Here is a 115,343-nt window from a genome sequence, read left to right as displayed (position 1 = left end):
GACCACTTTGTAGATCAGCGGAATGCCTTTTTCGGCAAGCGCGCGTTGCAGTTCGTTCAGATGGGATTTGAGGTAAGCCGCCTGCCGCGGGGCCATATCGTGCTGCCGCCACTGCTCGGGCGTAGCCATAAACAGAGCCAATACGTTAGCGTCTTTGGCGCGACAGGCCGCCGCGAGTGCGATGTTGTCATGTACGCGCAAATCCGCGCGAAACCAAACCAGATGGGTGGGCATAAAACTCCAGGCGAATATCCATTATGTCCATAAGGGCATGCCGTAAAAGGAAAAAGCATGCATTGAACTACTTTGCCATGAAGTGTAGACGGGATGAAATAAAAAAGGCCGCCCGAGGCGGCCTTAACGCTACTTGTCCTGCGCTATCGTCGTTAAAGCGACAAACACATTCGGTTCATCGCTCTTTACAACGAGTACGCTGGCGACAATGAACGCGATGCAAAAATAGCGTTTCATTATGCGGTCCCTGCAGCTAACCGCTCCACCGTTCACCACCGGTGATAAGTCGGTGGACACAAGCTCTGTGTGGAGCCTGACTTACGGTTGTTGTAACACCTCTCCCGGGACCGGTGCCCATTTGCGAGATGGCGGAAAGGGACGCAACATGGTAAACATCATGTGAGCAAAACGTAACCCATTAAACCTGATATTAAGAATATATTTAGGATTGAAGCAGTTGCTTATTCTACCAGCAGACGTATGCTTGTAAGCCTCTGTGTGAGAGCTTGAAAAACCACCCAACGGACCGCGAATCCCGAGGGACAAAAAAACCGCCATATTGCTATTGGCGGTTTTTTTATAGCTACGCGTCAGCGTCGTTTCAGTAGAAATCGCAGGTCGCTTTCTCGGCCTGATCCATCCACACCGGCTTTTCGCTGGTTTTCGCCCAGACGCGGTGCAGATAACTGTAAAAACGCGCACGATCTTTCCAGAACAGCATCACCGGCAGGGCCAGCACGCCAGCCACTACGGCGAAAGTGCGACGCATGAACACGATATGAGCCGGATACTCTTTATAAAGATCCATATTTTTCTCCCCTGTAGTTGGCCGGAAACCTTCTCCGGAAAATGTGAAATCTGTGACCTGGCTAAAATAATATCGCTTTGCGTGTAATTTTACTACTCATCCGACCACTTATTTTTATCCATTTAGTGAATATTTACACTTCCGCCGTAATTAAGTTACAAAAAAGTTAACAGTTTACTTATCAATAGTTAATTTGTGGCCTTTGGCATTTTTATACTTTTTTTACATCCGCCCTCCGCATTTTTGCGAAATCTTTGCGCCGTAAATCCTACCGTTAGCACAACAACAAAAGTCACCCGGAGGTGGATTGTGAGTGCAGGTCTTATTGCCGGCATCGTGCTGGTGTTCCTGTTATTGGGTTATCTGGTCTATGCCCTGATTAACGCGGAGGCATTCTGATGACTGCTCAGGCGTTTTTGCTTATTGCCAGTTTCTTAGTGGTATTGTTCGTTCTGGCAAGGCCGCTGGGAACGGGACTGGCACAGCTTATCAACAACGTCCCCCTGCCCGGCACGGGAAGCGTTGAGAAAGGGATCTGGCGCGTACTGGGAATCGACGATCGGGAGATGAGCTGGCGTGAATATCTGATCGCCATTCTGCTGCTGAATATTGTCGGGCTGATTGCACTTTTTGCCATGCTGATGCTTCAGGGCATCCTGCCGCTGAATCCGCAACAGTTGCCGGGCCTGTCCTGGCACCTGGCGCTGAATACGGCAGTCAGTTTCGTTACCAACACCAACTGGCAGTCCTATGCCGGTGAAACCACGCTCAGCTATTTCAGCCAGATGGCTGGGTTAACCGTGCAGAACTTCCTCTCTGCCGCCAGCGGTATCGCGGTAATTTTCGCGCTGACGCGTGCGTTTGCACGTCAAAAAATCAGTACTCTGGGTAACGCCTGGGTGGATTTAACGCGCATTACGCTGTGGATCCTGCTGCCGATTGCACTGCTTATCGCGCTGTTCTTTATTCAGCAGGGCAGCCTGCAAAACCTGCTGCCTTACACGCCTTATACCTCGCTTGAAGGCGCAAAACAGCTCCTGCCGATGGGGCCAGTGGCGTCACAGGAAGCCATCAAGATGCTCGGGACGAACGGGGGCGGCTTCTTCAACGCCAACTCGTCGCATCCGTTTGAAAACCCTACCGCCCTGACCAATTTTGTGCAGATGCTGGCGATCTTCCTGATCCCCGCTGCGCTCTGCTTTGCCTTTGGTGACGTGGTCAACGATCGCCGTCAGGGCCGCACCCTGCTCTGGACCATGTCGCTGATCTTCGTGGTCTGTGTCGCGCTGGTGATGTGGGCGGAATGGAACGGTAACAGCCATTTCATGCAGCTTGGGGCGAATAGCAATATCAATATGGAAGGGAAAGAGAGCCGCTTCGGCATTCTCGCCAGCAGCCTGTATGCGGTGGTCACCACGGCGGCCTCGTGCGGGGCGGTGAACGCTATGCACGACTCTTTCACCGCGCTTGGCGGCATGATCCCGATGTGGCTGATGCAGATTGGCGAGGTGGTGTTTGGCGGCGTGGGTTCAGGTCTTTACGGCATGCTGCTGTTCGTACTGCTGGCGGTATTTATTGCCGGTCTGATGATTGGCCGCACCCCGGAATACCTCGGTAAAAAAATCGACGTTCGCGAGATGAAGTTAACCGCGCTGGCGATTCTGGTCACCCCGGCGCTTGTGCTGCTCGGCACCGCGCTGGCGCTGATGACCGAGGCCGGACGCAGCGGCATTTTTAACCCCGGCATTCACGGCTTTAGTGAAGTGCTTTATGCGGTCTCCTCTGCCGCCAACAACAACGGCAGCGCCTTTGCGGGCTTAAGCGCCAACTCACCGTTCTGGAACTGCCTGCTGGCGTTCTGCATGTTCGTGGGTCGCTTCGGGGTCATTGTGCCGGTCATGGCGATTGCCGGATCGCTGGTGAATAAGAAAATTCAACCGACCACCACCGGGACATTACCGACCCACGGCGCGCTGTTTATCGGCCTGCTGACGGGCACCGTGTTGCTGGTCGGCGCCCTGACCTTTATCCCCGCCCTCGCGTTAGGCCCGGTCGCGGAAACTCTCTCTTTAGGCTGATTTTGCGGAGTATTTGTCATGAGTCGTAAACAACTGGCCCTGCTCGAACCGACGTTAGTTCGTCAGGCGCTTATGGATGCGGTCAAAAAGCTGAGCCCGCGCGTGCAGTGGCACAACCCGGTGATGTTTATTGTCTGGGCGGGAAGCGTCCTGACCACCGCCCTGGCGATTGCCATGGGGACGGGCCACATGCCGGGAAACGCGATGTTTACCGGCGCCATCAGCCTGTGGCTGTGGTTTACCGTGCTGTTCGCCAACTTTGCGGAAGCGCTGGCGGAAGGTCGGAGTAAAGCGCAGGCCAACAGTCTGAAAGGGGTGAAAAAAACGGCGTTTGCGCGCAAGTTGCGTGAGCCGAAATACGGCGCGCAGATGGACCACGTTCCGGCGGATGAACTGCGCAAAGGCGATGTGGTGCTGGTGGAAGCAGGAGACATCATCCCCTGCGACGGTGAAGTCATTGAGGGTGGCGCATCGGTAGACGAAAGCGCCATTACCGGAGAGTCCGCGCCGGTGATCCGTGAATCCGGCGGCGATTTTGCCTCCGTGACGGGCGGGACGCGCATTCTTTCCGACTGGCTGGTGATCCAGTGCAGCGTCAACCCGGGCGAAACTTTCCTCGACAGGATGATCGCCATGGTGGAAGGCGCCCAGCGCCGTAAAACACCTAACGAAATCGCCCTGACCATCCTGCTGGTGGCCCTGACAATCGTCTTCCTGCTGGCAACCGCGACGCTGTGGCCGTTCTCCGCTTACGGCGGCACCGCGGTCACCATCACGGTGCTGGTGGCGCTGCTGGTCTGCCTGATCCCCACCACCATCGGCGGCCTGCTGTCGGCCATCGGCGTGGCCGGCATGAGCCGCATGCTCGGTGCAAACGTCATCGCCACCAGCGGGCGTGCGGTTGAAGCAGCCGGTGACGTGGATGTCTTGCTGCTGGATAAAACCGGGACCATTACCCTCGGTAACCGCCAGGCGTCCGAGTTCTTACCCGCTCCGGGCGTGGATGAAAAAACGCTGGCGGACGCCGCGCAGCTCTCCTCGCTTGCCGATGAAACCCCTGAAGGTCGCAGTATCGTGATCCTCGCCAAGCAGCGTTTTAACCTTCGCCAGCGCGACGTTCAGAGCCTGCATGCCACCTTCGTGCCCTTCACGGCGCAAACCCGCATGAGCGGTATTAACATTCAGGACCGGATGATCCGTAAAGGCTCCGTTGACGCCATTCGTCGCCACATTGAGGCAAACAATGGCCACTTCCCGCCAGAAGTGGACAGCCTGGTCGAAAGCGTGGCCCGTCAGGGGGCCACGCCGCTGGTGGTGGCAGAAGGCTCGAACGTGCTGGGGGTGATTGCCCTGAAGGATATCGTCAAAGGCGGCATCAAGGAGCGCTTTGCCCAGCTGCGTAAAATGGGCATCAAAACGGTGATGATCACCGGGGATAACCGTCTTACCGCCGCGGCGATTGCCGCCGAAGCGGGCGTGGATGATTTCCTTTCCGAAGCCACGCCGGAAGCGAAGCTCGCGCTGATCCGTCAGTATCAGGCGGAAGGCCGTCTGGTCGCCATGACCGGTGACGGTACCAACGACGCCCCTGCCCTGGCGCAGGCCGACGTGGCGGTGGCGATGAACTCTGGTACCCAGGCGGCAAAAGAGGCGGGGAATATGGTCGACCTCGACTCAAACCCGACCAAGCTGATTGAGGTGGTGCACATTGGCAAGCAGATGCTGATGACGCGCGGTTCGCTGACCACGTTCAGTATCGCTAACGATGTGGCAAAGTACTTCGCCATCATTCCGGCCGCGTTTGCCGCGACCTATCCGCAATTAAACGCGCTGAACGTGATGCACCTGCACTCCCCGGCATCGGCCATTCTGAGCGCCGTGATCTTTAACGCCCTGATTATTGTCTTCCTGATCCCGCTGGCGCTGAAGGGCGTGAGCTATAAGCCACTTACGGCGGCCGCCATGCTGCGCCGCAACCTGTGGATTTACGGCCTGGGCGGGCTGGTGGTGCCTTTCATCGGTATCAAGGCTATCGACCTGCTGTTGACCCTGTTCGGGCTGGTTTAAAAGGTGAATCAAATGACAATGTTACGCCCCGCTATACTTCTGTTTATTCTGCTGTCTCTCATTACCGGCGGGCTGTACCCGCTGGTAACTACCGCGCTGGGCCAGTGGTGGTTTAAGGATCAGGCCAACGGCTCGCTGATTATGCAAAACGGTGAAAATCGCGGTTCGCTCCTGATTGGTCAGAACTTTACGGATGCTCGTTACTTCCAGGGTCGCCCTTCCGCCACTGCCGAAAGCCCGTATAATCCGATGGCATCCGGCGGCAGTAACCTGGCGGGCAGCAACCCTGAGCTGGATAAAGCCGTTGCTGAGCGCGTGGCAGCCCTGCGCGCTGCCAATCCTCAGGCCAGCCGTGAGGTGCCCGTCGAGCTGGTAACCGCCTCGGCCAGCGGGCTGGACTACAGCCTGACACCGGCAGCAGTGGCCTGGCAAATCCCGCGCGTCGCCGCCGCCCGTCAGTTGACCATCGAACAGGTGAGCAAGCTGGTTGCTGAGCACACGCAAAAGCCGCTGGTCAGCTTCATCGGCATGCCCGTGGTGAATATTGTTGAGCTGAATCTGGCGCTGGACGCGCTAAGGAAAAACTAAATGACCGACGAGCCCATGCGCCCGGATCCGGACAGGCTGCTTGAACAGACGGCTGAAGCCCATCGCGGCAAACTGAAAATTTTCTTTGGCGCCTGCGCGGGCGTCGGGAAAACCTTCGCCATGCTGACGGAAGCCCAGCGGCTTCGGGCGCAGGGGCTCGATATTCTGATCGGCGTGGTTGAAACCCACGGACGTAAAGAGACGGCGTCGCTGCTGAAGGGGCTGGCTACCCAGCCGCCCCGCCGCATCAGCCATCGTGGTCGGTTAGTCACTGAGTTTGATATTGATGCCGCCCTCGCCCGCCGTCCCGCCCTTATCCTGATGGACGAACTGGCGCACAGCAATGCGCCAGGCTCACGCCATCCAAAACGCTGGCAGGATGTTGAAGAGCTACTTGAAGCCGGCATCGATGTTTTCACGACGGTTAACGTTCAGCATCTGGAAAGCCTGAACGACGTGGTCAGCGGCGTGACCGGCATTCAGGTGCGAGAGACGGTGCCGGATCCCTTCTTTGATTCCGCGGACGAGGTGGTGCTGGTCGACCTGCCCCCCGATGATTTACGCCAGCGCCTGCATGAAGGCAAAGTCTACATCGCCGGCCAGGCCGAGCGCGCCATCGAACATTTTTTCCGAAAAGGTAACCTGATTGCCCTGCGCGAGCTGGCTCTGCGTCGTACTGCCGATCGCGTCGACGATCAGATGCGCGCCTGGCGCGACCTGCAGGGCCAGGAGCGCGTCTGGCATACGCGGGATGCCATCCTGCTGTGCGTGGGGCACGGCAGCGGCAATGAAAAGCTGGTCCGCACCGCTGCGCGCCTGGCGGCCAAATTTGGCAGCGTCTGGCATGCGGTGTATGTCGAAACGCCGCAGTTGCACGCTCTGCCCGAAAACCAGCGCCGCGCGATCCTGAGTTCGCTGCGCCTGGCGCAGGAGCTGGGCGCTGAAACCGCAACGCTCTCCGATCCACAGGAAGATAAAGCCATACTGCGCTACGCGCGGGAGCATAACCTGGGGAAAATTGTCATTGGCCGCCGCCAGCATCGCCGCTGGTTTAGCCGCGAATCCTTTGCCGACAAGCTGGCCCGCCGCGCGCCGGATCTGGACCTGGTGATCGTGGCGCTGGATGACAAGCCCACGCCGTTACCCAGCCGCGCCCCGGACAGCCGTGCCTTCAGCGATAAATGGCGTATTCAGCTTCGCGGCTGTTTTGTCGCCGTTGTGCTCTGCGCCCTGATCACTATTATTGCCAGCAAATGGCTGATTGCCTTCGACGCGGCCAACCTGGTGATGATCTACCTGCTTGGCGTAGTGGTGGTGGCGCTCTTTTACGGACGCTGGCCGTCGGTACTGGCGACGGTGATCAACGTCATCAGCTTCGATCTATTCTTTATTGATCCTCGCGGGACGCTCGCGGTTTCAGACGTGCAATACATCCTCACCTTCGGCGTGATGCTCACCGTCGGGCTGGTGATCGGGAACCTGACGGCCGGCGTGCGCTACCAGGCGCGTATCGCCCGCTATCGCGAACAGCGCACGCGCCATCTGTATGAGATGTCTAAATCGCTGGCGGTGGGCCGTACGCCGCTGGATATTGTGCAGACCAGCGAGCAGTTTATTCGCTCGACGTTTCATGCCAGCAACCTGATTTTACTCCCTGACGAACACGGTAAGCTGCGCCCGCTGACGTCGGCCTCGGGCATGACGCCCTGGGATGAAGCCATCGCGCGCTGGAGCTTTGATAAAGGGCTACCCGCGGGCGCAGGGACTGACACCCTGCCCGGCGTACCCTATCAAATTCTGCCGCTGCGCAGTGCCGATAAAAATCAGGGGCTGGTGATTGTTGAGCCCTCCAACCTGCGCCAGCTGATGATCCCCGAACAGCAGCGACTGCTGGAGACCTTTACCCTGCTGGTTGCCAGCGCGCTGGAACGGCTGGCGCTCACCGCCAGCGAAGAACAGGCCCGGCTGGCGAGCGAGCGGGAAAGCATTCGTAACTCGCTGCTGGCGGCGCTGTCTCACGACCTGCGTACGCCACTTACCGTCCTGTTTGGCCAGTCAGAAATTCTGACGCTGGACCTGGCAGCGGAAGGCTCTAAGCACGCCCTTCAGGCCAGCGAAATCCGCCAGCATGTGCTGAATACCACGCGCCTGGTGAATAACTTGCTCGATATGGCGCGTATCCAGTCAGGCGGTTTTAACCTCAAAAAAGAGTGGCTCACGCTCGAAGAAGTGGTGGGCAGCGCGCTGAAAATGCTCGAACCTGGCTTAGGCGGGCGACATATTGCGCTGAACATGCCCGAGCCACTGACGTTAATTCACGTTGATGGCCCGCTCTTTGAGCGGGTGCTGATCAACCTGCTGGAAAATGCCGGCAAATATGCGGGCGCCAGCGCCCGGATTGGCGTGGATGCGACGGTGGACGATGGCACGCTTCATCTTGACGTCTGGGATACCGGACCGGGCATTCCTGCCGGGCAGGAGATGGCTATTTTTGAAAAATTCGCGCGCGGCAATAAGGAGTCGGCCATTCCGGGCGTGGGGCTGGGGCTGGCGATTTGCCAGGCAATTATTGACGTCCATGGCGGGACCATCTCCGCGGAGAATCGTCCGGAAGGCGGCGCGCGTTTTTGTGTTACACTTCCTCTGGAAACCCCGCCAGAACTAAATGAATTACCAGAGGATTTGTGATCAACGTTCTGATTGTTGAAGATGAGATCGCCATTAGCCGTTTTCTGCGCGCTGCGCTGGAAGGTGACGGTCTGCGCGTTCATGATGCGGGTACGCTTCAGCGGGGTTTAATTGAAGCCGCCACCCGCAAGCCGGACCTGGTGATCCTCGATCTTGGCCTGCCGGACGGTGACGGCATTGATTTTATCCGGGAAGTGCGTCAGTGGAGCCAGATGCCGATCCTCGTGCTCTCGGCCCGTACTGAAGAGACGGATAAAATCGCGGCGCTGGATGCCGGGGCGGACGATTATCTGATTAAACCTTTTGGTATCGGCGAGCTACAGGCTCGCCTGCGCGTGGCGCTGCGCCGCCACAGCGCAACCACGCCTGCTGACCCAACCTACACGTTTGGGGATATCCGGGTTGACCTGGCCGCGCGACGCATTGTGCGCGGCGATGAGGAAATTCACCTCACGCCAATAGAATTTCGCCTGCTCGCCGTACTGCTCAACAACCACGGCAAGGTACTCACCCAACGCCAGCTGTTAAGTCAGGTATGGGGACCCAATGCTGTGGAACATAGTCATTATTTACGCATATATATGGGACATCTTCGTCAGAAACTCGAAGTCGACCCCGCTCGCCCTCGCCATCTATTAACTGAAACCGGCATCGGTTATCGGTTTATGCTTTGAATAACTATTCACTTTATTTTTAAATAAAAACGAAATCCCTCAGAAAATATTTCACAAATAACCCATGCGTTATTTTTTCGGGTTATTTTCGCTCATTTAAAACATTAACAGAACAACCCGTTAACGCATCATCAACAAATCAGAATTTTGATCTGCGATATTCATTTGAAACGAATATTTATTTCTGATTTGATCGGTTAACGGTGATCTAACTCACGGTTAATCGTCTTTTCCTGGATAAAATGACCATGCTTTCAATTACTGAAAGGAAAATGAAACATGGAAAACAACAATCGCTTAATGCCCCATATAAGGCGGACAACACATATCATGATGTTTGCCCACCGAAACTGCTTTGACTTTCATCTCTTTAATGCCCGGTAGTCCTTCGACTTCTGGCGCACTCGCTTACAGGCCATCCTTAAACATCTTATTTTACAGGCTATTGCCTGTGATCTCGTGCGCTCATTCATCCTGATTCAGACTCATCCGCACCGGGCGGACTGAATTTCAATCATCAAAAAAGCAATTCACTGATTTTAATCAGCGGCCACCCTTTGCTTTTTTTTCCGGAAAATTATCGATTTCTTTCTTGCAAGAAATCGAGGGACGCTTATTACCTAAAATAAAGAGAGAAAGATGAAAAGTTTAAAAATCGCAGCCAGCCGTGCATGTCCGGATTGCTTTACTACCCAGCGTGAACTGGTGGATGTCCGCGCCTCTGATTATATTGATGTTGCCGCCATTGTTCTGACGGTTACGGATATTGCCAGCGGTATTCTGGACGAAATAGAAGCCACCGGTTTTGGCATTCCCGTATTTGTCGCAACACACAAAGAAGAGTTCATCCCGGCAGACTATTTATCGCGCATTCATGGCGTATTTGAGTTCTCAGACACCAGCAACGACTTTTATGGACGCCAGCTGGAAGCGGCCGCCCAGAAGTATGAAACCCAGCTGCGCCCGCCGTTTTTCCGCGCCCTTGTCGACTATGTAAAACAGGGCAACAGCGCGTTTGACTGCCCGGGGCATCAGGGTGGCCAGTTCTTTCGCCGCCATCCTGCCGGCAATCAGTTTGTCGATTTCTTTGGTGAGACGCTTTTCCGCGCCGATCTGTGCAACGCCGACGTGGCGATGGGCGATCTGCTGATCCACGAAGGCGCGCCGTGCATCGCCCAGCAGCATGCGGCAAAAGTCTTTAATGCCGATAAGACCTACTTCGTGCTGAACGGTACCTCGTCATCCAACAAAGTGGTGCTTAACGCTCTGCTCACCCCGGGCGACCTGGTGCTGTTCGACCGTAATAACCACAAATCTAACCATCACGGTGCCCTCCTCCAGGCTGGCGCAACGCCGGTCTATCTGGAAACGGCGCGCAACCCGTACGGCTTCATTGGCGGCATTGACGCCCACTGCTTCGAAGAAAGCTATCTGCGCGAGTTGGTAGCAGAGGTGGCGCCGGGCCGCGCGCGCGACGAACGTCCGTTCCGTCTGGCGGTTATCCAGCTGGGTACCTACGACGGCACCATCTATAACGCCCGTCAGGTGGTGGATAAGATTGGGCACCTGTGTGATTACATCCTGTTTGACTCGGCCTGGGTGGGTTACGAGCAGTTTATTCCGATGATGGCCGACTGCTCGCCGCTGCTGCTGGAGCTGAACGAAAACGATCCGGGGATCCTTGTCACCCAGTCCGTGCATAAACAACAGGCTGGCTTCTCGCAGACCTCGCAAATCCATAAGAAAGACAGCCATATCAAAGGTCAACAGCGCTATGTCCCACATAAGCGGCTGAATAATGCCTTCATGATGCACGCCTCCACCAGCCCGTTCTATCCGCTGTTCGCTGCGCTGGACATCAACGCCCGCATGCATGAAGGCCAGAGCGGCCGCAACATGTGGATGGACTGCGTGGTTAACGGTATCGAAGCGCGCAAGCTGATCCTGGAGAACTGCCGGTATCTGCGCCCGTTCGTGCCGGAGACGGTGGATGGCCGTCCGTGGGAAGGCTGGGACACGGCGGAGATTGCAACCGATCTACGCTTCTTCCATTTCGTGCCGGGTGAAAACTGGCACGCTTTTGAAGGCTACGCTGAGCACCAGTATTTTATCGACCCGTGCAAGCTCCTGCTGACCACGCCGGGCATTAACGCCCGCACCGGGGAGTATGACGACTTCGGCGTGCCCGCCACTATCCTTGCCAACTTCCTTCGCGAAAACGGCATCGTGCCGGAAAAATGCGATCTCAACTCGATCCTGTTCCTGCTCACGCCGGCGGAAGATATGGGCAAGCTGCAGCAGCTTGTGGCACAGCTGGTGCGCTTCGAAAAACTGCTCGAGAGCGATGTTCCGCTGAAAGAGGTCTTACCTTCTCTCTACAAACAACATCCGGAACGTTACGCGGATTACACCCTGCGCCAGATCTGCCAGGAAATGCATGACCTGTACGCCCGCCACAACGTGAAGCAGCTGCAAAAAGAGATGTTCCGCAAGTCCCACTTCCCACGCGTGATGATGAACCCGCAGGACGCGAACTACGCCTACCTGCGCGGCGAGGTCGAGCTGGTCTCCCTGCGCGACGCGGAAGGCCGCATCGCCGCTGAAGGTGCGCTTCCTTACCCACCGGGGGTGCTGTGCGTGGTTCCAGGGGAAGTCTGGGGCGGTTCCGTGCTGCGCTACTTTGCCGCACTGGAAGAAGGCATCAACCTGCTGCCGGGCTTCGCGCCGGAGTTGCAGGGCGTGTATGTCGAGGAGTGTGACGGTCGCAAACAGGTTCGCTGCTACGTCATCAAACAATCCGCCGCTCAGCCCGCGCTGCTGAAAGGAGAGAAATTATGAGTAAGTCCAATAAGATGGGCGTGGTGCAGCTGACTATCCTTACCATGGTCAACATGATGGGTTCCGGGATTATTATGCTGCCCACCAAGCTCGCCGAAGTGGGGACGATTTCGATTATCTCCTGGCTTGTTACCGCCGTAGGATCGATGGCGCTGGCGTGGGCGTTCGCCAAGTGTGGGATGTTCAGCCGCAAGTCAGGTGGCATGGGCGGCTATGCTGAGTACGCCTTTGGTAAGTCCGGCAACTTTATGGCGAACTACACCTACGGCGTATCGCTGCTGATCGCCAACGTGGCGATTGCCATTTCCGCCGTCGGCTACGGCACGGAGCTGTTTGGCGTGACGCTCAGCCCGGTACAAATTGGGCTGGCGACCATCGGGGTTCTGTGGATCTGCACCGTGGCCAACTTTGGTGGCGCGCGCATTACCGGTCAGCTCTCCAGCATCACCGTCTGGGGCGTGATTATCCCGGTTGTCGGCCTGTGCATCATCGGCTGGTTCTGGTTCAGCCCAACGCTCTACGCCAACTCCTGGAATCCGCACCACGTGCCGTTCTTTACGGCTGTGGGCTCGTCTATCGCCATGACGCTCTGGGCCTTCCTGGGTCTGGAATCCGCCTGCGCGAACGCGGAAGTGGTAGAGAACCCGGAGAAGAACGTGCCGATTGCGGTCCTCGGCGGAACGCTGGGCGCGGCGGTGATCTATATCGTCTCGACTAACGTCATTGCCGGGATTGTGCCAAACATGGATCTGGCTAACTCTACGGCGCCGTTCGGGCTGGCCTTTGCCCAGATGTTCACCCCGGAAGTCGGGAAAGTGATCATGGGTCTGATGGTGATGTCCTGCTGCGGCTCGCTGCTCGGCTGGCAGTTCACCATCGCACAGGTGTTTAAATCCTCGGCTGATGAAGGTTACTTCCCAAAAATCTTCTCCCGCGTGACCAAAGCGGATGCGCCGGTGCAGGGGATGCTGGCGATTGTCATCTTCCAGAGTGGATTGTCGCTGATGACCATTAGCCCGTCGCTTAACAGCCAGTTCAACGTGCTGGTCAACCTGGCGGTAGTGACAAACATCATTCCGTATATTCTGTCGATGGCGGCGCTGGCGATCATTCAGAAGGTGGCGAAAGTTGATCCACGCAAAGCGCGTGCGGCGAATATTGTGGCGCTGATTGGGGCAATCTACAGCTTCTATGCGCTCTACTCATCCGGCCAGGAAGCGATGCTGTATGGCGCGATGGTGACCTTTATGGGCTGGACGCTATATGGTCTGGTGTCACCGCGGTTTGAATTGAAGAACAAACATAGCTAAAAAAAGCCCGGTGGCGCTAACGCTTACCGGGCCTTTTTCTCCCTCTCCCTGTGGGAGAGGGCCGGGGTGAGCAGCTGTGTTTAAAGTCAACGGCTGACGGCTAAGCTGCCACCCATTTTTTATTGTCCCGCACCATTGCATTCAGGATTGTCACCAGCTTCCTGACGCAGGCCGTCATTGCCACTTTAAACGCTTTTCCCTTTCCTCTCAGTCTCTCAAAAAACGCCTGTATGGTCGGGTTATAACGCACCGCTGACATCGCAGCCATATACAACGCTGCCCGCACTGCACTCCGTCCTCCCCAGATACAGCGTTTTCCTTTCATTTTTCCGCTGTCATGCGCATACGGACACACCCCGACCAGGGCACTGATTTTACGTCTGCTAAGCTGCCCCAGCTCAGGCAGCATCGACAGCAGAACCGCCAGTGTTGTCCGCCCGATACCTTTCACTTCCTCCAGAAGCTTTACCTTCTCCTGCCATAGCGGCATCACTTTTATCTGCCGGTCTATGTCGTCATCCGTGTCCTTTATCTCCGCGTTCAGCCAGTCGATATGCCGTTTGATACCCGTCCGGATGAGTTCGTCGGTGCAGGAGCCGTAGCGGTTCTGCTCCATGGTTCTGTTGTCCACCAGCTGACGACGACGGGATACCATCATGGCCAGACGCTGCGTCTGCTCGTCTGGTGCGGGGCGTACATCCGGCGTCATCCTGCGACCAAACTCGCAGATAATACGGGCATCATTCGGGTCGGTCTTGAAGAGTGTTCCCAGCGCCCGGGCGAAATGTCTGACCTGAGCGGGGTTCACCACGGCGACGGGAAGGCCGGCAAGCTCAAGCGTGGCAGCCAGAAGGTTATGGTAACGGCCGGTGGCCTCCATCACGATGCGAACAACGGTGCGGGATGCGAGTGCATCGAGGAGTTGCTGGTGCCCGTGTGGGGTGTTCTCCAGATGGAGAAACAGTCCGTCAGGACTGATGAAGACGTCAAAAGTGTCTTTGGCAATATCGATGCCGACGGTGGTATGTTCAGTCATGTTCATGTCTCCCGGCCTTGTAATATACGGGCTGGCACAGGCCGCCCGGGCAGCTGTTCGGGTTAACAGGAAAACTGATGCCACGCCATGAGCTCACCCGCGGGCTTGAAAACCCAGAGGGCTAACGGGCTGTGGCATCAGGTGAAACTCAGTGACAGTTTACCCGTCTGTAGACGGGTAACTGAAGTGACTTTAAACATACAAGGGCATCAGCCCGCACCAGAACACTACTTACGCGTTTTTCAGCACTTCGCTGACAATCTCTACCGCCTCTTTCTCAATCTGCTGGCGGTGCTCAGCGCCGAGGAAGCTTTCGCAATAGATTTTGTACGCATCTTCCGTACCGGACGGACGCGCGGCGAACCAGCCGTTTTCGGTCATCACTTTCAGTCCACCGATAGACGCACCGTTACCCGGTGCCGCCGTCAGACGCGCGGTGATCGGATCGCCTGCCAGGGTGCTTGCGCTGACCATCTCTGGGGAGAGTTTGGACAATGCAGCTTTCTGCGCAGAGGTCGCGCCAGCCTGGATACGGTTATAGCTTGGCGCACCAAAGCGTGCCGCCAGCTCGTTGTAGTGTTCCTGCGGGTTTTTACCGGTAACCGCGGTGATTTCCGCAGCCAGCAGGCACATGATGATGCCGTCTTTATCGGTTGACCACGGGGTGCCGTCGAAGCGCAGGAAGGACGCGCCCGCGCTCTCTTCGCCGCCGAAGCCAAAGCTGCCGTCGTGCAGACCGTCAACGAACCACTTGAAGCCCACCGGCACTTCCACCAGCTTGCGGCCCAGCGCGTCCACCACGCGGTCGATCATCGCAGAAGAGACCAGCGTTTTACCGACAGCCACCTCTTTGCCCCACTGCGGGCGGTGCTGGAACAAGTAGTTGATCGCAACAGCCAGGTAGTGGTTCGGGTTCATCAGCCCGGCAGGGGTGACGATGCCGTGACGGTCATAATCCGGGTCGTTAGCAAAGGCCAGATCGAACTTCTCGCGCAGTGCCAGCAGGCCCGCCATCGCGCACTCGGAGGAGCAGTCCATACGGATCGCGCCGTCTTTGTCCAGGTGCATGAAGCGGAAGGTCTGATCGACGTGATCGTTCACGATGGTCAGATCCAGCTTGTAGTGCTCGGCGATGCGCTTCCAGTACTCAATACCGGAGCCGCCCAGCGGATCCACGCCCAGCTTCAGGCCGGCTTTCTGAATCGCCGCCATATCGACGATATCCGCCAGCCCTTCCACGAACGGCTGAACCAGATCCTGCTCTTTCACGTGGCCGGAGGCCATCGCTTCATCAAGAGAAATACGTTTAACGCCTTTCAGGCCGTCGGCCAGCAGCGCGTTTGCACGATCTTCCACCACTTTGGTGACGTTGGTGTCAGCCGGGCCGCCGTTAGGTGGGTTGTATTTGATACCACCGTCTTCCGGCGGGTTGTGGGATGGCGTGATAACGATCCCGTCTGCCAGTGCGCCACCTTTTTTGTTGTGCACAAGGATTGCGTTTGATACCGCCGGCGTTGGGGTGAAGCCGTTGTTCTCCTGCACAATCACGTCAACGCCGTTTGCCGCCAGCACTTCCAGCACGGAAATGAACGCCGGTTCAGACAGCGCATGGGTATCTTTTCCCACGTAGCACGGACCGGTAACGCCGTTTTTGGCGCGCTCTTCCGCAATGGCCTGAGCAATGGCCAGAATATGCGGTTCGTTAAAGCTGTGGCGCGCCGCGCTGCCGCGGTGACCAGATGTACCAAACTTCACTGCGTGTTCTGCGTTGCCCACGACCGGTTTCAGCACGTAATACTGCGCGGTCAGCTGAGCGACGTTAATCAAATCGCTTTGTTGTGCAGGTTGGCCTGCACGGCTGTGATTTGCCATTACCGGGTCCTTATGATGCAAGGGTTAAATTGTACCGCAAACCTTTTCAATCAATTCCGCCGGGAACTGCATGGACTGCATGATGTGTTCAATCATGCTGCACTTGCGGCCCGTATTGGTATTGGTGATCACCCAGTACGGGGTGCCAGGGACATGTTTAGGTTTGGTTTGATTGCCATTTTGCAGCAGCGTCTGCTCGTCGCCCGCGAAATAGACGCGGGTACGGCCGTGCAGCGACTCGGTCGCTTCAGCAAACGCTTTGTTATCCAGGGCGTAAAGTGTAGACAGCACCAGCATAAAACGGTTGACCGCCTTTTTCTGCTCCGCATATTCGTCGGAGAGCAGCAGCTCACGCATCGCGCGCACTTTATCTTTTACCGGCGTCACGGCAGGTTTTGCCTGTGCAGCAACGCTCGGCTGAGACACGACATCTTTGGTAACTGGGGTGGCAGGCTGTGAAGCGGCGGAAATTTTAAGCATGCGCCGTAAAATGTCGGACGCGCTCTCCCCGATATGCCGCGTCTGGCTGGCAATATACTGATAGAGTTCGTCATCAACTTCGATTGTTTTCATCTTAATCCAGTGCGATATCTTATCTGAATACAAGTCATTGGGATTATAAGGTCAAATCCCAACAGCGGATAGCGTCAAACCAGGTTGGCGGCAAAAGTCAGATTAAACTGGAACCTTGCAGCCGGGCGGCAGAATGGTCAACATGATACCCTAACCTGACATACGTAAAAAAAGAACTTTGCCATGAAATTGAATACCCGAGCGCAAACTGCACAATCGCCGAACAATAATTCCCCCATCGTGCTGGTTCATGGACTTTTTGGCAGCCTGGATAACCTGGGCGTGCTGGCCCGCGATTTGGTCACCGATCACGATATTCTACAGGTTGATATGCGCAATCACGGGCTTTCCGGCCGCTCAGACGAAATGACCTATGCGGCAATGGCGCAGGATCTGCTGGATACGCTTGATGCGCACAATCTGCAGAAGGTGACCTTCATCGGGCATTCAATGGGCGGTAAAGCGGTTATGGCGCTCACCGCGCTGGCGCCAGAACGCATTTCCGGGCTTGTGGTCATTGATGTTGCCCCTGTGGACTACGACGTTCGACGTCATGATGAGATTTTCGCAGCAATTAATGCTGTAACGGCAGCTGGCGTTTCCACACGTCAGCAGGCGGCAACGGTTATGCGTGAACATCTTGATGAAGAAGGCGTGGTGCAGTTCCTTTTGAAGTCATTTGTTGACGGGCAATGGCGTTTTAACGTGCCGGTGCTGTGGGACCAGTACAACAACATCGTGGGCTGGGAAACCGTCCCCACCTGGCCGCACCCTGCTCTCTTTATTCGCGGCGGCCACTCTCCTTATATTACCGACGCTTACCGCGACACGCTGCTGGCACAGTTCCCGCAGGCGCGCGCCCACGTGATTGCCGGGGCCGGGCACTGGGTTCACGCCGAAAAACCTGACGCTGTACTGCGCGCTATCCGCCGCTATCTCGCTGATACTGCAAATTGATTAAAAAGAGAGCGACTGGAAGATGACAGGCTTCCAGTCGTTGGCGTGCCGTTTTTGGTGATGTATGATGGCGCGCTTATCGCCCGGGCTTTAGCAGGGCGGCGTGTTTCCCCCGAAGTCTCAGAATCATGGCCAAAGAACAAACGGACCGTACGACACTAGATCTGTTCGCGAATGAGCGTCGACCGGGACGACCGAAAACGAATCCGCTTTCGCGCGATGAACAGCTGCGTATCAATAAACGCAATCAGCTTAAACGCGATAAAAATCGTGGGCTTAAGCGTGTCGAACTGAAGCTCAACGCTGACGCTGTCGATGCGCTTAACGAGCTGGCCGAGGCGCGTAATATCAGCCGCAGCGAGCTTATTGAAGAGATGCTCATCGCTCAGCTTGAGACGCTTCGCAGCCAGGCATAAGTCTGAAAAACCCCTTTATCGCCCTTTTCATGTAGCACAGAGTGCAGTCCTGCGCGATAGCGGTTTCCGCAGGGTTGCCAGTTCTGCTATTATTGCCCTTATCCGTGGCCGAATTGCGCCACCATACCATTAAGTTTCAAGAGGTTATTTTACTCATGGCAATCATCGGCATTTTCTTCGGCAGTGATACCGGCAATACCGAAAATATCGCAAAAAACATTCAGAAACAGCTCGGTAAAGACGTTGCTGATGTGCATGACATCGCCAAGAGCAGCAAAGAAGATCTCGAGGGCTATGACATTCTGCTGCTGGGTATTCCAACCTGGTACTACGGTGAAGCCCAGTGCGACTGGGACGATTTCTTCCCGACGCTGGAAGAGGTGGACTTCAACGGGAAGCTGGTCGCACTGTTTGGCTGTGGCGATCAGGAAGACTATGCCGAGTACTTCTGTGACGCGCTGGGGACGATTCGCGACATCATTGAGCCGAATGGCGCGGTTATTGTTGGTCACTGGCCGACTGCCGGTTACCACTTCGAAGCCTCTAAAGGCCTGGCCGATGACGATCATTTTGTGGGTCTGGCCATTGACGAAGACCGTCAGCCTGAGCTTACGGCAGAGCGTGTAGAGAAGTGGGTTAAGCAGATCCGTGAAGAACTCCACCTGGACGATATTCTCAACGCCTGATTTTTTCTACGGCGCAACGCAGGTTGCGCCCGTTTTCCAGGTAAAACCGATTAAATTAATTGCTACAAACTTTTAACTTTTTCGCCCAGACCTGTACAATGTCTCCCTGGCAAAATGTGGTTTCCATTGAGCAAGTTTGTTGGTGATACCACGTTTTTATAAGCATACTTTGCCTGAGACTTGCAGTTTTCATTTAGGCATGGCAGTTCTATAATGAGACGCATTAACCCAGGTGCATTTTCTGTCACTTCCTTCAGAAGTGAATCGTTTAGCAACAGGACAGATTCCGCATGACTGACAACAATACCGCATTAAAGAAGGCTGGCCTGAAAGTAACGCTTCCTCGATTAAAAATCCTCGAAGTGCTTCAGGGTCCAGACAATCACCATGTCAGTGCGGAAGACCTTTATAAACGTCTTATCGACATGGGTGAAGAGATTGGGCTGGCCACCGTTTATCGCGTGCTGAACCAGTTTGATGACGCGGGCATTGTTACCCGTCATAATTTCGAAGGCGGTAAATCTGTATTCGAACTGACCCAGCAGCATCACCACGATCACCTGATCTGCCTCGATTGCGGCAAGGTCATTGAATTTAGCGATGATTCCATCGAAGCGCGTCAGCGTGAAATCGCAGCTCGTCACGGCATTCGCCTGACCAACCACAGCCTGTACCTTTACGGTCACTGCGCTGAAGGGGATTGCCGCGAGAATGAACACGCTCACGACACAAAATAAGTTAGCGTTCATACTCTGAGCCAGCCGCAAGGTTGGCTTTTTTTTGCGTCAAAAAAGCCCGGTAAGCAAAGTGCCACCGGGCGTAAAGCAACTTATTTATTGTTATTGCGTATCTCGTTCCAGATCTTATCGCAACGCTTCGCCACTTCCTGATCGTTACCGGTTTTACGCGCCTGAATACAGGCCTGATAATCCATCACCCGAACGTTCTCCTGCGTCGCGAACTGCTCATGCGCTTTCTCTTTCTTCAACACATTCAGCACGCTCTGACAGGCTTCGATTTTCTCCGGCGAGGCTTCCGCAGTATTAATACAGGCGCTATACGCCTCCTTCAGACGGGAATCCTCTTTCGGCGCCTGAGTCTGAACGCACGCCACCAGCCCTGATGCCAGCAACGCGACGATTACGATTTTTTTCATCATGTGAAGTCTCCAGACCGGCGGGATTCAGCCCGCCGGTGTGCTCATCAGAAGATGGTGAATGGGGCGATAACCATGAATTTGACGTCACGTTCATCCTGGAAGATGTTGCCGTAACCGCCCGCATAGCTTGGAATATCGGAGTGGTTGTCATACTGGGTGAAGTGCAGCTTGAACATCGTGCCTTTCGCGCGGCCATCCTGCAGGGTATAGATAGCATCCAGGCTGTAGGAGGACTCTTTCAGGCGATAGTTTGGATCGTAGTAGGCATCCGGCGTCGCCATGTCTGCTGGTTTTGCGTCCCAGGCGTATGCGTAAGAAGCCCCCACCGCCCAGCCAGGCAGGTTCCAGTTTTTCAGGTCATACATGGCGCCGAAGAAGACCGCTTTCTCGCCGTCGGCGTTGAAGTCGGAGCGGTTATCCCACCAGATATCCAGACGACCGTTGGATGATGCATAGGTCGGGGTCATACGCTGCAGGAAGTAGCCCTGCTGCCCTTCCGCCTTCACCCATGTCCCTTCCAGACGCAAATCAACCTGACCGACTTTGTAGCCGAAGGTCAGCGCCTGAAGCCACGCGGTGCCGTTATAAATGTCATTTACGCTGCCATCGCTGACCTTATCGCGCGTACCGTAGAACTGGTAGCTGGTGCTCAGCGGGCTACCGGCGATATCAAATTTGTAGCTGGCTTTAGCAAAATACTGATCGATATAGCCTTCCGCCTGACCAAATGCGGCTTCCAGAACCAGATCGTTTTTAAAGTCGTACTTCGCGCCCAGCGAGTGGAGGTAATCGACTTTGGTTTTCTTATCGTTCTGGTAGAACTTATCCATTTCGATGTGCCACGGTGCTTTGTACTCGTTGGTCCACATATAGGAGAAGCTCAACGCACCTGCGTCACCGTAGTCAAAGTTAGCCCCGGCTTCTGCACCCTGATAGGTACCAGGCATAAAGCTCCAGTGCGGCGCTAACAGCGTCTGGCCGGTTGGCTGAATATACCCCCCGCGCGCCCAGACCGGGCCGTATTTAAATTTCGCTGCAGCCTTATAAAGGCTGATACCGCTTTTATCTCCGGACCAGTCTTCGTCATAGGCTTTATTGCTGGAGGAGAAGGCAATTTCGTTCGGGTGGCCGCTGTCGCCGTTTTCCGCCATTTCGATTGCGGTAAATGCGGCAATATCCAGACCGAACATATCAGCGGCATAGCCTGACTGGAAGTCCAGGTTGGCGTTCCAGGTGGAGTGAGAGAGGTTGGTTTTGTATTTATCTTCTGTGACATCTTTACGGTCACGTTCACGCTGCCAGTAATAAATACCGCCAGTGAGGGTAGAATCTTCGATGAAACCTGCTGCTTTCGCCTCTGGTGTCACCACCAGGCCCGACATTGCTGTCACACCGGCAATAGCCAGCGCCAGCGCACTACGTTTGCCACTGAACGTACGCATAGATTATTCCTCTTTGACGAATTAAAACGCCTTAAACGGCGAAAATATAAAAGACCAAATGGTCAGGGGTAGTTATAAATACCCTCGAATTAACTACCGTCTTTAGGTTATTTTTCGCGACGCGAATTATCAATGCTTTTCAGTGGGCAAAAGTCAGGATTATGACGAAGTGCACATAATTGGTAGTGCTTTGTAACATTTAGCCGGATGCGAGGTGTGGCGGGGCTAAAGCAGGTAATTTCAACGTATTAGATCGTAAAAAAACACGTATTTGTCTTTATTCACTTTTTTATCAGAAAGACAAACTTTTTTTAGAAAAATAAGTAGCACCACGTTGACCAAAAATTTTAGTTGGCCTAATTACGGGTCTACTTTAACGATATGATCATTAAATAAAAAAACGCCGCTATAAGCGGCGTTTGTTTCTCATTGACCAGTGCAGCGTTATTATTCGCCGATCTTCGTCCAGGTATCACGCAAACCTACGGTACGGTTAAATACCGGCTTTTCTGCCGTGCTGTAACGGCTGTCCAGGCAGAAGTAACCTTCACGTTCAAACTGGAATGCTTTGCCCGCTTCAGCCGCTTTCAGCGACGGCTCCGCGTAACCCTGTTTGATCACCAAAGATTCCGGGTTGATAGTCGCCAGGAAGTCTTCAGCTGCACCCGGGTTAGGCACGCTAAACAGACGATCGTACAGACGAATTTCTACCGGCAGCGCGTGGGAAGCGCTCACCCAGTGAATCACGCCTTTCACCTTGCGGCCATCTGCCGGATCTTTGCTCAGCGTCTCTGCATCGTACGAACAGAAGATGGTGGTGATGTTGCCTTCTGCATCTTTCTCTACGCGCTCGGCTTTGATGACGTAGGCATTACGCAGACGCACTTCTTTACCCAGCACCAGACGTTTGTACTGCTTATTGGCTTCTTCACGGAAGTCAGCACGATCGATCCAGATTTCACCGCTGAACGGCACGTCGCGGCTTCCCATTTCCGGTTTGTTCGGATGGTTAGGCATGGAGACCAGCTCGCTTCCACCCTGCGGGTAGTTTTCGATAACCAGCTTCACCGGATCGATAACGGCCATCGCGCGCGGGGCGTTTTCGTTGAGATCTTCACGAATGCAGGATTCCAGAGACGCCATTTCGATGGTGTTGTCCTGCTTGGTCACGCCAATACGTTTGCAGAACTCACGAATAGAGGCGGCAGTGTAACCACGACGGCGCAGACCAGAGATGGTTGGCATACGCGGATCGTCCCAACCCTCAACGTGCTTGTCTGTTACCAGCAGGTTCAGCTTACGCTTGGACATCACGGTGTATTCCAGATTCAGACGAGAGAACTCGTACTGACGCGGATGCACAGGAATGGTGATGTTATCCAGCACCCAGTCGTACAGACGACGGTTGTCCTGGAACTCCAGCGTACACAGGGAGTGCGTAATGCCTTCCAGCGCATCGCTAATGCAGTGGGTGAAGTCGTACATCGGGTAGATGCACCACTTGTTGCCGGTCTGGTGGTGTTCCGCAAATTTAATGCGGTACAGCACCGGGTCGCGCATCACGATGAACGGAGACGCCATGTCGATTTTGGCGCGCAGGCACGCTTTGCCTTCTTCGAAACCACCGGCACGCATTTTTTCAAACAGCGCCAGGTTCTCTTCCACGCTGCGATCGCGGAACGGGCTGTTTTTACCTGGCGCAGTCAGCGTACCGCGATACTCGCGGATTTCGTCAGCAGACAGTTCGTCGACGTATGCCAGACCTTTATTGATCAGCTCCACCGCGTAGGCATACAGCTGATCAAAATAGTCAGAGGAGTAGCAGATATCGCCAGACCAGTTGAAACCCAGCCATTGCACGTCGTTTTTAATGGACTCAACGTATTCGATGTCTTCTTTTACTGGGTTGGTGTCATCGAAACGCAGGTTGCACTGCCCCTGGTAATCTTGCGCAATGCCAAAGTTCAGGCAGATCGATTTCGCGTGACCAATGTGCAGGTAGCCGTTCGGCTCCGGCGGAAAACGCGTATGTACCGTGGTGTGCTTACCACTGGCCAGATCTTCATCGATGATCTGACGAATAAAGTTACTCGGGCGGGCTTCTGCCTCACTCATCGTGGATTCCTCAAAGCGTAAACAACGTATAACGGCGTATGATCTTATAAGCCGGACGTAGTGACAACCCTTAGTTACGGAAAATACGTATCAGATGAAAATAATGGGGGCATTTGCTGCAAAAAAAAGCGGCGGAGGATATCCCCCGCCGCTTAAGGCATGACTCTACTCAGGAGCGATTACTTGCCTTTAATCTCATACAGCGGTGTTTGGCCTGCAACAACCTGACCTTTCGCCTGAATGACCAGGCCGCTGAAGTCATCAATGTTGCTGCAAACGACCGGGCTAATCATGGAGCGCGCGTTGGCGTTCAGGAAGTCCAGATCCATTTCCAGAATCGGCTGACCCGCCACCACTTCAGCGCCCTCTTCTACCAGGCGAGTAAAGCCCTGACCGTTCAGCGCAACGGTATCGATACCCATATGGACAACGATCTCCGCGCCTTTTTCGGTTTCGAGGCAGAACGCGTGGTTGGTGTTGAAGATTTTCACGATGGTACCGGCCGCCGGAGACACAACGGTTTTGTCCGTTGGTTTCACCGCCACGCCGTCACCAACCGCTTTGCTGGCGAACGCTTCGTCAGGCACCTGCTCAAGCGCAACCACGTCACCGGTGACCGGGGACACCAGCGCAGCGATAGTCACCGCATTTGGCACGGCCTGCGGTTTTGCAACCGGCGCTTCAGCTACTGGAGCGCTATCCGTTGAGGCGGCAGCAACCGGCCCACGGGCAACCACTTTTTTCATTTCATCGCCGATAGATTCAGCTTTCGCACCCACGATAACCTGGATGGTTTGCTTATTCAGTTTCACCACACCAGACGCGCCCAGGCGTTTACACATCGCATCGCTCACGCGCGCGGAATCACCCACGGTCAGACGCAGACGAGTAATACAGGCGTCAATCGCTTTCAGGTTGTCGGTACCGCCGACTGCGGCAATGTAGCTGGTCGCCAGCTGGGTTAAACCTTCTTCGGTATTGCTGTTTGCTTCACTGGTAACAACATCTTCTTTCGTATCTTCGCGGCCCGGCGTTTTCAGGTTAAACATACGAATCACCGCGCTGAACAGAACGAAGTAGATAACGAAGAAGATCAGGCCCATCACCACCAGCATCCAGACGTTGCTGCTTGCCGCCGGCAGGTTGTACATCAACACGTAGTCAATGGCGCCTGCGGAGAAGGAGAAGCCCGCATGGATACCCAGAAGGGTGGCAACGAACAGGCTGATACCGGTCAGGATTGCGTGCATGAGGTACAGCAGCGGAGCCAGGAACATGAACAGGAATTCCAGTGGCTCGGTAACACCGGTCAGGAAAGCGGTAATCGCAACAGACAGCAGCATGCCGCCAACCATCGGACGACGCGCTTTTGGCGCGGCCAGGTACATAGCAAGCGCAGCACCAGGCAGACCAAACATCATAATTGGGAAGAAACCGGACATAAACATGCCCGCGGTGCCGTCACCCGCGTAGAAGCGGTTGATGTCGCCGTGGAAAACTGTGCCCGCCGCATTGGTAAACTCACCAATCTGGAACCATGCGATGGTATTCAGCACCTGATGCAGGCCTGTAGGGATCAGCAGACGGTTAATGAAACCGAAGATACCTGCGCCCATCGCACCCGCAGAAACGATCCACTCGCCGCCCGCATGAATGGCATGCTGCACCGGCGGCCAAACGTAGCCAAAAATCGCTGCCAGAACCAGACAGAAGAAGCCCGTCGCGATCGGAACGAAACGTTTTCCACCGAAGAAACTCAGGAAATCAGGAAGCTTAATATTTGCCCAGCGGTTATACACGGCGCCGCCAACCAGACCGGTAATGATACCCGCCAGCACGCCCATATTGATTTCAGGGTTAATGGTTACCATCGCTTTCGTCAGGATGAAATAACCGACTGCGCCTGCCAGAGCCGCAGCCCCTGCACTGTCTTTTGACCAACTGGACGCGACGCCGATGGCGAATATCAGCGCCAGGTTATCAAAAATAGCGCCGCCTGCCTGAGCAATGAACGGCACATTAAGAAGATCGGGTTGCCCGAATCGCAACAGTAATGCTGCAACCGGTAGCACGGCGATAGGGAGCTGCAAAGCCCTACCGAGGCGCTGGAAAAAACCTAAAATATTCATCCTATTCCCCCTACGAGGCCCGTTATCGGGCTCGTGCAGTAACTATGTTTTTATTGTGTCGACAACGATTAATACAGTTGATGATTCACTGGCATTGTGAGTGTGTGAAAAATTAATTCGTATCGCAAATTAAACACCCATTTTTTGTGATTTTTGTCACCAAATATCGTAATCCCTCCTCCCTTTCACTGGCTAACAGCCAAAACTTATTTTATCATTCAAAAAATCAAGACGGATTGATCCGGCCTGAAAGGTTCCAGGTTACGCTTAAGCATCAGGTTCCGATTACCATCCGCCCACTCTTCTACTTTAACTCTTGAGGTGAACAATGAGACTGATTCCCCTGGCAACTGCTGAACAAGTCGGTAAATGGGCCGCTCGCCATATCGTTAACCGTATTAATGCCTTCAAGCCTACTGCCGATCGTCCGTTCGTTCTTGGCCTTCCAACCGGTGGTACTCCACTGACCGCGTACAAAGCGCTGGTTGAAATGCACAAAGCGGGCCAGGTTAGCTTTAAACATGTTGTGACCTTCAACATGGACGAATATGTTGGCCTGCCAAAAGAACATCCTGAAAGCTACCATAGCTTCATGCACCGCAATTTCTTTGATCACGTTGATATCCCAGCTGAAAATATTAACCTGCTGAATGGAAATGCGCCTGATATTGACGCAGAATGCCGTCAGTACGAAGAAAAAATCCGTTCTTACGGTAAAATCCACCTGTTTATGGGTGGCGTGGGCAACGATGGGCATATCGCGTTCAACGAACCAGCCTCTTCTCTGGCTTCCCGTACCCGCATTAAAACGCTGACCCATGACACCCGCGTGGCAAACTCCCGCTTCTTTGACGGTGACGTGAACCAGGTTCCAAAATACGCCCTGACCGTTGGCGTAGGCACCCTGCTGGATGCTGAAGAGGTGATGATTCTGGTGCTGGGCGGCGTGAAAGCGCAGGCGCTCCAGGCTGCCGTTGAAGGCAACGTTAACCACATGTGGACCATCAGCTGCCTACAGCTGCATCCTAAATCAGTCATCGTCTGCGACGAACCGTCAACGATGGAGCTGAAAGTGAAAACGCTGAAATACTTCAACGAGTTAGAAGCAGAGAACATCAAAGGTCTGTAATTGAATAACCGCCTCTTCCACAAGAGGCGGCCGCTTTTTTTAACCGGGGGTCGTTATGTACGCTTTAACCCACGGTCGGATTTATACCGGCCATGAAATTCTGGATGACCATGCGATTGTTATCGCCAATGGCCTGATTGAACGTGTTTGTCCGCTGGCAGAGCTGCCGCCGGAGATTGAACAGCGCTCACTCAATGGAGCAGTAATCTCCCCCGGTTTCATCGACGTACAGCTGAACGGCTGCGGCGGCGTGCAATTCAACGACACCGCCGAGGCGGTGACGGTTGAAACGCTGGAAATCATGCAGAAAGCTAACGAGAAATCAGGCTGCACCAGCTATCTGCCGACGCTCATCACCAGCAGTGATGACCTGATGAAACAGGGTATCCGCGTGATGCGCGAATACCTGGCGAAACATCCGAATCAGGCGCTGGGTCTGCACCTGGAAGGACCATGGCTGAATATAGTGAAGAAAGGCACGCATAATCCGGATTACGTGCGCAAGCCTGATGCTGAACTGGTCGACTACATGTGTGCCAACGCTGATGTAATCGCTAAAGTGACGCTGGCGCCTGAAATGACCGGCACTGAGGTCATCAGCAAACTGGCTGCCGCCGGGATTGTGGTTTCCGCAGGCCACTCAAACGCCACGCTGAAAGAAGCCAAAGCGGGCTTCCGTGCGGGTATTACCTTTGCCACGCACCTTTACAACGCCATGCCGTATATTACCGGCCGTGAACCGGGTCTGGTCGGAGCGATTCTCGACGAACCGGACGTCTACTGCGGCATTATCGCTGATGGTATGCACGTTGATTACACCAACATTCGCAATGCCAAGCGGCTGAAAGGTGACAAGCTCTGCCTGGTCACCGATGCCACTGCGCCAGCAGGTGCAAATATTGAGCAGTTCATTTTTGCCGGTAAAACAATATACTACCGCAACGGACTGTGTGTGGATGAAAACGGTACGCTGAGTGGCTCCTCTTTGACCATGATTGAAGGGGTGCGTAATCTGGTTGAGCATTGCGGGATTGCGCTTGATGAAGTCCTGCGTATGGCCACTCTTTATCCGGCTCGCGCCATCGGCGTGGATAAACAGCTTGGCGGAATTGCACCAGGTATGGTTGCAAACCTGACGGCATTCACACACGATTATAAAATTATTAAGACCATCGTTAATGGTAACGAGGTCGTCACTGAGTAAGTAAAAGTATGACACCAGGCGGACAAGCTCAAATCGGTAATGTCGATCTCGTTAAACAACTTAACAGTGCGGCGGTTTATCGCCTGATTGACCAACATGGTCCAATCTCGCGGATTCAGATAGCCGAACAAAGCCAGCTTGCTCCCGCCAGCGTGACAAAAATCACCCGCCAGCTCATTGAGCGCGGTTTGATCAAAGAAGTCGATCAGCAGGCCTCCACCGGGGGCCGCCGCGCCATCTCCATTATTACCGAAACCCGCAACTTTCAGGCCATTGGCGTCCGGCTTGGTCGTCATGACACCACGCTCACGCTCTACGATCTGAGCAGCAAAGCCATTGCCGAAGAGCACTACCCGCTGCCCGAACGCACCCAGGAGACGCTGGAACACGCGCTGCTGAATACCATCGCGCACTTTATTGAAAGCTGTCAGCGCAAGATCCGCGAACTCATCGCCATCTCCGTCATTTTGCCGGGCCTCGTCGACCCGGAAAGCGGTGTGATCCGTTACATGCCGCATATTCAGGTTGAGAACTGGGCGCTGGTCGACGCGCTGGAGAAACGCTTTAAGGTGACCTGCTTTGTCGGCCACGATATTCGATCTTTAGCGCTGGCTGAGCACTACTTTGGTGCGAGTCAGGACTGCGAAGACTCTATTCTGGTGCGCGTACACCGCGGTACGGGCGCTGGCATTATCTCCAATGGCCGTATATTTATTGGTCGCAATGGTAACGTTGGCGAGATCGGCCACATTCAGGTTGAGCCGCTCGGCGAACGCTGCCACTGCGGCAACTTCGGCTGCCTTGAAACCATCGCCGCCAACACGGCCATCGAGCAGCGCGTTCGCCACCTGCTTGAGCAGGGTTATCAAAGCCGCGTCTCACTGGACGATTGCAAGATAGGCACCATCTGCAAAGCCGCCAATAAAGGCGACGCCCTGGCCTGTGAGGTGATCGAGCAGGTAGGTCGCCATCTGGGGAAAACCATCGCTATCGCCATTAACCTGTTTAACCCACAAAAAGTGGTGATCGCCGGAGAGATTGTTGAAGCGGAAAAGGTGCTGCTGCCCGCCATCGAAGGCTGTATTAACACCCAGGCGCTGAAAGCATTCCGCCAGAATCTTCCGGTGGTTCGTTCGAAGCTTGACCATCGCTCGGCGATTGGCGCATTTGCGCTGGTCAAGCGCGCCATGCTCAACGGGATCCTGCTCCAGCATTTGCTGGAATCCTGATCGGACCTTATAGTAACGCCTTCTTTTTTTGATGTCGGAATGTCCATGACCATTAAGAATGTAATTTGTGATATCGACGGCGTGCTGATGCACGACAACGTTGCCGTGCCGGGTGCTGCGGAGTTTCTGCACCGCATCATCGACAAAGGAATGCCACTGGTTCTGCTCACGAACTACCCTTCCCAAACCGGTCAGGATCTGGCGAACCGTTTTGCCACCGCAGGCGTCGACGTGCCGGACAGCGTGTTTTATACCTCGGCAATGGCCACGGCGGATTTTCTGAAGCGTCAGGAAGGGAAAAAAGCTTACGTAGTGGGTGAAGGCGCGCTGATCCACGAACTGTATAAAGCAGGCTTTACCATTACCGATGTGAACCCGGACTTTGTGATTGTCGGCGAAACACGCTCCTTTAACTGGGAGATGATGCATAAAGCTGCCTACTTTGTCGCCAGCGGCGCGCGCTTTATCGCCACCAACCCGGACACGCACGGGCGTGGTTTTTATCCTGCCTGCGGCGCGCTGTGTGCCGGTATCGAAAAAATCTCCGGTCGTCAGCCGTTTGTGGTCGGAAAACCGAGCCCGTGGATCATTCGTGCCGCGCTGAACAAAATGCAGGCCCACTCTGAAGAAACGGTCATCGTCGGCGACAACCTGCGCACCGATATCCTGGCCGGTTTCCAGGCGGGTCTGGAAACTATCTTAGTGCTTTCCGGCGTCTCGCAGATTGATGACATTGACTCAATGCCGTTCAGGCCAAGCTGGATTTACCCCTCCGTCGACGAAATCGACATTATCTGATACTGAACCACGCCTCAGGGCGTGGTTTTTCATTTTCAGCCCATACAAACAAAACCCCATCTAACAAAAAGCATGTTTTATTGCATAATCATCAATAAAAGGATGAGTGACGTACTCTTTTTTCACTATTCCACAATCACTATTGCACTATTTCCGTTTTAACCCGTAAAACCCTTGCGCCCCTCCCCCCTTTGCGGCATTTTCATAAGCAAGCAACATCACAATGCAACAGGGTTAACGGAGAAAGTTATGTGTTCAATTTTTGGCGTACTGGATATTAAAACTGACGCGGGCGAACTGCGTAAAAAGGCACTCGAACTGTCCCGCCTGATGCGCCATCGCGGACCGGACTGGTCAGGCGTATACGCCAGCGATAAAGCGATTCTGGCTCACGAACGTCTGTCTATTGTTGACGTCAACGCCGGTGCACAGCCGCTGTATAACGAGAAAAAAACGCACGCGCTGGCTGTCAACGGTGAAATCTATAACCATCAGGCGCTGCGCGCCGAGTACGGCGACCGCTACGCGTTCCAGACAGGGTCTGACTGTGAAGTGATCCTGGCGCTGTATCAGGAGAAAGGTCCCGAGTTTCTCGACGATCTGCAGGGCATGTTTGCCTTCGCCCTGTACGACAGCGAAAAAGACGCCTGGCTGATTGGCCGCGACCACATCGGTATTATCCCGCTGTACATGGGCCACGATGAACACGGCAACTTCTATGTCGCGTCCGAAATGAAAGCCCTGGTTCCGGTTTGCCGCACTATTAAAGAGTTCCCGGCTGGCAGCTATCTTTGGAGTAAAGACGGTGAAATCCGTCCGTACTATCAGCGCGACTGGTTCGATTATGACGCGGTTAAAGACAACGTGACGGATAAAGCCGAGCTGCGTCAGGCGCTGGAAGATTCCGTGAAAAGCCACCTGATGTCAGACGTGCCTTACGGCGTACTGCTTTCCGGCGGTCTGGACTCCTCCGTGATCTCCGCGATTACCAAGAAATTCGCTGCTCGTCGCGTGGAAGATCAGGAGCGCTCCGAAGCCTGGTGGCCGCAGTTGCACTCCTTCGCCGTGGGTCTGGAAGGGGCACCTGACCTGAAAGCCGCGCAGGAAGTGGCAAACCATCTCGGCACCGTGCACCATGAAATTCACTTCACCGTGCAGGAAGGTCTGGATGCAATCCGCGATGTGATCTATCACATTGAGACCTATGACGTGACCACCATTCGCGCCTCCACGCCGATGTACCTGATGTCGCGTAAGATCAAAGCGATGGGCATCAAGATGGTGCTCTCCGGTGAAGGTTCTGATGAAGTGTTTGGCGGCTATCTGTACTTCCACAAAGCGCCAAACGCCAAAGAGCTGCATGAAGAGACCGTGCGTAAGCTGCAGGCGCTGCACATGTTCGACTGTGCGCGAGCCAACAAAGCGATGTCGGCCTGGGGTGTGGAAGCGCGCGTGCCGTTCCTGGATAAAAAATTCCTCGACGTGGCGATGCGCATCAACCCAGAGGACAAGATGTGCGGCAACGGCAAGATGGAAAAACATATTCTGCGTGAATGCTTTGAATCCTACCTGCCGGCGAGCGTGGCCTGGCGTCAGAAAGAGCAGTTCTCTGATGGCGTTGGCTACAGCTGGATCGACACCCTGAAAGAGGTGGCGGCGAAACAGGTTTCTGACCAACAGCTGGAAACCGCAAGCTTCCGCTTCCCGTACAACACGCCGGGCTCGAAAGAGGCGTACCTGTACCGTGAGATCTTTGAAGAGCTGTTCCCGGTTCCGAGCGCTGCCGAATGTGTTCCTGGCGGTCCGTCCGTGGCCTGTTCATCCGCAAAAGCCATTGAATGGGATGAATCTTTCAAGGCGATGAACGATCCATCAGGACGCGCGGTTGGCGTTCACCAGTCCGCCTATAAATAATCACAACGATTTCAAACAGGCCCTCAGGGGCCTGTTTTTTTTGCCTCACATTTCACCACCGAAAACCGATTAATAACCAATAATTGCCGAATATTCGGCCACGCTGTTCGCAACCTAACCAAACAGTCACATTCCGGCTATTTTCGTTGAAAAAGGTGTTGACGCTGCAAGGGTCTATACGCATAATGCGCCCCGCAACGCCGATAAGGTAACGCGAAAAAAAGATGGCTACGTAGCTCAGTTGGTTAGAGCACATCACTCATAATGATGGGGTCACAGGTTCGAATCCCGTCGTAGCCACCATCTTTTTGCGGGAGTGGCGAAATTGGTAGACGCACCAGATTTAGGTTCTGGCGCCGCAAGGTGTGCGAGTTCAAGTCTCGCCTCCCGCACCATTCCCGGGTAAGCGTTGCACGGATGGGGTATCGCCAAGCGGTAAGGCACCGGTTTTTGATACCGGCATTCCCTGGTTCGAATCCAGGTACCCCAGCCATATTTCTTCGATTTTGCGGTTCTCCGCGGTATTGGGGTATCGCCAAGCGGTAAGGCACCGGTTTTTGATACCGGCATTCCCTGGTTCGAATCCAGGTACCCCAGCCATCGAAGACTGCAGTACTGGCTACGTAGCTCAGTTGGTTAGAGCACATCACTCATAATGATGGGGTCACAGGTTCGAATCCCGTCGTAGCCACCAAATTAAGATTATCGATTTGTTTCGGTAATAAAAAATTGTTGGGGTATCGCCAAGCGGTAAGGCACCGGATTCTGATTCCGGCATTCCGAGGTTCGAATCCTCGTACCCCAGCCAATTTAAAAAGTCGTTAAGCCGTATGTTTAACGCAATTGGGGTGTCGCCAAGCGGTAAGGCTCTGGTTTCTGATACCAGCATTCCGGGGTTCGAATCCCTGCACCCCAGCCACTTAAAACAAATAAGCCCGCTCTGCGGGCTTTTTTGTTTTTGTTGCTCAGAATTGTGCGGCCTGATGCCCTTGTATGTTTAAAGTCACTTCAGTTACCCGTCTACAGACGGGTAAACTGTCACTGAGTTTCACCTGATGCCACAGCCCGTTAGCCCTCTGGGTTTTCAAGCCCGCGGGTGAGCTCATGGCGTGGCATCAGTTTTCCTGTTAACCCGAACAGCTGCCCGGGCGGCCTGTGCCAGCCCGTATATTACAAGGCCGGGAGACATGAACATGACTGAACATACCACCGTCGGCATCGATATTGCCAAAGACACTTTTGACGTCTTCATCAGTCCTGACGGACTGTTTCTCCATCTGGAGAACACCCCACACGGGCACCAGCAACTCCTCGATGCACTCGCATCCCGCACCGTTGTTCGCATCGTGATGGAGGCCACCGGCCGTTACCATAACCTTCTGGCTGCCACGCTTGAGCTTGCCGGCCTTCCCGTCGCCGTGGTGAACCCCGCTCAGGTCAGACATTTCGCCCGGGCGCTGGGAACACTCTTCAAGACCGACCCGAATGATGCCCGTATTATCTGCGAGTTTGGTCGCAGGATGACGCCGGATGTACGCCCCGCACCAGACGAGCAGACGCAGCGTCTGGCCATGATGGTATCCCGTCGTCGTCAGCTGGTGGACAACAGAACCATGGAGCAGAACCGCTACGGCTCCTGCACCGACGAACTCATCCGGACGGGTATCAAACGGCATATCGACTGGCTGAACGCGGAGATAAAGGACACGGATGACGACATAGACCGGCAGATAAAAGTGATGCCGCTATGGCAGGAGAAGGTAAAGCTTCTGGAGGAAGTGAAAGGTATCGGGCGGACAACACTGGCGGTTCTGCTGTCGATGCTGCCTGAGCTGGGGCAGCTTAGCAGACGTAAAATCAGTGCCCTGGTCGGGGTGTGTCCGTATGCGCATGACAGCGGAAAAATGAAAGGAAAACGCTGTATCTGGGGAGGACGGAGTGCAGTGCGGGCAGCGTTGTATATGGCTGCGATGTCAGCGGTGCGTTATAACCCGACCATACAGGCGTTTTTTGAGAGACTGAGAGGAAAGGGAAAAGCGTTTAAAGTGGCAATGACGGCCTGCGTCAGGAAGCTGGTGACAATCCTGAATGCAATGGTGCGGGACAATAAAAAATGGGTGGCAGCTTAGCCGTCAGCCGTTGACTTTAAACACAGCTGCTCACCCCTGGCCCTCTCCCACTGGGAGAGGGAATAATGATTAGAGTCCTAAGGCGTATTTCAGCGCCTGACGCTTCAGACCACCGGCACGCTCTGCTGCCATCAATCCGATGTTACGCAGAATGCGCACCGGAGCTACGTCATTGCTGAACCCGGCATAGAACAGATCCATCCCCGACTGCATGATGAAGTTATCCGCCATACGGCGCGTCTGGTAGCGCTTGAGTACCTGATGGCTGGCCCATGCCTCCGCATGACCGCGCGCATTGCTTAAAACATCCAGCAAGGCGTCGACGTCACGGTATCCAAGGTTGACTCCCTGCCCCGCCAGCGGGTGAATGGTGTGTGCCGCATCGCCCACCAGCGCCAGCCCTTCACGGGCATACTGTAACGCGTGGCGCCGCGTGAGCGGAAATGCCCCTGCGGCGACCGGCGTCACGTTGCCCAAACGGCTCGGGAAGTGAAGCAAGATCTCGCGCTGCAGCTGCTCCATCGACAGCCCCTGCAGCTGGCGAATGCGCGCCGGCTTGTCGTACCAGACCAGCGACGCCCAGTTATCATACAGCGGTAAAAACGCGTGCGGACCGTTCGGAGTAAAGTGCTGCCAGGTGCTTTCACCCGGCGCATTCTCGCACTGAACGGTAATCAGCATACAGGACTGCTGGTACTGCCAGGCATGAACGCCGATGCCCGCCATCTCCCTGACCTGCGAGTTAGCGCCATCGGCCCCGACGACCAGCTTCACTGCCAGCTCATCGCCGCTGTCGAGGATCAGTAGATAGCCACTCTCGTGAGGATGCAGTGCCTTAAGTGACGCAGGCATACGCAGCGTCACCTTCGGATGTGCCTCCAGCGCCTGCCAGAGCGCCAGCTGGAGCACGTTGTTTTCCACCATATAGCCCAGGCGCGGCAACTTCAGCTCAGCGGCGTCAAACGACACGTGAGCATTTTCCCACTCCCAGGTTTCAAGGCGGCTGTAAGGATGCGCACGCATCGCCAGCACCGCCTCCCAGACGCCCAGGCCGCGCAGCAGATCGACGGACGCCGCGCTGATGGCGGAAATGCGCACGTCCGGTTTGCTGGCGGGATCGAATGCCGGCGGTGCCGACTGCTCAATTACCGTTACCTCAAATCCCTGCTGCGCCAGCCCCAGCGCCAGCGCGCCGCCGACCATACCGCCGCCGACAACGGCAACTTCGGTGTGTTGGAGTGTCATGGTCATTTTTCCTTCTTGGAGAATCCCTTAAGTTTACCGGATTTTTGCGGTCATGAGACACATAACCGTCACACTGGTCACAACCCCACCAAAGCATTACAATACGCGGCTTGCAATCCTGAGCTGAGCAAGTCGATGACTAAAAAACTCCATATAAAAACCTGGGGCTGTCAGATGAACGAATACGATTCATCCAAGATGGCCGATCTGCTGGATACCACCCACGGATACCAGCTGACTGAAAATGCGAAAGAAGCCGATGTGCTGCTGCTGAACACCTGTTCAATTCGTGAAAAAGCACAGGAAAAAGTCTTTCATGTGTTAGGCCGCTGGAAGCTTCTGAAACGGAAAAATCCGGACCTGATCATCGGCGTGGGTGGCTGCGTCGCGTCGCAGGAAGGTAAGCTGATCCGCCAGAGAGCCCCGTATGTGGATATCGTCTTTGGCCCTCAGACCCTGCACCGCCTGCCTGAGATGATCAATCAGGTTCGCGGTAACCGCAGCCCGGTTGTTGACGTCAGCTTCCCGGAGATCGAAAAATTCGACCGCCTGCCAGAGCCGCGCGCCGATGGCCCGACCGCTTTTGTCTCCATCATGGAAGGCTGCAACAAGTACTGTACCTACTGCGTGGTGCCTTACACCCGTGGTGAAGAGGTCAGCCGCCCGGCAGATGACATTCTGTTTGAAATCGCGCAGCTTGCCGCGCAGGGCGTCCGTGAAGTGAACCTGCTGGGCCAGAACGTTAACGCCTGGCGTGGGGAAAACTACGACGGCACCACTGGCAGCTTTGCCGAACTGCTGCGCCTGGTGGCCGCGATTGACGGTATCGACCGAATCCGCTTTACCACCAGCCATCCGATGGAGTTTACCGACGACATCATTGACGTGTATCGCGATACGCCTGAGCTGGTGAGCTTCCTGCACCTGCCGATTCAGTGCGGCTCTGACCGCGTTCTGAACCTGATGGGCCGCCCGCATACGGTGCTGGAGTACAAATCCACCATCCGCAAGCTGCGTGAAGCGCGTCCGGATATCCAGATCAGCTCCGACTTCATCGTTGGCTTCCCTGGTGAAACCGCTGATGACTTCGAGCGCACCATGAAGCTCATTGGTGAAGTGAACTTTGACGTCAGCTACAGCTTCATCTTCTCAGCGCGTCCTGGAACACCCGCGGCCGACATGGTTGACGATGTGCCGGAAGAAGAGAAAAAGCAGCGTCTGTATATTCTGCAGGAGCGCATCAATCAGCAGGCCAACGCCTGGAGCCGCCGTATGCTCGGCACCGTCCAGCGCATTCTGGTGGAAGGCACCTCCCGCAAGAGCATTATGGAGCTGTCCGGTCGTACCGAAAACAACCGCGTGGTGAACTTTGAAGGCACCCCGGATATGATCGGTAAATTCGTGGACGTCGAGATTGTCGAGGTGCTGACCAACTCGCTGCGCGCGAAGGTGGTACGCACCGAGGACGAAATGGGCCTGCGTATCGCAGAGTCACCGGAATCCGTGATCTCGCGTACCCGCAAAGAAAACGATTCTGGCGTTGGGATTTACCAGCCTTAATCCTTCAGGCCTGCCGCTTTGGCAGGCCTTGTATTTCCTCTCATCGCCCCCAATATCTTCCGCAACGCTTGCGCCTTTATTCTGTGGCGTGAATAATTTCGGTAATGACCGTTTTATTGCGCCGTGTGGCAGCGGGTCAGTTAACCAATCAAAGAGGAACAGTTTGAACATAGATACGCGTGAAATTAGCCTTGAGCCCGCAGACAACGCTCGCCTGCTGAGCCTGTGCGGGCCGTTTGATGACAACATCAAACAACTGGAACGACGTCTGGGTATCGAAATCAATCGTCGCGATAACCATTTCAAACTCACCGGACGCCCTATCTGCGTCAACGCGGCTGCGGATATTCTGCGCAGCCTGTATGTCGATACCGCCCCAATGCGCGGCGAGATTCAGGACATCGAACCGGAACAAATTCACCTCGCCATTAAAGAGGCGCGAGTGCTTGAGCAAAGCGCGGAAAGCGTGCCGGACTACGGCAAGGCGATCAACATTAAGACCAAGCGTGGCGTCATCAAGCCGCGCACGCCAAACCAGGCGCAGTACATCGCCAATATCCTCGACCACGACATTACCTTCGGCGTAGGTCCGGCGGGTACGGGTAAAACCTATCTGGCGGTTGCCGCGGCGGTCGATGCGCTGGAACGTCAGGAAATTCGCCGCATTCTGCTGACCCGCCCTGCCGTCGAAGCGGGTGAAAAACTGGGCTTCCTGCCTGGCGATCTGAGCCAGAAGGTCGACCCGTACCTGCGCCCGCTGTACGACGCGCTGTTCGAAATGCTCGGCTTTGAGAAGGTTGAGAAGCTGATTGAGCGTAACGTTATCGAAGTGGCTCCGCTCGCCTACATGCGCGGTCGTACGCTGAACGATGCGTTCATCATTCTCGATGAGAGCCAGAACACCACCATCGAACAGATGAAGATGTTCCTGACGCGTATTGGTTTTAACTCGAAAGCGGTCATTACCGGTGACGTCACCCAGATCGACCTGCCTCGCAGCACCAAGTCCGGCCTGCGCCACGCCATTGAGGTGCTGTCAGAGGTAGACGAAATCAGCTTTAACTTCTTCCACAGTGAAGACGTGGTACGCCACCCGGTGGTCGCGCGCATCGTTAACGCCTATGAAGCCTGGGAAGAGGCAGATCAAAAACGCAGGGCCGAACAGGCCGCGGAACGTAAGCGCGAAGCGCAGGAGCAAGAACAGAAATGAGTCAGGTGATCCTCGATTTACAGCTGGCCTGTGAAGACAATTCCGGCATGCCAGAAGAGGCACAGTTTCAGAAATGGCTGGATGCCGTTATTCCTCAGTTTCAGGAAGAATCAGAAGTCACGATTCGCCTGGTGGATGAAGCGGAAAGCCACGAGCTTAACCTGACCTATCGCGGGAAAGATAAGCCGACCAACGTGCTCTCTTTCCCGTTCGAAGCGCCGCCGGGCATCGAGATGCCACTGCTTGGTGATTTGATCATCTGCCGTCAGGTAGTGGAACAGGAAGCCAAAGAGCAGCAGAAACCGCTGGAAGCCCACTGGGCGCATATGGTGGTACACGGCAGCCTGCACCTGTTGGGCTACGATCATATTGAAGATGACGAAGCGGAAGAGATGGAGTCCCTTGAGACAGAGATAATGCTTGCTCTGGGCTATGAGGATCCGTACATTGCCGAGAAAGAATAGTCAGTTACTGACTACCATGCCACCGCGCAGGGACATAGCGCGGTGGTTAACGTTGAACTAATAAGAGAACCCTTAACAAACGCCATGAGCGACGACAATTCACACAGTAGCGACACGACAACCAGTAAAAAGGGATTTTTCTCCCTCATTCTGAACCAGCTTTTCCACGGCGAGCCGAAAAACCGTGATGAACTGCTGGAGCTGATTCGTGATTCCGGGCAGAACGACCTTATCGACGAAGATACGCGCGAAATGCTCGAAGGGGTTATGGACATCGCTGACCAGCGCGTCCGCGACATCATGATCCCCCGCTCGCAGATGATCACCCTGAAACGTAACCAGACCCTGGACGAGTGCCTCGATGTGATCATCGAATCCGCCCACTCGCGTTTCCCGGTCATCAGCGAAGATAAAGATCACATCGAAGGGATTTTGATGGCGAAAGATCTGCTGCCGTTTATGCGCAGCGATGCCGAAGCCTTCAGCATGGAAAAAGTGTTACGCCAGGCCGTGGTTGTGCCGGAAAGTAAACGTGTGGATCGGATGCTGAAAGAGTTTCGCTCTCAGCGTTACCACATGGCGATTGTTATTGATGAATTCGGCGGCGTCTCAGGTCTTGTCACGATCGAGGATATTCTTGAGCTGATCGTGGGTGAAATCGAAGACGAGTACGACGAAGAAGAGGATATCGACTTCCGTCAGCTCAGCCGCCACACCTGGACCGTGCGCGCGCTGGCCTCGATTGAAGACTTTAACGACGCCTTCGGTACCCACTTCAGCGATGAAGAGGTCGATACCATTGGTGGACTGGTGATGCAGGCCTTTGGCCATCTTCCGGCGCGCGGTGAGACCGTTGACATCGACGGTTACCAGTTCAAAGTAGCAATGGCCGACAGCCGACGTATTATACAGGTTCACGTCAGAACGCCGGACGATTCACCGGTGCCAAAACTGGAAGATTAATGTAAATGGCATTTGCCCCATTGCTTGAACGCCAGCGCGTCCGTTTGCTGCTGGCGCTGTTGCTCGGAGCCAGCGGTACGCTGGCTTTTTCTCCTTACGATATCTGGCCCGCGGCCATTCTCTCCCTGATGGGGCTTCAGGGCCTGACCCTGAACCGTCGTCCGGTACAGGCCGCCGCCATTGGCTACTTCTGGGGGCTGGGGCTGTTTGGTTCCGGCATTAACTGGGTCTACGTCAGTATCGCCCAATTTGGCGGGATGCCGGGCCCGGTTAACGTCTTCCTGGTCGTACTGCTCGCTGCTTATCTCTCACTGTACACCGGTCTGTTCGCCGGTATCCTTTCTCGCCTGTGGCCTAAAACCACCTGGCTGCGCGTCGCCATTGCCGCGCCGGTGGTCTGGCAGATTACCGAGTTCCTGCGTGGCTGGGTGCTGACCGGTTTCCCGTGGCTACAGTTCGGCTACAGCCAAATTGACGGCCCGCTGAAAGGTCTCGCGCCGGTAATGGGCGTTGAAGCCATTAACTTCCTGCTGATGGTGGTGAGCGGCCTGCTGGTCCTGGCGCTGGTCCAGCGCTGCTGGAAACCGCTGGCTGTGGCGCTGGTGCTGTTCGCCCTGCCCTTCCCGCTGCGCTATATCCAGTGGTTCACGCCTGAGCCTGAGCGCACCATGCAGGTTTCCATGGTGCAGGGGAATATCCCGCAGTCCATGAAGTGGGACGAAAAAGAGCTGCTGAACACGCTGAAGATCTACGCCAACGCCACCGAAGAGGTGATGGGTAAATCGCAGCTGATTATCTGGCCAGAGTCTGCCATTCCCGATCTGGAAATCAACCAGCAGCCATTCCTGAACATGATGAACGACCTGCTGGTAGCGCGCGGCAGCACGCTGATTACCGGCATTGTCGATGCGCGGCTGAATCAGCAGAACCGCTACGACACCTACAACACTATCATTACGCTTGGGAAAGATAGCGAGTACAGCTACCACTCTACTGACCGGTACAACAAGAACCACCTGGTGCCGTTTGGTGAATTTGTCCCGCTGGAGTCGATTTTGCGCCCGCTGGCACCGTTCTTTGACCTGCCGATGTCCTCCTTCAGCCGCGGCCCGTACGTTCAGCCCCAGCTGCATGCGCACGGTCTGGCTCTTACGGCGGCCATCTGCTACGAAATCATCCTCGGCGAGCAGGTGCGGGATAACTTCCGTCCGGATACCGACTATCTGCTGACCATCTCCAACGATGCCTGGTTTGGTAAATCTATCGGCCCGTGGCAGCACTTCCAGATGGCGCGCATGCGTTCCCTGGAGCTGGCGCGTCCGCTGCTGCGCAGCACCAACAACGGCATCACAGCCGTGATTGGTCCGCAGGGTGAAATCCAGGCCATGATCCCGCAGTTTACCCGTGAGGTGCTGACCACTAACGTCACACCAACCACGGGACTTACGCCGTACGCCCGCACCGGCAACTGGCCGCTGTGGATTTTGACCGCGCTGTTCGGCTTTGGCGCCGTGCTGATGAGCCTGCGTCAGCGTCGTCGCTAGTCTTACCTTCTGTTGCCGGGTGGCGCTGACGCTTACCCGGCCTACATTTTTACTCCCGTAGGTCGGGTAAGGCGTAGCCGTCACCCGACAACTCCCTTCCGACGCCAAATCTGGCACGCCTATTGCTTTATTTATTCACGCAAACGCAGTTTGGCTTAACGTGTAACCTTGTCGCACCAGCGTAGATCATCGGTAGCACCGAAACGGTGCAACGGGAGATTATTGCCTCTGAATCGTGCGGCGCGCTTCGCAAAAATAAACAATAACGCAGCAAAATCTTTACATTAAGCCAGACTAAATGTTAACAAGCTTGCATAACACTGCACTCGCATCGCGCGAGATATAACAACATCACAATGGGTATCAATGCGTCACTGGCGCTGATAAGAAAGGAGTTGGGTATGCAATTACGTAAACTGGCCACAGCAATGCTGGTTATGGGAATGTCCGCAGGCGTGGTTCACGCTGAAGACGCTCCGGCAGCAGGCAGCACTCTCGACAAGATTGCCAAAAACGGCGTCATCGTGGTCGGCCACCGTGAATCTTCCGTCCCGTTCTCTTACTACGACAACACGCAAAAAGTCGTGGGCTATTCACAGGATTACTCCAACGCCATCGTTGAAGCTGTGAAGAAAAAGCTGAACAAACCTGACCTGCAGGTGAAGCTGATCCCAATCACTTCACAGAACCGTATTCCACTGCTGCAAAACGGCACCTTTGACTTCGAGTGTGGCTCTACCACCAACAACCTCGAACGCCAGAAGCAGGCGGCCTTCTCTGACACCATCTTTGTCGTGGGTACCCGTCTGCTGACCAAAAAAGGCGGAGCGATCAAAGATTTTGCTGACCTGAAAGGCAAAGCGGTCGTTGTGACCTCCGGTACCACTTCTGAAGTCCTGCTGCACAAGCTGAACGACGAGAAGAAAATGGACATGCGCATCATCAGCGCGAAAGACCATGGCGACTCTTTCCGTACCCTGGAAAGCGGCCGTGCCGTCGCGTTTATGATGGATGACGCCCTGCTGGCGGGCGAACGTGCGAAGGCGAAGAAACCAGACAACTGGGATATCGTCGGTACTGCGCAGTCCAAAGAAGCCTACGGCTGTATGCTGCGTAAAGACGATCCGCAGTTCAAAAAGCTGATCGATGACACCATCGCTCAGGTTCAGACCTCCGGCGAAGCGGAAAAATGGTTCGACAAGTGGTTCAAGAACCCAATTCCACCAAAAAACCTGAACATGAATTTTGAACTGTCTGACGACATGAAAGCGCTGTTCAAATCTCCAAATGACAAGGCTCTTAACTAATTAGAACAACAGGGGCGGGATCTCCTGCCCTCTCGATTGTCGGGAAGCATGGACAGACTATACGTTGAGTGGTCGTTCCCCACTCAGCGCGAAAAATGAGCTTCTCACCAATCTTCGAGGGTAGCGCTGCTACCCTCTTTTTTCTGGAGTTTATTATGTCAATAGACTGGAACTGGGGCATATTCCTGCAACAAGCCCCGTTCGGCAACACCACCTATCTTGGCTGGCTGTGGAGCGGCTTTCAGGTTACCGTGGCATTATCGATAACGGCGTGGATCATCGCGTTTCTTGTCGGTTCGCTGTTCGGTATTCTGCGCACCGTCCCTAACCGTTTCCTTTCAACCATTGGCACACTGTATGTGGAACTGTTCCGTAACGTTCCGCTCATCGTGCAGTTCTTTACCTGGTATCTGGTCATCCCGGAACTGCTGCCGGAAAATATTGGCATGTGGTTCAAGTCGGAGCTGGATCCGAATGTGCAGTTCTTTGTCTCCTCCATGATGTGTCTGGGGCTGTTTACCGCTGCGCGCGTTTGCGAGCAGGTGCGTGCCGCCATTCAGTCATTGCCGCGCGGACAAAAAAATGCGGGCCTGGCCATGGGCCTGACCCTGCCACAAACCTACCGCTATGTGCTGCTGCCTAACGCCTACCGCGTTATCGTTCCACCGATGACCTCTGAGATGATGAACCTGGTGAAAAACTCGGCCATCGCCTCAACCATCGGCCTGGTGGATATGGCTGCACAGGCGGGCAAGCTGCTGGATTACTCCGCTCACGCGTGGGAATCCTTCACCGCGATCACGCTCGCCTATGTTCTGATTAACGCTTTCATCATGCTGGTGATGAACCTGGTTGAACGCAAAGTACGCCTGCCGGGCAATCTGGGGGGCAAATAATGTACGAATTTGACTGGAGTTCTATTGTTCCATCCATGCCCTACCTGCTCGATGGTCTGGTAATTACCTTAAAGATCACCGCGATCGCCATCATCGTGGGTATCGTCTGGGGCACCCTGCTGGCCGTCATGCGACTGTCGAGCTTTAAGCCGCTCGCCTGGTTTGCGACCGCCTACGTTAACGTGTTCCGCTCTATTCCGCTGGTGATGGTGCTGCTGTGGTTTTATCTGATCGTCCCCGGCTTCTTACAGAACGTGCTGGGGCTGTCGCCGAAAACTGATATCCGCCTGATCTCCGCTATGGTGGCGTTCTCAATGTTTGAGGCCGCTTATTATTCAGAGATTATCCGAGCGGGTATCCAGAGTATCTCCCGCGGGCAGTCCAGCGCCGCGCTGGCGCTGGGAATGACGCACTGGCAGTCCATGCAGCTCATCATTCTGCCGCAGGCATTTCGTGCCATGGTTCCGCTCCTGCTGACCCAGGGTATCGTGCTTTTCCAGGATACCTCTCTGGTTTATGTTCTGAGCCTGGCGGACTTCTTCCGTACCGCGTCGACCATCGGTGAACGTGATGGTACGCAGGTCGAGATGGTGCTCTTCGCGGGTGCGGTCTATTTTGTGATTAGTTTAAGCGCGTCGCTGTTGGTCAGCTGGCTGAAGAAAAGGACGGTATAATGATTTCCCTGAAAAATGTTTCTAAATGGTATGGGCACTTTCAGGTGCTGACCGACTGCTCCACCGAAGTCAAAAAAGGCGACGTGGTGGTGGTGTGCGGGCCGTCCGGTTCCGGTAAGTCCACGCTGATCAAAACGGTTAATGGTCTGGAGCCTGTGCAGCAGGGCGAAATTGTTGTGAACGGCACCAAAGTGAACGATAAGAAAACCAACCTCGCCCAGCTTCGCTCTCACGTTGGCATGGTGTTCCAGCATTTTGAGCTGTTTCCCCACCTCTCCATTATTGAGAACCTGACGCTGGCGCAGGTAAAAGTGCTTAAGCGTGATAAAAAAGCGTCGCGCGAGAAAGGGCTGAAGCTCCTGGAGCGCGTGGGGCTTTCTGCGCATGCCGATAAGTTCCCGGCACAGCTTTCCGGCGGCCAGCAGCAGCGTGTGGCGATCGCGCGCGCGCTGTGTATGGATCCGGTGGCCATGCTGTTCGATGAGCCCACGTCGGCGCTCGATCCTGAAATGATCAACGAAGTGCTGGACGTGATGGTCGAGCTTGCGCACGAAGGGATGACCATGATGGTGGTGACGCACGAAATGGGCTTCGCCCGTAAAGTGGCCAACCGCGTGATCTTTATGGACGAAGGGAAAATTGTCGAAGACTCACCGAAAGAAGAGTTCTTCGCCAACCCGAAATCCGAACGCGCCAAAGATTTCCTCGCGAAAATCCTGCACTAATCTTCCCGGTGCGCAATCTGCGGATTGCGCACTGCTTCACGCTTTCACTCAGTTCCTCTCGTCGGCGTCACATTGCAGCGTTAACCTTGTCACAAAATAACGCTACGTATGGAGAACGCTATGGCACAGCCAATTATTCTCGATTGCGATCCGGGTCATGATGACGCGATCGCGCTCGTTCTTGCACTTGCCTCCCCTGAACTCGATGTAAAAGCGGTCACCTCGTCCGCTGGAAACCAAACGCCTGATAAAACCCTGCGCAACGTGCTGCGCATGCTGACGCTGCTCAAACGCACCGATATTCCTGTCGCCGGCGGGGCCGTGAAGCCGCTGATGCGCGAGCTGATTATTGCCGACAACGTTCATGGGGAAAGCGGCCTGGACGGTCCGGCACTGCCGGAGCCGGGCTTTGCGCCGCAAAACTGCACCGCCGTGGAGCTGATGGCGAAGGTGCTGCGTGAAAGCGCGGAGCCCGTGACGCTGGTAGCCACCGGACCGCAAACCAACGTTGCGCTGCTGCTAAACAGCCACCCGGAACTGCACGGTAAAATCGCCCGTATTGTGATTATGGGCGGCGCGATGGGGCTGGGGAACTGGACGCCGGCTGCGGAGTTCAACATCTTTGTCGACCCGGAAGCTGCTGAGATTGTCTTCCAGTCCGGCCTACCGATTGTGATGGCTGGGCTGGACGTTACCCACCGCGCGCAGATTATGGCGGACGATATTGAGCGTTTCCGCTCCGTGGGTAATACGGTCGCGACAACCGTGGCCGAACTGCTCGACTTCTTTATGGAGTATCACAAAGCCGAAAAGTGGGGTTTCCACGGCGCGCCGCTGCACGACCCGTGTACCATTGCCTGGCTACTGAAGCCTGAGATGTTTACCACTGTGCACAGATGGGTTGGCGTCGAGACGCAGGGGAAATACACCCAGGGGATGACGGTGGTGGATTACTATTCGCTGACGGGGAATAAACCGAATACAACACTGATGGTGGATATCGACCGGGGGGCGTTTGTGGATTTGCTGGCGGAGAGACTGGCTTACTATAGTGCGGCCTGATGCCCTCACCCCAACCCTCTCCCACGGGGAGAGGGAGCAAACACTAAAAACGGCAACAGGTTGCCGTTTTGCTTTTACCTTTTGCGGCCTGATGCCCTCACCCTGGCCCTCTCCCACCGGGAGAGGGAACAAACCTGCGCTTTTATCTAAGGCTCAAACGGCCGACGCTGGAACTGATCGTGCCCGCACTTCGGACACAGCGGCAACACATCCGGCGTATACACCGCAATATGGTGATGGCACTTCTCACACACCAGATTCCCCAGCCCCACGACTTCACCGCTCTGGTACACGCCGTGATGGTTTAAATCCTGGAATACTTCGCGCCACTCCAGTTGGGTTTTATCGGTAATATCCGCCAGCTCCTGCCACAGGCTCTCTTTGATCACCCGCATAAAGACGCTGTCCGTGACCTCTTCCTGGCTCTCTTCGTAGCTACGCGCAAACTCCTCAAGATCGCGGCGCACGGCCCGCGTCACCTCTTCCACTTCAGTTCGCGTTAACTCACCCGTTTGCGTCACCCGGGCACGCGCCTGTTCGACCAGCGCGTCAATATCGCGCTCACCGTTACGCAGCCGTTCCGTCAGTGTCGCCACCAGTTCGCGGTAAAATTGAGCAACCTTGTTCATCATTTTGCCTCCCGGGTAAGTAACTATTTCTAATAATAGACCTTATTTCACCGCCGCTTTGTCAGGTGAAGCACAGACCCGGTAAATTCCTGCAAAGTGCAATTGCGCGAAAGGCTGTTTTGACGCGGGCGTTTGGGCTATGCTATGCGGATCTGAATTACCACATCCATTGGCTACATTTTTGTAGCTGTATTGAACACAGGACCACTGGCTGCCATGCAAGAGCAATACCGCCCGGAAGAGATAGAATCAAAAGTCCAGCAACACTGGGACGAGAAGCGCACCTTTGAAGTAACCGAAGACGAGAGCAAAGAGAAGTATTACTGCCTGTCGATGCTTCCCTATCCTTCTGGTCGACTACACATGGGCCACGTGCGTAACTACACCATCGGTGATGTGATCGCCCGTTACCAGCGCATGCTGGGAAAAAACGTTCTGCAGCCAATCGGCTGGGATGCGTTCGGCCTGCCTGCAGAAGGCGCAGCGGTTAAAAACAATACCGCTCCGGCACCATGGACGTATGACAACATCGCGTACATGAAAAACCAGCTCAAAATGCTGGGCTTCGGTTATGACTGGAGCCGCGAGCTGGCGACTTGTACCCCGGAATACTACCGCTGGGAGCAGAAGTTCTTCACCGAGCTGTACAAAAAAGGCCTGGTATACAAGAAAACGTCTGCCGTTAACTGGTGCCCGAATGACCAAACCGTTCTGGCGAACGAGCAGGTTATCGACGGCTGCTGCTGGCGCTGCGACACCAAAGTTGAGCGTAAAGAGATCCCGCAGTGGTTTATCAAAATCACCGCTTACGCTGATGAACTGCTGAACGATCTGGATACGCTGGACCACTGGCCTGACACCGTTAAGACCATGCAGCGCAACTGGATCGGCCGTTCTGAAGGCGTGGAAATTACCTTCAACGTTGAGAACTACGATCAGACCCTGACCGTCTACACCACCCGTCCGGACACCTTCATGGGCGCGACCTACCTGGCCGTGGCCGCAGGTCACCCGCTGGCGCAGAAAGCGGCAGAGAACAACCCGGAACTGGCTACCTTCATCGACGAGTGCCGCAACACGAAAGTGGCCGAAGCCGACATGGCGACGATGGAGAAAAAAGGCGTTGCGACGGGCTTCTATGCTAAGCACCCGCTTACTGGCGAAGCGATCCCGGTCTGGGCGGCAAACTTCGTGCTGATGGAGTACGGTACCGGTGCGGTAATGGCCGTTCCGGGTCACGATCAGCGCGACTACGAATTTGCCACCAAATACAACCTGCCGATTAAAGCCGTTATTCTGGCTGCCGATGGTTCTGAACCCGACCTGACCGAGCAAGCGCTGACCGAAAAAGGCACCCTGTTCAACTCCGGCGAATTCAGCGGTCTGAGCTTCGAAGAGGGCTTCAACGCCATCGCCGACAAGCTGGCCTCACTGGGCGTGGGCGAGCGTAAAGTGAACTTCCGTCTGCGCGACTGGGGCGTGTCCCGTCAGCGCTACTGGGGTGCGCCGATTCCGATGGTGACCCTGGAAGACGGCACCGTGATGCCAACGCCGGAAGATCAGCTGCCGGTGATCCTGCCGGAAGACGTGGTTATGGACGGCATCACCAGCCCGATCAAAGCCGATCCTGAGTGGGCAAAAACCACCGTCAACGGCCAGCCTGCGCTGCGTGAAACCGACACCTTTGACACCTTTATGGAGTCGTCATGGTACTACGCGCGCTATACCTGCCCGCAGTACAAAGAAGGTATGCTGGATTCTGACGCCGCCAACTACTGGCTGCCGGTAGACATCTACATTGGCGGCATCGAACACGCCATCATGCACCTGCTCTATTTCCGCTTCTTCCATAAGCTGATGCGCGATGCGGGCATGGTGAACTCTGACGAGCCCGCTAAACAGCTGCTGTGTCAGGGCATGGTGCTGGCAGACGCCTTCTACTACGTTGGCGCGAACGGCGAGCGCAACTGGGTTTCTCCGGTTGATGCAATCGTTGAACGCGACGAGAAGGGCCGTATCGTTAAGGCGACAGACGCTGAAGGCCATGAACTGGTTTATACCGGCATGAGCAAGATGTCCAAGTCTAAGAACAACGGTATCGACCCGCAGGTGATGGTTGAGCGTTACGGCGCGGATACCGTGCGTCTGTTCATGATGTTTGCCTCTCCGGCTGATATGACGCTGGAGTGGCAGGAATCCGGCGTGGAAGGCGCGAACCGCTTCCTGAAACGCGTCTGGAAACTGGTGTACGAACACACCGCACAGGGTGATGCCCCGGCACTGAACGCCGCTGCGCTGAGCGAAGATCAGCAGGCGCTGCGTCGTGATGTTCATAAAACGATCGCGAAAGTGACCGATGATATCGGTCGTCGTCAGACCTTCAATACCGCAATTGCGGCTATTATGGAACTGATGAACAAACTTGCTAAAGCCCCGCAGGACGGCGAGCAGGATCGTGCCATCATGCGTGAAGCGCTGCTGGCCGTCGTTCGCATGCTGAACCCGTTCACGCCGCACGTCAGCTTCACCCTGTGGCAGGAGCTGAAAGGTGAAGGCGATATCGACAACGCGCCGTGGCCGGTGGCTGACGAGGCAGCGATGGTGGAAAACACCACGCTGGTGGTGGTCCAGGTCAACGGCAAAGTCCGTGGTAAAATTACCGTGGCGGTTGATGCAACTGAAGATCAGGTTCGCGAGCGCGCGGGCCAGGAACCTCTGGTTGCGAAATATCTTGAGGGCGTTACCTTACGTAAAGCGATCTACGTACCGGGTAAACTGCTCAATCTGGTCGTTGGCTAAGCGCGGGAGGAAACGTGCGACAACTGGCAACAATACTCTTATCTCTGGCGGTGCTTGTCACCGCTGGCTGTGGCTGGCACCTGCGCAACACCACGGCGGTGCCACCTGAAATGAAAACGATGATTTTCGACTCATCAGATCCGAATGGCCCGCTCAGCCGGGCTATCCGTAATCAGCTGCGCCTGAATGACGTTGAGCTTATCGAGAAAGGTACGCTTCGTCAGGATGTACCGTCCCTGCGTGTTGTCGGAGGGGGACTGTCTAAAGACACCGCCTCTATTTTCCAGGATGGTCGTACCGCTGAGTATCAGATGGTGTTGACGGTCAACGCGGCTGTACTGATCCCTGGTAAAGACATTTATCCGATCAGCACGAAAGTATATCGTTCGTTCTTTGATAACCCGCAAACCGCGCTGGCGAAAGATGCCGAAGAGCAGATTATCATCAACGAAATGTACGACAAGGCGGCGGAACAGCTGATCCGCAAACTGCCAGGTATTGCAGCGTCTAACCGGGAAGGCTCTGACATTATTGAAAAACCGGATGCCAGCACGCCTCCTGTTTCTACCTCTCTGGGTAAATGATGATCAGGCTGTATCCTGAACAACTCCGCGCGCAGCTCAATGAAGGGCTGCGCGCGGCGTATCTGCTGCTCGGAAACGATCCGTTACTACTTCAGGAAAGCCTGGATGCCGTGCGGCATGCGGCCGCGGCTCAGGGCTTTGATGAACACCATACCGTTCAGGTGGATAACACCACCGACTGGAACGCCCTCTTCTCACTCTGTCAGGCGATGAGCCTTTTTGCATCGCGCCAGACAATCCAGATCCTGCTGCCGGAGAACGGCCCTAACGCGGCCATCAATGAGCAACTCGCCACCCTGGTGAGCCTGTTACACAGCGATCTGCTGTTAATTGTGCGCGGCAGCAAGCTTACCAAAGCGCAGGAAAATGCGCCGTGGTTCACCCAGCTCGCGACCCACGCGGTGCTGGTCACCTGCCAGACGCCTGAGCAGGCGCACCTGCCTAAATGGGTGGCGGCGAGAGCAAAGCAGAACAACCTTCAGCTGGACGATGCTGCCAATCAATTGCTCTGCTACTGCTATGAAGGCAACCTGCTGGCTCTGGCACAGGCGCTGGACAGGCTTTCCCTGCTCTGGCCGGACGGCAAGCTGACCTTACCGCGCGTTGAGCAGGCCGTGAACGACGCGGCGCACTTTACGCCGTTCCACTGGGTGGATGCGCTGCTCTCGGCGAAAAGCAAACGCGCCCTGCATATTCTTCAGCAGCTACGCCTGGAGGGCAGTGAACCCGTCATTCTGCTGCGCACGCTGCAGCGCGAACTGTTGCTGCTGATAACGTTCAAGCGCCAGTCGGCCCATACGCCGTTGCGCTCCCTGTTTGATAAACACCGGGTGTGGCAAAACCGGCGGGCAATGACCACCGAGGCCATCAACCGGCTGAGCCATGAACAGCTGCGCCAGGCTGTGCAGCTTCTGATGCGCGCCGAGCTCACCCTAAAACAAGATTACGGCCAGTCGGTGTGGGCGGAGCTGGAAAGCCTTTCCCTGCTGCTCTGCCACAAGGCGCTGGCTGACGTATTTATTGATGGATAGTATGCACTCTTTACAGGCCCTGTATGGCGGCACCTTTGACCCGGTACACTACGGGCATCTGAAGCCGGTAGAAATTCTGGCGAATCTGATCGGCCTGCAGCGCGTTACCATCATGCCCAATAATGTCCCGCCGCACCGCCCCCAGCCTGAAGCAACCAGCGAGCAGCGAAAAGAGATGCTCGCTCTGGCTATCGCGGATAAGCCGCTCTTCAGGCTGGACGAACGTGAATTGCGTCGTGACACCCCCTCGTGGACGTCGCAAACGCTGCAGGAGTGGCGGGCTGAGCAAGGGCCGAACCAGCCGCTCGCCTTTATTATCGGTCAGGACTCCCTGCTCAACTTTCCCACGTGGCACAAGTATGAAACCATTCTGGAGAACAGCCACCTGCTCGTCTGCCGCCGTCCGGGCTACCCGCTGACCATGCGAGAAGCGCAATATCAGCAGTGGCTTGAACACCATCTCACCGATAACGTTGAAGATCTTCACAACCAGCCCGCCGGGAAGATTTATCTGGCGGAGACGCCGTGGTTTGACATCTCAGCCACCCTTATTCGCGAACGTTTACAGCAGGGTTTAGCCTGTGATGATCTGCTGCCAGCCCCGGTGCTGGCGTATATTCATACGCACGGGTTGTATCAGAAAACCGCAGATAAATAGCCGGAAGGCATAAAAAGCAGCATATTGATTATCCTGCCTTGACAGGTTAAGCCATACTGTTATCCTCCGCTGCCAGACTTTCCCGCCGAACGTTGCTTTACAGAAATTGTTTTACAAAAATGGCGATGCAATCTCAGGCGGAGGGTGGGATGATACCCGCCTTCAAAAACCCGGACGGCGACATTTGTCCCGACAGGGGCGTCAGTTCAGGTATACTGTCTGGCCACGAATTCATAGTTTTACAATCTCATTCACCCAGGGGGAAAACTTGCAGGGTAAAGCACTCCAGGATTTTGTTATCGACAAAATTGATGACCTGAAAGGTCAGGACATCATCGCTATCGACGTTAAGGGTAAATCCAGTATTACCGACTGCATGATTATCTGCACCGGGACCTCTACGCGTCATGTTGTTTCGATTGCCGACCATGTGGTTCAGGAATCGCGTGCAGCAGGACTGTTACCGCTTGGCGTTGAAGGTGAAGCAACCGCTGACTGGGTGGTTGTTGACCTCGGCGATGTAATTGTCCACGTCATGCAGGAAGAGAGCCGTCGCCTGTATGAGCTGGAAAAACTCTGGGGTTAATGCGTGAAGTTGCAGCTGGTCGCCGTCGGCACCAAAATGCCGGACTGGGTACAAACCGGTTTTACTGAATATCTGCGTCGTTTTCCAAAAGACATGCCGTTCGAAGTGGTGGAGATCCCCGCCGGGAAGCGCGGCAAGAACGCGGATATCAAACGTATTCTCGACAAAGAGGGTGAACTGATGCTGGCTGCCGCAGGAAAGAACCGCATCGTCACTCTCGATATTCCAGGTAAACCCTGGGATACGCCGCAGCTGGCGCATGAACTGGAGCGCTGGAAGCAGGATGGCCGCGACGTCAGTCTGTTGATTGGCGGGCCTGAAGGGTTATCCCCCGCCTGCAAAGCGGCAGCAGAACAAAGTTGGTCTCTCTCTGCGCTGACGCTGCCCCACCCGCTCGTTCGGGTCCTGGTGGCGGAAAGCTTGTATCGCGCGTGGAGCATTACTACCAACCACCCCTATCACCGCGAGTAATGACTGACCAGGGTAGATTAAGCAGCGGATGAAACTACAGAATTCTTTTCGCGACTATACGGCTGAGTCCGCGCTGTTTGTGCGCCGGGCGCTGGTCGCCTTTTTGGGGATTTTGCTGCTTACCGGCGTGCTGATCGCTAACCTTTATAATCTGCAAATTGTCCGCTTTACCGATTACCAGACGCGTTCAAACGAAAACCGCATTAAGCTGGTGCCTATCGCGCCCAGCCGCGGCATTATCTACGACCGTAACGGCACCCCGCTGGCGTTAAACCGCACCATCTATCAAGTCGAGATGATGCCGGAGAAGGTTGATAACGTGCAGAATACGCTGGAGGCGCTAAGAAGCGTTGTCGATCTTAACGATGATGATATCGCGGCCTTCAAAAAGGAGCGCGCCCGCTCGCACCGTTTCACCTCCATTCCGGTGAAAACCAATCTGACGGAAGTCCAGGTCGCCCGTTTTGCGGTGAACCAGTACCGCTTCCCCGGAGTGGAAGTGAAGGGTTACAAGCGTCGCTACTATCCTTACGGCTCCGCGCTGACGCATGTGATTGGCTACGTTTCCAAGATTAACGATAAAGACGTCGAGCGCCTTGATAAAGACGGCAAGCTGGCGAACTACGCCGCGACGCACGATATCGGCAAGTTGGGAATTGAACGCTACTACGAAGATGTCCTGCACGGGCAGACCGGCTATGAAGAAGTTGAGGTTAACAACCGTGGCCGCGTCATCCGCCAGCTTAAAGAAGTACCGCCTCAGGCGGGGCACGACGTCTATCTGACGCTCGATCTCAAACTGCAGCAGTATATTGAAACCCTGCTGGCAGGCAGCCGTGCGGCCGTGGTGGTCACAGACCCGCGCACCGGCGGCATTCTGGCCATGGTTTCTATGCCAAGCTATGACCCGAACCTCTTTGTTGACGGCATATCCAGTAAAGACTACTCCGGCCTGCTGAATGACCCTAACACCCCGCTGGTGAACCGCGCTACGCAAGGCGTTTACCCGCCGGCATCAACGGTTAAACCTTACGTGGCAGTCTCAGCGCTGAGTGCGGGCGTCATCAACCGCAATACCAGCCTGTTTGACCCGGGCTGGTGGCAGCTCCCCGGCTCTGAAAAACGCTATCGCGACTGGAAAAAATGGGGTCACGGCCATCTGAACGTCACTAAATCGCTGGAAGAATCTGCGGATACTTTCTTCTATCAGGTGGCGTATGACATGGGCATTGACCGCCTGTCTGAGTGGATGAGCAAATTCGGCTACGGACACTACACCGGTGTGGATCTGGCAGAGGAACGGTCCGGCAACATGCCCACCCGCGAGTGGAAGCTGAAGCGCTTTAAGAAGCCGTGGTATCAGGGTGATACCATACCGGTGGGTATCGGCCAGGGCTACTGGACGGCTACCCCGCTTCAGATGAACAAAGCGATGATGATCCTCATCAACGACGGCGTGGTTAAGGTCCCGCACCTGCTGCAAAGTACCGTTGAAGACGGCAAAAAAGTGCCGTGGGTGCAGCCCCATGAAGCGCCGGTGGGTGACATCCATTCCGGCTTCTGGGAAATAGCGAAAGACGGTATGTACGGTGTGGCAAACCGTCCAAACGGAACCGCGCACAAGTATTTCGCGGGTACGCCATATAAAGTAGCCGCGAAATCCGGTACGGCACAGGTCTTTGGCCTGAAAGCCAATGAAACCTATAACGCACACCGCATTGCCGAACGTCTGCGTGACCATAAGCTGATGACGGCGTTTGCCCCTTATGATAACCCGCAGGTAGCGGTGGCGATGATTCTGGAGAACGGCGGCGCTGGCCCGGCGGTAGGGACCATCATGCGCCAGATCCTGGACCACATTATGCTGGGTGATAACAACACCGAACTGCCGGCTGAAAACCCGGCCGCCGCTGCGGCGGAGGACCAATAATCATGACGGATAATCCAAATAAAAAATCGCTGTGGGATAAAATTCACATCGACCCAGCCATGCTGCTGATCCTGCTGGCCCTGCTGGTTTACAGCGCCCTGGTTATCTGGAGCGCCAGCGGCCAGGACATCGGCATGATGGAACGCAAGATCGGCCAGATCGCGATGGGTCTGGTCATCATGGTGGTGATGGCGCAGATCCCGCCGCGCGTCTATGAAGGCTGGGCGCCCTATCTCTACATCTTCTGTATTATTTTGCTGGTGGCGGTAGATGCGTTCGGTGCCATCTCAAAAGGGGCACAGCGCTGGCTGGATCTGGGCATTGTCCGTTTCCAGCCCTCGGAGATTGCCAAAATCGCAGTCCCGCTGATGGTAGCGCGCTTTATCAACCGTGACGTCTGTCCGCCGTCGCTGAAAAATACCGCTATCGCCCTGGTGCTGATATTCCTGCCGACGCTGCTGGTTGCGGCGCAGCCTGACCTCGGTACCTCAATCCTTATCGCCCTCTCCGGCCTGTTTGTCCTGTTCCTGTCGGGCTTAAGCTGGCGCCTGATTGGTATCGCGGTGGTGCTGGTGGCCGCGTTTATCCCTATCCTGTGGTTCTTCCTGATGCATGACTACCAGCGCCAGCGCGTCATGATGCTTCTCGATCCGGAAACCGATCCGCTCGGTGCGGGCTATCATATTATTCAGTCCAAGATTGCGATTGGCTCCGGCGGCCTGCGCGGTAAAGGCTGGCTGCACGGTACCCAGTCGCAGCTGGAGTTTTTACCGGAACGCCACACCGACTTTATCTTTGCGGTACTGGCTGAAGAGCTAGGACTGGTTGGCATCCTGATCCTGCTGGCGCTTTACGTGCTGCTCATCATGCGAGGATTGTGGATTGCGGCACGCGCGCAAACCACCTTTGGCCGCGTCATGGCAGGTGGATTGATGCTGATTTTATTCGTTTATGTCTTCGTAAATATTGGTATGGTGAGTGGTATTCTGCCGGTGGTAGGCGTACCGCTGCCGCTGGTGAGTTACGGAGGCTCGGCACTGATCGTGTTGATGGCCGGGTTTGGTATCGTGATGTCGATCCACACCCACAGAAAAATGTTGTCAAAAAGCGTATAAAAATAAGGGGATCGGAATGCGTAAGCAGTGGCTGGGGATCTGCATTGCGGCAAGTTTACTTGCGGCATGCACAAGTGATGATGGTCAGCAACAGGCAACCGTCGCGCCGCCGCAGCCTGCGGTGTGTAATGGCCCAATCGTTGAAATCAGCGGTGCCGATCCCGTTTATGAACCGCTGAATGCCAGCGCGAATCAGGATTACGAGCGCGACGGCAAAAGCTACAAAATCGTGCAGGATCCGTCCCGCTTTAGCCAGGCTGGCTTTGCCGCCATTTATGATGCTGAGCCGGGCAGTAACCTGACGGCATCGGGTGAAACATTTGATCCAATGCAGCTGACTGCGGCGCACCCGACGCTACCGATCCCAAGCTACGCCCGTATCACCAACCTGGCGAACGGCCGAATGATCGTCGTGCGTATTAACGACCGCGGCCCGTACGGTAACGACCGGGTAATTTCCCTGTCGCGCGCGTCAGCCGATCGCCTGAACACCTCGAACAACACCAAAGTTCGCATTGACCCGATTATCGTGGCGCAGGATGGTTCGCTCTCCGGGCCGGGAACCGCGTGTACCACGGTGGCGAAACAGACCTATGCCCTCCCCGACCGCCCAAATCTGGACGGCGGCATGGGAAGCGTCTCCTCGCCAGCAGAGCCTTCTCAGCCGGCGGGAGAAATACGCCCGATCAGCAATGACACCCTGCAAAGCGATGATTCCACTGGCGCACCGGTAAAAAGCAGCGGCTTCCTTGGCGCACCAACGAACCTGGCCTCGGGCGTGCTGGAGGGCAGTGAGCCGACTCCCGCGCCGGTTGCCGCCCCCGTCGTGCAGCAGCCAGCCCCCGTAACGGCTCCGGTCACGACCCAGAGCGCAGCCGTTGCCGCTCCCGCAGCAGCCAGCGGCGGCTTTGTCGTTCAGGTGGGGGCTGTGAGCGATCGGGCCCGTGCCCAGCAGTATCAGCAGCGTCTCAGCCAGCAGTTTGGCGTACCAGGACGCGTTGAGCAAAACGGCGCGGTCTGGCGTATTCAGATGGGGCCGTTCTCCAGCAAGTCGCAGGCGGCGTCCCTGCAGCAGCGTTTGCAGAGTGAGGCACAGCTGCAGTCCTTTATCGCTGTTACGAAGTAATTAATCGGCGGTATCCGAAATGTCAGTTTGTGTAAAACACATTCACAAACTCATGCTTAAAGTCGGATGCCTGCCTGAATAGCATTTGCTATAGTAAGGCACTTTTTTTAATTCCATCACGGATGTCGTAGTTCTGACCATGAAGACCACTTTTTCTGCTCGTTTTGTGCAGCGCATGGCGCTGACCACGGCCCTTTGCGCGGCTGCACTCTCTGCAGCTCATGCTGATGACCTGAATATCAAGACCATGATCCCTGGCGTTCCGCAAATCGATGCGGAATCCTACATCCTGATCGATTACAACTCTGGCAAAGTGCTGGCAGAACAGAATGCTGATGCCCGCCGTGACCCGGCCAGCCTGACCAAAATGATGACCAGCTATGTTATCGGCCAGGCAATGAAAGCCGGTAAGTTCAAAGAGACGGATCTGGTCACCATCGGTAACGATGCGTGGGCTACCGGGAACCCGGTTTTCAAAGGTTCCTCGCTGATGTTCCTGAAACCAGGAATGCAGGTTCCGGTTTCTCAGTTAATTCGTGGTATTAACCTGCAGTCCGGCAACGATGCCTGCGTGGCTATGGCCGATTTCGCCGCCGGTAGCCAGGATGCTTTCGTCGGTCTGATGAACAGCTACGTTACCGCGCTGGGCCTGAAGAACAGCCATTTCCAGACCGTACACGGTCTCGATGCAGACGGTCAGTACAGCTCCGCGCGTGATATGGCGCTGATTGGTCAGGCGCTGATCCGTGATGTGCCGAACGAGTACTCTATTTACAAAGAGAAAGAGTTCACCTTCAACGGTATTCGTCAAACCAACCGTAACGGCCTGCTGTGGGATAACAGCCTGAACGTTGACGGCATCAAAACCGGCCACACCGACAAAGCCGGCTACAACCTGGTGGCTTCTGCCACTGAAGGCCAGATGCGTCTGATCTCAGCCGTGATGGGGGGTCGCACCTTCAAAGGTCGCGAAACCGAAAGCAAGAAGCTGCTGACCTGGGGCTTCCGCTTCTTCGAAACCGTGAACCCACTGAAGGCCGGCAAAGAGTTTGCTTCTGAACCCGTCTGGTTCGGCGATAACGACCGTGCTTCCCTGGGCGTGGATAAAGACCTGTATCTGACCATTCCACGCGGTCGTATGAAGGATCTGAAAGCAAGCTATGTGCTCAACACCACCGAACTGCATGCCCCGCTGCAGAAAAACCAGGTGGTGGGTACCATCAATTTCCAGCTGGACGGTAAAACAATCGACCAGCGCCCACTCGTGGTATTGGAAGAAATTCCTGAAGGCAATTTCTTCGGCAAAATCATTGATTACATTAAATTGATGTTCCATCACTGGTTTGGCTAAAAATCGAACACTTGAAAGTGTGATTTTGATCCCCATATACTAAGTATCCTGATAACTCCCACCTGACGTGGGAGTTATTCTTTTTGACGTTACGCCGGAGCTGACATGAAAACCAAACTTAACGAACTGCTTGAATTCCCTACCCCATTTACCTACAAAGTAATGGGTCTGGCGAAACCTGAGCTGGTTGATCAGGTGGTTGAAGTGGTACAGCGCCATGCGCCGGGTGACTACTCTCCGTCAGTAAAACCAAGCAGCAAGGGCAACTACCACTCGGTTTCTATTACCATCACTGCTACACATATCGAGCAGGTTGAGACGCTGTACGAAGAGCTCGGCAATATCGAAATTGTTCGTATGGTGCTGTAGTCCCTTTGCGGTTACCCGGTTTACCGGGTAACCCCTCTTCCCCGCTGTGATATACTCCCCCTCATCTTTTGTTCCTCGTCTTCGGAGACGTGTTTTGTATCAGGATAAAATTCTGGTCCGTCATCTCGGGCTGCAACCTTATGAGCCTGTCTCCCAGGCTATGCACGAGTTCACCGATTCACGCGATGACGCTACCCTTGATGAGATTTGGCTGGTCGAACATCTGCCGGTATTTACGCAGGGCCAGGCGGGAAAAGCGGAACACTTATTAATGACGGGCGATATCCCGGTGATCCAGAGCGATCGCGGCGGACAAGTGACTTACCACGGCCCGGGTCAGCAGGTCATGTACGTCCTGCTTAATCTGAAGCGCAGAAAGCTTGGCGTGCGTGAGCTGGTCACTTTGCTGGAGCAAACCGTCGTCAACACGCTGGCGGAATATGGTATTGACGCGCATCCGCGTGCCGATGCGCCGGGCGTCTACGTTGGCGAAATGAAGATCTGCTCTCTGGGGCTACGTATTCGTAAAGGCTGTTCCTTCCACGGCCTGGCATTGAATATTAATATGGATCTTACGCCTTTCCAGCGCATAAACCCCTGCGGCTACGCCGGCATGGAAATGACGCAAATGCGCCAGTGGGTCGACACCGCTACGCCGGAGAATATACGCCCCGTGCTTCTGAAGAACATGTTAGCACTACTTAACAACCCCCCACACGAATATATCCCTGCTTAATATATCATCCAGGCGGCCCGATAATTTGACGGGCCACTGTTTATTTACCGCTTTTACGCTTTACAATAAACCGCAGATTCTATATTTTCGAAGCGCCCGAATATTGCCGTTACATATTATTTAGCCTCCGGACAGCATGGCATACACAGGCTAAGTAACTTGAGTGATAATCACACAACTGTTTGTTTTTGATAAACAAGTGGAACAAAACCAACACTTTACGAATCTCTACAAGCATAATAAATAAATTCAACTATCATTCATGTTGTGAATGTATACGGAGTGAAAGCGTGGAGTATAATAATTTACCAGCCAAACGCCTGAATGACCCTGGTGGCGAAGACAAGCCGCAAATTTTTCGGACTTTACGTAATATTGACCTCAATTTATTGACTATTTTTGAGGCAGTATATGTCCATAAGGGGATCGTTAACGCTGCGAAAATTCTTAATCTCACGCCATCTGCAATAAGCCAGTCAATTCAAAAGTTACGGGCTATATTTCCCGATCCCTTATTTATCCGTAAGGGTCAGGGCGTCACGCCGACGGCCTATGCAACACATCTCCACGAATACATCAGCCAGGGGCTGGAGTCGATTCTGGGTGCGCTGGATTTAACCGGAAGCTATGACAAACAGAGAACCATTACCATCGGCTGTTCTCCTTCTGTCGGCGTGCTGGTGATGCCTGCGATCTTCCAGGCCGTAAAAGAGCATGCGCCACAGCTTCTGCTTCGCAATGTGCCTCTCAACGAACCTGACGTTCAGCTTGCTCAGTTCCAGACGGATCTGGTTATTGAAAGCGGCAGCTTTAGTGCCCGGGCGCTGGGGCAAAATGTGCTTTACGCGGATAACCTGGTGTTGGTTTGCCGCAAGCAGCACCCCGCTCTCAGCGAGCCGTTAACCATTGAGAACCTGCGCAACTACGACCACTCGTCTTTCATGACCGAAGGACAGTCAAACCATGCCCTGCGTCAGCGTATTGATGAAATTTTCCCGGAACGTCAGATCAGCTTCAGCAGTTACAATATGTTCACCACCGCATCCCTGATCGGCAGCAGCGATATGCTGTGCATCATGCCTTCACGCCTGTATAACCTGCTGCGGAAATGCTGGCCGCTGGAAAGCATCCCGCTCAGCCAGCTCAATGCAGAATCTATCGAGATTTCACTGCATTACAACAAACTCAGCTTGCGCGATCCGGTGCTGGAAAACGTCATCCGCATTATCCGTCAGGCCTTCTGAAAGAGCGTGCCAGTACACGTTCCTGCCGCTTGCAGGGCAAAACGCACAAAACAACAACTATTTTACAAATTGGCGACCTGACAGGCTGCTTTAAAGACCCTTTCAATGATATACTGCCTGTCGTTCGTTCAAAAATAGTTGATAAATACAACATTCCCTTGAATTGAAACGCTTTCCTTCGATATTCGCAACTGGAACACGCACGCTATGAGTAAACCCATTGTGATGGAACGCGGTGTTAAATACCGCGATGCCGATAAAATGGCCCTTATCCCGGTTAAAAACGTGGCTACAGAGCGCGAGGCGCTGTTAAGAAAACCGGAATGGATGAAAATCAAACTTCCGGCAGACTCTTCGCGTATCCAGGGGATCAAAGCGGCGATGCGTAAGAACGGCCTTCACTCAGTTTGTGAAGAAGCCTCTTGCCCGAACCTTGCTGAATGTTTCAATCACGGCACCGCGACGTTTATGATTCTGGGTGCCATCTGTACCCGCCGCTGCCCATTCTGCGACGTAGCTCATGGCCGCCCGGTGGCTCCCGATGCCAACGAACCGCAAAAACTGGCGCAAACCATCGCCGACATGGCGCTGCGTTATGTGGTTATCACGTCCGTCGACCGTGACGATCTGCGTGATGGGGGTGCTCAGCACTTCGCCGACTGCATTACTGCCATTCGCGAAAAAAGCCCAAATATCAAAATCGAGACGCTGGTTCCCGACTTCCGCGGCCGTATGGATCGCGCGCTGGACATCCTGACCGCAACGCCGCCAGATGTGTTTAACCACAACCTGGAGAACGTTCCGCGTCTTTATCGTCAGGTGCGTCCAGGCGCAGACTATAACTGGTCTCTGAAGCTGCTGGAGCGCTTTAAAGAAGCGCATCCGCATATTCCAACCAAGTCAGGTCTGATGGTCGGCCTTGGCGAAACCAATGACGAAATCATCGACGTTATGCGCGATCTGCGCCGCCACGGTGTGACCATGTTGACGCTCGGTCAGTATCTGCAGCCAAGCCGTCACCACCTGCCGGTTCAGCGCTACGTCAGCCCGGATGAGTTTGACGAGATGAAAGCCGAAGCGCTGGCGATGGGCTTTACCCACGCAGCGTGCGGTCCGTTTGTTCGTTCTTCTTACCACGCGGACATGCAGGCGAAGGGTGAAGAAGTCAAATAACACCGTAATATTCATTTACAGTAATGCAAAAAAACCGGCCTCATGAGCCGGTTTTTTTTCGCAAGCCCTCAGGCACTGCCGTTACTCTTTGTGGGAAAGCTTCTCTGCCGGGATGTCCTCAGCGCTTTTCTTCGCGGCTGCGTCATCGTCGTTCATCGCTTTCTTGAAGCCTTTGATGGCAGCCCCCAGGTCACCACCCAGCGTGCGTAACTTCTTGGTACCAAACAGCAGGACGACCAGTGCGGCAACCACCAGCAGTTTGGTAATACTAATCTCACCCATAGATACCTTCTTTACATAAAACAGGCTGCATTCAGCGCCAAAACCCGATTGTATTAACGGTCATTTGGCGCGTGCACACAATAGCAATCTGTAACAAGGTGAATCAAGCATTGTTGAAAAAAACATCACAATAATTGCGGTGGCGCAAAGCGTCGGTTGCGAAGAACAGGTAATTGCTGACGCGCAAGCGCAATTCTTTCTAAAATTATCTCCGCCATCAGCAGAACGGGCGCTTCCGCTGCGGCGGCAATCGTGACGCCCAGCGGATCAACCACCCTGCTCTGTCCAATGTTTTTATTGCCGCACTCTCCGGAGGCAACGACATAGCAGGTCGTGTCCAGCGCGCGTGCCGCAAGCAGCGTTGCCCAGTGCTGCTCTTTTAGCGGCCCCTTAACCCATGCGGCAGGCAATACCAGCACGTCCGCCCCTTGCAACGCCAGATGCAGGGCCAGCTCCGGGAAACGCAGGTCATAACAGGTCATCAACCCCACCTTAAACCCGTCGATATCAATGAGCGGCGGAACAACATCTCCCGGATCAACGCGTCGCGATTCCTGAATGCTGAACGCATCATAGAGATGAAGCTTGGCATAGCGCGCAACAATTGCACCGTCACGGATAGCCACGAGCGTATTTACTGCGCGACCCGGCGTTGAGGGAACGTGCACGGTTAAGATGGTGGTCATCGTACTGCCCACGCTCTGGGCAAGCAGCTGCTGTAAAAATTCGCCGTCAAGGGATTGCGCGGACTTCACGGACAAATCAGGGTCATGATCATCCCTTGCCAATAGCGCCTCAGGAAGTACCAGCAGCGATGCCCCTTTCCGTCGGGCCTGCATCATCAGGTTAACGCACTGCACTGCGTTAACCCGCCAGTCAGGCGTGACTGCAAACTGCCCTACCGCAACATACATATTTGTCCCCTCATCATAAACAGCGTTAAACTCGCTACTCTTACACATCAAATAGCAGGTATTTAGCGTGTTACAACTCCTTTTAGCTGTTTTTATTGGTGGAGGCACAGGGAGCGTTGCGAGGTGGTTCCTGAGTATGCGTTTTAATCCGCTGCATCAGGCGATTCCAATGGGGACACTGGCCGCCAACCTGATTGGTGCTTTTATCATTGGTATGGGCCTGGCCTGGTTTAACCGGATGACGCACATCGATCCCATGTGGAAAGTCTTGATTACCACCGGCTTCTGCGGCGGTTTGACCACCTTTTCAACCTTTTCTGCGGAAACAGTTTTTCTCTTTCAGGAAGGTCGTATCGGCTGGGCGCTGGTGAATATCGCCATCAACATGATCGGATCCTTCGCGATGACGGGGATCGCATTTTGGTTATTTTCCTCTGTCAGCACGCATTAACTGCCGGAGCATTAATGTTGGCTTAATTTTTCTCTGTCACTCTGGAGGCAATACTGAACGAGGGTGACAGAATGAAACAGAGTCTGATGAGCGCAGGCATAGTGTTGTTGAGCGTACTGATCGTGGCCAGCTTCCTGAAAATGTACCTGCTTGGCTGATTCATAACGAAAAAAACCCGCTCAATGAGCGGGTTTTGAAATTCTTGCTGACGCGTCTGAATTACAGAGCGATTACGTTAGCAGCAGAAGGGCCTTTGGCACCGTTAGTGATTTCGAACTCTACACGCTGACCTTCAGCCAGAGTTTTGAAACCATTAGACTGGATTGCAGAGAAGTGTACGAACACGTCTTTGCTGCCATCTTCAGGAGTAATGAAACCGAATCCTTTGGACTCATTAAACCACTTAACGTTACCTTTAATCTTAGACATCAAAATTACCTTTACATTAAAAAACGACACAAATGCTGTGTCGGTTACCAGTACATCAATTGTGGGACCTTTTGTCCAGCGGATCTTTGACAAAAAGTGACTAAAGTCGCGTTAATTTTCACTGGCAGATTTTTATCGCTTATGAATCAACGACTGCGCGTTTTTTCACCACCAAGTAACGTTATGTCAGTTAAAACTGAAAACGCATCCAGGCGAAGTAAACGTTACCGTTGTTGTATGTCCCCGGAATGTAGGTCATCTGGAACGTTGCAGGGCCATAGCCAACAGAGGCCAGAGGCAGCAACACAGGGATCGGAATATACTTCCAGTTGTCGCGCGCGGTCACCCCGGCGGTATAGCCCAGACCAACGTGGAAGTTCTCATCCGCTAACGGGCGCCAGGTTTTTTCCCAGCCGTAGCCACCAATCGGTTCCCACTTGTTAAAGGAGTCTTTGAAGGCCATCAGATAGATGCCATGCCAGTTTCCTTTTTCATCCCAGCGCGACTGCCCAAAACCCGCGCCCCAGGGACGCTCGTTGTATTTATCCGTTTTCTCTTTGTCGTAAGCAAAGCGCGCGTGCCACGTTATTGCCGGAACATAGAGATCATAATGTTCAGGTGCTGACCAGGTCTGCGATACATTATCCGTAAAAGTAGAGAACCAGCCTTTATCCGTCGCATTGTCCTCTGCCTGTGCAACAGAAGAAAACGTTAACTGGCCAATAATAAACAATAAAATAGAGAAAAAAGTATTACGTACACTCACAATGCAATTACCATTCTTGATATTCGAGGCAAAGTTTACCATAAAATAATTGAACCAAGCCTTAACAGCATCAGCGCTACTCTTAAATATCAGGCCCCTTTTCGGGAATATTCTTAAAGCGGAGTTCTGCACACGCTGAATAAACCCATACTATGTATGCCTACTGCCCGTTAACCGTCTCCAGGATTAACGGGCAAGATCACACAAAATCTTAACATTTTGTTATCATTAGATAGACATGTTACGCTATCTTTGACGGTCAAGATCCTTATGACATAAATGCCTGAGCCGCGGCAAAAACGCTGTTATGCTGTTCGTTAGTCGTCTGTTTATTGATTTTAATCAGCAAGGACAGGCCATTAATTCGGCACATTTTCATCCTTCTTTTTATATTAATTTTTTATATCTCAGGGCATAAAGATACAGGGGAAATCATGCTTACGTTTATCGAGCTCCTAATTGGGGTCGTCGTCATTGTGGGTGTAGCGCGTTACATCATCAAAGGATACTCAGCCACAGGCGTTTTATTTGTTGGTGGGTTAACGCTGCTGATTATCAGCGCAGTAATGGGTCATCAGGTTTTACCTGCCAGCGCAGCCAGCACGGGTTACACCGCTACAGATATTGTTGAATATATTAAAATACTGCTCATGAGCCGCGGTGGCGATCTGGGTATGATGATCATGATGCTGTGCGGTTTTGCAGCCTATATGACCCATATCGGCGCGAACGACATGGTTGTGAAGCTTGCCTCGAAACCCCTGCAGTACATTAACTCGCCGTATCTGCTGATGGTTGCCGCCTATTTCCTCGCCTGCCTGATGTCGCTGGCCGTTTCATCGGCAACCGGGCTTGGCGTACTGTTAATGGCCACGCTGTTCCCGGTGATGGTGAACGTGGGCATCAGCCGCGGGGCGGCGGCGGCAATTTGCGCTTCCCCGGCGGCCATTATTCTCTCCCCTACGTCAGGTGACGTGGTGCTGGCGGCGAAAGCAGCCGAAATGTCGCTTATCGACTTCGCCTTTAAGACCACGCTGCCAATCTCGATTGTCGCCATTGTGGGAATGGGTATCGCGCATTTCTTCTGGCAGCGCTATCTCGATAAGAAAGAGAACATTAGCCATGAAATGATGGATGTAAGCGAAATCACCACCACCGCGCCTGCGTTCTATGCCATTCTGCCGTTCACGCCGATTATCGGCGTGCTCATTTTTGACGGAAAATGGGGCCCACAGCTGCACATTATTACTATTCTGGTTATCTGCATGCTGCTGGCTGCTGTGCTGGAGTTCATACGCGGTTTCAACACGCAAAAAGTCTTCTCCGGCCTTGAGGTGGCATATCGCGGTATGGCGGATGCCTTCGCGGGCGTGGTGATGCTGTTGGTTGCGGCGGGCGTCTTTGCCCAGGGCCTGAGCACGATTGGCTTTATCCAGAGCCTGATCTCCATCGCCACCTCGTTTGGCTCAGCCAGTATTATCCTGATGCTGGTCCTGGTGGTACTGACCATGCTGGCGGCAATGACCACGGGTTCGGGTAACGCGCCATTTTACGCCTTCGTTGAGATGATCCCTAAGCTGGCTCACTCGTCCGGTATCAATCCGGCTTATCTTTCCATTCCCATGCTCCAGGCCTCAAACCTGGGTCGTACCATCTCGCCTGTCTCAGGCGTGGTGGTTGCGGTTGCCGGGATGGCAAAAATCTCGCCGTTTGAAGTGGTGAAACGCACGTCAGTACCGGTGCTGGTTGGCCTGGTCATCGTCATTATTGCTACCGAAGTGCTGGTTCCCGGCGCCGCCTAAGTTAAATTCCTGATTGCCAAAAAGCGCCTGCGGGCGCTTTTTGTGCTTTAATAACCCACAAAAATGAATTGCGCACAACCAATCAGGAAATCACATGTTCAGGAAGGATATCGTTATCCCGTCTGGCGCAGCAGCGCTTGCACTCAGTCTCTTCTCAGCACAGGCCGAACCCCTCAAGGCCACGCAGTACGGCGATTTCGATCGCTATGTGCTGGCTTTGTCCTGGCAAACGGGGTTTTGTCAAAGCATGGTTGAGCGTAACCGCACTGAACCGGATGAATGTCGTCTGCAAAAAGAGCGCGATAATAAAACCGATTTTCTGACCGTTCACGGATTATGGCCAGGCCTGCCAAAATCGATAGCTGCACGCGGCGTGGATGAACGTCGTTGGATGCGATTTGGCTGCGCCACGCGTCCCATCCCGAACATGCCGGAAGTGAAGGCCAGCCGCAAGTGTGCTGCCGCCGAAACAGGGTTGTCGCTCTCCGGCGCGGCTAAGCTGAACGAGGTCATGCCGGGCGCGGGTGGAAACTCCTGTCTGGAACGGTACGAATATGCCAAACATGGTGTCTGCTTTGGTTTTGATCCCGACGCCTATTTCGGCACCATGGTGAGAATGAATCAGGAAATGAAAAACAGCGCCGTCGGTCATTTCCTTGCGGAAAATTACGGTAAAACCGTCAGCCGCAGTGATTTTGACAGCGCCGTTGCCAAAACCTGGGGCAAGGAAAATATCAAAGCCTTCAAGCTGACCTGCAACGGTAATCCTGCGTATCTGACCGAGATGCAGATTTCGCTGAAAGCAGACACCATTAACGCCCCGCTTTCTGTGGCATCCTTTGCCCCGCAGCCGCATCCAGGCAACTGCGGAAAACAATTTGTCATTGATAAAACCGGTTACTGACCCACCGTCGGGCGCACCATGTCGAACCGGTGTTCGTCACTGATACCATAGTAAGCCGTCGGCCCACCCGCTCGCAGGATGGGCTGCGCTTTCGCCGTCTGGTATATCCCCTCTTCCAGCAGCGTTTCGGCAATATGGATCCCGACCACTTCTCCCAGCACCAGCCAGGTATCCACCGGCGTACCGTCGGCGCCGGTAAGCTGAATGCACTGAGACAGGCGGCACTCAAAATTGACCGGGCTTTCCGCCACACGGGGAGCGCTCACCAGCTGGCTTGCGGCAGGCGTTAATCCCGAAAAGGTGAATTCATCCCGGTCGTGAGGAAGCGTGGCGGAGGTTAGATTCATCGCTTCAGCGAGATCGCGCGTCGCCAGGTTCCAGACAAACTCCTTTGTTTCAGCAATATTACGCACGCTGTCTTTCCAGCCGTTGCTGGAAAAGCCGATGATCGGTGGGCGATAGTTAAAGCAGTTAAAGAAGCTATACGGCGCGAGGTTCTGCTGCCCGGTCTTATCGCATGAGGAAATCCAGCCGATCGGACGTGGACCAATAATGGCGTTCAGCGGATCGTGCGGCAGGCCGTGACCCTGAGACGGTTGGTAGAAGTACATAGTTCTCTCTCGTTGGCGGGCAACGCCCTGGTTCAGGACACACAGCGTAACGCAATCCGTCAGGAATGAAGACTGAATAAATTTCAGCAAAAATTCATATGGCCCATGAATGTGACTTTCATCACTTCAAACTTGCCCGTTCAGCCAGTATCATCGGGAGAGTAAAACCCTCGCTGCCAGACGGCGAGGGTTTTCTTTTGGATTGGTTTCTGCGTTAGACGCAGCATTAACGACATGGAGTAAAAAATGTCCAGACCTACAATTATCATCAACGAGCTCGACGCAGAACGTATCGACAGACTGCTGGAAAAAGCAGAATTCGCCTCACTTCCGGTGGCCGACGCCCTGAATGAGGAGCTCGACCGCGCGCAGATGTGCACGCCAGAGTCCATGCCGCATGACGTGGTCACCATGAACAGCCAGGTGAAATTCCGCAACCTCACCACCGGTGAAGAGCTGACCCGCACGCTGGTTTACCCGGCTCAGATGACCGACAGCAGCGCGCAGCTTTCGGTTCTTGCTCCAGTGGGAGCCGCGCTGCTGGGGCTGCGCACGGGCGATACTATCCACTGGGAATTGCCGGGCGGTGCCTCCACCCATCTGGAAGTGCTGGAGCTGCTCTACCAGCCAGAAGCTGCGGGCGATTACCTGCGTTAATGTCATTCTGAACAAACGCGACCCGCGTTGCACAGAGGATGCGCCTGCATCCTCTTTCCGAACATCTTCACCCGATTGTGCTACAACCCGGGACAGTATCCTGAACGCCACTGGCGAGTGACCTCACACGACGCCGCCCGGGAACGCATTCACCAGGCCCTTCACTTTTTGCTCGGCGGCCTCAGGCGTTTCTGCGCCGGGCACCAGAATCACCTTCCGGCACTCCTCCTCCCGTTTTTCAAAAATCTTATAGGCACGCTCCGCATCCGCCAGGGGGAGATAATGGGTCACTATCTCTTCCGGCGTCAGCAGCCCTTTTTCGATCAGCGGTAACAGCTCGCCCAGCCAGGCGTGGACGTGCGTCTGGCCCATCTTAAACGTCAGCCCCTTATCGAAGGCATCCCCAAACAGGAAGCCATGAATAAACCCGGCATACACACCGGGTACGCTGACTACCCCGCCGCGCCGGACGGCAGCGATACACTGGCGCAGCGCTTTGCCGCTGCTGCCCTCGATTTTAAGGTTGCTGAGGATCGTCTCCGTCGTGCTGCCTTTGGCTTCGAACCCGACGGCATCAATGACGGCATCGACGCCCCGCTGCCCGGCGGTTTGCTCAATGATCTTTTCCGCCGCGTCGTTATCATCATCGAAGTTGATGGGGATGGCGCCGTAACGCGCCTCGGCAAACCGCAGCCTGTAGGGGTGATGGTCGATAACAAAGATCTGCTCAGCCCCTAGCAGCCGCGCGCAGGCTATAGTCAATAACCCCACCGGACCGGCACCAAAAACGGCAACGCTGGAGCCTTTTTCAATTTGCGCATTTTTTGCCGCCTGCCAGGCGGTGGGTAAAATATCAGACAGGAAGAGGGCCTTATCATCGGAGAGCAGCTGCGGCACCTTAAACGGTCCGACGTTGCCTTTCGGCACACGCACATATTCCGCCTGTCCTCCCGGCACGCCGCCGTAGAGATGGCTATAGCCAAACAGCGCTGCCGGCGCGGGAATTTGCTTTTTGTTCAGCGCGGCGCCCTGCCCGGCATTGGTATTCTCACAGGCCGCGTACTGCTGCAGACGGCAAAAGAAGCAGTCACCACAGGCGATGACAAAGGGGATCACCACGCGATCGCCTTTTTGCAGATCCTTCACCTCCCGACCGCACTCGACGATCTCGCCCATAAATTCATGTCCAAAAATGTCGCCGTGCTGCACCTTTGGGATCTTTCCGCGATAGAGATGCAGGTCGGAGCCGCAAATCGCCGTGGCCGTGACGCGCAGGATGATATCGTCGGGCTGTTCAATGATGGGATCGGGGACATTCTCGACGCGAACATGGTGCGGACCGTGATACGTGAGTGCTTTCATGCAACCTCCGAAAGGTTTCAGGTAAGTTTATAAAGGGTAGCTACCTCTGAATGTCTGCCGGGAAATACGCGCCTTTTGAGATTTATCCTGGCGAGAGAGGAAAAGTGCCGAAGCGCTTACAGAAACCATTCATATTTTGTGGTTGAATGTATCCAGCGTTTATAAACAAGGAGAAACGGTTATGTATAAGACAATCATTATGCCGGTTGATGTTTTCGAAATGGAACTGAGCGACAAGGCTGTGCGCCACGCGGAATTTCTCGCGCAGCAGGACGGAATTATTCATCTTTTACATGTCTTACCGGGCTCTGCCAGCCTGAGTCTGCACCGCTTTGCCGCCGACGTGCGTCGCTTTGAGGAGCATTTACAGCACGAAGCCGAGACGCGCCTGCAGACCATGGTCGGGCATTTCAGCATCGACCCTTCCCGCATCAAAACCCACGTCCGGTTCGGTAGCGTGCGCGATGCCGTCAATGAGCTGGCCGCGGAGCTGGATGCAGACGTAGTGGTGATCGGTTCACGTAATCCTTCCATTACCACTCACCTGCTGGGGTCGAACGCCTCCAGCGTGATCCGCCATACCCACATTCCGGTGATGGTGGTCCGGTAAATACCAACAAAAAACCCCGCTTTCGCGGGGTTTTGTTTATCAGTACAGGTGACCAATATTGACGATGGTGCTGACGGTATCGCCGAAGAAGGTCAGACGGCTGAGCACCACGCCCACCAGCAGGAGCGCAAACACCGCTTTCTGCATCGGCTGGCGCTTCATCGACAACACGCCTCCCACGACGCAGCACAGCAGGCTGCCCAGATAGAGCGGCGAGCTTAGCCAGGCGTGAGCGGTCATCTTCATGATAGTGCCACCGCTGAGCCACATCACCGGCGCGGCAATCAGCAGCGCCATCAGGGCGATAATCCCCTGGCGCAGCGCAGCGTTTGATGCTTTCAGCCCAAGCAGCGGCGTTGCGGCACAGCCCATCACCCAGACCGTCGCAAAGAACAGCATCATGGTGATGCCGTTGGCAATAGCCTGCATCGCCGGTGCCGCGTAGGTCATCCCCTGCACCACCACCAACAGGATCCCGAACAGGGACGCCAGCAGCGCCGCGCCTTTGTTCCCCTTACTCAGGAAGGCCAGCCCAATCATGGCGCCGTAGAGGGTCGCGCCCAGAATTTCACGGCTCAGCCAGGCATGCTTCAGGTTAATGAGCGCATTGTAAGCGTGTTCCGGGTGCGCCAGATGCAGCACAGCGGCGACGGAGGCCACGCCCAGAATCAGCCCGGTAATCAGCCAGTGCATGCGGTTGCCAATGACTTCGCCACGCAGCGTGCGCCAGGTCAGGAGCAGCGTCATCCCGACGGACATCTGGCTCAGCACGGTAAAGATAACGAGCGGTAATTCATACTTTTCCATTATTTATCCCCCGGCTGTTTTGGCTGACGGGCCAGAATGAAGCGCGTACCCGGATTAAGCTGAGGCATCTTCGGGAAGCCAGGCGGATACTGCACAGCATTGTTCGGCAGCGGATCGGCATCCAGATCGATAATCGTCAGCGCACCGACCGGGCACGCGTTAACGCAGGCCGGGGCCATTCCGATATCCAGACGTTCATAGCACATGCTGCACTTCTCAGCCTTTTGCGTCTCCTCATTGAAGCGCGGGGCGCCGTACGGGCAGTTACGGATGCAGTTTTTACAGCCGATGCAGCGTTCAGGGTTATGCACCACCACGCCGTCATCACGTTTGGTGTAGGCTTCCACCGGACACGCCGCCAGACAGGCCGGGTTTTCACAGTGGTTACAGGCCAGCGAGAAAAACGCACGCTCCTCATGCGGATAAATTTCTTTATCCAGCGGATAGACATAGCGCCAGAAACGATCCGGCTCAAGCTGGTTAAAACTCTTGCAGGCCATGGCGCATCCGCGGCAGCCAATACATTTATCACTGTTTACTAAAAATGCGCGTCTCATGCGTCTGCTCCTTCATTCGCGATAAGGGCAATGTCGACAAACTGGCTGTGGATCGCCGCGCCAGGTGCACCGGTTGCCATTTTGCCCATATCGGCTGGCGTATCTTTCACGACGTTCTGCACGTTGTACTTAAGCTTGTTAAACCAGGACTCATACATCACCAGGAAATCTTCCGGCACGTTGGTGGTGATCTTCGCCCGCAGCTCCACTTCGCCCACGTCGTTAAACACGCGGACTTTTGCCAGCTCGCGAATGCCCTTCTTCTGCGCAGCGGCAGGATGGATATAGACAAACGGCTCCGGCCAGAAGACCTGCATCCAGTCGAGGTTGACGAACTGAGAGTGGAGGCCGTACTGCAAGTGCGGGGTGAAGAGATGGAACGGCAGCTTGCCCTCTGCGGCCGGCATATACTCCGGCAGCGCTTTATGGCCGTTCTTTTCACATAGCTCAGAGAGGAACTCATACTTGCCCGATGGCGTTTTAAACTTGCGGTCGTGCCAGGCTGCAGAGCTGACCATTTTGGCTTTCACCGGCCCATCCAGCAGATCGTCCCAGGAGCGGATGCCGAACTGTTTCGCCATGCCCTCATTAAACTCAAGGTCGAGCCATTTTTTCTGGTCAATGTCCTGCGGGAAGGTACAGGAGCCCGGCTCCATTTTGTTGATGGTACGCGAGAGCAGCACGGCAATATCCAGATCGCTCTTGCATTCGTACATCGGCTTAATGGCCGGTTCATTCACCGACAGCCAGTAATGCCAGTAAGACGACGACAGGTTCCAGTGCTCAAAGGTCGTGGTCACCGGCAGCACGATATCGGCATGCTGCACTGTCTCGTTGAAGAACTGATCGACGCAGACCACCATCTCCAGCTTGCTGAAGGCTTTTTCCATTTTGTTGCGGTCAAAGTCCTGGGCAAACGGGTTCTTACACGCCACCCAGAGCATACGAATGGGCGGATCGTTGGCATCAAGAATGCTCTGCGCGGTCTGGTTCAGGTTCAGCGCGCGGTCGGAGTAGTGGCTCTTCTCGCCACTGTCGCTGACGAACTCGCCTACCGGGCCGCTTTCGCCCACCATGCCAACAGACCCGACCGGTGGCTTCTGCGTCATCGCATGGTAGTTGTAGCCCCAGGTCTGCAGATGGCCGTAGCGGGCACCGCCGCCTTCCACACCGATGTTGCCGGTCATGGCAACGAAGGCGTCAATGGCGCGCACGTTCGCCCCGCCGTTGACGTGGCGCTGCATCCCGTAGCCGATCCAGACGGTGGCGGGTTTTACCGCGGTGAACTCTTCCGCCAGTTGGCGAATTACGTCTGCCGACAGGCCACAGATTTCAGACGCCCACTCAACGGTGATATTGCTTCGCAGATACTGCTCGAACTCCGGGAAACCGTGCGCGAAGTTATTCACAAACTCCTGGTCGACGCGGCCTATATCCAGCAGATGGCGCGCCATCCCCAGCGCCAGCGCACCGTCTGAGCCTGGGCGCACGCGCAAATACAGATCGGCTTTCGCGGCGGTTTGCGAGAACAGCGGATCAATGACCACCACTTTCGCCCCTTTCTCACGCGCCTGATAGATGTACTTCATGGTGTGCATGGAGCACCACGCCGGGTTTGCGCCCCAGATAATGATGTATTTTGCTTTAACCAGATCTTCCGGGTCGTTACACCACATGTCGCCCATGTCGTAGTGCTGAGCATCGATCCCTGCCGGCCAGCATGGCGTACCGGCAAACCGCGTGGTGTAACCGAGAGAAGACATCATTCCTTCCACGGCATAGCTCATCACGCCCAGGTTGCCGGAGTATTTCGACAGCGCCAGGCCGAGCATAGAGCCGTCTTTCTTTTTAATCTCCAGCATTTTGCTGGCAATGCGCTGCATGGCTTCATCCCAGGAGATGCGACGCCATTTACCGCTGCCGCGACCATCCTGAATCATCGGGTATTTAATACGATCCGGGGAGTAGACCCGGCGCGGGTAGGTCAGCCCTTTCACACACGGCGCGCCGTGCGTAAACGTGGACTCGCTCGCCCCGTCGACAAAGGTGATAACGTCATCTTTGACCCAGGTTTTTAAGCTGCAGGTGTCGTAGCAGTTACGCGGGCAAGCGTTACGGAAAATTTTGTAGGTTTTCGGGTTAAACGGAATGGGAGGCTGTGCCATGGCACATCGGGATGATAATAATCCGCCGGGTAATGCGGCGACGGTACCCAGCGCAATCAGTCCTTTTAAAAAGGAGCGTCGGTTTAGCTGCCCTTTATCAATACTCATAATATTACTCTCGTTTTTAATTCATCAAACCAATTAGTCAGTTGCGACGCGAGACATTTCATTGCGGAAGTTTGTGCACAATCATTTATTTTTGTGATAAACGCAGGGAGCCATAATTCGAGATGGCCGCGTACAAAGCGAGTAAGTGCATCGTGATATTGCGGCGAATGTCTGGCATGCACGGAGAGCATCACCGCCAGCTCCATTTCATAGCTGATGTGATCGTCGGGAACGCTATTCTCCTCCGTCACGAACAGCCCCATGTTTTGCAGGAATTCGCGCACTCTAAGCGTAGTGGCCCCCATCAGCAGCGGTTCCTCATCCAGATACACCGAGGCATAAGGCGGTGCCAGCAGCGTCGCAGGGCCGACAAACAGAGCGTTGAAGTCATACTCAACCTCTAACGCCTCATCCTGCTGCCAGGCTCGACTCTCCGGAAATAAAAGGTGTAACGAGGCGCATCGCGATGTTGTATCCGCCGCGTTAAAAAAATCGCGAAACGTTAGCCCCTTTATTTCAAAAGAGGTTAACGCCTCATATATTGAAGAGGTGAATATATCTTTATCATTCATGTTAAATATAAATATTTATCGACGGGAAAACGACGAGATATTATCAGCAGGCTTATTAATTTCTTTGATCGAAGCAGGTAATTAACGCATGAAGTAGTCAATAACGAGGATAATTGAGGGTAAAAAAAACCTAAAAAAAAGCCACCCCATGATGAGGTGGCTACTGCAGGTATCGTCTTACTTTCTTTTATTATGCGGTTTTGGTGCGGATCAGATAGTCAAACGCGCTCAGGGACGCTTTCGCACCTTCGCCAGTGGCGATGATGATCTGCTTGTACGGCACGGTGGTGCAGTCGCCTGCGGCAAACACGCCCTTCACGCTGGTCTCGCATTTCGCATCGATGATGATCTCGCCCATGCGGTTGCGCTCAATCGCGCCTTCAAGCCAGGTGGTGTTTGGCAGCAGGCCAATTTGTACGAAGATACCCGAAAGCTGAACGCTATGAACGTCGCCGCTTACGCGGTCACGGTATTCCAGCCCGGTCACTTTGCTGCCGTCGCCCTTCACTTCCGTGGTTTGCGCGTTCAGGACGATATCAACGTTTTTCAGGCTGCGAACTTTATCCTGCAGAACCTGGTCGGCCTTCATCTCTGGCGCGAACTCCAGCAGCGTCACGTGCTCAACGATCCCCGCCAGGTCGATAGCCGCTTCCACGCCGGAGTTACCGCCGCCGATTACCGCCACGCGTTTACCTTTGAACAGCGGGCCGTCGCAGTGTGGGCAGTAGGTCACGCCTTTGGTGCGATACTGATCTTCACCCGGCACGTTCATGTTGCGCCATTTCGCACCGGTGGCAACGATCACGCTGCGCGCTTTCAGCACCGCGCCGGACGCGGTTTCAATCTGATGTAATCCACCCTCAACCGCTGCCGGAACCAGCTTGCTGGCGCTCTGGCTGTCGATCACGTCCACGTCGTAGTCGTTGACGTGTGCCTTCAGCGCACCCGCCAGCTTCTGGCCTTCGGTTTTCGGCACGGAAATGTAGTTTTCGATGTCCACGGTATCCAGCACCTGGCCGCCAAAGCGTTCGCCCATCAGGCCGGTACGGATCCCTTTACGCGCAGAGTACACCGCCGCCGCCGCACCCGCCGGGCCGGAGCCGACAATCAGCACGTCGTACGCATCGCGCTGGTTCAGCGCTTCCGCCGCGCGTTTTTCCGCGCCGGTATCCACTTTGGCAACGATTTCGGTCAGGGTCATACGCCCCTGCCCAAATTCCTGACCGTTCAGATACACCGCCGGAACGCCCATTACGTTGCGCTCGGTGATTTCGTTCTGGAACGTACCGCCGTCAATCGCCGTGTGTTTGATGCGAGGGTTCAGAACCGACATCAGGTTCAGCGCCTGCACCACATCCGGGCAGTTGTGGCAGGAGAGCGAGTAATAGGTTTCAAACTCAAAATCACCGTCGATATCGCGGATCTGCTCCAGTAGCGCCTGCGCTTCTTTAGACGGATGACCGCCGGTCCACAGCAGCGCCAGCACCAGCGAGGTAAATTCATGTCCCAGCGGAGAGCCGGCAAAGCGCGGCCCCTGGTCAGAGCCTGGGTTGGCGATCAGGAAAGAAGGCTTACGGACGGCAAGCGTATTATCTTCTTTAAAGGTCACCTTCGGTGACAGTTCAGCGATCTCTGCCAGCAGTTCCTTGATCTCTGCCGATTTCGCGCTGTCGTCCAGCGTGGCAATCAGCTCAACAGGTTTGGTCAGTTTCTCAAGGTAAGCCTTGAGCTGGGTTTTCATCGTAGTGTCGAGCATGGTTCTTCCCTCTCTAAAGACGTCATCATGCAAGCTGCCTTATAGGGGCGGCCTGAATGCAACTTGCATCATGGTGCTGGAATGAAATGGGCGCGGGAGCGCCCATAACTGAAACAATTTCCAAAGTATTTCGCGTCAGAGCAAGGCGGCTAGCCTGAGAATCCCCGGGAGCTTACTGAAGTAAGTGACCGGGGTGAGCAGGCGACGCCAACGCAGCTATGGCGTGAAAGACGACGGAAATTTAGATCTTGCCGACCAGGTCCAGGGATGGAGCCAGGGTCGCTTCGCCTTCTTTCCATTTCGCCGGGCACACTTCACCTGGGTGAGAAGCCACGTACTGAGCCGCTTTCACTTTACGCAGCAGGTCAGAAGCATCACGGCCGATACCTTCAGCGGTAACTTCGATAGCCTGGATAATGCCCTGCGGGTCAACGACGAAGGTTGCACGGTCGGCCAGGCCTTCATCTTCACGCATGTTGTCGAAGTTACGGGTCAGGGCGCCAGTCGGGTCGCCGATCATCGCGTATTTAATTTTCGCGATGGTTTCAGAGCTGCTGTGCCACGCTTTGTGGGTGAAGTGGGTATCGGTAGAGACAGAGTAAACGTCGACGCCCAGCTTCTGCAGTTCTTCGTAGTGGTCTGCCACGTCACCCAGTTCAGTCGGGCAAACAAAGGTGAAGTCAGCAGGATAGAAGAAGAACACGCTCCAGCGGCCTTCGGTATCTTTCTCGGTGACTTCAATGAATTCACCGTTTTTGAACGCCTGGTTTTTGAAAGGTTTAATTTTGGTATTAATCAAAGACATCTGTACTTCCTCCGTGTTTTCGTTGAGATGTAAGGTAACCAACTTTCTTCATCGGGGCTAATGCGTATGCTTTATCAAATCAATCAGCCAAACCTAACAACATCAACAAGACAGTAAGGTGAACCTTTTAAAGGAAACGCCAAAAGTAAAAAGGCCGCCTCGACGGGCGGCCCTGATACCTGAATTCCCCGCAGGTACATTCAGTGCCAGCCGAAGCTGGCGTTGCGTTGCGCTCTACAACCCTTAATATCAAGGCGGTAACAGCGGTTTGATTACACCACCCGTGCAGAGATTGAGCAATCCATAACAGAGGCATTTCTGCCTATGGCTGTGATAGGCAGTATCGAACATCATTTCGGGGCGTTATAAATTTCTTTTTATGATAAAAATACCTCGATATATAAATGACAATTGTCATTTAAGCTCTTCACCTCACTTTCTAAGATAAAATTATCTTAATCATCTTTGAAGCGCTATTTTAATAATCTGACGCCGTGATATATTAAGGTGAGTTTAATTTAAAATTAAGAGAGTTAACCGAAAGGATTGTAAATGGTTAACTTTAAACTATAGTTATCAGTGATGTGATAACCACAGCAAACACGACATCATCAGGACGAAAAATGGCAAACCTCTACGATCTTAAAAAATTCGACCTCAACCTGTTGGTCATTTTTGAGTGCATTTATCAACATCTGAGTATCAGTAAAGCCGCTGAGACACTCTATATTACACCTTCTGCGGTAAGCCAGTCGCTGCAGCGTTTACGCGGACAGCTCAACGATCCGCTGTTTATTCGTTCAGGTAAGGGGATCACGCCGACTACGGTCGGGGTCAATCTGCACCATCATCTTGAGCAAAACCTGAATCAGCTTGAGCAGACCATCAACATCATGCACAGCAGCGGGTTAAAGAAGAACTTTGTCATTTACTGCCCGCAGTTTATGAGTACCAAAACGATGCTTGCCCCTATGAAGCTGCTGATGGATAAGTACAATTACTCCATTGAATTACATGATGTTTTCCTTGCGCCTGACTCTGCTGAAGATCTCTTAGCCTACCGCAAGGCTGACCTGGTATTTTCTTTTGCCACCTCTAACAGCCGTTCTGTCGCCAGCACGCTGTATTACCAGCTTCCCTTTGTCCTTGTTTGTCGTGAGGGCCACCCCCGCCTGAGCGGAAATCCTACCCGTGAAGAGATCCTCAATGAAAGTTTTACCGCCTACCTGAGCGATGAGAACAGCGTCAAAGACTATCATGAAAAAGCCGAAAACATTTTAACCGAAAGGAATGTTGTCTATCGTAGTGATTCCTTTATTTCTCTGTTGTCGATGATCAGTTCATCGGACCTCATCGGATTAGCGCCAACCCCGGCCTTTGAGCAATATGGCCAGGCACTCAACCTGCGCAAAGTAGAAACTGATATTCAATTCCCCAGCATTGATATTTACATGATGTATAATCGTTCCGCACTGAATAGCTCAGCATTCGCGAGTTTCATTGAAGAAATAACACTCCCATGAATAACTATCGTGGTTCTCGCTGAGAATGCTGAGCCACGATATTACTGAAACATACACCCTCGTTATAGAAACAATCGGCATTAACTTTATACATTTATTTATTATTTGACTGATATAATTCTCACCTTAGTATTGACACTTAAGCCCGGCATTAATTACTCAGGATGAGAATGCACATGTCAATTTATAAGTACCCCCTGCACCAGGATGTTCTTAGTGCGACACAGGAACGAATAAAATGGACTCTCGAGAATTTACCCAGAACCTGTGTCTCTTTTTCTGGCGGTAAAGACTCCACCGTCATGCTGCATCTGGTTGCCCTTCGGGCGCGACAGATGAAAACAAAAATAGATGTGCTGTTTATCGACTGGGAAGCGCAATTTTCTTATACCATCGCCCACGTTGAACATATGCGCGAATTGTACAGCGATGTCATTGACCATTTCTGGTGGGTGGCCCTCCCCCTGACAACGCAAAATTCCCTGTCGCAATTTCAGCCAGAGTGGCAATGCTGGGAACCGGGCACCCGTTGGGTTCGCCAGCCTCCTGAAGATGCAGTAACCGATCCCACTTTTTTTCCTTTCTACCAGCCAGGCATGACGTTTGAAGTCTTTGTTCGCAGTTTCTCCGACTGGTATTCACGCAACCGCCCGGCGGCCGTACTGATTGGTATTCGTGCTGATGAATCCTACAACCGTTTTCTGGCTATCGCTTCAGCACGAAAGCAGCGGTTTGCCGACGATAAACCCTGGACGACCGTCGCGCCGGGGGGGCATGCCTGGTATATCTACCCTCTCTACGACTGGAAAACCGCCGATATCTGGACCTGGTTCGCTAAATCGGGGAGTTGCTATAACCCACTCTATGACCTGATGTTTCAGGCCGGTGTGCCGCCACGCTACATGCGCATCTGCGAACCCTTTGGCCCGGAACAGCGTCAGGGGTTATGGCTCTACCACGTTGTAGAACCCGAACGCTGGGCAATGATGTGCGAGCGCGTCAGCGGCGTACGCAGCGGAGGAATTTACGCAGGGCATGACAACCATTTTTACGGTCACCGCAAAATACTCAAACCGGACCATCTCTGCTGGCGCGAATACGCCATGCTGCTTATCAACAGCATGCCGCAAAATACGGCTGAGCATTACCGCAATAAAATCGCCGTTTATCTGCACTGGTATCAGAAGAGAGGCATGGAGGATATCCCCGATACCCAGGAAGGCGATATCGGCGCCAAAGACATTCCCTCGTGGCGCCGTATTTGTAAGGTTTTACTGAATAACGACTACTGGTGCAGAGCACTGTCATTCAGCCCAAATAAACCCAAACATTATCAGCGCTACAGCGACAGGGTGAAGGCTAAACGCAAGGAGTGGGGCATTTTATGCGACAAAGAATAATCAACGATATCGAAACATATCTTCAGTCTCTTCCCGAAGAGGATCGAATAAACGCCATTAATGCCTTTCGCCAGGCACTACACAAAATTAGCCCGTTTTACGATCAGCCTGTCGACTGCGTACTGTGGATCAAACAGGACGCTATTACCGCCAACAATTACAATCCTAATAATGTGGCCCCGCCGGAAAAACGGTTGCTCAGCAAATCCCTGGAACTTGATGGATTCACCCAGCCAATTGTTGTGACCGAAAGCGAACCGCAACATTACGAAATTGTGGATGGATTTCATCGGCATGAAATTGGCAAAAACCGGGCGGCATTGAAGCACCAGCTTAAGGGATACCTCCCCGTCACCTGCCTACGCCAGGACCGACAGGATAAACATAACCGTATGGCCGCAACCATTCGGCACAACCGGGCGCGGGGTCGACACCAGATTAACGCAATGTCGGAGATCGTTCGCGAACTGGTACAGCTTGGCTGGAATGACGAGAGAATAAGCAAGGAGCTGGGAATGGACAGCGATGAAGTCTTGCGCCTTAAGCAAATCAACGGCCTGCTGGAGCTGTTTGCAGACCGCCGTTACTCAGAAGCCTGGACGGTGAAATAATCAGAGCGTGTTCAGACGCTCCGCCGCGGCCAGCAGCGTCGATTCCTGCTTCGCAAAGCAGAGACGGATCAGCTTGTGCGGGAAGGGATCGGCGCAGAACACCGACAGCGGAATGGCGGCCACGCCGACCTCTTTCGTCAGCCACTGGCAGAAACTGACGTCGTCCAAATCGGAAATGGCGCTGTAATCGGCCAGCAGGAAGTAGGTTCCTTCAGACGGCAAAATTTCCAGGCGGCTTTGGCCCAGCGCCGTCACAAACAGATCCCGGCGTGCACGGTAAAAATCCGGCAGGTCGCGATAGTGCTGTGGTTCAGCGCGCAGCATATCCGCCAGCGCCAGCTGAGCCGGAGTATTTACGGCAAACGTCAGGTACTGGTGCACCTTGCGCAGCTCAGCGCTGATGGCGGCGGGCGCCACGCAGTACCCCACCTTCCAGCCGGTCATATGATAAGTTTTACCGAATGACGAGACGGCTACGGCGCGTTCACGAAGCTGCGGATGAGCCAGCACGCTGGCGTGCCCTTCTTTCGCGAAACAGATGTGCTCATACACCTCGTCGCTCAGGACATAGATTTCACGTTCGGCGATGGCCTGCCACAGCGCGGCAAAATCGGCCTTTTGCCACACCGTCGCCGACGGGTTGTGCGGCGTATTCAGAATAACCAGACGGGTTTTGTCACTCAGCAGCGCCGCGAACGCCTGCCAGTCCGGACGGAAATGCGGCGGCTGCAGCGCCACGCGTTTCACCACGCCGCCGGAAAGTTCAACCGCAGGCGCGTAGCTGTCATAGCTCGGGTCAAAGCAGATCACCTCATCGCCCGCGCGCACCAGCGCGGTAATGGCCGCATACAGCGCTTCGGTCGCCCCTGCCGTCACCGTGATCTCGCTGTTCGCATCGGGCTTATGGCCGTACAACTCCGCCGTTTTATCCGCAATGGCCTCCCGCAGCGCCTGCACGCCGGTCATCGGCGCATACTGGTTCGCCCCCTGCGCAATGTGGTACGCCAGGCGCTCCTGCAAATAGCCTGGCCCGTCAAAATCCGGGAACCCTTGCGAAAGGTTAATGGCGTTGTGCTGCTGCGCCAGGGCGCTCATCTGCGTAAAAATGGTGGTACCGAGACCGGGAAGTTTACTCTGCGGGATCAATGCGTTATTGCTCATTTTGTTTTGCCTGCTTGTAATACTTATGTTGCTGCCACTATAACACGATGTTAGTCTTTGGCAATCAAGACGCTTAGACGTCTATACCCTAAATAATTCGAGTTGCAGGAAGGCGGCAAGGGAACGAATCCCCGGGAGCGTACAAAAGTACGTGACTGGGGTGAGTGAGTGCAGCCAACGCACCTGCAACTTGAAGTATGACGGGTATAAACCATATGAATATTCCTGGCCGAGAGGGTAAAAGGAAATGACAGACAACCTGCAACTCACACATCTGGTCGACGCCTGCCGCTGGATTGGCGCTAAAGGCTGGGCTCCCGCCACCGGCGGCAACATGTCGGTGCGCCAGGACGAACGCCTGTGCTGGCTCAGCGAATCCGGTAAAGACAAAGGCAGCCTGACGACGGAAGATTTTTTGCAGGTTGAAATCGCCACCAACCGCGCGCCGTCCGGTCGAAAACCGTCGGCGGAAACCGGACTGCACACCCTCATCTATCGCCTGTTCCCGGCGGCCAACGCCGTCCTGCACGTTCATACCGTTAACGCCACGGTGCTGTCGCGTCTGGTCAAAGATGCCGAGCTCAACATCAGCGGTTTCGAGATGCAAAAATCGCTCTCCGGGCAGACCACGCATCTGGATACAGTCGCCATTCCGGTATTTGATAACGATCAGGACATCGATGCCCTCGCCTCGCGAATCGCCCATTACGCCCAGGAACGCCCGCTTAATTATGGTTTTCTTCTGCGCGGTCATGGCTTAACCTGCTGGGGACGCGACGTGGCCGAAGCCCGGCGTCATCTGGAAGGACTAGAATTCTTATTTGAATGCGAAATGCGTTTACGACAACTGGAGAGAGTATGATTCGCGCGATTGTGACGGATATTGAAGGGACCACCAGCGATATCCGTTTTGTCCATGATGTTTTGTTCCCCTACGCGCGTGAGCGGCTGGCGGCCTTCGTGACCGCGCAGCAGTACGCCGAGCCGGTCAAATCCATTCTGGACAACCTGCGTGATGAAATCGGTAACCCGCACGCCAGCGTCAGCGAGCTTATCGACACCCTTTTTGCCTTTATGGATGAGGACCGCAAATCGACGGCGCTGAAAGCGCTGCAGGGGATCGTCTGGCACGACGGCTACGTGAACGGCGACTTTACCGGCCACCTCTACCCGGACGTGCTGCCTGCGCTGGAAAAGTGGAAGGCGCAAGGGATTGATCTCTATGTTTATTCCTCTGGCTCCGTCGCCGCGCAGAAACTGTTATTTGGCTACAGCGACGAAGGTGATATTACTCATCTGTTCAGCGGCTATTTTGATACCCACATCGGTGCCAAGCGCGAGGTGCAGTCTTATCAAAACATTGCGGCGCAAACGGGCATCGCCCCGTCGCAGATCCTGTTCCTGTCTGATATCCATCAGGAGCTGGACGCGGCTGAACGGGCAGGTTTTCGCACCCTGCAGCTGATTCGCGGCGATGATGACGGCGCAAGCCATCACCATCAGGTCCACCAGTTTGACGAGATTAATCCGGAGCAGATCCCTTCATGAGCGCATTGACCATTTATTCCGATAAAGACGCCAGTCAACACCAGTGGCACAGCACCGACGCCGCCGAGATCGCCCGGCAGCTCAACGCTAAAGGCGTACGTTTTGAACGCTGGGACGCGGATCGTGATTTAGGGCAGGATCCCGCGCCCGAGGCAGTGATCGCCGCGTATCAGCATGCCATCGACAAGCTGGTGGCGGAGAAAGGCTATCAGAGCTGGGACGTAATCAGCCTGCGCGCCGACAATCCGCAGAAAGAGGCGCTGCGCGCGAAGTTCCTGAACGAACACACCCACGGCGAGGACGAAGTGCGCTTCTTCGTGGAAGGCGCGGGGCTGTTCTGCCTGCACATTGGCGATGAGGTGTATCAGGTGCTGTGCGAGAAAAACGACCTGATTTCCGTTCCCGCGGGCACGCCGCACTGGTTTGATATGGGCTCAGAGCCGAACTTTACCGCCATTCGTATTTTCGATAACCCGGAAGGGTGGGTTGCCCAGTTTACGGGTGATGCAATCGCGGATTTATATCCAAAGCTGGCATGATCTTTTCTCCCTCTCCCTGTGGGAGAGGGCCGGGGTGAGGGCATCAGCGCGCACTACGCGTTAAGCCCTTTTGCATATCCCACCAGTTGATCCAGCACAATCCCCCATCCTTCGTGGAAGCCCATCTGTTCATGCTGCTCGCGGATTTCCTTCGTCGGATGGCGCGCAATCGCCGTGTAGCGGGTTTTGCCCTCGCCCACATCCTCAAGCAGCAGGATCGCCGTCATAAACGGCTTCTCGGCCGGCTTCCAGCCTTCGGTATAGCCGTCGGTAAAGACCAGCTTTTTACCCGGGTCGATTTCAAGAAACACGCCCCGGTTATCCATCCGCTGACCGTCTACCTCAAACACGGTGTTGAACCGCCCGCCCACCCGCAGGTCGAGGTCGCATTCGGTCACCTTATGGGGAGCAGGAATGAAGAAGTTTTTGATGTGCTCCGGCGTAGTCCAGCAGAGCCACAGCAGGTCACGCGGTGCGTCCACCACACGCTCCAGTTTTAAGTCAGTTTCAGGATCGAGCGTCACGATATTGTCCTCGTAAGGGAACCCCTTAAAGGATAGCCGGACTCAGGCAAATTTCCCGTTTGCCACCTCTTCCGGTGTGACCACGCCCGTATCCAGCACCCAGCCGCTAATCAGCGAGGCAGGTGTAACGTCAAACGCCGGGTTATAGACCTGCGCGTCTTCCGGCGCCCACTGCACTGCGCCAAAGCTTCCGGCTACGCCCATCACCTCGCTGGCGGCGCGCTGCTCAATCGGGATCGCGTCACCGTTCGGGCAATCCGGGTCGAGGGTCGTTTGCGGGGCAGCAACGTAGAACGGAATGCCGTGGAATTTCGCCAGCACCGCCAGAGAATAGGTGCCGATCTTGTTCGCCACGTCGCCGTTGGCGGCAATGCGGTCTGCGCCCACCCACACAGCGTCTACCTGCCCTTTCGCCATCAGGCTGGCGGCCATGGAGTCGGTAATCAGCTGGTACGGCACACCCAGCTCGCCGAGCTCCCACGCTGTCAATCTACCGCCCTGCAGCAGCGGACGGGTTTCATCGACCCAGACGCTGCTTACGTTACCCTCCTGGTGCGCGCGAGCAATCACGCCCAGCGCGGTGCCGACGCCCGCCGTTGCCAGCCCGCCGGTGTTGCAGTGGGTCAGCAGGCGGCTGCCGGGCTTCACCAGCGCGCTGCCGGCTTTCGCTATCGCGTCGCAAAGCCGTTTGTCTTCGTCAATCAGGCGCAGCGCCTCGGCCACCAGCGCCGGAACATAATCTTCCTGCCACAGCGCAATCTTCATGCGGTCGAGGTTGTTCATCAGGTTCACCGCCGTCGGACGGGATGCGCGCAGGGTTTCCAGCGCCGCCGCCAGCTCGTCGCGGCTTTTACCGTTTTCCGCCAGCAGCGCCAGCAGCAGGCTTGCAGAGAGACCAATCAGCGGCGCGCCGCGCACCCGCAGGGCATGAATGTGCCCAACCAGCGCCTCTACGGTTGAAGCATCCAGCCAGCGTTTCTCCTGCGGAAGCGCCTGCTGGTCGAGAATAAAGAGCTGATTATCCGCCACCCGCAGGCTGGTCGTCTGTAATGTCTGCATGTCGTTAATTCCCTGTTGCGTTGTTGTAGCACATTGTGTCAGGATGAAATCCAGATGTATAGACGTCTACATGTCTTAATTAGGAAATTCGTGAGGAGCAGGCCATGTCGCAATACCGTACCTTTACCGCTCAGGATGCCGTGGAGTATGCCAGGCAGTTTGGCGGACTTGACGATCCTTCATCGCTGGTAGAGGCGCAGGAGGTAGGCGACGGCAACCTCAATCTGGTTTTTAAAATTTTCGACAGCGCGGGCGTGAGCCGCATCATCGTTAAGCAGGCGCTGCCCTACGTGCGCTGCGTTGGTGAGTCCTGGCCGCTGACGCTGGACCGCGCCCGCCTTGAAGCGCAAACCCTGGTCGAGCACTACCGGCACAGCCCGCAGCACACCGTGAAAATCCACCACTTTGACCCGGAACTGGCGGTAATGGTGATGGAAGATCTCTCCAGCCATCGCATCTGGCGCGGCGAGCTGATCAACAACATTTACTACCCGCAGGCGGCGCAGCAGCTGGGCGAATACCTCGCGCACGCGCTGTTCCACACCAGCGATTTCTACCTGCACCCGCACGAGAAAAAAGCGCAGGTGGCGAAATTCATCAACCCGGAGATGTGCGAGATCACCGAAGATCTGTTCTTCAACGATCCGTACCAGCTCCACGAGCGCAACAGCTACCCGGCCGAGCTGGAAAATGACGTCGCCGCACTGCGCGACGACGCCCAACTTAAAGTTGCCGTAGCCTCCCTGAAGCACCGCTTCTTCTCGCATGCCGAAGCCCTGCTGCACGGGGACATCCACAGCGGCTCAATTTTTGTCGCCGACGGCAGCCTGAAGGCCATCGACGCCGAGTTCGGCTATTTCGGGCCGATTGGCTTTGATATCGGCACCGCCATCGGCAACCTGCTGCTGAACTTCTGCGGCCTGCCGGGGCACCTGGGCATTCGCGATGCCGCCGCCGCGCGCGAGCAGCGCCTGACCGATATTCAGGAGCTGTGGAACACCTTCGCGGAGCGCTTCCAGGCACTGGCACACGAGAAAGCCCGCGACGCCGCGCTCGGCGCGCCGGGCTATGCCTCCGCGTTCCTGAAAAAGGTCTGGCATGACGCCATCGGCTTCTGCGGTACCGAATTAATTCGCCGCAGCGTCGGGCTTTCCCACGTGGCGGATATCGACACCATCCAGGATGAAGCCATGCGCCACGAGTGCCTGCGCCACGCGATAACGCTCGGTAAAGCGCTGATTGTCATTGCCGACCGCATCGACAGCGCGGAAGAGCTGGTAGCACGAGTGCGGCAGTACAGCTGATTTTTCCCCTCTCCCCTTTGGGGAGAGGGTCAGGGTGAGGGGCAACAACCGCCCTCACCCCAAATACTCAATCACCGACAGCCCGCCGTTATAATCCGTGCTGTAGATAATTCCCTGCGCGTCCACAAACACGTCACAGGACTGGATCACCTGCGGGCGATTCGGCCGCGTGTCCATCATTCTCTCCGGCGCGGCGGGCACCAGCGCCCCGGTTTCCACCGGTCGATACGGGTTGGAAATGTCATATACGCGCACGCCCGCGTTCTGATACGTCGCAAAAATCAGCGTCGAGCTGACAAAGCTCCCCGGCCGGTTCTCGTGCAGGTTGTGCGGGCCGAAATGCGCCCCTTTCGCCACGTAGTCGGTTTCATCCGGCTGCGGGAAGGTCGAGATGCTTACCGGGTTCGACGGCTCTCGAATATCAAACAGCCAGATGAGCTTCTCGCCGTCCTGCTGGTTATCCAGCACCGCTTCGTCCAGTACTACCAGCAGATCGCGGTCCGGCAGCGGCAGCGCGGTGTGCGTCCCGCCGCCAAACGGCGGGCTCCAGTTACGGTGGCTAATGAGCTTCGGCTGACTGCGGTCTTTCACGTCCAGCAGCGTCAGGCCGCCGTCGCGCCAGCTGCCGTAGGCGGTATCGCCCGCGATAATCGCGTGGTGCAGCGCGTAGCGTTTCCCTTCCGGCCAGTTCGGCTGTTCGCCTGCGGACTGGTTCATCCCCGGTAGCCACCAGCGCCCCGCCACCTCGGGCTTACGCGGGTCCGCCAGGTCGATGGTCAGGAAGATGTAGTCAGTAAAGCCGTCGATCAGCGCCGACACGTAGGCCCAGCGCCCGCCAACGTACCAGATGCGGTGAATGCCGATGCCGCTTAGCGACAGAAAGCCGATTTCACGCGGCCTGTCCGGCGTGGAGATATCGAACACTCGAAGCCCGGCGCTCCAGCCTTTGTCCTGCACGTCGCTGACGGTCTCCCCCACCTGGCGGGTGTAGTAGACCTTCTCGTCGGCAAAGCGGGCATCGGCAAACAGATCCCGGGCGTTGATCACCAGCAGCAGGTCGTCATGCGCCTGCAGGTGCACGTTCCAGGTGCCGGGCGGCGCAGGCACGTAGCCCGCCGCTTTCGGGTTTTTCGGGTCGCGCACGTCAACAATCGAAAAGCCCTGCGACACCATATGGCCGATATAGGCGAAACCGCGATGCACCATCAGCTGCACGCCATCCGGACGACCGCCCTGGTCGCTGTGGCCAATCAGCCGCATATTGCGGCTGTATTCTGGCGTAGGAAGCATGCTCATTTATTTTTCGCTTCCAGCGTCGCAAACCACGGCGCGATAAAATCTTCCGTCTGGCCCCAGCCCGGAATGATTTTCCCCAGAGACGCCACGTTCACCGCCCCTGGCTGGGCGGTCAGCAGCGCCTGCGGAATAGCCGCCGCTTTAAAATCGTAAGTCGCAGGCGTCGCTTCCCCGGCAATCTTATTGGCGATCAGACGCACGTTGGTCGCGCCAATCAGCTTCGGATCCACCGCCACGCTCACCTTCCACGAACTGCCCGGCTCGCGCATCAGCTGCAGATCCTGGTTGGAGATGTCGATGCTGTAGAGCTTGATCTCGGTGCGTCCATTTTCTTTCAGCGCCTTATACGCGCCCTGGCTAAAGGCGTCCCAGGTGCCCCAGATGGCGTCGATTTTGCCCTTCGGGTATTTCGCCAGGATCGCACCCACCTTGTTGGCGGTATCGCCCTGCACATCAGAGGAGACGGCGCCGATGGACTCCAGCTCTTTAATATCCGGGTACTGCTTTTGCAGCGCTTTATAGGCTGCCTGACGGCGCTCCATCGGCGGGAAGCCCGCGACCCACAGCTTGACGATATTCGCCTTGCCGTTGAAATCTTTCGCCAGCTGGCCGAAAGAGAGGTTCGTCAGGGAGGCGTCGTCCTGCTGGGTGACGGTCACGCCCGGGATCTCGCCGTTAACGGCGGTATCAAAGACGGCAACTTTGATACCGGCATCCACCGCTTTCTTCACCAGCGCGGTGGAGTACGGATCGCGCCCCTGAGAGAGAATAATCCCGTCATATTTCTGGCTGATCGCCTGGTTAACGAAGTCCTGGAATTTGGCGTCATCGCCGTTGCTTAAAAAGGTGCTGACCTTAAAGCCGAGCTTTTTCCCTTCCTGAATCGCCCCGGCAACAAACTGCGTGGTGTTGTCATCCGAGCCCAGGTTGCGGATCACCGCAATGCGAATGGGGCCGTCATGGTTGGCAATGGCCGCCGGAAGCGGCGCGGGCGTGGCCGCGAAGCCCGGCAGAGCAGTGAGCAATCCAAGTGCCACCAAAGAGAGTGCAATCTTTTTCATTTTTTATCCCGTTGTGTTGTCAGCGTTTTTGTATGTAGGTAATCGCCAGTGCCACCGCGAGCACCAGCCCTTTTATAATGTCCATGGCATAATACGGCACTGAGAGCATCACCAGCCCGTTCGACAGCACGCCGAGAATGACCGCCCCGACCAGGGTTCCCAGCGCGTTCGGCTTGCCGGAACCTGCCAGCGAGAAGCCAATCCACGCCGCCGCCACCGCATCCATCAGGTATCCGCCGCCCGCATTCACCTGCGACGATCCAATGCGGGAGGCCAGCAGAATACCGCCCAGCCCCGCCAGCAGCGAGGCAATCACGTAGGCCGCCACCTTGTAGCGCGTGGTGCGAATGCCGGAGAGACGCGCCGCCTCCGGGTTGCCGCCAATGGCGTACATCCGGCGTCCGTGAGTGGTCAACGAGAGGCCAAGCTGCGCCAGCACGGTCACCACCAGCATGACGATCACAATGGTCGGCACCTGCCCCAGTAGGCTAAACGCCGCCGGAATGGTCCCTTCCGCCATGTCGCCGCTCGGCAGCACCATGTTCTCGGTAATCGACCCGCCGTAGCTGTAGGTCATCGCCACGCCCTGAATGACGAACAGGCTGGCAAGCGTGGCAAGCATGTCCGGAATACGCAGGATGACGATCAGAAAGGCGTTAAACAGCCCCACCAGCGTGCAGAGCGCGAGGGTGATCAGAATCGACTCGGTGGTACCTAAGCCGTGCCAGACGAAAAGGGAAATCACCAGCGCGTTCGCCAGCGACGCGGTGGAGCCCACGGAGAGATCGAACCCGCCAACGGTCAACGAAATTGACACGCCAACGGCAATCACCGTCACGATGGCAATCGAGCGCAGAATGTTGATGATGTTGTTCGGATCGAGGAAGCTGTCCGACGCCAGGCCAAAGACGGCCACCAGCGCGACGACGGTCAACAGCATGCCCCACCTGTAGAGAAAATCAAAAAGTTGCTGACGGCCAGACGCTGCCGCCGTTACTGAAAGGGCCTTGCTCACGACGCCGTTCCTCCGGTTGAATAATAAAGTAGTGTCTCTTCGCGGGCCTCCGCCCCGGCGATTTCCGCCACGATACGCCCGTCCCACAGCACGCAGATGCGGTCGCACAATCCCACCAGTTCAGCAAATTCGCCCGAGGCGTAAATCACCCCTTTGCCCTCGCGCGCCAGGCCGTCAATCAGCTGGAACAGGTCGGTTTTGGCCTTCACGTCCACGCCCTTGGTCGGCTCGTCGAATATCAGCACGCTGGCGTCATTGCGCAGCCATTTACCGATGGCGACCTTCTGCTGGTTGCCACCGGACAGACGTCGCAGCACCTGCCCCGGCCCACGGGCGCGCACGCCGACGCGGGCAATCACCTCTTCCGCCCAGCGCCACGCCTGACGATGGCCGAACAGGCTCCAGCGCGAAAAGCTGTTATCGGCGCACACGGCAAGGTTCATGCTCACCGGCTCGTCGATAAAAATGCCCTCTTTGCGCCGCTCCTCCGGCACCAGCGCCAGCCCGCGCAGCACCGAATCCGCCGGGTCCCGCGGGGTCCAGGCCTGATGATTCAGCTCACCGCGCGCCACGCGGCTTTTGGTGGCGCCAAACAGCGCCTTGCAAAGTTCGGTTTTCCCCGCCCCCGCCAGCCCGGCAATCCCGAGGATTTCGCCTTTGCGCAGGTGCAGGGAGATATCTTTCAGCAGCGCGTCGTCGTGCAGCCCCTCAACGCGCAGCAGCGTCTCTTCGCCGTGCGGGGGCCGCGCGGGCGGATAGATATCGCTCAGCACGTGGCCGAGCATCTTCTCGACGATCGCTTCGCCGCTGAGCTCCGCCATCGGGCCGGATTCGATCAGCCTGCCGTCGCGCAGCACCGTTAAGGTGTCGCAGATGGCCTTCAGCTCGTGAATGCGGTGGGAGATAAACACCACGCCGATGCCCTGCTGCTTTAAACGTCTCACCACCGCAAACAGGCGCTCGCTCTCGTGCGCATCCAGCGGCGCGGTGGGTTCATCAAGAATCAAAAAACGGCAGTGATGAGACAAGGCGCGCGCCAGCAAAATCTGCTGCTTTTCGGCCAGCGAACAGCTGTCGATGGAACGGTGCACGTCCAGCGTAACGTCAAGCTGCGCCAGCGCCTGCCTCGCCTGCTGGCGGACGCCGCGCCAGTTGAAGCGATGCCCCGGCAGCGCCAGCTGGTCGAGCATAATGTTTTCAGCGATGCTTAACCCCGGGATCAGCGCCACATCCACCTCCTGCTGTACGAGGTGGATCCCCAGCCGTTTGGCATCAAGCGGTTCACGGATGCTCACCGGCTGATTGTTGATGCTGATCTCGCCCTCATAGTGGTCGTGCGTGCCGCACAGCACCGCCATCAGGGTCGATTTCCCCGCGCCGTTGGCACCGGTCAGCGCATGTACCGACCCGCCGCTCAGCGTAAAGTCGACGCGCGACAGAGCCTCAAAGCCGGAAAAGGCCAGGCTGATACCGCGCATTTCAAGGCGACTGGAAACCATCCGCGTAAATCCTTCATTACTCTTCTGATTTATCGAATTTTTCACAGCTCCGGTTGACTGACAACGACGGAAAAGGCATAACTTAAAGCGAAATATTATTAGCCATCCGGATGTCCAGACATAACATCGGGTTAGCGCTTGCTAAAAAGGACAACACCATGAGCAACACCGACATCCGCGTCGTGCCCGGCCCGGCGAACTACTTCTCTCACCCCGGAAGCCTTGCGCAGCTGGATAACTTCTTTACCCCGGAACAGCTTTCCCGCGCGGTATGGATCTACGGCGAGCGCGCTATCGAAGGTGCGCGCCCTTTCCTGCCGGAGAGCTTTAACGCGCCGGGGGCGAAACACCTGCTGTTTAAAGGCCACTGCAGCGAGCGCGACGTCACCCATCTGGTGAACGAATCCGGCAGCGGCGCCAGCGTGGTGATTGGCGTCGGCGGCGGCGCGGTACTGGATACCGTCAAGGCCGTGGCGCGCCGCTTAGGGGTGCCGTTCGTGGGCATCCCTACCATTGCCGCCACCTGCGCGGCCTGGACCCCGCTCTCCGTCTGGTACAACGATGCCGGTCAGGCGCTGCATTTTGAGATCTTCGACGACGCCAACTTCCTGGTGTTGGTGGAGCCGCAGATCGTCCTTAACGCCCCGGCGGAATATCTGCTGGCAGGCGTCGGCGATACGCTGGCGAAGTGGTATGAGGCGGTAGTGCTTGCCCCGCAGCCTGAAAATCTGCCGCTAACCGTGCGGCTGGGCATCAACGGCGCGCTGGCGATCCGCGACGTGCTGCTGGAACACAGTGAGCAAGCGCTGGCCGACCAGCAGCGCGGCGAACAGACGCAGGCGTTCCGGGACGTGGTGGATGCGATTATCGCCGGTGGCGGGATGGTCGGCGGACTGGGCGAACGCTATACGCGCGTGGCGGCAGCGCATGCGGTACACAACGGCTTAACCGTGCTGCCGCAGACGGAAAAATACCTGCACGGCACCAAGGTGGCCTACGGTATTCTGGTGCAGAGCGCCCTGCTCGGCCAGGACGACGTGCTGGCGCAGCTGGTGACGGCGTACAAGCGCTTTAACCTGCCGACCACGCTTCGCGAGCTGGACGTCGACATCAATAACCGGGAAGCGCTGGATAAGGTCATTGCCCACACCCTGCGCCCGGTGGAGTCGATTCACTATCTGCCGGTTGCGTTAACGCCTGACGTTCTGCGCGCCGCGTTTGAGAAAGTGGAATCCTTCAGCCGTTAATCTCGCCGACAGGCTATACCTAATGATGATTCTTACCACTCTCGTAACGAGGTCATCATGCAGATCGATTTAACAGGCAAAAAGGCGCTGGTTACCGGCGCCAGCCGCGGGCTGGGCCGGGCAATTGCACTTTCACTGGCGCGCGCCGGTGCGGATGTGATTATTACGTATGAAAAATCGGCCGATAAAGCCCAGGCGGTCGCCGATGAGATTAAGGCGCTGGGACGGCACAGCGAAGCCGTGCAGGCGGACAGCGCCAGCGCGCAGGCGATTCAGGATGCCGTCACCCATGCGGCGCGTTCCCTTGGCGGGCTGGATATTCTGGTCAACAACGCCGGGATCGCGCGCGGCGGCCCGCTGGAGTCCATGACGCTGGCGGACATTGACGCCCTTATCAACGTCAACATCCGCGGCGTGGTGATTGCCATTCAGGAAGCGCTGGTGCACATGTCCGACGGCGGGCGCATCATCAACATCGGCAGCTGTCTGGCAAACCGCGTGGCGCAGCCGGGCATTGCCGTTTACTCGATGACCAAATCTGCCCTTAACTCCCTCACCCGCGGACTGGCCCGTGATTTAGGACCGCGCGGCATTACCGTTAACCTGGTGCACCCCGGCCCGACCAACAGCGATATGAACCCGGAAGACGGGGAACAGGCTGACGCTCAGCGTCAGCTTATTGCGTTGGGTCACTACGGTCAGCCGGAAGACGTCGCGGCGGCGGTCACCTTCCTTGCCAGCCCGGCTGCTGGTCAGATCTCCGGTACCGGTCTGGACGTAGACGGCGGTTTGAACGCCTGATCGCATATTTTCTGCAAGCCTCTGTCGCCCGGCAGAGGCCTTCCCGAGCAGCCTTGAAGGTTTGCGTTTTGCCGCTTTCTCCCGTTTTTTCTCCGCTCTACAGTAGCCCATTAGAAATTCAGAATTTATCTAATAGTCTTATTATTTCCTTATATTTTGTGTGGGCGTACAGTGGAGGTACGGATGAAGATTGTCTGGTCAAAAACAGCTGAGAAGCAATTTTCTAAAATCGATAATCGGTATCAAAACCGCATTAAATTCAGGCTGGAGAAGATGGATGATAAAGCGTCACCGGTCTCAGATATCAAGAAATTATCTTCTCCCGAAAACCACTACAGGTTGCGATTAGGCGATTACAGGATCATTTACACCTTCGGGGACCCGCCGGGTGACACCTGTTACGTAGTGGCGGTAAAACGCCGGACAACCACCACCTACCTTCATGAGGAGCATACGGAATATGACTATTCAGTTCATCAAGGATGAAGAAGGAAAAAAACAGTATGTTGTCATTCCCTACGGTGAATATTTTCGCATGCGCTTAGCCATGCTGGAGTACGACGACGATAATGAAAACGACTGGGAAGACATCCCTTACGAATCAGACATCTACGATAACGTAGGTTTACCGGGTGAAGTGTGCGACATCATGCATAACGAGAACGTTAGCCTGCAGGCCGCGTGGCGTATCCTGCGCGGCATGTCCCAGCAAGAGGTGGCTGAGAAACTCGGCATTAGCCAGTCTGCCGTGTCACAGCTGGAAGCGCTGGACTCCAGACCGCAAAAGCGCACCCGCGAAAAGCTGGCGGTCGTCTACGGCTGTAAACAGGAGCAAATCAGCCTCTATTTACCTAAAGAGGGTTAACAGCACTTCGCCCCGCCCTTGCCGCCGTAGCGGGCATCCTGACGGTCGCGGAAAAATTCTTCGTAGGTCATGGGCGTCTGGTCCGGATGGTTGACGCGCATATGCTCGACGTAGTTGTCGTAATCCGGCACGCCAATCATCATTTTGGCGGCCTGGCCCAGGTACTTACCTGCTTTGGAAAGGGTGTCGAACATAAGTCGTTTCTCGCATGTTCCCCTCACCCCGGCCCTCTCCCCAAAGGGGAGAGGGTATTAAAAGTCCCCTCTCCCCTTTGGGGAGAGGGTTAGGGTGAGGGGTATATTTGGTTAAATTAATGCGCCCCTTTCGCCTGGGTGACAATCTCTTCCAGGTTTTCAGGCATTGGCTCGTACGGCGTCTCTTTCGCTGTTGGCTTATCGTTTTTCAACGCCGCCAGCGCGGTCTTAAGAGAATACAACGCCAGCACCACGACCACCACCATAAAGAAGATGGTCAGCCCGGCATCAAGACGGTTGTTAAACACCAGCTGCGACAGCTGGGACTCGGTGTACTGCGCCGGGATCTTACCGCTGTCGATCATCGCCTGGAACTTGTTGGCGATCGCCAGGAAGCCCACCTTGTTGTCCGGGCTGAAGGCTTTCTGCCAGCCCGCCGTCAGGGTACAAATCAGCAGCCACGCGGTGGGCACCAGCGCCACCCAGGCGTAACGCTGGCGCTTCATCTTGAACAGCACCACCGCGCAGAGCATCAGCGCCATGCCTGCCAGCATCTGGTTGGCGATACCGAACAGCGGCCACAGGGTGTTAATCCCGCCCAGCGGATCCACCACGCCCTGGTGCAGGAAGTAGCCCCACGCCAGCACACACAGCGCCGTCGCCAGCAGGTTAGCCGGGAGCGAGTCGGTACGCTTCAGGTTCGGCGAGATCACGCCAAGCAAATCCTGGAGCATAAAGCGCGCCGCACGGGTTCCCGCATCCACCGCCGTCAGGATAAACAACGCCTCAAAAAGAATGGCGAAGTGATACCAGAACGATACGTCCATCAGCCCGCCCAGCGCGCCGTGGAGGATGTAAGCCATGCCCACCGCAAGCGTAGGCGCTCCGCCCGCACGGGAGATGATCGACTGTTCGCCCACCTCATCAGCAATGTGCGTCAACGTTTCCGGAGTAATCGCAAAGCCCCAGCCGCTCACCACCTGCGCGGCAGAGGCCACCACGTCAGCGGTTCCGGCCGGGGCCAGCACCGCCATCGGGCTGTTCATCGCGAAGTACACACCCGGGTCAATAATGCAGGCGGAAACCAGCGCCATAATCGCCACAAAGGACTCCATCAGCATGCCGCCGTAGCCAATCAGGCAGGCCTGATTTTCATTCGCCAGCATCTTCGGCGTGGTCCCGGAGGCAATCAGCGCGTGGAAGCCCGACACCGCGCCGCAGGCGATGGTGATAAACAGGAACGGGAACAGGTTGCCGGTCCAGACCGGACCGGTACCGTCGATAAATTTGGTCAGCGCCGGCATGGTCAGGGTCGGACGCATAATCAGAATGCCAATCGCCAGCCCGACGATGGTGCCGATTTTCAGGAAGGTAGAGAGGTAGTCACGCGGGGCCAGCAGCAGCCACACCGGCAGCACCGCCGCCACAAACCCGTAGCCCACCAGCATCCAGGTCAGCTGTACGCCGGTAAAGTCGAAGAACGGCGCCCAGGTCGGGCTTTCCGCCACCCAGCCGCCGGAGATAATCGCAAACACCAGGAACACCAGGCCAATCACCGACACTTCACCGATGCGGCCCGGGCGCAGGTAGCGTATGTAGATCCCCATAAACAGCGCCAGCGGAATGGTGAAGGCAACCGTGTAGGTCCCCCACGGGCTGTGGGTCAGCGCTTTCACAACGATCATCGCCAGCACCGCGAGGATGATCACCATGATCATAAAGGTCGCCACGAGGGCAATCACCCCGGCGGTTGCCCCCATCTCCTCTTTCACCAGCTCGCCCAGCGAACGGCCGTCGCGGCGGGTGGAGACGAACAGCACCATAAAGTCCTGCACCGCCCCCGCCAGCACCACGCCCGCGAGGATCCAGATCATCCCCGGCAGGTAGCCCATCTGCGCCGCCAGCACCGGCCCCACCAGCGGACCCGCCCCGGCAATCGCCGCAAAATGGTGACCGAACAGCACTTTTTTGTCGGTCGGCACATAGTCCAGACCGTCATTGTGGCGCACGGCAGGCGTCATGCGCGTGCCGTCAACCGCCAGCACGGTATTGGCGATATAGCGGCCATAAAAACGGTACGCGATCAGATAAATGCAGACGGAGGCGACAACGATCCAGAGCGCATTGATCTGTTCCCCCCGGTTGAGGGCGATATAGCCCAGGGCAAAGGCTCCCACAACGGAGAGCACCGCCCATGTAAGGTATTTCCCTGAGTTGTTCATAGCTGTTATCCGTTGTTGTGAAACAGTGAGATGTTACATTTTGTTTCTAGAACAACGGATAAAATTTAACAACTTTGAAACGCAATAATGCGTGGTCAAACCAGAGATTTACACCACAGTGTTAAGCCGATCACTTTCAGCCGAATGGCCTACCCCAGCACCATCGTACTCAACCGACAGGTGCAGCACCGCCGCCCCTGTTCGTCGAATACCACGATCTCCCAGCTCTGACTCGAACGCCCCAGATGCAGCGGCTGACATACCCCGCGCACCTTACCGTGAGAGACGGCGCGATGGTGCGTGGCGTTCAGCTCCGTGCCCACCACGCTCTGCCCGTCGCGGGTCATCAGAAAACCGGCCATTGAGCCCAGCGTTTCCGCCAGCGCCGCCGACGCCCCGCCGTGCAGCAGGCCAAACGGCTGATGGGTGCGCGCATCCACCGGCATCTCCGCTTCCAGCGTGTCGTCCCCGAGGCGGGTATAAACGATGCCCAGATGTGCCACAAGGGTGTTCACGCTGGTGGCGTTCAGTTCTTCAGGCGATAAATGACGTTTCCAGATCATCAGGCCCCCAGCGTGGAGCCGCCGTCCACCACAATATCCTGCAGGGTGATATGGCTGGCGGCATCGGATGCCAGGAACAGCACCGTGCTGGCAATCTCCTGCGGACGGGCAATCTTGCCCAGCGGAATACCGAGCTTGAACTGCTCGCCAAAGCCTCGAATACGCTGCTGCTCCGCATCGTCGCTTTTCCACAGGGTGCGCTGCATGTCGGTGTCCGTTGAGCCCGGCGACACCAGGTTACAGCGCACGCCGCTGCCCGCCAGCTCCAGTCCGACGGTCAGGGCCAGGCTTTTCAGCGCCGCTTTCGAGGCACCGTAGGCGCTCATGCCGATGCGCGGCGCGTGTGCCGCGTCGGATGCCACAGTGACAATCGCCCCGCCCTGCTGACGGCGGAACTGGCCCATCGTCTGCTGGAACAGGTTGAACGCGCCGCCAACGTTGACCGCAAAGGTCTGCTGCCAGTCCTCCTGCGAGAGCTGGTCCGTCGCCCCCATGCGCAGAATGCCCGCCGCGTTGACCAGCACGTCCAGACGTTCGAGGTTATTAAGCAAACGGCCACACGTATCGCTGACCTGAGCAAAATCCGCCACGTCCAGCGTCTCGGTGGCGAAGGGGTAATCGCCCTGCGGGAAGGCCAGGTCGAACCCGGTCAGCTCTGCGCCCGCCTCAGCAAACGCCAGCGCCGTCGCGTAGCCAATCCCCTTCCCCGCGCCCGTTACCCAGACGGTTTTGCCGGTAAAATCAAAACGCATTACTTCACCTCGCGGGAGAGCAGCGCCCACCAGGCGTCGATTGTTGGATTTTTTGCCAGCATCACGAAATCGATATCGCCGTGCACTTTGCGCCAGCGGGCGGCCAGCGCCATCATGCGCACCGAGTCCAGACCGTAGTCGATCAGGTTTTCGTCATCCATCGGCTCGTCGGACTCGTCCAGTAAAGGCAGGATCAGCTCGCGTAGCGCGGCTTTCGAGGCCGGAACGGACGGCAGTAGTTCGTCGGTCATCACCACGCGGCCCGAGCGTCCTGCCACGTAGTTAAGGGACATCAGGTGCTCGTCGCGGGTGAAATCCGCCAGCGCGTCGGCAATGAAGAACGGCTTGATGTCGCGCATAAAGGCATCGGTGGCAGTGGTCATACAGCCGATATGGGCGTAAACGCCGGTAATCAGCAGCTGGTTGCGGCCCGTCTCTTTTAGCATCTGCTCCAGCGGCGAGCGGTGGAACGCGCTGTAGCGCCACTTCACCAGCACCGTGTCCGCTTCGTCCGGGGTCAGCTCAGCGACGATGCGCTGCTGCTCCGGCGAGCGGGTCAGGCCCGGCCCCCACATGTCGTTCAGCAGGGCGCGATCTTCGTCGCTCTGCTCTTTCGGCTGGGCGGTGTAGTACACCGGAATGTTGTGCGCTTTGCACCAGGCGCGCAGTCTGGCGATGTTCGCCACCACCTGCTGCATCACCGCGCTGTTTTCGCCCCAGAAGTTCAGGAAATACTCCTGCATATCGTGGATTAGCAGCGCGGCGCGTTCCGGCTCAAAGCTCCAGTTCACCTTGTTGGTCGGCAGCTCTGCGGCAGTCGGCAGCGCGTAAGCGGTTAATTTTGGAATGGCCATACTCTGTTCCTTAGCCCTGTGCCCGTTCAGCAAGCCACAGGCGCAGCTGTTTCTTATCGACTTTGCCGACCGGCGTTAACGGAAGCGCATCCACGCTCTCCACGCGGTCCGGCAGCTTAAATTCGGCAACGCCCTGCTCGCGCAGGAAACGACGCACCTCGACCGCGCGCAGGGGCTGTTTCACCACCAGATACGCGCAGCTTTTTTCGCCCAGCAGGCTGTCCTCCATGCTCACCAGCGCGGCGTGGATCACCGCTTCGTGGCGCAGCAGCAGGTTTTCGATCTCTTCGGCGGCGATCTTCTCGCCGCCGCGGTTGATCTGATCCTTCTCACGCCCCTGTACGGTGATGTAGCCCTGCTCGTCAATGGCGATCAGATCGCCGGAGCAGTAAAAGCCTTCGGCGTCGAAGGCGCTGGCGTTGTGTTCCGGGCTGTTGAAATAGCCGCGGAAGGTATACGGTCCGCGCGTCATCAAACGCCCGACCTCACCGCGCGGCAGCGGGTTGCCGTCCTCGTCCGCCACCCACACTTCGTCGTCCGGGCACATCGGGCGGCCCTGAGTGTTGATGATGCGCTCCGGCGCGTCGTCGAGCGCGGTGTAGTTCACCAGCCCTTCGGCCATGCCGAACACCTGCTGGAGCTGGCAGCCGATCTCTACCGGAATACGCGCCGCGAGCGTGGCGGAGAGGCGCGCGCCGCCCACCTGCAGCAGCTTCAGTGATTTAAGCTGCGCGTTGCCCGCCCCGTCGGCAATCGCCTGAAGCCAGAGGCTGACAGCAGGCGGCACCAGCGAGGTGACGTTAATCTGATGCTGTTCAATCAGCGGGAAGCAGAGCGTGGCGCTCGGATCGTTCGCCAGCACCACGCAGCCGCCTGCCGTGAAGACGCCCAGCGATCCCGGCGAGCTCATGGCATAGTTATGCGCCGCGGGCAGCGCGTTCAGGTAACGCGTTTCGGCGGTGATGCCGCAGATCTCGTTGCTGCGGCGGATGCTGTAGTCGTAATCGTTGTGCGTGCGCGGGATCAGCTTCGGCGTGCCGGTGCTGCCGCCGGAGAGCTGGAAAAACGCTACTTCGTCGGCGGGCGTCGGGTTCGGGATGAAGTTGTCCGCCGGACGCGCAGTCGCCTCTTCCAGAGCATGTGCGCCCTTATCGCCGCGCAGCAGCACGGCGCGAACCGAGCGGTGTTCATCCACGAAGGTATTAAGAAAATCATCGCCCGCGAACAGGGCATGGTCGCGATCGGCGATCAGCACGGCGGGTTTGATCTGCACGGCGTAGGCGTTCAGCTCGCTGCGCTGATGGCTAAAGAGCGCGTTCACCGGCGCGACGCCGATCTGCAGCAGCGCGAAGAAGGTGATGTAGAACTCGGCCACGTTGCCGAGCTGCACCAGCGCGGTCTCGCCGCGGTGCAGCCCCTGCGCCTGAAGGGCGGACGCCAGATTGTTCACCGCCTGATGAAACGCGCGGTAGGTGATGCGCCGATCGCCGTCGATAATCGCCACGGCATCGCTGTCCGCATGGTCCGTCAGGATGTGGGTCAGCGGCAGATCCAGCCAGTAGCCTTTTTCGCGGTAGTGGCGGGCGAATTCCTCAGGCCAGCGGGTAAAGGGAATGGTCATGAGTGTTCCTTAGTGCAGGCCAAACACGTTGAGCATGGTGGAGAGCTTCACGCCGGTTTCGCGCCACTCGCCCACCGGCGAGGAGGCGGGGACAATGCCCGCGCCGGCAAACAGGCGAACGCTATTTTCGCGAAGACGCGCGCAGCGGATGGTCACCACCCACTCGCCGTTGCCTTCGCTGTCGCACCAGCCGACGATGCCGCCGAACAGCTCGCGGTCGAACGGCTCCAGCTCGGCGATCAGTTCTTTTGCCGCCTGATGCGGGAAGCCGCTCAGCGCCGGAGTCGGATGCAGCAGGCAGGCCAGGGTCAGGGCGTTTTCGTTCTCGCGCGCGTCGCCTTCAACCGGCGTCGCCAGGTGCCACAGCGTCGGCGTGGTAATCAACTGAGGAGAATCAGGCATGCTGAGATGGTGGCTGCGCGGCGCCAGAATGGCCTTCATCGCCTGGGTGACCAGATCGTGCTCGTGACGGTCCTTTTCGGAAGCCAGCAGCTTATTACCCGCTTCGCGATCCAGCACGTCGTCCGGCTGACGGCGCGCGGAGCCTGCCAGCGGCAGAGAGCTAAAGTGCCTGCCCTCTTTGCGCAGCAGCAGTTCCGGGCTGGCGCCGAGCAGCACGCCGCCGTCTTCCAGCGGCACGTGGAAGTTAAAGCTAGCCGGGTTCTGGGCGATCAGACGCTCCATCAGCGCGCCGCTGTCTATATGTTTGTCGGTGGCAATATCAATCAGACGCGACAGCACCACCTTGTTCACCTGCGGCGTGGCGGTCAGCGACGCGGCGCGGGCGACCATCTCTTCGAAAACGGGCTGAGCGGGGATCTCGGTGCGCTGTTCCACCTTCAGCGCCTGCGCGCCGGAGAAATAGCGCGCGGACTGCTGACGCGCAGGACGGGAAAACGTCTCCCAGCGTTGCGGAATAAACAGTGACGACGGCTTGCGGGTATCGAACGGGATGGCCCCTACCATGACGGGATGGGCGATGCCGCTGGCTTTTGCATTCCGGAAAGCCTGGGCTAATTTCTGCTGGAAGTGCCCTGCCGGATCGTCGCCGCCGACGGCAGGTTCAGAGAAGCGGGCAAAACAGCCTGAGGTAGTAAAACTGCGATAAGGCGACATAAAGAAAAAGCTGTCTGATTGCAGCGTGGTCGCGGCGTGCTGAACTTCCTCAGCCAGGGACGTGTCCATATCATCCTCCTCAAAATGATAAAAGAAGCAATAATGATTATCATTTATATTTTCGTCGGCTAACCTAATCCCACATCGCCCCGCTGTCAACCATCGGGTAAAGACTTGTGCGACAAACGCTTGCATCCCTCCCTCACAACCATGAAAATGAGAAGCATTATCTTCAACAAAAACAGGATGCCGCTCAGTGAAATTCCCTGCCGTTTGCCGCAATGCCCTCTTTTTGACAGGACTTTTTGTTTTAGGACTAACCTCAGCCACCGCCGCAGACTGGCCGCGTCAGGTGACCGACAGCCGCGGCGTACACACGCTGGAGCGCAAACCGACGCGCATTGTCTCCACCAGCGTGACCTTAACCGGCTCCCTGCTGGCAATTGACGCGCCGGTCATCGCCAGCGGCGCAACCACGCCGAACAATCGCGTGGCGGATGCGCAGGGTTTTCTGCGCCAGTGGGGTGATATTGCGAAACAGCGTAAGGTTGCGCGGCTGTACATCGGCGAGCCGAGCGCCGAAGCGGTAGCGGCGCAAATGCCGGACCTGATTTTGATCGGCGCCACCGGCGGGGATTCCGCGCTGGCGCTGTACGATCAGCTCTCCGCCATCGCCCCGACGCTTATCATTAACTACGACGACAAGAGCTGGCAGGCGCTACTGACCCAACTGGGCAGCATCACCGGAAAGGAAAAACAGGCCGCAGAGCGCATTGCCGAGTTTGATAAACAGCTCGCGCAGGTGAAAGAGCAGATGAAGCTGCCGCCGCAGCCGGTGAACGCCATCGTCTACACCGCCGCCGCGCACAGCGCCAACCTGTGGACCGCGGAATCGGCGCAGGGCAAGCTGCTGCACCAGCTGGGCTTTACGCTGGCCGCTCTGCCCGCCGGGCTGCACACGTCAAAAAGTCAGGGCAAACGCCACGACATTATCCAGTTAGGTGGGGAAAACCTGGCGACGGGGCTGAACGGCGAAGGGCTGTTTGTGTTTGCCGGCGACCAGAAAGACGTGGATGCGATTTACGCCAACCCGCTGCTGGCGCATCTACCTTCGGTGAAAAACAAACGGGTTTGGGCATTGGGAACCGAGACGTTCCGCCTGGATTATTACAGCGCGATGCTGGTGTTAGACAGATTGAATGCGTTGTTTAAGTAGGTATTTTCCCTCCCTCTCCCTGTGGGAGAGGGCCGGGGTGATGGCATCAGGCCGCACCGTCGTTCAACACACTCTCCTGCCTGAACCGGCGCAATTCTGCCAACGTCATTAATAAAATCACACCAATAAGTGCCAATACAAACCCGCTGCTGCTCGCCGAAGCCACCGGGGTCATCATCGCCCCCAGCCCACCGAGGATCGCCGCGCCAATCGCATCGCCCGTGACGTTCTGCGCCGTCCACAGGCCATTAATGCGCCCGAGCATGCCTTCCGGCGTCTGGGTCTGGATCAGGGTGTACTGAAGCAATGAGCTGATGGCGCTCAGCCAGCCGAAAATCACCAGGCACAGCACGCCCAGCGCCCACACCGGCATCAGGCTAAAGAAGCCGATGGCGATAAACGAGGCCAGCGTGGCAAGCAGCATAATCAGCCCCGGACGCGCGCTCTGCGCCAGGTTGCCGCTGGTCAGCGCCCCGCACGCCGCGCCGAGCGGAATGGCGGCGTACAGCACGCCAATCTCCGAGGCGCTCATCTGCCACTCGCCCGCCAGCGCCGGGTAGAGCACGCGCACGGCGCTCGCCATCGTCAGCAGGCCGCCGAGCAGCGCAATGCCGCCAATCAGCGGGTTGCTGAACAGGAAACGAATCGCGGCCATCAGCGATTTCAGAGGATGCTCGCGCGGCTGCGGCGGAGGTGGCAGCAGCGGCAGGCGCAGCAGCGTTAGCGTGGTGATAAAGGTCCCCGCCGCCGCCAGCCCGTAGTTCCACGCCACGTTGCCAGTCGCCAGCAGCAGGCCGCCCACCATTGGTGAAATCACCGAGCCGAGGCGCACGGTGAGCATGGTGATCGCCCCCGCCTGCATCAGATTCTCGCGCCCGACCAGCGCGGGCGTTGCCGCCAGCAGCGCCGTCACGCCTAACGAGGCGAAGAAGCCGTCCCACAGCCCCAGGGCATAAATGGCAATCAGCGACGGCTCCGGCAGCATCGCGTTCAGACACAGCCCGATAAAGCCCACGCCGCAGGTGCCGCGCGCCAGCAGGATCAGTTTTTTACGCTCGTAGCGGTCCGCCAGCACGCCGCCGACCATCAGGCCGATGAACATCGCCCCGCCGGTTAAGGTGACGGATAACCCCACCAGCCAGCTGGAGTGCGTCATGGTCTGGATCTGGACCGGCACGGCCACGCCGAGCAGCCCGAGGGACAAAATGGATATAAAGCGAGCGATAAAAACGGCGCGATACGCCGGGTGCGTTTTCAGCAGGCTGAGGTTGAGCAGCCAGGATTTTTGATTCATGACAAAGCCTTGAGTCTATTTCTACCCTTTCCATGGGCGCACATGCTAACATAGCCAAATAAGATAGATAACGATAATCACTATCATTATCAAATCATGGATGTTGCTATGTCGTTTTCCTCTTCTGCGGTGCGCGCCGCTGCCGTGCCCGTTTTACTGCTGCTCCTGAGCCTTGCGGCTGCACTCAGCCTGCTGGTCGGCGCGAAGCCGCTGCCCGCGTCCGTTATCGTTGATGCGCTCTCCGGCACCTGCCAGAGCGCTGACTGCATTATCGTGCTCGACGCCCGACTGCCCCGCACGCTTGCCGGACTGCTGGCGGGTGGCGCGCTTGGCCTCGCCGGTGCCCTGATGCAAACCCTTACCCGCAACCCGCTGGCGGACCCCGGCATTCTCGGCGTTAACTCCGGCGCCAGCTTTGCCATCGTGCTCGGCGCGGCGCTGTTCGGGTTGACGTCGCCCTCTGAACAGCTGGTGATGGCCTTCTGCGGCGCGCTGGCCGCCTCGCTGGTCGTCGCGTTTACCGGGAGCCAGGGCGGCGGGCAGCTGAGTCCGGTACGCCTGACGCTTGCGGGCGTGGCGCTCGCGGCGGTGCTGGAAGGCTTGTCCAACGGCATCGCCCTGCTCAACCCGGACGTTTACGACCAGCTGCGCTTCTGGCAGGCTGGCTCGCTGGATATCCGCACCCTCGACACGCTGAAAGTGGTGGCGATCCCGGTCGCTATCGCTGCCGCCGTGACGCTGTTTTTGAGCCGATCGCTCAACAGCCTGAGCCTCGGCAGCGACACCGCCACCGCCCTCGGCAATCAGGTGGCGCGCACGCAGCTGATTGGTCTGCTCGCCATCACCGTACTCTGCGGCAGCGCGACCGCCGTGGTCGGCCCGATCGCCTTTATCGGTCTGATGATGCCGCACATGGCGCGCTGGCTGGTAGGGGCGGATCACCGCTGGTCGCTGCCGGTGACGCTGCTTGCAACCCCTGCCCTGCTGCTGTTTGCCGACGTGCTGGGCCGCCTGCTGGTGCCCGGCGAGCTGCGCGTCTCGGTGGTCAGCGCCTTTATCGGCGCGCCGGTGCTGATCTTCCTGGTTCGTCGTAAACGCGGAGGTGGCGCATGATGGCCCCGTCCCGCCGTTTACTGACCAGTGTCTCGCTGCTGCTTCTCGCCATTCTGCTGCTGGCGGTCTGGAGCCTGCGCAGCGGCGCGGTGTCGCTCGACTTTACTCAGGTGGTTAACGCCCTGCTCGGCAGCGCGCCGCGCAATATCACCATGGTGGTGACGGAGTGGCGACTGCCGCGCGTGGCGATGGCGATTCTGGTCGGCGCGGCGCTCGGCGTGAGCGGTGCGATATTCCAGTCGCTGATGCGCAACCCGCTCGGCAGCCCGGACGTGATGGGCCTCAATACCGGGGCCTGGAGCGGCGTGCTGGTGGCGATGGTGCTGTTTGGTCAGCACCTGACGGCGATTACCTTTACGGCGATGGCGGGCGGCATTCTGACGTCCTTACTGATCTGGGCGCTGGCCTGGCGCAACGGCATCGACACCTTCCGCCTGATCGTCATCGGGATCGGCATCCGCGCCATGCTGATGGCCTTTAACACCTGGCTTTTACTGCAGGCCTCGCTGGAAACCGCGCTCTCCGCGGGGCTGTGGTACGCCGGTTCCCTCAACGGCCTGACGTGGGGCAAAACCTGGCCCGCCGCGCCGCTGATTGTGCTGATGTTTATCGGCGCGCTGCTGCTGGTGCGACGTATGCGCCTGCTGGAGATGGGCGACGACAGTGCCTGCGCACTGGGCGTGGGCGTCGAGCGCTCGCGCCTGATGCTGATGCTGGTCGCCGTACTGCTGACCGCCGCCTCCACCGCGATCGCCGGGCCGATCTCATTTATCGCCCTCGTGGCACCGCACATCGCCCGCCGTCTTAGCGGAACGGCGAAGTGGGGATTAACCCAGGCAGCGCTGTGCGGCGCGCTGCTGCTATTGGCCGCCGATCTCTGCGCCCAGCGGCTGTTTATGCCTTATCAACTGCCGGTGGGCGTAGTGACCGTCAGCCTCGGCGGGATTTACCTCATCGTCTTGCTCGTTCAGGAGTCACGCAAGAAATGACAGATTCAACCACCCGCTTGCGCGGCGAAAACCTCACCCTCGGCTACGGCAAAAAAATCATTGCCCGTGACTTATCCGTTGCCATTCCGGACGGCCACTTTACCGCGATTATCGGGCCGAACGGCTGCGGTAAATCGACCCTGCTGCGCACGCTGAGCCGCCTGATGACGCCGGCTGAGGGCAGCGTGTTCCTCGACGGGGAGCAGATCCAGCGCTTCGCCAGCAAAGAGGTGGCCAGGCGCATCGGGCTGCTGGCGCAAAACGCCACCACGCCGGGAGACATCACGGTGCAGGAGCTGGTCTCGCGCGGGCGCTATCCGCACCAGCCGCTGTTTACCCGCTGGCGCAAAGAGGACGACGAGGCGGTGAACCGCGCGATGCAGGCGACGGGAATTACCGATCTCGCCCGGCAAAGCGTGGACACACTCTCCGGCGGGCAGCGTCAGCGCGCGTGGATCGCGATGGTGCTGGCGCAGGAGACCTCCATCATGTTGCTGGACGAGCCGACGACCTGGCTCGACATCAGCCATCAGATTGACCTGCTGGAGCTACTGAGCGAGCTGAACCGCACTCAAGGGTATACCCTGGCGGCGGTGCTGCACGACTTAAACCAAGCGTGCCGCTACGCTACGCATCTGATTGCCCTGCGAGACGGTGAGATTGTGGCTCAGGGCGCGCCGAAAGAGATTGTGACGCCGGATCTGATCGAGAGGATCTACGGCATGCGCTGCATGATTATTGACGATCCGGTAGCGGGCACGCCTCTGGTGGTGCCGTTAGGTCGGCGGTAATTGCCGGGTGGCGGCTACGCCTTACCCGGCCTACACTCGGCTCCCGTAGGCTGGGTAAGGCGTAGCCGCCACCCGGCGCTTTTGACGTTACCCCAATATATCCTTCAACACTGGCCCAATTTTCTCAAACGCCTGCGGTGAAATAATATCCACGTGGGCGCAGTCCTGGCTGTACACCTCAAGCTCCGCCACCCACGGCGCCCACGCGACCTGCGGATCCATCGTTCGCGTACGTTCGGCGACAAACAGCGTCGCTTTGCCGTCAAACCGCGCGCTGTGCGCCGTGGTGAGCAGCCGTACCGCGTCGGCGTAGTTGCCTTCGATAGCGTTAAACAGCTCGCTGGAGCCCTGCCCCTGCTGCGCGGCGATAAACGCCTGACGCTCGCGCTCAATTTCCGCCAACACCTCCGGGTCGAGGCCGTTGGCCTCTTTCTCCGCCCAGTTCTGGGTTTCCGGCGGCCAGGTGTCCAGCAGTCCGAGGAAGGCCACCTCTTCACCCAACTCGCGCAGACGCGCAGCAATGCCCTGCGCCAGCGTGCCGCCGAGAGAATAGCCGAACAGATAATATGGCCCCTGTGGCTGCTGCTTACGCAACGTATTCAGGTGATGCTCAATCACCCCATCCAGATCCGCACACTGCTGCATCGGCCCCTCTGGTCGAGGAGACTGAATGCCGGTAATTGACCAGCGCGGACTGAGGTAGCGCGCCAGCACGCTAAACTGCCAGGCAAAACCGGACGCAGGATGGAAGCAGAGCAGCGTCGGGCCGTTGCCTTCGCGCAGCGGCAGCAGGGTTTCATAGCCCAGACGCTGCGCCTGCTCGTCGCTCATCTGTGAATCCAGCAGCGCGCTGAGCTTGCTCACCGTCGAGGCGACCATAATCTGCCCCGGCGTCACCTTGCGCTCGAACACGCGGCTAAGCTGCGCCGCCAGGCGCATCGCCAGCAGCGAGTGTCCGCCGAGGGCAAAGAAGTCGGCTTCGATATCGTTGACCTTACAGCCCAGCAGGGCGGAGAAAGCCTGCGCGACGGCGGTTTCGGTTTCCGTCTCCGGCGCGCGGCCGGAGGTTTTGCTGGTCAGCTCCGGCAGCGGCAGCGCCTTGCGGTCGAGCTTGCCGTTGGCGCTGAGCGGCAGCGTACTGATTTGCAGCAGCACCACCGGCACCATATGCGGCGGCAACTGGGCTTTGAGCGATTCCAGCAGCGCGTCGCGGTCCAGCGGTAAACCGGATTCGGAGACCACATACCCCACCAGCTGGCGGGCATCGCCTCCCGTCGCCGCCGCCTGGTTGAACACGCAGGCGTGGGCGACGGCCTGGGCCACGTCCGGCAGCGCGAGCATCGCCCGGTCGATTTCGCCCAGCTCGATGCGCTGGCCGCGGATTTTTAACTGATCGTCGCTGCGGCCCAGATACTCCACCGCGCCGTTGTCCAGCCAGCGGGCGACGTCACCGGTACGATACATCCGCTCGCCCGGCGCAAACGGGTCGGCAATAAAGCGGCTGGCGGTGAGGTCCGGACGGCCCAGATACCCCTGTGCCAGCTGAATGCCGGTGAGATACAGATCCCCCGCCACGCCAAACGGCACCGGGCGCATCATCGCGTCCAGAATGCGCAGCCCCGTGTTCCACACCGGGAAGCCGATCGGCACGCTGTTGCCCTCCACCGCCGCCAGTTCGGGACCATAAGCCGGATACCAGCTGACGTCCACCGCCGCTTCCGTTGGGCCATAGAGGTTGTGCAGCGGCGCATGGGTTAACTGCTCCCACTCGCGGCACAGCTCGGTCGGCAGCGCTTCGCCGCTGCAGAACACCTGCTTAAGGGTTTTGCAGCACGCCACGTTTTCAGGCGTCAGCGAGGCGACAAAGGCCGCCAGCATCGACGGCACGAAGTGGGTGGTGGTCACGCCGTACTGCGCGAAGAAGCTCTGCATCGCCTGCGGATCGCGGTGCGCGTCCGGCTCTGCCATCACCAGCTTCGCCCCGGCGATAAACGGCCACCAGAACTCCCACACCGATACGTCAAAGCTGCACGGCGTTTTCTGCGCCACCACGTCCGTCGCGTCCAGCGGGTAGTGATCCTGCATCCACTTCAGGCGGTTAACGATGGCGGTATGGCCGACCATGACCCCTTTCGGGCGCCCCGTCGAGCCGGAGGTAAAGATGATGTACGCCGTCTGCTCCGGCCTGGCCAGGCGCAGCGGTTCCACCTCCGCAGCCGGTAACAGTGTGTTGTAACTAAATGCCGTAATCGGCAGATCGCTAAAGCGCGAACGCTGTTCGTCGGTAGTAATGAGCAACGAAGGTTTAGCATCTTCCAGCATCATCCGCAGGCGGTCGTCCGGGTAGCCGGTGTCGAGCGGCAGCCACGCGGCACCGGCCTCGACGATGCCGTGCAGCGCCAGGGTCAGGAACACCGAGCGCGGGAGTGCCACCGCCACGCTGTCGCCCGGCTTCACGCCGCGCTCGCGCAGCAGGTTTGCCAGCGCGATCACCTGCTCGCGCATCTCACGATAGCTAAGCTCAATATGCGCGTCCGCCAGCGCGGGGGCGTCCGGCGTTTTGCTCGCCTGCTCCACCACCATATCCGCCAGCGTGCCAGATGGCAGCGCCAGCCCGGTATCGTTGATGCGAGCCAGCTGCTGATATTCCTGCTCTGAAACGGTTTCCACTTCGCCACAGCGCAGGTCCGGGTTGGCCGCAAACTGCAGCAGCATCGCGTTCAGACGCGCGACGTGGCGGGTGAGCGTCACTTCATCGTAACGCTGTTTATTGGCGAGGATCTCAATACTCAGGCCACCCTGCTCGTCCGGGAACAGCGCCAGCTCCAGATCGTTCACCGGGCCGGTTGCCAGCGTGTGGGTGATGGCCTCCACGCCGTCGATATCCAGCTGATAATCGAATACCTTGACGTTCAGCACCGGGCCAAATAACGCTTCGTCGCCTGCGGCGCGCCCGCCGTCGCGCACGATCTGCTCGGCGTCGTAGCGCTGATGGCGGCGCATTTTTTTCAGCTGGTTCGCCAGGCGCAGCGCCAGCGCCGGCAGACTCTCCTGCGGGTTGATATTCACCGCCAGTGGCAGGACGTTGAGCACCGGTCCGGTCGCGGTTAGCGCCACGGAGCCCATGCGGCGCATAAAGATAAACCCGGCGGCGTAATCCAGGCGCCCGGTCAGGCGGCCCAGCCACAGCGCCACCAGCGCAAGCGCCAGATCGGTGCGCTGCGCCTGACCTGCCGCCTGCGCAAGCTGGCTAAAGGCGCGAGCGTCCGTTGCAATTTTCAGGCGCAGGATATCGGTGGTGGCGGCGCGTCCCGGCAGAGGCGCGGAAGAGAGCGAGACCGGAGAAGGAAGCTGCCTGCGCTGCTCTGCCCAGAAGGCGCCGTCGCGCTGATACGCCTCGCTTTGACGGTAGCGCTGGTACTCCTCCACCACTTCGGCAAACGGCGTAAACGGGGATGCGGGCGTCGGGTCACCCTTCTTCCACGCGGCGTAAATCGCGGCGATCTGGCGGGTAATGGCCGGGAAGCTGAAGCCATCCACCACCAGATGGTGATAGCGCTGATACCAGTACCAGTGGCTTTCACCCACCTGAATCAGCTGGTGAAACACCAGCGGCTGCCCGCTGTCGACGCGCAGGTTTTGATTGAGATCGGCCTCCATCAGCGCCACGGCGGCGTCGTGAGAATCAACGCGAACGACAGGTGGCTCCGGCAAAATGACGGTGTCATCCACCCACTGCCATACCTCGCCGTTATCTTCGGCAAAGCGCATGCGCAGGGTATCGGCCTGCATCATGCCTTCAGCGATGGCTTTAGCCAGCAACGGCGCGTCGATATCGCCTTTCAGCTCGGTGTAGTGCGCCACGCTCCAGGCGTTTGGCAGGGAGGAAAGCTGTTCCGCCATCCAGATACCCGGCTGGGCGGCGACGAGAGGTAGACGGTTCATGCGCTCCCCTCCGCAAAATGGGACGGTTCAAGCGTGCGCCAGCGTTCGGCCAGCCACTGCTGGCACGCCTCCTGAGACTGTGCCTCGCACACCACGCGCCAGCCTGCGGGCAGTTCGCACTGCTGCGGCCACAGGCTGTACTGGCCCTGGTCGTTTTGCAAAATGGCGAACTGTCCCTGCGGATTTTCGAAAGGATTGCTGAATTCCATACAGACTCCGTTATTGAATAAGCGGCTGCCAGAGGGTCATCAGCCCCTGCGTCAGCCCACCGCGCCAGCAAAGCGCGTCGTGTCCGCCGTCAACCTGACGCCAGTAAACATGCTGCGCGCGGAGTTCGGCGTAAATCGCCTGGTTCGCGCGGAAGATAAGCGGCTCGTTACGCCCGGCCTCAAGGATGATGCGCAGCCCGCGTGCGTTTTTTTCACCCGCTTTAAGCTGTTCGATGAGCAGCCCGTCCTGCTGCCCGCCGCGGTGCGGCCACCAGTAGGATCCGGACTGGCTGAGGATGCAGCCAAAGCGCTGCGGCCAGTTAAGGCCAGCGTACAGCGAAGAGAGGCCGCCAAAGCTCTGGCCCGCGACCACGGTACGGTCGGCGCGGTCGCTGAAGGGCGCGAGCTGTTTTACATGAGGGAGAAGTTCTTCCTGCACCGCCAGCCAGAAATCGCGGTTACAGGGCAGTTCGCGGCTGCGATGTTCCATGTCGATCGCATCAATTAATACGTAGACCGCAGGCGGCAGTTTGCGCTCGGTGGTAAGCGACGCCAGCGCGGGCCAGACGGGCATGCTTTCGGCCCAGAACTGCCCGTCGAGCAGCACCGCCAGCGGACGTTCCGGGCCGTCATCCCCGGTGGTGAAAATCCAGACGCGACGGCGGTTTTTCAGGCGCGCGCTTTCCCATTCAATGCAGATCGGCGCCTTGAAGGGCGTTTTGGGCTGATTCCAGCCGGGCTGAACGGGCGCTTCCGGCATCTCCAGCGCCGAGACGGCATGACCGCGCCCGCCGCGCCAGCTCTGCGGATTCAGCGGGTCGGAAACCGCGTGCGGCAGCAGCCTGCGCCAGCCTTCGCGCAGCGCCATGCGGTCCGGCTGCTGGCCTTCAAACACGGTATCGGCAAAATCGTTTTCATTTACGGAGGGGATAAAACAGTAGCTGCCGCGCCATTCCGGGCTGAACTCGCCCTGCCACTGCCAGACGTCGGTATCCGGAATGCGTTCAAGAGATTGCGGGCGGGCATTCTGATGATGGTCGGTCACGCCGGTAACGTAGAGCCAAACGCGTTTGATTGCCGACGTTTTCTGCGTGCCTGCCGGGTCACGCCACCAGAAGGTGACGCGATATTTCCCTTTTTCAGGCTTCCATTCCGGCCCGTTTTTGGACTGCCACCACGCTTCACTTCCGGTTGTTAACGCCGTCACCCTTATAACCCCATGTTTAACAGACTTTTTTGTTTCAGGACAAATTTTATTGATAATATTATTGATAACTATTTGCATTTGCAATAGCGTAATGCCCGCGCTGTGGGAAGCGCGTTCATTAAATAACCATAAAAGCGGGACGTACAATGAATAAGAAGATTCACTCTCTGGCCTTGCTGGTCAATTTAGGGATTTATGGTGTCGCGCTGCCCGCCATGGCAGACGACAACACCGCCTCCGCGCAGCACGAAGACACCATGGTGATCACCGCCGCCGAGCAGAACCTGCAGGCGCCCGGGGTTTCCACCATCACCGCCGACGAGATCCGCAAAAAACCGCCCGCGCGCGACGTGGCGGAAATCATCCGCACCATGCCGGGCGTTAACCTCACCGGAAACTCCACCAGCGGCCAGCGCGGGAACAACCGCCAGATTGACATTCGCGGCATGGGCCCGGAAAACACCCTTATCCTGATCGACGGCAAGCCGGTCACCAGCCGTAACTCCATCCGTCTGGGCTGGCGCGGCGAGCGCGATACGCGCGGCGATACCGGCTGGGTGCCGCCGGAGATGATCGAGCGCATTGAGGTCATTCGAGGCCCGGCCGCCGCACGCTACGGTAACGGCGCGGCAGGCGGCGTGGTGAACATCATCACCAAAAAATTCGACGACCAGTGGCACGGCTCCTGGAACACCTACCTGAACGCGCCTGAACACAAGGACGAAGGTTCCACCAAACGCACCAACTTCAGCCTCAGCGGCCCGCTGGGCGGCGACTTCAGCTTCCGCATGTTCGGTAACCTGGATAAGACCCAGGCCGACGCGTGGGACATCAACCAGGGCCACCAGTCTGAGCGTACCGGCGCTTACGCCAACACCCTCCCTGCGGGGCGTGAAGGCGTGGAGAACAAAGACATCAACGGCGTGGTGCGCTGGGACTTCGCGCCGATGCAGTCTCTGGAGTTTGAGGCGGGCTACAGCCGCCAGAACAACCTCTATGCGGGCGATACGCAGAACACCAACAACGACAACGCGCTGGTGAAGAAGAACTACGGCAAAGAGACTAACCGTATTTATCGCCAGAACTTCGCAGTGACCTGGAACGGCGGCTGGGACAACGGCATTACCACCAGCAACTGGGCGCAGTACGAACACACCCGCAACTCCCGCCTGGGCGAAGGGCTGGCGGGCGGTACGGAAGGCCTGTTCAACAGCGATAAATTCACCGACACCGACCTGGCCGACGTGATGCTGCACAGCGAAATCAACCTGCCGATTGATTTCCTCGTCAACCAGAACCTGACTCTCGGCACCGAGTGGAACCAGCAGCGCATGAAGGACTCCACCTCCTTCACGCAAACCCTGCAGGGCGGCACCATTCCGGGCATGAGCAACGACCGCAGCCCGTACACCTCGGCGGAGATTTTCTCCCTGTTCGCCGAAAACAACATGGAGCTGACCGACAGCACCATGCTGACCCCTGCCCTGCGCTTCGACCACCACACTATCGTCGGCAACAACTGGAGCCCGTCGCTTAACCTGTCGCAGGGGCTGGGGGATGACTTCACGCTGAAGATGGGGATCGCGCGCGCCTACAAAGCACCGAGCCTGTACCAGACCAACCCGAACTACCTGCTGTACAGCAAAGGCCAGGGCTGCTACGCAAGCTCTGACGGCGTGGGCTGCTACATGATGGGCAACGACGACCTGAAAGCCGAAACCAGTATCAACAAAGAGATTGGCCTGGAGTGGAAACGCGACGGCTGGCTGGCGGGTGTGACCTGGTTCCGCAACGACTACCGCGACAAGATTGAAGCGGGCTACGCGCCAATCGGTCACACCTCGTCCGGTAAAGTGCAGACGGACATCTACCAGTGGGAAAACGTGCCGAAGGCGGTGGTGGAAGGTCTGGAAGGCTCCCTGAACGTGCCGGTCAGCGACACGATTAACTGGACCAACAACATCACCTGGATGCTGCAGAGCAAGAACAAGGAGACCGGCGACCGTCTGTCGATCATTCCGGAATACACCCTGAACTCAACCCTGAGCTGGCAGGTGCATCAGGACGTCTCGCTCCAGTCGACCTTTACCTGGTACGGCAAGCAGCAGCCGAAGAAGTACAACTACAAAGGCCAGCCGGTGACCGGGTCTGAGAAAGACGAAATCAGCCCGTACAGCATCGTTGGCCTGAGCGCGACCTGGGACATGACCAAAAACGTCAGCCTGACCGGCGGCGTGGACAACGTCTTCGACAAGCGTCAGTGGCGCGCGGGTAATGCCCAGACGACCGGAAATGCCACCACCGGTGCGTATATGTACGGTGCGGGTGCGTATACGTATAATGAACCGGGTCGCACCTGGTACATGAGCGTGAATACGCGATTCTAGGTAAAAGTAAAACGGCAACCCCGTTGCCGTTTTTAATGTTTGCTCCCTCTCCCCGTGGGAGAGGGCCGGGGTGAGGGCATCAGGCCGCACTACTTGCTGATAGAGGAAAACCATGCACACCACCCACAGCACTTATTCTCTCGCCGGCCACACCCTCCACCGCGTCACCTTCGACCCCGCCACCTTCACCGATGCCGATCTCCTCTGGCTCCCCCATCACGCACAGCTCGCTGACGCAGGACGCAAGCGCAAGGCCGACCACCTCGCCGGACGCATCGCTGCCGCGCACGCATTGAACGATCGCACCATTCCCGCCATCGGCCCCAGCGGGGAA

At 56.5% G+C, this 115,343-nt stretch carries 106 protein-coding genes and 7 tRNA genes (2 of these 113 only partly in view); 72 read left to right on the top strand and 41 right to left on the bottom strand.

The features are described from left to right. Both phrB and V1603_RS09685 read right to left on the bottom strand, forming a co-directional pair. Positions 1-234 carry the 5' portion of a deoxyribodipyrimidine photo-lyase gene (phrB, locus tag V1603_RS09690; protein WP_395313840.1) on the bottom strand. 1,179 nt of this gene lie to the left of the window's left edge, so the window shows 234 of its 1,413 coding nt (coding positions 1-234); it begins with the start codon at positions 232-234; its stop codon lies beyond the left edge, outside the window. A gap of 601 nt (positions 235-835) precedes the next feature. Then, positions 836-1,042 carry a YbfA family protein gene (locus V1603_RS09685; protein ID WP_014069366.1) on the bottom strand — a complete coding sequence of 69 codons (207 nt, stop codon included), beginning with the start codon at positions 1,040-1,042 and terminating at the stop codon, positions 836-838. Positions 1,043-1,351: 309 nt separating this feature from the next. Between V1603_RS09685 and kdpF the strand changes: the two genes are divergently transcribed. The 9 genes from kdpF to potE all read left to right on the top strand — a co-directional run bounded on the left by kdpF (position 1,352) and on the right by potE (position 13,285). After that, positions 1,352-1,441 carry a K(+)-transporting ATPase subunit F gene (gene kdpF, locus V1603_RS09680; RefSeq protein WP_014069365.1) on the top strand — a complete coding sequence of 30 codons (90 nt, stop codon included), beginning with the start codon at positions 1,352-1,354 and terminating at the stop codon, positions 1,439-1,441. Beyond that, positions 1,441-3,120 carry a potassium-transporting ATPase subunit KdpA gene (gene kdpA, locus V1603_RS09675; RefSeq protein WP_395313839.1) on the top strand — a complete coding sequence of 560 codons (1,680 nt, stop codon included), beginning with the start codon at positions 1,441-1,443 and terminating at the stop codon, positions 3,118-3,120. Before kdpF ends, kdpA begins: the two co-directional genes overlap by 1 nt. Before the next feature lie 18 nt (positions 3,121-3,138). Then, complete coding sequence (gene kdpB, locus V1603_RS09670; protein ID WP_116343903.1) at positions 3,139-5,187, top strand: potassium-transporting ATPase subunit KdpB; 2,049 nt, start codon at positions 3,139-3,141, stop codon at positions 5,185-5,187. 12 nt (positions 5,188-5,199) lie between these two features. Further along, complete coding sequence (gene kdpC, locus V1603_RS09665) at positions 5,200-5,775, top strand: potassium-transporting ATPase subunit KdpC (RefSeq protein ID WP_302218906.1); 576 nt, start codon at positions 5,200-5,202, stop codon at positions 5,773-5,775. Next, positions 5,776-8,463, top strand: coding sequence for a two-component system sensor histidine kinase KdpD (gene kdpD, locus V1603_RS09660; RefSeq protein ID WP_116343901.1), 2,688 nt, complete (start codon positions 5,776-5,778; stop codon positions 8,461-8,463). Beyond that, positions 8,460-9,137 carry a two-component system response regulator KdpE gene (gene kdpE / locus V1603_RS09655; protein WP_024908812.1) on the top strand — a complete coding sequence of 226 codons (678 nt, stop codon included), beginning with the start codon at positions 8,460-8,462 and terminating at the stop codon, positions 9,135-9,137. Before kdpD ends, kdpE begins: the two co-directional genes overlap by 4 nt. Before the next feature lie 279 nt (positions 9,138-9,416). Next, complete coding sequence (gene speFL / locus V1603_RS09650; RefSeq protein ID WP_003858645.1) at positions 9,417-9,521, top strand: leader peptide SpeFL; 105 nt, start codon at positions 9,417-9,419, stop codon at positions 9,519-9,521. A 255-nt stretch (positions 9,522-9,776) separates the two neighbouring features. Then, entirely contained in the window at positions 9,777-11,975 is a 2,199-nt protein-coding gene (gene speF, locus V1603_RS09645) for an ornithine decarboxylase SpeF (protein WP_395313838.1), read from the top strand. Beyond that, complete coding sequence (gene potE, locus V1603_RS09640; RefSeq protein WP_116343898.1) at positions 11,972-13,285, top strand: putrescine-ornithine antiporter; 1,314 nt, start codon at positions 11,972-11,974, stop codon at positions 13,283-13,285. Before speF ends, potE begins: the two co-directional genes overlap by 4 nt. 100 nt (positions 13,286-13,385) lie before the next feature. Here potE and V1603_RS09635 read toward each other — a convergent pair whose 3' ends face one another. From V1603_RS09635 to seqA, 3 genes are all read right to left on the bottom strand, one after another. Beyond that, complete coding sequence (locus V1603_RS09635; protein ID WP_395313161.1) at positions 13,386-14,321, bottom strand: IS110 family transposase; 936 nt, start codon at positions 14,319-14,321, stop codon at positions 13,386-13,388. Positions 14,322-14,552: 231 nt separating this feature from the next. Beyond that, a complete protein-coding gene (gene pgm, locus V1603_RS09630; RefSeq protein ID WP_395313837.1) occupies positions 14,553-16,193 on the bottom strand; it encodes a phosphoglucomutase (alpha-D-glucose-1,6-bisphosphate-dependent) in 1,641 nt (546 codons plus the stop codon). A gap of 24 nt (positions 16,194-16,217) precedes the next feature. Further along, a complete protein-coding gene (seqA, locus tag V1603_RS09625; RefSeq protein WP_163330461.1) occupies positions 16,218-16,766 on the bottom strand; it encodes a replication initiation negative regulator SeqA in 549 nt (182 codons plus the stop codon). A gap of 183 nt (positions 16,767-16,949) precedes the next feature. Here seqA and ybfF point away from each other — a divergent pair, with 183 nt between their 5' ends. From ybfF to fur, 4 genes are all read left to right on the top strand, one after another. Then, on the top strand, positions 16,950-17,723 hold the full coding sequence (gene ybfF / locus V1603_RS09620) for an esterase (RefSeq protein WP_395313836.1): 774 nt from the start codon (positions 16,950-16,952) through the stop codon (positions 17,721-17,723). Positions 17,724-17,851: 128 nt separating this feature from the next. After that, the gene (gene ybfE / locus V1603_RS09615; RefSeq protein ID WP_014883017.1) at positions 17,852-18,139 is read left to right on the top strand and encodes a LexA regulated protein; all 288 of its coding nucleotides are present in this window, start codon (positions 17,852-17,854) and stop codon (positions 18,137-18,139) included. A gap of 155 nt (positions 18,140-18,294) precedes the next feature. Continuing rightward, positions 18,295-18,825, top strand: a complete 531-nt coding sequence (fldA, locus tag V1603_RS09610) for a flavodoxin FldA (RefSeq protein WP_008501067.1) — start codon at positions 18,295-18,297, stop codon at positions 18,823-18,825. 290 nt (positions 18,826-19,115) lie between these two features. After that, complete coding sequence (gene fur / locus V1603_RS09605) at positions 19,116-19,562, top strand: ferric iron uptake transcriptional regulator (RefSeq protein WP_028012361.1); 447 nt, start codon at positions 19,116-19,118, stop codon at positions 19,560-19,562. 92 nt (positions 19,563-19,654) lie between these two features. Here fur and chiQ read toward each other — a convergent pair whose 3' ends face one another. From chiQ to nagE, 4 genes are all read right to left on the bottom strand, one after another. Next, the gene (gene chiQ, locus V1603_RS09600; RefSeq protein WP_233002469.1) at positions 19,655-19,981 is read right to left on the bottom strand and encodes a ChiQ/YbfN family lipoprotein; all 327 of its coding nucleotides are present in this window, start codon (positions 19,979-19,981) and stop codon (positions 19,655-19,657) included. A 47-nt stretch (positions 19,982-20,028) separates the two neighbouring features. Further along, entirely contained in the window at positions 20,029-21,426 is a 1,398-nt protein-coding gene (chiP, locus tag V1603_RS09595) for a chitoporin (protein ID WP_028012359.1), read from the bottom strand. A gap of 447 nt (positions 21,427-21,873) precedes the next feature. Then, positions 21,874-23,541, bottom strand: a complete 1,668-nt coding sequence (gene glnS, locus V1603_RS09590) for a glutamine--tRNA ligase (protein ID WP_041910779.1) — start codon at positions 23,539-23,541, stop codon at positions 21,874-21,876. A 179-nt stretch (positions 23,542-23,720) separates the two neighbouring features. Next, positions 23,721-25,670, bottom strand: a complete 1,950-nt coding sequence (gene nagE, locus V1603_RS09585) for a PTS N-acetyl glucosamine transporter subunit IIABC (RefSeq protein WP_116343893.1) — start codon at positions 25,668-25,670, stop codon at positions 23,721-23,723. Between the two features lie 328 nt (positions 25,671-25,998). Here nagE and nagB point away from each other — a divergent pair, with 328 nt between their 5' ends. From nagB to V1603_RS09520, 13 genes are all read left to right on the top strand, one after another. Beyond that, positions 25,999-26,799, top strand: coding sequence for a glucosamine-6-phosphate deaminase (nagB, locus tag V1603_RS09580; RefSeq protein WP_028012356.1), 801 nt, complete (start codon positions 25,999-26,001; stop codon positions 26,797-26,799). A gap of 55 nt (positions 26,800-26,854) precedes the next feature. Further along, positions 26,855-28,003, top strand: a complete 1,149-nt coding sequence (gene nagA, locus V1603_RS09575; RefSeq protein ID WP_028012355.1) for an N-acetylglucosamine-6-phosphate deacetylase — start codon at positions 26,855-26,857, stop codon at positions 28,001-28,003. An 8-nt stretch (positions 28,004-28,011) separates the two neighbouring features. Next, positions 28,012-29,232, top strand: coding sequence for an N-acetylglucosamine repressor (locus tag V1603_RS09570; RefSeq protein WP_116343891.1), 1,221 nt, complete (start codon positions 28,012-28,014; stop codon positions 29,230-29,232). 45 nt (positions 29,233-29,277) lie between these two features. Continuing rightward, on the top strand, positions 29,278-30,030 hold the full coding sequence (gene nagD / locus V1603_RS09565) for a ribonucleotide monophosphatase NagD (protein ID WP_116343890.1): 753 nt from the start codon (positions 29,278-29,280) through the stop codon (positions 30,028-30,030). Positions 30,031-30,279: 249 nt separating this feature from the next. Beyond that, complete coding sequence (asnB, locus tag V1603_RS09560) at positions 30,280-31,944, top strand: asparagine synthase B (protein ID WP_163330463.1); 1,665 nt, start codon at positions 30,280-30,282, stop codon at positions 31,942-31,944. 226 nt (positions 31,945-32,170) lie between these two features. Next, positions 32,171-32,247, top strand: a tRNA-Met gene (locus V1603_RS09555). Positions 32,248-32,254: 7 nt separating this feature from the next. Then, a tRNA-Leu gene (locus tag V1603_RS09550) sits at positions 32,255-32,339 on the top strand. 23 nt (positions 32,340-32,362) lie between these two features. After that, positions 32,363-32,437 (top strand) — tRNA-Gln (locus V1603_RS09545). A gap of 32 nt (positions 32,438-32,469) precedes the next feature. Then, positions 32,470-32,544 (top strand) — tRNA-Gln (locus V1603_RS09540). A 17-nt stretch (positions 32,545-32,561) separates the two neighbouring features. Next, positions 32,562-32,638: transfer RNA gene (locus tag V1603_RS09535), tRNA-Met, on the top strand. Positions 32,639-32,677: 39 nt separating this feature from the next. Further along, positions 32,678-32,752 (top strand) — tRNA-Gln (locus tag V1603_RS09530). Positions 32,753-32,788: 36 nt separating this feature from the next. Beyond that, positions 32,789-32,863 (top strand) — tRNA-Gln (locus V1603_RS09525). 274 nt (positions 32,864-33,137) lie between these two features. Next, the gene (locus V1603_RS09520) at positions 33,138-34,073 is read left to right on the top strand and encodes an IS110 family transposase (protein WP_395313161.1); all 936 of its coding nucleotides are present in this window, start codon (positions 33,138-33,140) and stop codon (positions 34,071-34,073) included. Positions 34,074-34,142: 69 nt separating this feature from the next. Here the strand turns inward: V1603_RS09520 and ubiF are convergent, their stop codons facing one another. Next, positions 34,143-35,318 (bottom strand): 3-demethoxyubiquinol 3-hydroxylase, encoded by a 1,176-nt coding sequence (gene ubiF, locus V1603_RS09515; RefSeq protein ID WP_395313835.1) that lies wholly within the window; start codon positions 35,316-35,318, stop codon positions 34,143-34,145. A gap of 135 nt (positions 35,319-35,453) precedes the next feature. On the opposite strand from ubiF, the gene miaB reads away from it, so the two are divergent. The 10 genes from miaB (at position 35,454) to rihA (ending at position 45,723) form a co-directional block, all read left to right on the top strand. Then, a complete protein-coding gene (gene miaB, locus V1603_RS09510) occupies positions 35,454-36,878 on the top strand; it encodes a tRNA (N6-isopentenyl adenosine(37)-C2)-methylthiotransferase MiaB (RefSeq protein WP_028012350.1) in 1,425 nt (474 codons plus the stop codon). A 163-nt stretch (positions 36,879-37,041) separates the two neighbouring features. Then, a complete protein-coding gene (locus V1603_RS09505) occupies positions 37,042-38,088 on the top strand; it encodes a PhoH family protein (RefSeq protein WP_028012349.1) in 1,047 nt (348 codons plus the stop codon). Beyond that, entirely contained in the window at positions 38,085-38,552 is a 468-nt protein-coding gene (ybeY, locus tag V1603_RS09500) for an rRNA maturation RNase YbeY (protein ID WP_003858677.1), read from the top strand. The genes V1603_RS09505 and ybeY overlap by 4 nt, the downstream gene beginning before the upstream one ends. 84 nt (positions 38,553-38,636) lie before the next feature. Then, the gene (gene corC, locus V1603_RS09495) at positions 38,637-39,515 is read left to right on the top strand and encodes a CNNM family magnesium/cobalt transport protein CorC (RefSeq protein WP_021242574.1); all 879 of its coding nucleotides are present in this window, start codon (positions 38,637-38,639) and stop codon (positions 39,513-39,515) included. A 5-nt stretch (positions 39,516-39,520) separates the two neighbouring features. After that, positions 39,521-41,059 carry an apolipoprotein N-acyltransferase gene (gene lnt, locus V1603_RS09490; RefSeq protein WP_116341177.1) on the top strand — a complete coding sequence of 513 codons (1,539 nt, stop codon included), beginning with the start codon at positions 39,521-39,523 and terminating at the stop codon, positions 41,057-41,059. Positions 41,060-41,460: 401 nt separating this feature from the next. Next, positions 41,461-42,366, top strand: a complete 906-nt coding sequence (locus V1603_RS09485) for an amino acid ABC transporter substrate-binding protein (protein WP_014831086.1) — start codon at positions 41,461-41,463, stop codon at positions 42,364-42,366. Positions 42,367-42,521: 155 nt separating this feature from the next. Beyond that, a complete protein-coding gene (locus tag V1603_RS09480; protein ID WP_028012347.1) occupies positions 42,522-43,262 on the top strand; it encodes an amino acid ABC transporter permease in 741 nt (246 codons plus the stop codon). After that, positions 43,262-43,936 (top strand): glutamate/aspartate ABC transporter permease GltK, encoded by a 675-nt coding sequence (gene gltK / locus V1603_RS09475; protein ID WP_013097580.1) that lies wholly within the window; start codon positions 43,262-43,264, stop codon positions 43,934-43,936. The genes V1603_RS09480 and gltK overlap by 1 nt, the downstream gene beginning before the upstream one ends. Further along, on the top strand, positions 43,936-44,661 hold the full coding sequence (locus V1603_RS09470; RefSeq protein ID WP_014883001.1) for an amino acid ABC transporter ATP-binding protein: 726 nt from the start codon (positions 43,936-43,938) through the stop codon (positions 44,659-44,661). The genes gltK and V1603_RS09470 overlap by 1 nt, the downstream gene beginning before the upstream one ends. A gap of 120 nt (positions 44,662-44,781) precedes the next feature. Next, positions 44,782-45,723 carry a pyrimidine-specific ribonucleoside hydrolase RihA gene (gene rihA, locus V1603_RS09465; RefSeq protein WP_302218900.1) on the top strand — a complete coding sequence of 314 codons (942 nt, stop codon included), beginning with the start codon at positions 44,782-44,784 and terminating at the stop codon, positions 45,721-45,723. A 146-nt stretch (positions 45,724-45,869) separates the two neighbouring features. On the opposite strand, the gene V1603_RS09460 is transcribed toward rihA, so the two are convergent. Further along, positions 45,870-46,352: a zinc ribbon-containing protein gene (locus V1603_RS09460; RefSeq protein ID WP_166712677.1), complete on the bottom strand. Its 483-nt coding sequence runs from the start codon at positions 46,350-46,352 to the stop codon at positions 45,870-45,872. A gap of 216 nt (positions 46,353-46,568) precedes the next feature. On the opposite strand from V1603_RS09460, the gene leuS reads away from it, so the two are divergent. From leuS to lipA, 14 genes are all read left to right on the top strand, one after another. Further along, complete coding sequence (leuS, locus tag V1603_RS09455; RefSeq protein WP_116341181.1) at positions 46,569-49,151, top strand: leucine--tRNA ligase; 2,583 nt, start codon at positions 46,569-46,571, stop codon at positions 49,149-49,151. Positions 49,152-49,165: 14 nt separating this feature from the next. After that, the gene (gene lptE, locus V1603_RS09450; protein WP_232935945.1) at positions 49,166-49,735 is read left to right on the top strand and encodes an LPS assembly lipoprotein LptE; all 570 of its coding nucleotides are present in this window, start codon (positions 49,166-49,168) and stop codon (positions 49,733-49,735) included. After that, positions 49,735-50,766, top strand: a complete 1,032-nt coding sequence (gene holA, locus V1603_RS09445; RefSeq protein ID WP_395313974.1) for a DNA polymerase III subunit delta — start codon at positions 49,735-49,737, stop codon at positions 50,764-50,766. The genes lptE and holA overlap by 1 nt, the downstream gene beginning before the upstream one ends. Beyond that, positions 50,759-51,424, top strand: a complete 666-nt coding sequence (nadD, locus tag V1603_RS09440; protein ID WP_192983965.1) for a nicotinate-nucleotide adenylyltransferase — start codon at positions 50,759-50,761, stop codon at positions 51,422-51,424. The genes holA and nadD overlap by 8 nt, the downstream gene beginning before the upstream one ends. Before the next feature lie 268 nt (positions 51,425-51,692). Then, positions 51,693-52,010 (top strand): ribosome silencing factor, encoded by a 318-nt coding sequence (gene rsfS, locus V1603_RS09435; protein WP_003858696.1) that lies wholly within the window; start codon positions 51,693-51,695, stop codon positions 52,008-52,010. 3 nt (positions 52,011-52,013) lie between these two features. Continuing rightward, complete coding sequence (rlmH, locus tag V1603_RS09430; protein WP_395313834.1) at positions 52,014-52,481, top strand: 23S rRNA (pseudouridine(1915)-N(3))-methyltransferase RlmH; 468 nt, start codon at positions 52,014-52,016, stop codon at positions 52,479-52,481. A 28-nt stretch (positions 52,482-52,509) separates the two neighbouring features. Beyond that, positions 52,510-54,411 (top strand): peptidoglycan DD-transpeptidase MrdA, encoded by a 1,902-nt coding sequence (gene mrdA, locus V1603_RS09425; protein ID WP_163330468.1) that lies wholly within the window; start codon positions 52,510-52,512, stop codon positions 54,409-54,411. 2 nt (positions 54,412-54,413) lie between these two features. Beyond that, positions 54,414-55,526, top strand: a complete 1,113-nt coding sequence (mrdB, locus tag V1603_RS09420; protein WP_042715186.1) for a peptidoglycan glycosyltransferase MrdB — start codon at positions 54,414-54,416, stop codon at positions 55,524-55,526. Positions 55,527-55,542: 16 nt separating this feature from the next. Continuing rightward, positions 55,543-56,652, top strand: coding sequence for an endolytic peptidoglycan transglycosylase RlpA (gene rlpA / locus V1603_RS09415; protein ID WP_116341191.1), 1,110 nt, complete (start codon positions 55,543-55,545; stop codon positions 56,650-56,652). Positions 56,653-56,791: 139 nt separating this feature from the next. Then, the gene (dacA, locus tag V1603_RS09410; protein WP_116341193.1) at positions 56,792-58,003 is read left to right on the top strand and encodes a D-alanyl-D-alanine carboxypeptidase DacA; all 1,212 of its coding nucleotides are present in this window, start codon (positions 56,792-56,794) and stop codon (positions 58,001-58,003) included. 105 nt (positions 58,004-58,108) lie between these two features. Continuing rightward, on the top strand, positions 58,109-58,372 hold the full coding sequence (gene ybeD / locus V1603_RS09405; protein WP_003858718.1) for a DUF493 family protein YbeD: 264 nt from the start codon (positions 58,109-58,111) through the stop codon (positions 58,370-58,372). A 94-nt stretch (positions 58,373-58,466) separates the two neighbouring features. Beyond that, entirely contained in the window at positions 58,467-59,108 is a 642-nt protein-coding gene (lipB, locus tag V1603_RS09400; RefSeq protein WP_166710428.1) for a lipoyl(octanoyl) transferase LipB, read from the top strand. A 290-nt stretch (positions 59,109-59,398) separates the two neighbouring features. After that, on the top strand, positions 59,399-60,352 hold the full coding sequence (locus V1603_RS09395; RefSeq protein WP_116341195.1) for a YbeF family transcriptional regulator: 954 nt from the start codon (positions 59,399-59,401) through the stop codon (positions 60,350-60,352). Between the two features lie 207 nt (positions 60,353-60,559). Next, entirely contained in the window at positions 60,560-61,525 is a 966-nt protein-coding gene (lipA, locus tag V1603_RS09390) for a lipoyl synthase (protein WP_028012333.1), read from the top strand. Positions 61,526-61,606: 81 nt separating this feature from the next. On the opposite strand, the gene tatE is transcribed toward lipA, so the two are convergent. Then, on the bottom strand, positions 61,607-61,807 hold the full coding sequence (tatE, locus tag V1603_RS09385) for a twin-arginine translocase subunit TatE (RefSeq protein ID WP_014882988.1): 201 nt from the start codon (positions 61,805-61,807) through the stop codon (positions 61,607-61,609). A 125-nt stretch (positions 61,808-61,932) separates the two neighbouring features. Further along, positions 61,933-62,721: a deaminated glutathione amidase gene (locus tag V1603_RS09380; protein ID WP_166710426.1), complete on the bottom strand. Its 789-nt coding sequence runs from the start codon at positions 62,719-62,721 to the stop codon at positions 61,933-61,935. Positions 62,722-62,788: 67 nt separating this feature from the next. Here V1603_RS09380 and crcB point away from each other — a divergent pair, with 67 nt between their 5' ends. After that, positions 62,789-63,172, top strand: coding sequence for a fluoride efflux transporter CrcB (crcB, locus tag V1603_RS09375; protein WP_163330472.1), 384 nt, complete (start codon positions 62,789-62,791; stop codon positions 63,170-63,172). Between the two features lie 219 nt (positions 63,173-63,391). On the opposite strand, the gene cspE is transcribed toward crcB, so the two are convergent. Both cspE and pagP read right to left on the bottom strand, forming a co-directional pair. After that, complete coding sequence (gene cspE / locus V1603_RS09370; RefSeq protein ID WP_002439184.1) at positions 63,392-63,601, bottom strand: transcription antiterminator/RNA stability regulator CspE; 210 nt, start codon at positions 63,599-63,601, stop codon at positions 63,392-63,394. A 190-nt stretch (positions 63,602-63,791) separates the two neighbouring features. Then, complete coding sequence (gene pagP / locus V1603_RS09365) at positions 63,792-64,409, bottom strand: lipid IV(A) palmitoyltransferase PagP (protein WP_163330537.1); 618 nt, start codon at positions 64,407-64,409, stop codon at positions 63,792-63,794. 392 nt (positions 64,410-64,801) lie between these two features. On the opposite strand from pagP, the gene dcuC reads away from it, so the two are divergent. Further along, on the top strand, positions 64,802-66,169 hold the full coding sequence (gene dcuC / locus V1603_RS09360; protein ID WP_163330473.1) for an anaerobic C4-dicarboxylate transporter DcuC: 1,368 nt from the start codon (positions 64,802-64,804) through the stop codon (positions 66,167-66,169). A 94-nt stretch (positions 66,170-66,263) separates the two neighbouring features. Further along, on the top strand, positions 66,264-67,073 hold the full coding sequence (rna, locus tag V1603_RS09355; RefSeq protein ID WP_395313833.1) for a ribonuclease I: 810 nt from the start codon (positions 66,264-66,266) through the stop codon (positions 67,071-67,073). Here the strand turns inward: rna and V1603_RS09350 are convergent. After that, positions 67,067-67,684: a flavin reductase family protein gene (locus V1603_RS09350; protein WP_116341208.1), complete on the bottom strand. Its 618-nt coding sequence runs from the start codon at positions 67,682-67,684 to the stop codon at positions 67,067-67,069. The two genes, rna and V1603_RS09350, sit on opposite strands and share 7 nt — an antisense overlap. Before the next feature lie 246 nt (positions 67,685-67,930). Here V1603_RS09350 and rnk point away from each other — a divergent pair, with 246 nt between their 5' ends. Then, positions 67,931-68,341: a nucleoside diphosphate kinase regulator gene (gene rnk / locus V1603_RS09345; protein ID WP_061098890.1), complete on the top strand. Its 411-nt coding sequence runs from the start codon at positions 67,931-67,933 to the stop codon at positions 68,339-68,341. A 123-nt stretch (positions 68,342-68,464) separates the two neighbouring features. Here rnk and V1603_RS09340 read toward each other — a convergent pair whose 3' ends face one another. Continuing rightward, the gene (locus V1603_RS09340) at positions 68,465-69,703 is read right to left on the bottom strand and encodes a zinc-dependent alcohol dehydrogenase (protein WP_028012324.1); all 1,239 of its coding nucleotides are present in this window, start codon (positions 69,701-69,703) and stop codon (positions 68,465-68,467) included. Between the two features lie 181 nt (positions 69,704-69,884). Between V1603_RS09340 and uspG the strand changes: the two genes are divergently transcribed. After that, the gene (gene uspG, locus V1603_RS09335; RefSeq protein WP_116341212.1) at positions 69,885-70,313 is read left to right on the top strand and encodes a universal stress protein UspG; all 429 of its coding nucleotides are present in this window, start codon (positions 69,885-69,887) and stop codon (positions 70,311-70,313) included. Between the two features lie 39 nt (positions 70,314-70,352). On the opposite strand, the gene V1603_RS09330 is transcribed toward uspG, so the two are convergent. From V1603_RS09330 to ahpC, 6 genes are all read right to left on the bottom strand, one after another. Next, entirely contained in the window at positions 70,353-71,120 is a 768-nt protein-coding gene (locus tag V1603_RS09330; RefSeq protein WP_163330476.1) for a DmsC/YnfH family molybdoenzyme membrane anchor subunit, read from the bottom strand. Continuing rightward, positions 71,120-71,677 (bottom strand): 4Fe-4S dicluster domain-containing protein, encoded by a 558-nt coding sequence (locus V1603_RS09325; protein WP_080327917.1) that lies wholly within the window; start codon positions 71,675-71,677, stop codon positions 71,120-71,122. Before V1603_RS09325 ends, V1603_RS09330 begins: the two co-directional genes overlap by 1 nt. After that, entirely contained in the window at positions 71,674-73,950 is a 2,277-nt protein-coding gene (locus V1603_RS09320) for a molybdopterin-dependent oxidoreductase (protein WP_166710420.1), read from the bottom strand. Before V1603_RS09320 ends, V1603_RS09325 begins: the two co-directional genes overlap by 4 nt. After that, on the bottom strand, positions 73,947-74,522 hold the full coding sequence (locus V1603_RS09315) for a molecular chaperone (protein ID WP_395313832.1): 576 nt from the start codon (positions 74,520-74,522) through the stop codon (positions 73,947-73,949). Before V1603_RS09315 ends, V1603_RS09320 begins: the two co-directional genes overlap by 4 nt. A gap of 190 nt (positions 74,523-74,712) precedes the next feature. Next, entirely contained in the window at positions 74,713-76,278 is a 1,566-nt protein-coding gene (gene ahpF / locus V1603_RS09310; protein ID WP_302218893.1) for an alkyl hydroperoxide reductase subunit F, read from the bottom strand. A 241-nt stretch (positions 76,279-76,519) separates the two neighbouring features. Then, positions 76,520-77,083 carry an alkyl hydroperoxide reductase subunit C gene (ahpC, locus tag V1603_RS09305; protein ID WP_014882974.1) on the bottom strand — a complete coding sequence of 188 codons (564 nt, stop codon included), beginning with the start codon at positions 77,081-77,083 and terminating at the stop codon, positions 76,520-76,522. Between the two features lie 623 nt (positions 77,084-77,706). Here ahpC and V1603_RS09300 point away from each other — a divergent pair. The 3 genes from V1603_RS09300 (at position 77,707) to V1603_RS09290 (ending at position 80,617) form a co-directional block, all read left to right on the top strand. Then, entirely contained in the window at positions 77,707-78,606 is a 900-nt protein-coding gene (locus V1603_RS09300; protein ID WP_163330480.1) for a LysR family transcriptional regulator, read from the top strand. Between the two features lie 176 nt (positions 78,607-78,782). Then, positions 78,783-80,006 (top strand): phosphoadenosine phosphosulfate reductase, encoded by a 1,224-nt coding sequence (locus V1603_RS09295; RefSeq protein ID WP_395313831.1) that lies wholly within the window; start codon positions 78,783-78,785, stop codon positions 80,004-80,006. Next, the gene (locus V1603_RS09290) at positions 79,991-80,617 is read left to right on the top strand and encodes an IbrB-like domain-containing protein (protein ID WP_395313830.1); all 627 of its coding nucleotides are present in this window, start codon (positions 79,991-79,993) and stop codon (positions 80,615-80,617) included. The genes V1603_RS09295 and V1603_RS09290 overlap by 16 nt, the downstream gene beginning before the upstream one ends. Here the strand turns inward: V1603_RS09290 and V1603_RS09285 are convergent, their stop codons facing one another. Continuing rightward, on the bottom strand, positions 80,618-81,778 hold the full coding sequence (locus V1603_RS09285; protein ID WP_395313829.1) for a pyridoxal phosphate-dependent aminotransferase: 1,161 nt from the start codon (positions 81,776-81,778) through the stop codon (positions 80,618-80,620). A 247-nt stretch (positions 81,779-82,025) separates the two neighbouring features. On the opposite strand from V1603_RS09285, the gene V1603_RS09280 reads away from it, so the two are divergent. The 3 genes from V1603_RS09280 to V1603_RS09270 are packed head-to-tail and all read left to right on the top strand — an operon-like array spanning position 82,026 to position 83,865. Further along, entirely contained in the window at positions 82,026-82,640 is a 615-nt protein-coding gene (locus V1603_RS09280; RefSeq protein WP_116341231.1) for a methylthioribulose 1-phosphate dehydratase, read from the top strand. Further along, positions 82,637-83,326: an acireductone synthase gene (gene mtnC / locus V1603_RS09275; protein WP_116341233.1), complete on the top strand. Its 690-nt coding sequence runs from the start codon at positions 82,637-82,639 to the stop codon at positions 83,324-83,326. Before V1603_RS09280 ends, mtnC begins: the two co-directional genes overlap by 4 nt. Continuing rightward, complete coding sequence (locus V1603_RS09270; RefSeq protein WP_395313828.1) at positions 83,323-83,865, top strand: 1,2-dihydroxy-3-keto-5-methylthiopentene dioxygenase; 543 nt, start codon at positions 83,323-83,325, stop codon at positions 83,863-83,865. Before mtnC ends, V1603_RS09270 begins: the two co-directional genes overlap by 4 nt. Before the next feature lie 53 nt (positions 83,866-83,918). Here V1603_RS09270 and V1603_RS09265 read toward each other — a convergent pair whose 3' ends face one another. After that, positions 83,919-84,389, bottom strand: a complete 471-nt coding sequence (locus V1603_RS09265) for an SRPBCC family protein (RefSeq protein ID WP_348940306.1) — start codon at positions 84,387-84,389, stop codon at positions 83,919-83,921. A gap of 42 nt (positions 84,390-84,431) precedes the next feature. Further along, positions 84,432-85,448 (bottom strand): S-methyl-5-thioribose-1-phosphate isomerase, encoded by a 1,017-nt coding sequence (mtnA, locus tag V1603_RS09260; protein WP_395313827.1) that lies wholly within the window; start codon positions 85,446-85,448, stop codon positions 84,432-84,434. A 104-nt stretch (positions 85,449-85,552) separates the two neighbouring features. On the opposite strand from mtnA, the gene mtnK reads away from it, so the two are divergent. Next, on the top strand, positions 85,553-86,752 hold the full coding sequence (gene mtnK / locus V1603_RS09255) for an S-methyl-5-thioribose kinase (protein ID WP_395313826.1): 1,200 nt from the start codon (positions 85,553-85,555) through the stop codon (positions 86,750-86,752). 54 nt (positions 86,753-86,806) lie between these two features. Here the strand turns inward: mtnK and V1603_RS09250 are convergent, their stop codons facing one another. The 4 genes from V1603_RS09250 to V1603_RS09235 are packed head-to-tail and all read right to left on the bottom strand — an operon-like array spanning position 86,807 to position 91,623. After that, positions 86,807-88,048 (bottom strand): LVIVD repeat-containing protein, encoded by a 1,242-nt coding sequence (locus V1603_RS09250; protein ID WP_395313825.1) that lies wholly within the window; start codon positions 88,046-88,048, stop codon positions 86,807-86,809. After that, a complete protein-coding gene (locus V1603_RS09245) occupies positions 88,045-89,109 on the bottom strand; it encodes a sugar ABC transporter substrate-binding protein (protein WP_302218889.1) in 1,065 nt (354 codons plus the stop codon). The genes V1603_RS09250 and V1603_RS09245 overlap by 4 nt, the downstream gene beginning before the upstream one ends. 19 nt (positions 89,110-89,128) lie before the next feature. Beyond that, entirely contained in the window at positions 89,129-90,124 is a 996-nt protein-coding gene (locus V1603_RS09240) for an ABC transporter permease (protein WP_116341245.1), read from the bottom strand. Next, complete coding sequence (locus V1603_RS09235; protein ID WP_395313824.1) at positions 90,121-91,623, bottom strand: sugar ABC transporter ATP-binding protein; 1,503 nt, start codon at positions 91,621-91,623, stop codon at positions 90,121-90,123. Before V1603_RS09235 ends, V1603_RS09240 begins: the two co-directional genes overlap by 4 nt. Before the next feature lie 158 nt (positions 91,624-91,781). On the opposite strand from V1603_RS09235, the gene V1603_RS09230 reads away from it, so the two are divergent. From V1603_RS09230 to V1603_RS09215, 4 genes are all read left to right on the top strand, one after another. Beyond that, entirely contained in the window at positions 91,782-92,870 is a 1,089-nt protein-coding gene (locus V1603_RS09230; protein ID WP_395313823.1) for an oxidoreductase, read from the top strand. Positions 92,871-92,927: 57 nt separating this feature from the next. Further along, entirely contained in the window at positions 92,928-93,671 is a 744-nt protein-coding gene (locus tag V1603_RS09225) for an SDR family NAD(P)-dependent oxidoreductase (RefSeq protein ID WP_116341252.1), read from the top strand. Between the two features lie 183 nt (positions 93,672-93,854). Then, a complete protein-coding gene (locus V1603_RS09220; protein ID WP_232935922.1) occupies positions 93,855-94,157 on the top strand; it encodes a type II toxin-antitoxin system RelE/ParE family toxin in 303 nt (100 codons plus the stop codon). Further along, positions 94,132-94,536, top strand: a complete 405-nt coding sequence (locus V1603_RS09215; protein ID WP_116341256.1) for a helix-turn-helix transcriptional regulator — start codon at positions 94,132-94,134, stop codon at positions 94,534-94,536. The genes V1603_RS09220 and V1603_RS09215 overlap by 26 nt, the downstream gene beginning before the upstream one ends. On the opposite strand, the gene V1603_RS09210 is transcribed toward V1603_RS09215, so the two are convergent. The 7 genes from V1603_RS09210 to entC all read right to left on the bottom strand — a co-directional run bounded on the left by V1603_RS09210 (position 94,533) and on the right by entC (position 101,927). Beyond that, on the bottom strand, positions 94,533-94,730 hold the full coding sequence (locus tag V1603_RS09210) for a YbdD/YjiX family protein (protein ID WP_006809671.1): 198 nt from the start codon (positions 94,728-94,730) through the stop codon (positions 94,533-94,535). The genes V1603_RS09215 and V1603_RS09210 overlap by 4 nt on opposite strands. Before the next feature lie 116 nt (positions 94,731-94,846). Continuing rightward, on the bottom strand, positions 94,847-96,952 hold the full coding sequence (gene cstA, locus V1603_RS09205; protein WP_163330488.1) for a pyruvate/proton symporter CstA: 2,106 nt from the start codon (positions 96,950-96,952) through the stop codon (positions 94,847-94,849). A 149-nt stretch (positions 96,953-97,101) separates the two neighbouring features. Further along, on the bottom strand, positions 97,102-97,515 hold the full coding sequence (entH, locus tag V1603_RS09200) for a proofreading thioesterase EntH (RefSeq protein WP_116341260.1): 414 nt from the start codon (positions 97,513-97,515) through the stop codon (positions 97,102-97,104). Further along, on the bottom strand, positions 97,515-98,267 hold the full coding sequence (entA, locus tag V1603_RS09195) for a 2,3-dihydro-2,3-dihydroxybenzoate dehydrogenase EntA (protein WP_395313822.1): 753 nt from the start codon (positions 98,265-98,267) through the stop codon (positions 97,515-97,517). Before entA ends, entH begins: the two co-directional genes overlap by 1 nt. Beyond that, positions 98,267-99,121 carry an isochorismatase family protein gene (locus tag V1603_RS09190; protein ID WP_395313821.1) on the bottom strand — a complete coding sequence of 285 codons (855 nt, stop codon included), beginning with the start codon at positions 99,119-99,121 and terminating at the stop codon, positions 98,267-98,269. The genes entA and V1603_RS09190 overlap by 1 nt, the downstream gene beginning before the upstream one ends. Positions 99,122-99,131: 10 nt before the next feature. Next, the gene (gene entE / locus V1603_RS09185) at positions 99,132-100,742 is read right to left on the bottom strand and encodes a (2,3-dihydroxybenzoyl)adenylate synthase EntE (protein ID WP_395313820.1); all 1,611 of its coding nucleotides are present in this window, start codon (positions 100,740-100,742) and stop codon (positions 99,132-99,134) included. Between the two features lie 9 nt (positions 100,743-100,751). Further along, on the bottom strand, positions 100,752-101,927 hold the full coding sequence (gene entC, locus V1603_RS09180; RefSeq protein ID WP_395313819.1) for an isochorismate synthase EntC: 1,176 nt from the start codon (positions 101,925-101,927) through the stop codon (positions 100,752-100,754). A gap of 187 nt (positions 101,928-102,114) precedes the next feature. Here entC and fepB point away from each other — a divergent pair, with 187 nt between their 5' ends. Continuing rightward, positions 102,115-103,074 (top strand): Fe2+-enterobactin ABC transporter substrate-binding protein, encoded by a 960-nt coding sequence (gene fepB, locus V1603_RS09175; RefSeq protein WP_192984020.1) that lies wholly within the window; start codon positions 102,115-102,117, stop codon positions 103,072-103,074. A gap of 46 nt (positions 103,075-103,120) precedes the next feature. Here the strand turns inward: fepB and entS are convergent, their stop codons facing one another. Then, a complete protein-coding gene (gene entS / locus V1603_RS09170; RefSeq protein ID WP_395313818.1) occupies positions 103,121-104,368 on the bottom strand; it encodes an enterobactin transporter EntS in 1,248 nt (415 codons plus the stop codon). 108 nt (positions 104,369-104,476) lie between these two features. On the opposite strand from entS, the gene fepD reads away from it, so the two are divergent. The 3 genes from fepD to fepC are packed head-to-tail and all read left to right on the top strand — an operon-like array spanning position 104,477 to position 107,261. After that, positions 104,477-105,481 carry a Fe(3+)-siderophore ABC transporter permease gene (gene fepD / locus V1603_RS09165; RefSeq protein WP_302218881.1) on the top strand — a complete coding sequence of 335 codons (1,005 nt, stop codon included), beginning with the start codon at positions 104,477-104,479 and terminating at the stop codon, positions 105,479-105,481. Continuing rightward, positions 105,481-106,470, top strand: coding sequence for an iron-enterobactin ABC transporter permease (fepG, locus tag V1603_RS09160; protein ID WP_163330538.1), 990 nt, complete (start codon positions 105,481-105,483; stop codon positions 106,468-106,470). Before fepD ends, fepG begins: the two co-directional genes overlap by 1 nt. Continuing rightward, the gene (gene fepC, locus V1603_RS09155) at positions 106,467-107,261 is read left to right on the top strand and encodes an iron-enterobactin ABC transporter ATP-binding protein (RefSeq protein ID WP_163330495.1); all 795 of its coding nucleotides are present in this window, start codon (positions 106,467-106,469) and stop codon (positions 107,259-107,261) included. The genes fepG and fepC overlap by 4 nt, the downstream gene beginning before the upstream one ends. Before the next feature lie 87 nt (positions 107,262-107,348). On the opposite strand, the gene entF is transcribed toward fepC, so the two are convergent. The 3 genes from entF to fes are packed head-to-tail and all read right to left on the bottom strand — an operon-like array spanning position 107,349 to position 112,622. After that, positions 107,349-111,206 carry an enterobactin non-ribosomal peptide synthetase EntF gene (gene entF / locus V1603_RS09150; protein ID WP_395313817.1) on the bottom strand — a complete coding sequence of 1,286 codons (3,858 nt, stop codon included), beginning with the start codon at positions 111,204-111,206 and terminating at the stop codon, positions 107,349-107,351. Then, a complete protein-coding gene (locus V1603_RS09145; protein WP_395313816.1) occupies positions 111,203-111,415 on the bottom strand; it encodes an MbtH family protein in 213 nt (70 codons plus the stop codon). The genes entF and V1603_RS09145 overlap by 4 nt, the downstream gene beginning before the upstream one ends. A 10-nt stretch (positions 111,416-111,425) precedes the next feature. Continuing rightward, positions 111,426-112,622, bottom strand: coding sequence for an enterochelin esterase (gene fes, locus V1603_RS09140; protein WP_395313815.1), 1,197 nt, complete (start codon positions 112,620-112,622; stop codon positions 111,426-111,428). Positions 112,623-112,768: 146 nt separating this feature from the next. Here fes and V1603_RS09135 point away from each other — a divergent pair, with 146 nt between their 5' ends. Beyond that, entirely contained in the window at positions 112,769-115,009 is a 2,241-nt protein-coding gene (locus tag V1603_RS09135) for a TonB-dependent siderophore receptor (RefSeq protein WP_302218877.1), read from the top strand. A 112-nt stretch (positions 115,010-115,121) separates the two neighbouring features. After that, positions 115,122-115,343, top strand: partial view of an enterobactin synthase subunit EntD gene (entD, locus tag V1603_RS09130; protein ID WP_395313814.1) — the start only. The gene runs 453 nt beyond the window's last position; only the first 222 of its 675 coding nucleotides appear in the window; it begins with the start codon at positions 115,122-115,124; the stop codon falls past the right edge of the window.

The organism is Enterobacter sp. ECC-219, assembly GCF_043966805.1.
Lineage (GTDB): Bacteria > Pseudomonadota > Gammaproteobacteria > Enterobacterales > Enterobacteriaceae > Enterobacter > Enterobacter cloacae_N.
The sequence above is the reverse complement of the archived record's forward strand: the minus strand, read 5'-3'. Positions and strand labels throughout refer to the sequence as shown.

Coding starts and splice junctions, on each gene's coding strand:
- V1603_RS09685 (WP_014069366.1), bottom strand. CDS start 1,042: ATGGATCTTTATAAAGAGTATCCGGCTCATATCGTGTTCATGCGTCGC.
- kdpA (WP_395313839.1), top strand. CDS start 1,441: ATGACTGCTCAGGCGTTTTTGCTTATTGCCAGTTTCTTAGTGGTATTG.
- kdpB (WP_116343903.1), top strand. CDS start 3,139: ATGAGTCGTAAACAACTGGCCCTGCTCGAACCGACGTTAGTTCGTCAG.
- kdpC (WP_302218906.1), top strand. CDS start 5,200: ATGACAATGTTACGCCCCGCTATACTTCTGTTTATTCTGCTGTCTCTC.
- kdpD (WP_116343901.1), top strand. CDS start 5,776: ATGACCGACGAGCCCATGCGCCCGGATCCGGACAGGCTGCTTGAACAG.
- speFL (WP_003858645.1), top strand. CDS start 9,417: ATGGAAAACAACAATCGCTTAATGCCCCATATAAGGCGGACAACACAT.
- speF (WP_395313838.1), top strand. CDS start 9,777: ATGAAAAGTTTAAAAATCGCAGCCAGCCGTGCATGTCCGGATTGCTTT.
- potE (WP_116343898.1), top strand. CDS start 11,972: ATGAGTAAGTCCAATAAGATGGGCGTGGTGCAGCTGACTATCCTTACC.
- V1603_RS09635 (WP_395313161.1), bottom strand. CDS start 14,321: ATGACTGAACATACCACCGTCGGCATCGATATTGCCAAAGACACTTTT.
- pgm (WP_395313837.1), bottom strand. CDS start 16,193: ATGGCAAATCACAGCCGTGCAGGCCAACCTGCACAACAAAGCGATTTG.
- seqA (WP_163330461.1), bottom strand. CDS start 16,766: ATGAAAACAATCGAAGTTGATGACGAACTCTATCAGTATATTGCCAGC.
- ybfF (WP_395313836.1), top strand. CDS start 16,950: ATGAAATTGAATACCCGAGCGCAAACTGCACAATCGCCGAACAATAAT.
- ybfE (WP_014883017.1), top strand. CDS start 17,852: ATGGCCAAAGAACAAACGGACCGTACGACACTAGATCTGTTCGCGAAT.
- fldA (WP_008501067.1), top strand. CDS start 18,295: ATGGCAATCATCGGCATTTTCTTCGGCAGTGATACCGGCAATACCGAA.
- fur (WP_028012361.1), top strand. CDS start 19,116: ATGACTGACAACAATACCGCATTAAAGAAGGCTGGCCTGAAAGTAACG.
- chiQ (WP_233002469.1), bottom strand. CDS start 19,981: ATGAAAAAAATCGTAATCGTCGCGTTGCTGGCATCAGGGCTGGTGGCG.
- chiP (WP_028012359.1), bottom strand. CDS start 21,426: ATGCGTACGTTCAGTGGCAAACGTAGTGCGCTGGCGCTGGCTATTGCC.
- glnS (WP_041910779.1), bottom strand. CDS start 23,541: ATGAGTGAGGCAGAAGCCCGCCCGAGTAACTTTATTCGTCAGATCATC.
- nagE (WP_116343893.1), bottom strand. CDS start 25,670: ATGAATATTTTAGGTTTTTTCCAGCGCCTCGGTAGGGCTTTGCAGCTC.
- nagB (WP_028012356.1), top strand. CDS start 25,999: ATGAGACTGATTCCCCTGGCAACTGCTGAACAAGTCGGTAAATGGGCC.
- nagA (WP_028012355.1), top strand. CDS start 26,855: ATGTACGCTTTAACCCACGGTCGGATTTATACCGGCCATGAAATTCTG.
- V1603_RS09570 (WP_116343891.1), top strand. CDS start 28,012: ATGACACCAGGCGGACAAGCTCAAATCGGTAATGTCGATCTCGTTAAA.
- nagD (WP_116343890.1), top strand. CDS start 29,278: ATGACCATTAAGAATGTAATTTGTGATATCGACGGCGTGCTGATGCAC.
- asnB (WP_163330463.1), top strand. CDS start 30,280: ATGTGTTCAATTTTTGGCGTACTGGATATTAAAACTGACGCGGGCGAA.
- V1603_RS09520 (WP_395313161.1), top strand. CDS start 33,138: ATGACTGAACATACCACCGTCGGCATCGATATTGCCAAAGACACTTTT.
- ubiF (WP_395313835.1), bottom strand. CDS start 35,318: ATGACACTCCAACACACCGAAGTTGCCGTTGTCGGCGGCGGTATGGTC.
- miaB (WP_028012350.1), top strand. CDS start 35,454: ATGACTAAAAAACTCCATATAAAAACCTGGGGCTGTCAGATGAACGAA.
- ybeY (WP_003858677.1), top strand. CDS start 38,085: ATGAGTCAGGTGATCCTCGATTTACAGCTGGCCTGTGAAGACAATTCC.
- corC (WP_021242574.1), top strand. CDS start 38,637: ATGAGCGACGACAATTCACACAGTAGCGACACGACAACCAGTAAAAAG.
- lnt (WP_116341177.1), top strand. CDS start 39,521: ATGGCATTTGCCCCATTGCTTGAACGCCAGCGCGTCCGTTTGCTGCTG.
- V1603_RS09485 (WP_014831086.1), top strand. CDS start 41,461: ATGCAATTACGTAAACTGGCCACAGCAATGCTGGTTATGGGAATGTCC.
- V1603_RS09480 (WP_028012347.1), top strand. CDS start 42,522: ATGTCAATAGACTGGAACTGGGGCATATTCCTGCAACAAGCCCCGTTC.
- gltK (WP_013097580.1), top strand. CDS start 43,262: ATGTACGAATTTGACTGGAGTTCTATTGTTCCATCCATGCCCTACCTG.
- V1603_RS09470 (WP_014883001.1), top strand. CDS start 43,936: ATGATTTCCCTGAAAAATGTTTCTAAATGGTATGGGCACTTTCAGGTG.
- rihA (WP_302218900.1), top strand. CDS start 44,782: ATGGCACAGCCAATTATTCTCGATTGCGATCCGGGTCATGATGACGCG.
- V1603_RS09460 (WP_166712677.1), bottom strand. CDS start 46,352: ATGAACAAGGTTGCTCAATTTTACCGCGAACTGGTGGCGACACTGACG.
- leuS (WP_116341181.1), top strand. CDS start 46,569: ATGCAAGAGCAATACCGCCCGGAAGAGATAGAATCAAAAGTCCAGCAA.
- holA (WP_395313974.1), top strand. CDS start 49,735: ATGATCAGGCTGTATCCTGAACAACTCCGCGCGCAGCTCAATGAAGGG.
- nadD (WP_192983965.1), top strand. CDS start 50,759: ATGGATAGTATGCACTCTTTACAGGCCCTGTATGGCGGCACCTTTGAC.
- mrdA (WP_163330468.1), top strand. CDS start 52,510: ATGAAACTACAGAATTCTTTTCGCGACTATACGGCTGAGTCCGCGCTG.
- mrdB (WP_042715186.1), top strand. CDS start 54,414: ATGACGGATAATCCAAATAAAAAATCGCTGTGGGATAAAATTCACATC.
- rlpA (WP_116341191.1), top strand. CDS start 55,543: ATGCGTAAGCAGTGGCTGGGGATCTGCATTGCGGCAAGTTTACTTGCG.
- dacA (WP_116341193.1), top strand. CDS start 56,792: ATGAAGACCACTTTTTCTGCTCGTTTTGTGCAGCGCATGGCGCTGACC.
- ybeD (WP_003858718.1), top strand. CDS start 58,109: ATGAAAACCAAACTTAACGAACTGCTTGAATTCCCTACCCCATTTACC.
- lipA (WP_028012333.1), top strand. CDS start 60,560: ATGAGTAAACCCATTGTGATGGAACGCGGTGTTAAATACCGCGATGCC.
- tatE (WP_014882988.1), bottom strand. CDS start 61,807: ATGGGTGAGATTAGTATTACCAAACTGCTGGTGGTTGCCGCACTGGTC.
- V1603_RS09380 (WP_166710426.1), bottom strand. CDS start 62,721: ATGTATGTTGCGGTAGGGCAGTTTGCAGTCACGCCTGACTGGCGGGTT.
- cspE (WP_002439184.1), bottom strand. CDS start 63,601: ATGTCTAAGATTAAAGGTAACGTTAAGTGGTTTAATGAGTCCAAAGGA.
- pagP (WP_163330537.1), bottom strand. CDS start 64,409: ATGGTAAACTTTGCCTCGAATATCAAGAATGGTAATTGCATTGTGAGT.
- dcuC (WP_163330473.1), top strand. CDS start 64,802: ATGCTTACGTTTATCGAGCTCCTAATTGGGGTCGTCGTCATTGTGGGT.
- rna (WP_395313833.1), top strand. CDS start 66,264: ATGTTCAGGAAGGATATCGTTATCCCGTCTGGCGCAGCAGCGCTTGCA.
- V1603_RS09350 (WP_116341208.1), bottom strand. CDS start 67,684: ATGTACTTCTACCAACCGTCTCAGGGTCACGGCCTGCCGCACGATCCG.
- rnk (WP_061098890.1), top strand. CDS start 67,931: ATGTCCAGACCTACAATTATCATCAACGAGCTCGACGCAGAACGTATC.
- V1603_RS09340 (WP_028012324.1), bottom strand. CDS start 69,703: ATGAAAGCACTCACGTATCACGGTCCGCACCATGTTCGCGTCGAGAAT.
- uspG (WP_116341212.1), top strand. CDS start 69,885: ATGTATAAGACAATCATTATGCCGGTTGATGTTTTCGAAATGGAACTG.
- V1603_RS09330 (WP_163330476.1), bottom strand. CDS start 71,120: ATGGAAAAGTATGAATTACCGCTCGTTATCTTTACCGTGCTGAGCCAG.
- V1603_RS09325 (WP_080327917.1), bottom strand. CDS start 71,677: ATGAGACGCGCATTTTTAGTAAACAGTGATAAATGTATTGGCTGCCGC.
- V1603_RS09320 (WP_166710420.1), bottom strand. CDS start 73,950: ATGAGTATTGATAAAGGGCAGCTAAACCGACGCTCCTTTTTAAAAGGA.
- V1603_RS09315 (WP_395313832.1), bottom strand. CDS start 74,522: ATGAATGATAAAGATATATTCACCTCTTCAATATATGAGGCGTTAACC.
- ahpF (WP_302218893.1), bottom strand. CDS start 76,278: ATGCTCGACACTACGATGAAAACCCAGCTCAAGGCTTACCTTGAGAAA.
- ahpC (WP_014882974.1), bottom strand. CDS start 77,083: ATGTCTTTGATTAATACCAAAATTAAACCTTTCAAAAACCAGGCGTTC.
- V1603_RS09300 (WP_163330480.1), top strand. CDS start 77,707: ATGGCAAACCTCTACGATCTTAAAAAATTCGACCTCAACCTGTTGGTC.
- V1603_RS09295 (WP_395313831.1), top strand. CDS start 78,783: ATGTCAATTTATAAGTACCCCCTGCACCAGGATGTTCTTAGTGCGACA.
- V1603_RS09290 (WP_395313830.1), top strand. CDS start 79,991: ATGCGACAAAGAATAATCAACGATATCGAAACATATCTTCAGTCTCTT.
- V1603_RS09285 (WP_395313829.1), bottom strand. CDS start 81,778: ATGAGCAATAACGCATTGATCCCGCAGAGTAAACTTCCCGGTCTCGGT.
- V1603_RS09280 (WP_116341231.1), top strand. CDS start 82,026: ATGACAGACAACCTGCAACTCACACATCTGGTCGACGCCTGCCGCTGG.
- mtnC (WP_116341233.1), top strand. CDS start 82,637: ATGATTCGCGCGATTGTGACGGATATTGAAGGGACCACCAGCGATATC.
- V1603_RS09270 (WP_395313828.1), top strand. CDS start 83,323: ATGAGCGCATTGACCATTTATTCCGATAAAGACGCCAGTCAACACCAG.
- mtnA (WP_395313827.1), bottom strand. CDS start 85,448: ATGCAGACATTACAGACGACCAGCCTGCGGGTGGCGGATAATCAGCTC.
- mtnK (WP_395313826.1), top strand. CDS start 85,553: ATGTCGCAATACCGTACCTTTACCGCTCAGGATGCCGTGGAGTATGCC.
- V1603_RS09250 (WP_395313825.1), bottom strand. CDS start 88,048: ATGAGCATGCTTCCTACGCCAGAATACAGCCGCAATATGCGGCTGATT.
- V1603_RS09245 (WP_302218889.1), bottom strand. CDS start 89,109: ATGAAAAAGATTGCACTCTCTTTGGTGGCACTTGGATTGCTCACTGCT.
- V1603_RS09235 (WP_395313824.1), bottom strand. CDS start 91,623: ATGGTTTCCAGTCGCCTTGAAATGCGCGGTATCAGCCTGGCCTTTTCC.
- V1603_RS09230 (WP_395313823.1), top strand. CDS start 91,782: ATGAGCAACACCGACATCCGCGTCGTGCCCGGCCCGGCGAACTACTTC.
- V1603_RS09225 (WP_116341252.1), top strand. CDS start 92,928: ATGCAGATCGATTTAACAGGCAAAAAGGCGCTGGTTACCGGCGCCAGC.
- V1603_RS09220 (WP_232935922.1), top strand. CDS start 93,855: ATGAAGATTGTCTGGTCAAAAACAGCTGAGAAGCAATTTTCTAAAATC.
- V1603_RS09215 (WP_116341256.1), top strand. CDS start 94,132: ATGACTATTCAGTTCATCAAGGATGAAGAAGGAAAAAAACAGTATGTT.
- V1603_RS09210 (WP_006809671.1), bottom strand. CDS start 94,730: ATGTTCGACACCCTTTCCAAAGCAGGTAAGTACCTGGGCCAGGCCGCC.
- cstA (WP_163330488.1), bottom strand. CDS start 96,952: ATGAACAACTCAGGGAAATACCTTACATGGGCGGTGCTCTCCGTTGTG.
- entH (WP_116341260.1), bottom strand. CDS start 97,515: ATGATCTGGAAACGTCATTTATCGCCTGAAGAACTGAACGCCACCAGC.
- entA (WP_395313822.1), bottom strand. CDS start 98,267: ATGCGTTTTGATTTTACCGGCAAAACCGTCTGGGTAACGGGCGCGGGG.
- V1603_RS09190 (WP_395313821.1), bottom strand. CDS start 99,121: ATGGCCATTCCAAAATTAACCGCTTACGCGCTGCCGACTGCCGCAGAG.
- entE (WP_395313820.1), bottom strand. CDS start 100,742: ATGACCATTCCCTTTACCCGCTGGCCTGAGGAATTCGCCCGCCACTAC.
- entC (WP_395313819.1), bottom strand. CDS start 101,927: ATGGACACGTCCCTGGCTGAGGAAGTTCAGCACGCCGCGACCACGCTG.
- entS (WP_395313818.1), bottom strand. CDS start 104,368: ATGAATCAAAAATCCTGGCTGCTCAACCTCAGCCTGCTGAAAACGCAC.
- fepD (WP_302218881.1), top strand. CDS start 104,477: ATGTCGTTTTCCTCTTCTGCGGTGCGCGCCGCTGCCGTGCCCGTTTTA.
- fepG (WP_163330538.1), top strand. CDS start 105,481: ATGGCCCCGTCCCGCCGTTTACTGACCAGTGTCTCGCTGCTGCTTCTC.
- fepC (WP_163330495.1), top strand. CDS start 106,467: ATGACAGATTCAACCACCCGCTTGCGCGGCGAAAACCTCACCCTCGGC.
- entF (WP_395313817.1), bottom strand. CDS start 111,206: ATGAACCGTCTACCTCTCGTCGCCGCCCAGCCGGGTATCTGGATGGCG.
- V1603_RS09145 (WP_395313816.1), bottom strand. CDS start 111,415: ATGGAATTCAGCAATCCTTTCGAAAATCCGCAGGGACAGTTCGCCATT.
- V1603_RS09135 (WP_302218877.1), top strand. CDS start 112,769: ATGAATAAGAAGATTCACTCTCTGGCCTTGCTGGTCAATTTAGGGATT.